The organism is Clostridium sp. HMP27 (assembly GCF_000765165.1).
Taxonomy (GTDB): domain Bacteria; phylum Bacillota; class Clostridia; order Clostridiales; family Clostridiaceae; genus Clostridium_AK.
The window spans coordinates 115,343-230,685 of the sequence record NZ_JMFY01000001.1; the positions used below are offsets into that span (position 1 = coordinate 115,343).

101 protein-coding genes, 2 tRNA genes, 1 other RNA gene, 4 riboswitches and 3 other annotated features (2 of these 111 running past the window's edge) are annotated in these 115,343 nt (G+C 31.5%); of the genes, 88 read left to right on the top strand and 16 right to left on the bottom strand.

The window, feature by feature from the left end:
• The 5 genes from DP68_RS00560 to prfB all read left to right on the top strand — a co-directional run.
• Positions 1-809, top strand: the 3' portion of a protein-coding gene (locus DP68_RS00560) for a hypothetical protein (protein WP_035304748.1). It extends 208 nt beyond the left edge of the window; only the last 809 of its 1,017 coding nucleotides appear in the window; its start codon lies beyond the left edge, outside the window; it ends in the stop codon at positions 807-809.
• Positions 782-1,459, top strand: coding sequence for a ComF family protein (locus DP68_RS00565; protein WP_035304750.1), 678 nt, complete (start codon positions 782-784; stop codon positions 1,457-1,459). Before DP68_RS00560 ends, DP68_RS00565 begins: the two co-directional genes overlap by 28 nt.
• A 420-nt stretch (positions 1,460-1,879) precedes the next feature.
• Positions 1,880-2,413, top strand: a complete 534-nt coding sequence (gene raiA / locus DP68_RS00570) for a ribosome-associated translation inhibitor RaiA (protein WP_035304752.1) — start codon at positions 1,880-1,882, stop codon at positions 2,411-2,413.
• Positions 2,414-2,639: 226 nt separating this feature from the next.
• Positions 2,640-5,150, top strand: coding sequence for a preprotein translocase subunit SecA (gene secA / locus DP68_RS00575; protein WP_035304754.1), 2,511 nt, complete (start codon positions 2,640-2,642; stop codon positions 5,148-5,150).
• Positions 5,151-5,248: 98 nt separating this feature from the next.
• Positions 5,249-6,350 (top strand): peptide chain release factor 2 gene (prfB, locus tag DP68_RS00580; protein ID WP_291546766.1). Its coding sequence is split into 2 segments (ribosomal slippage): positions 5,249-5,326 and positions 5,328-6,350, totalling 1,101 coding nucleotides; the frame shifts between segments, so codons are not numbered across the junction.
• Between the two features lie 73 nt (positions 6,351-6,423).
• Here the strand turns inward: prfB and DP68_RS00585 are convergent.
• Entirely contained in the window at positions 6,424-7,782 is a 1,359-nt protein-coding gene (locus DP68_RS00585; protein ID WP_035304758.1) for a M28 family metallopeptidase, read from the bottom strand.
• A gap of 135 nt (positions 7,783-7,917) precedes the next feature.
• Here DP68_RS00585 and DP68_RS00590 point away from each other — a divergent pair, with 135 nt between their 5' ends.
• The 7 genes from DP68_RS00590 (at position 7,918) to DP68_RS00620 (ending at position 16,581) form a co-directional block, all read left to right on the top strand.
• Positions 7,918-10,080, top strand: coding sequence for a Tex family protein (locus DP68_RS00590; RefSeq protein WP_035304760.1), 2,163 nt, complete (start codon positions 7,918-7,920; stop codon positions 10,078-10,080).
• A gap of 86 nt (positions 10,081-10,166) precedes the next feature.
• Positions 10,167-10,280, top strand: a riboswitch (FMN riboswitch).
• A gap of 100 nt (positions 10,281-10,380) precedes the next feature.
• Entirely contained in the window at positions 10,381-10,995 is a 615-nt protein-coding gene (locus tag DP68_RS00595; RefSeq protein WP_035304762.1) for an ECF transporter S component, read from the top strand.
• A 112-nt stretch (positions 10,996-11,107) separates the two neighbouring features.
• Positions 11,108-12,715, top strand: a complete 1,608-nt coding sequence (locus DP68_RS00600) for a hypothetical protein (protein ID WP_035304764.1) — start codon at positions 11,108-11,110, stop codon at positions 12,713-12,715.
• Positions 12,716-12,735: 20 nt separating this feature from the next.
• Positions 12,736-13,002 carry an EscU/YscU/HrcU family type III secretion system export apparatus switch protein gene (locus tag DP68_RS00605; RefSeq protein WP_035304766.1) on the top strand — a complete coding sequence of 89 codons (267 nt, stop codon included), beginning with the start codon at positions 12,736-12,738 and terminating at the stop codon, positions 13,000-13,002.
• A 4-nt stretch (positions 13,003-13,006) separates the two neighbouring features.
• Positions 13,007-13,693: a metallophosphoesterase gene (locus DP68_RS00610; RefSeq protein ID WP_035304768.1), complete on the top strand. Its 687-nt coding sequence runs from the start codon at positions 13,007-13,009 to the stop codon at positions 13,691-13,693.
• Between the two features lie 74 nt (positions 13,694-13,767).
• Complete coding sequence (locus tag DP68_RS00615) at positions 13,768-14,052, top strand: metalloregulator ArsR/SmtB family transcription factor (RefSeq protein ID WP_035304770.1); 285 nt, start codon at positions 13,768-13,770, stop codon at positions 14,050-14,052.
• Positions 14,053-14,070: 18 nt separating this feature from the next.
• Positions 14,071-16,581, top strand: coding sequence for a CoA-disulfide reductase (locus DP68_RS00620; protein ID WP_035304772.1), 2,511 nt, complete (start codon positions 14,071-14,073; stop codon positions 16,579-16,581).
• Positions 16,582-16,618: 37 nt separating this feature from the next.
• Here DP68_RS00620 and DP68_RS00625 read toward each other — a convergent pair whose 3' ends face one another.
• Positions 16,619-17,509, bottom strand: a complete 891-nt coding sequence (locus DP68_RS00625; RefSeq protein WP_035304773.1) for a DUF2225 domain-containing protein — start codon at positions 17,507-17,509, stop codon at positions 16,619-16,621.
• Positions 17,510-17,641: 132 nt separating this feature from the next.
• Between DP68_RS00625 and DP68_RS00630 the strand changes: the two genes are divergently transcribed.
• The gene (locus DP68_RS00630) at positions 17,642-18,430 is read left to right on the top strand and encodes a GTP pyrophosphokinase family protein (RefSeq protein ID WP_035304774.1); all 789 of its coding nucleotides are present in this window, start codon (positions 17,642-17,644) and stop codon (positions 18,428-18,430) included.
• Between the two features lie 37 nt (positions 18,431-18,467).
• Here the strand turns inward: DP68_RS00630 and leuS are convergent, their stop codons facing one another.
• The 6 genes from leuS to DP68_RS00660 all read right to left on the bottom strand — a co-directional run bounded on the left by leuS (position 18,468) and on the right by DP68_RS00660 (position 23,996).
• On the bottom strand, positions 18,468-20,903 hold the full coding sequence (gene leuS, locus DP68_RS00635; RefSeq protein ID WP_035304775.1) for a leucine--tRNA ligase: 2,436 nt from the start codon (positions 20,901-20,903) through the stop codon (positions 18,468-18,470).
• Between the two features lie 69 nt (positions 20,904-20,972).
• Positions 20,973-21,179: a binding site (T-box leader), on the bottom strand.
• Between the two features lie 94 nt (positions 21,180-21,273).
• Positions 21,274-21,349, bottom strand: a tRNA-Gln gene (locus DP68_RS00640).
• A gap of 76 nt (positions 21,350-21,425) precedes the next feature.
• Positions 21,426-21,941 carry a hypothetical protein gene (locus DP68_RS00645; RefSeq protein ID WP_291546769.1) on the bottom strand — a complete coding sequence of 172 codons (516 nt, stop codon included), beginning with the start codon at positions 21,939-21,941 and terminating at the stop codon, positions 21,426-21,428.
• Positions 21,942-21,975: 34 nt separating this feature from the next.
• Positions 21,976-22,581 carry a DnaJ domain-containing protein gene (locus tag DP68_RS00650; protein ID WP_035304777.1) on the bottom strand — a complete coding sequence of 202 codons (606 nt, stop codon included), beginning with the start codon at positions 22,579-22,581 and terminating at the stop codon, positions 21,976-21,978.
• Positions 22,565-23,446, bottom strand: coding sequence for a DUF5685 family protein (locus DP68_RS00655; protein WP_035304778.1), 882 nt, complete (start codon positions 23,444-23,446; stop codon positions 22,565-22,567). The genes DP68_RS00650 and DP68_RS00655 overlap by 17 nt, the downstream gene beginning before the upstream one ends.
• Before the next feature lies 1 nt (position 23,447).
• Entirely contained in the window at positions 23,448-23,996 is a 549-nt protein-coding gene (locus DP68_RS00660; RefSeq protein WP_035304779.1) for a CYTH domain-containing protein, read from the bottom strand.
• Between the two features lie 170 nt (positions 23,997-24,166).
• On the opposite strand from DP68_RS00660, the gene DP68_RS00665 reads away from it, so the two are divergent.
• The 3 genes from DP68_RS00665 (at position 24,167) to DP68_RS00675 (ending at position 25,903) form a co-directional block, all read left to right on the top strand.
• The gene (locus tag DP68_RS00665; RefSeq protein ID WP_291546774.1) at positions 24,167-24,400 is read left to right on the top strand and encodes a hypothetical protein; all 234 of its coding nucleotides are present in this window, start codon (positions 24,167-24,169) and stop codon (positions 24,398-24,400) included.
• A 28-nt stretch (positions 24,401-24,428) separates the two neighbouring features.
• Positions 24,429-24,707, top strand: a complete 279-nt coding sequence (locus DP68_RS00670; RefSeq protein WP_035304780.1) for a spore coat protein — start codon at positions 24,429-24,431, stop codon at positions 24,705-24,707.
• A 161-nt stretch (positions 24,708-24,868) separates the two neighbouring features.
• Positions 24,869-25,903, top strand: coding sequence for a nucleoid-associated protein (locus DP68_RS00675; protein WP_035304783.1), 1,035 nt, complete (start codon positions 24,869-24,871; stop codon positions 25,901-25,903).
• 168 nt (positions 25,904-26,071) lie between these two features.
• On the opposite strand, the gene fba is transcribed toward DP68_RS00675, so the two are convergent.
• The 3 genes from fba to DP68_RS00690 all read right to left on the bottom strand — a co-directional run bounded on the left by fba (position 26,072) and on the right by DP68_RS00690 (position 28,224).
• Positions 26,072-27,016 (bottom strand): class II fructose-1,6-bisphosphate aldolase, encoded by a 945-nt coding sequence (gene fba, locus DP68_RS00680; protein WP_035304785.1) that lies wholly within the window; start codon positions 27,014-27,016, stop codon positions 26,072-26,074.
• A gap of 150 nt (positions 27,017-27,166) precedes the next feature.
• On the bottom strand, positions 27,167-27,547 hold the full coding sequence (locus tag DP68_RS00685; protein WP_035304786.1) for a DUF4363 family protein: 381 nt from the start codon (positions 27,545-27,547) through the stop codon (positions 27,167-27,169).
• 5 nt (positions 27,548-27,552) lie between these two features.
• Positions 27,553-28,224: a DUF421 domain-containing protein gene (locus DP68_RS00690; protein WP_035304789.1), complete on the bottom strand. Its 672-nt coding sequence runs from the start codon at positions 28,222-28,224 to the stop codon at positions 27,553-27,555.
• A gap of 120 nt (positions 28,225-28,344) precedes the next feature.
• Here DP68_RS00690 and DP68_RS00695 point away from each other — a divergent pair, with 120 nt between their 5' ends.
• The 3 genes from DP68_RS00695 to DP68_RS00705 are packed head-to-tail and all read left to right on the top strand — an operon-like array spanning position 28,345 to position 31,077.
• The gene (locus DP68_RS00695; RefSeq protein ID WP_035304790.1) at positions 28,345-30,003 is read left to right on the top strand and encodes a nucleoside kinase; all 1,659 of its coding nucleotides are present in this window, start codon (positions 28,345-28,347) and stop codon (positions 30,001-30,003) included.
• A gap of 17 nt (positions 30,004-30,020) precedes the next feature.
• Positions 30,021-30,695: an L-serine ammonia-lyase, iron-sulfur-dependent subunit beta gene (sdaAB, locus tag DP68_RS00700; protein WP_035304792.1), complete on the top strand. Its 675-nt coding sequence runs from the start codon at positions 30,021-30,023 to the stop codon at positions 30,693-30,695.
• 52 nt (positions 30,696-30,747) lie between these two features.
• The gene (locus DP68_RS00705; protein ID WP_035304794.1) at positions 30,748-31,077 is read left to right on the top strand and encodes a hypothetical protein; all 330 of its coding nucleotides are present in this window, start codon (positions 30,748-30,750) and stop codon (positions 31,075-31,077) included.
• A 37-nt stretch (positions 31,078-31,114) separates the two neighbouring features.
• On the opposite strand, the gene pssA is transcribed toward DP68_RS00705, so the two are convergent.
• Entirely contained in the window at positions 31,115-31,627 is a 513-nt protein-coding gene (pssA, locus tag DP68_RS00710) for a CDP-diacylglycerol--serine O-phosphatidyltransferase (RefSeq protein ID WP_035304796.1), read from the bottom strand.
• Positions 31,628-31,873: 246 nt separating this feature from the next.
• Here pssA and DP68_RS00715 point away from each other — a divergent pair, with 246 nt between their 5' ends.
• Both DP68_RS00715 and DP68_RS00720 read left to right on the top strand, forming a co-directional pair.
• On the top strand, positions 31,874-32,302 hold the full coding sequence (locus DP68_RS00715; RefSeq protein ID WP_035304798.1) for a CBS domain-containing protein: 429 nt from the start codon (positions 31,874-31,876) through the stop codon (positions 32,300-32,302).
• A 177-nt stretch (positions 32,303-32,479) separates the two neighbouring features.
• A complete protein-coding gene (locus DP68_RS00720; protein WP_035304800.1) occupies positions 32,480-33,418 on the top strand; it encodes a YegS/Rv2252/BmrU family lipid kinase in 939 nt (312 codons plus the stop codon).
• A gap of 40 nt (positions 33,419-33,458) precedes the next feature.
• Here DP68_RS00720 and DP68_RS00725 read toward each other — a convergent pair whose 3' ends face one another.
• Positions 33,459-35,315 carry a YgiQ family radical SAM protein gene (locus DP68_RS00725; RefSeq protein ID WP_035304802.1) on the bottom strand — a complete coding sequence of 619 codons (1,857 nt, stop codon included), beginning with the start codon at positions 35,313-35,315 and terminating at the stop codon, positions 33,459-33,461.
• Between the two features lie 343 nt (positions 35,316-35,658).
• Positions 35,659-35,824, top strand: a riboswitch (M-box (ykoK) riboswitch).
• A gap of 209 nt (positions 35,825-36,033) precedes the next feature.
• Here DP68_RS00725 and DP68_RS00730 point away from each other — a divergent pair.
• The 8 genes from DP68_RS00730 (at position 36,034) to DP68_RS00765 (ending at position 43,637) form a co-directional block, all read left to right on the top strand.
• Complete coding sequence (locus DP68_RS00730) at positions 36,034-37,299, top strand: CBS domain-containing protein (protein ID WP_035304804.1); 1,266 nt, start codon at positions 36,034-36,036, stop codon at positions 37,297-37,299.
• 92 nt (positions 37,300-37,391) lie between these two features.
• The gene (sleB, locus tag DP68_RS00735) at positions 37,392-38,129 is read left to right on the top strand and encodes a spore cortex-lytic enzyme (protein WP_035304806.1); all 738 of its coding nucleotides are present in this window, start codon (positions 37,392-37,394) and stop codon (positions 38,127-38,129) included.
• Between the two features lie 120 nt (positions 38,130-38,249).
• Positions 38,250-38,486, top strand: a binding site (T-box leader).
• A gap of 85 nt (positions 38,487-38,571) precedes the next feature.
• The gene (gene cysK, locus DP68_RS00740) at positions 38,572-39,483 is read left to right on the top strand and encodes a cysteine synthase A (RefSeq protein ID WP_035304808.1); all 912 of its coding nucleotides are present in this window, start codon (positions 38,572-38,574) and stop codon (positions 39,481-39,483) included.
• 23 nt (positions 39,484-39,506) lie between these two features.
• Positions 39,507-40,073: a serine O-acetyltransferase EpsC gene (epsC, locus tag DP68_RS00745; RefSeq protein ID WP_035304810.1), complete on the top strand. Its 567-nt coding sequence runs from the start codon at positions 39,507-39,509 to the stop codon at positions 40,071-40,073.
• 6 nt (positions 40,074-40,079) lie between these two features.
• On the top strand, positions 40,080-41,054 hold the full coding sequence (gene queG / locus DP68_RS00750; RefSeq protein ID WP_035304971.1) for a tRNA epoxyqueuosine(34) reductase QueG: 975 nt from the start codon (positions 40,080-40,082) through the stop codon (positions 41,052-41,054).
• 41 nt (positions 41,055-41,095) lie between these two features.
• Entirely contained in the window at positions 41,096-41,794 is a 699-nt protein-coding gene (locus tag DP68_RS00755; protein WP_035304811.1) for a lysophospholipid acyltransferase family protein, read from the top strand.
• A 19-nt stretch (positions 41,795-41,813) separates the two neighbouring features.
• Positions 41,814-42,455, top strand: coding sequence for an endonuclease III (nth, locus tag DP68_RS00760; RefSeq protein WP_035304814.1), 642 nt, complete (start codon positions 41,814-41,816; stop codon positions 42,453-42,455).
• 24 nt (positions 42,456-42,479) lie between these two features.
• Positions 42,480-43,637 (top strand): malic enzyme-like NAD(P)-binding protein, encoded by a 1,158-nt coding sequence (locus DP68_RS00765; protein WP_035304815.1) that lies wholly within the window; start codon positions 42,480-42,482, stop codon positions 43,635-43,637.
• Between the two features lie 72 nt (positions 43,638-43,709).
• Here the strand turns inward: DP68_RS00765 and DP68_RS00770 are convergent, their stop codons facing one another.
• Positions 43,710-44,939: a competence/damage-inducible protein A gene (locus DP68_RS00770; RefSeq protein ID WP_035304816.1), complete on the bottom strand. Its 1,230-nt coding sequence runs from the start codon at positions 44,937-44,939 to the stop codon at positions 43,710-43,712.
• A gap of 302 nt (positions 44,940-45,241) precedes the next feature.
• Here DP68_RS00770 and DP68_RS00775 point away from each other — a divergent pair, with 302 nt between their 5' ends.
• From DP68_RS00775 to DP68_RS00955, 38 genes are all read left to right on the top strand, one after another.
• Complete coding sequence (locus tag DP68_RS00775) at positions 45,242-45,817, top strand: LemA family protein (protein ID WP_035304817.1); 576 nt, start codon at positions 45,242-45,244, stop codon at positions 45,815-45,817.
• A gap of 2 nt (positions 45,818-45,819) precedes the next feature.
• Positions 45,820-46,635 carry a TPM domain-containing protein gene (locus DP68_RS00780; RefSeq protein ID WP_035304818.1) on the top strand — a complete coding sequence of 272 codons (816 nt, stop codon included), beginning with the start codon at positions 45,820-45,822 and terminating at the stop codon, positions 46,633-46,635.
• A gap of 220 nt (positions 46,636-46,855) precedes the next feature.
• A complete protein-coding gene (locus DP68_RS00785; protein WP_035304820.1) occupies positions 46,856-48,118 on the top strand; it encodes an efflux RND transporter periplasmic adaptor subunit in 1,263 nt (420 codons plus the stop codon).
• A complete protein-coding gene (locus DP68_RS00790) occupies positions 48,118-51,237 on the top strand; it encodes an efflux RND transporter permease subunit (RefSeq protein ID WP_035304821.1) in 3,120 nt (1,039 codons plus the stop codon). The genes DP68_RS00785 and DP68_RS00790 overlap by 1 nt, the downstream gene beginning before the upstream one ends.
• 195 nt (positions 51,238-51,432) lie before the next feature.
• Positions 51,433-52,863, top strand: a complete 1,431-nt coding sequence (locus DP68_RS00795; protein WP_035304823.1) for a TolC family protein — start codon at positions 51,433-51,435, stop codon at positions 52,861-52,863.
• Position 52,864: 1 nt separating this feature from the next.
• The gene (locus DP68_RS00800; protein ID WP_035304824.1) at positions 52,865-53,971 is read left to right on the top strand and encodes a TolC family protein; all 1,107 of its coding nucleotides are present in this window, start codon (positions 52,865-52,867) and stop codon (positions 53,969-53,971) included.
• Positions 53,972-54,123: 152 nt separating this feature from the next.
• Positions 54,124-55,131, top strand: coding sequence for a zinc dependent phospholipase C family protein (locus tag DP68_RS00805; RefSeq protein WP_035304826.1), 1,008 nt, complete (start codon positions 54,124-54,126; stop codon positions 55,129-55,131).
• A 141-nt stretch (positions 55,132-55,272) separates the two neighbouring features.
• Entirely contained in the window at positions 55,273-56,652 is a 1,380-nt protein-coding gene (locus DP68_RS00810; protein ID WP_052085579.1) for a VanW family protein, read from the top strand.
• Positions 56,653-56,739: 87 nt separating this feature from the next.
• Positions 56,740-57,690, top strand: coding sequence for a MoxR family ATPase (locus DP68_RS00815; RefSeq protein WP_035304829.1), 951 nt, complete (start codon positions 56,740-56,742; stop codon positions 57,688-57,690).
• A complete protein-coding gene (locus tag DP68_RS00820) occupies positions 57,687-58,841 on the top strand; it encodes a DUF58 domain-containing protein (RefSeq protein WP_035304831.1) in 1,155 nt (384 codons plus the stop codon). Before DP68_RS00815 ends, DP68_RS00820 begins: the two co-directional genes overlap by 4 nt.
• Before the next feature lies 1 nt (position 58,842).
• Entirely contained in the window at positions 58,843-61,056 is a 2,214-nt protein-coding gene (locus DP68_RS00825; RefSeq protein ID WP_035304832.1) for a transglutaminase-like domain-containing protein, read from the top strand.
• Between the two features lie 46 nt (positions 61,057-61,102).
• A tRNA-Leu gene (locus DP68_RS00830) sits at positions 61,103-61,189 on the top strand.
• Positions 61,190-61,385: 196 nt separating this feature from the next.
• Positions 61,386-62,207, top strand: coding sequence for a Cof-type HAD-IIB family hydrolase (locus tag DP68_RS00835; RefSeq protein WP_035304834.1), 822 nt, complete (start codon positions 61,386-61,388; stop codon positions 62,205-62,207).
• Between the two features lie 15 nt (positions 62,208-62,222).
• Complete coding sequence (gene splB / locus DP68_RS00840; RefSeq protein ID WP_035304836.1) at positions 62,223-63,245, top strand: spore photoproduct lyase; 1,023 nt, start codon at positions 62,223-62,225, stop codon at positions 63,243-63,245.
• A gap of 149 nt (positions 63,246-63,394) precedes the next feature.
• The gene (locus tag DP68_RS00845; protein WP_035304838.1) at positions 63,395-63,862 is read left to right on the top strand and encodes a tRNA (cytidine(34)-2'-O)-methyltransferase; all 468 of its coding nucleotides are present in this window, start codon (positions 63,395-63,397) and stop codon (positions 63,860-63,862) included.
• 11 nt (positions 63,863-63,873) lie between these two features.
• Entirely contained in the window at positions 63,874-64,713 is an 840-nt protein-coding gene (locus tag DP68_RS00850; protein ID WP_035304840.1) for a DegV family protein, read from the top strand.
• Positions 64,714-64,867: 154 nt separating this feature from the next.
• Positions 64,868-65,962, top strand: a complete 1,095-nt coding sequence (locus tag DP68_RS00855) for a BMP family ABC transporter substrate-binding protein (protein WP_035304842.1) — start codon at positions 64,868-64,870, stop codon at positions 65,960-65,962.
• Positions 65,963-66,043: 81 nt separating this feature from the next.
• Positions 66,044-67,588, top strand: coding sequence for an ABC transporter ATP-binding protein (locus DP68_RS00860; RefSeq protein ID WP_035304844.1), 1,545 nt, complete (start codon positions 66,044-66,046; stop codon positions 67,586-67,588).
• Entirely contained in the window at positions 67,581-68,666 is a 1,086-nt protein-coding gene (locus DP68_RS00865; RefSeq protein WP_035304845.1) for an ABC transporter permease, read from the top strand. Before DP68_RS00860 ends, DP68_RS00865 begins: the two co-directional genes overlap by 8 nt.
• Positions 68,659-69,594 (top strand): ABC transporter permease, encoded by a 936-nt coding sequence (locus tag DP68_RS00870; RefSeq protein ID WP_035304846.1) that lies wholly within the window; start codon positions 68,659-68,661, stop codon positions 69,592-69,594. The genes DP68_RS00865 and DP68_RS00870 overlap by 8 nt, the downstream gene beginning before the upstream one ends.
• A gap of 174 nt (positions 69,595-69,768) precedes the next feature.
• Positions 69,769-71,121: an RNA polymerase factor sigma-54 gene (gene rpoN, locus DP68_RS00875; protein ID WP_035304847.1), complete on the top strand. Its 1,353-nt coding sequence runs from the start codon at positions 69,769-69,771 to the stop codon at positions 71,119-71,121.
• A gap of 104 nt (positions 71,122-71,225) precedes the next feature.
• Positions 71,226-72,263: a sugar-binding domain-containing protein gene (locus DP68_RS00880; RefSeq protein WP_035304848.1), complete on the top strand. Its 1,038-nt coding sequence runs from the start codon at positions 71,226-71,228 to the stop codon at positions 72,261-72,263.
• A 90-nt stretch (positions 72,264-72,353) separates the two neighbouring features.
• A complete protein-coding gene (gene gap, locus DP68_RS00885) occupies positions 72,354-73,361 on the top strand; it encodes a type I glyceraldehyde-3-phosphate dehydrogenase (protein ID WP_035304849.1) in 1,008 nt (335 codons plus the stop codon).
• Positions 73,362-73,459: 98 nt separating this feature from the next.
• A complete protein-coding gene (locus DP68_RS00890) occupies positions 73,460-74,656 on the top strand; it encodes a phosphoglycerate kinase (RefSeq protein WP_035304851.1) in 1,197 nt (398 codons plus the stop codon).
• A gap of 19 nt (positions 74,657-74,675) precedes the next feature.
• Positions 74,676-75,422 (top strand): triose-phosphate isomerase, encoded by a 747-nt coding sequence (gene tpiA, locus DP68_RS00895; RefSeq protein ID WP_035304853.1) that lies wholly within the window; start codon positions 74,676-74,678, stop codon positions 75,420-75,422.
• 20 nt (positions 75,423-75,442) lie between these two features.
• Positions 75,443-76,990, top strand: a complete 1,548-nt coding sequence (gene gpmI, locus DP68_RS00900) for a 2,3-bisphosphoglycerate-independent phosphoglycerate mutase (protein WP_035304854.1) — start codon at positions 75,443-75,445, stop codon at positions 76,988-76,990.
• Positions 76,991-77,026: 36 nt separating this feature from the next.
• The gene (gene eno, locus DP68_RS00905) at positions 77,027-78,322 is read left to right on the top strand and encodes a phosphopyruvate hydratase (protein ID WP_035304856.1); all 1,296 of its coding nucleotides are present in this window, start codon (positions 77,027-77,029) and stop codon (positions 78,320-78,322) included.
• A gap of 246 nt (positions 78,323-78,568) precedes the next feature.
• On the top strand, positions 78,569-78,796 hold the full coding sequence (gene secG, locus DP68_RS00910; protein WP_035304858.1) for a preprotein translocase subunit SecG: 228 nt from the start codon (positions 78,569-78,571) through the stop codon (positions 78,794-78,796).
• A gap of 33 nt (positions 78,797-78,829) precedes the next feature.
• Positions 78,830-80,851, top strand: coding sequence for a sodium-translocating pyrophosphatase (locus DP68_RS00915; RefSeq protein WP_035304859.1), 2,022 nt, complete (start codon positions 78,830-78,832; stop codon positions 80,849-80,851).
• A 220-nt stretch (positions 80,852-81,071) separates the two neighbouring features.
• Positions 81,072-83,318 (top strand): ribonuclease R, encoded by a 2,247-nt coding sequence (gene rnr, locus DP68_RS00920; RefSeq protein ID WP_035304861.1) that lies wholly within the window; start codon positions 81,072-81,074, stop codon positions 83,316-83,318.
• A 198-nt stretch (positions 83,319-83,516) separates the two neighbouring features.
• A complete protein-coding gene (gene smpB, locus DP68_RS00925; protein WP_035304862.1) occupies positions 83,517-83,987 on the top strand; it encodes an SsrA-binding protein SmpB in 471 nt (156 codons plus the stop codon).
• Positions 83,988-84,161: 174 nt separating this feature from the next.
• Positions 84,162-84,515: a transfer-messenger RNA gene (gene ssrA / locus DP68_RS19105) on the top strand.
• A 162-nt stretch (positions 84,516-84,677) separates the two neighbouring features.
• The gene (locus tag DP68_RS00930; protein WP_052085570.1) at positions 84,678-85,319 is read left to right on the top strand and encodes a YukJ family protein; all 642 of its coding nucleotides are present in this window, start codon (positions 84,678-84,680) and stop codon (positions 85,317-85,319) included.
• Between the two features lie 82 nt (positions 85,320-85,401).
• On the top strand, positions 85,402-86,499 hold the full coding sequence (locus DP68_RS00935; protein ID WP_291546796.1) for an RNA ligase RtcB family protein: 1,098 nt from the start codon (positions 85,402-85,404) through the stop codon (positions 86,497-86,499).
• Between the two features lie 119 nt (positions 86,500-86,618).
• A riboswitch (cobalamin riboswitch) is annotated at positions 86,619-86,791 on the top strand.
• A gap of 107 nt (positions 86,792-86,898) precedes the next feature.
• Complete coding sequence (locus DP68_RS00940; RefSeq protein ID WP_035304863.1) at positions 86,899-87,774, top strand: radical SAM protein; 876 nt, start codon at positions 86,899-86,901, stop codon at positions 87,772-87,774.
• A 175-nt stretch (positions 87,775-87,949) separates the two neighbouring features.
• Positions 87,950-88,927 (top strand): diaminopimelate dehydrogenase, encoded by a 978-nt coding sequence (locus tag DP68_RS00945; protein ID WP_035304865.1) that lies wholly within the window; start codon positions 87,950-87,952, stop codon positions 88,925-88,927.
• Positions 88,928-89,126: 199 nt separating this feature from the next.
• Complete coding sequence (locus DP68_RS00950) at positions 89,127-89,354, top strand: TIGR04540 family protein (RefSeq protein WP_035304867.1); 228 nt, start codon at positions 89,127-89,129, stop codon at positions 89,352-89,354.
• 213 nt (positions 89,355-89,567) lie between these two features.
• Positions 89,568-90,218, top strand: coding sequence for a GPR1/FUN34/YaaH family transporter (locus DP68_RS00955; RefSeq protein ID WP_035304869.1), 651 nt, complete (start codon positions 89,568-89,570; stop codon positions 90,216-90,218).
• A gap of 92 nt (positions 90,219-90,310) precedes the next feature.
• Here DP68_RS00955 and DP68_RS00960 read toward each other — a convergent pair whose 3' ends face one another.
• Positions 90,311-91,291: a methyl-accepting chemotaxis protein gene (locus DP68_RS00960; protein ID WP_035304871.1), complete on the bottom strand. Its 981-nt coding sequence runs from the start codon at positions 91,289-91,291 to the stop codon at positions 90,311-90,313.
• 425 nt (positions 91,292-91,716) lie between these two features.
• On the opposite strand from DP68_RS00960, the gene DP68_RS00965 reads away from it, so the two are divergent.
• The 19 genes from DP68_RS00965 (at position 91,717) to DP68_RS01055 (ending at position 113,515) form a co-directional block, all read left to right on the top strand.
• The gene (locus DP68_RS00965) at positions 91,717-92,502 is read left to right on the top strand and encodes a MotA/TolQ/ExbB proton channel family protein (protein ID WP_035304873.1); all 786 of its coding nucleotides are present in this window, start codon (positions 91,717-91,719) and stop codon (positions 92,500-92,502) included.
• Positions 92,503-92,527: 25 nt separating this feature from the next.
• Entirely contained in the window at positions 92,528-93,244 is a 717-nt protein-coding gene (locus tag DP68_RS00970) for an OmpA family protein (RefSeq protein WP_081957041.1), read from the top strand.
• An 87-nt stretch (positions 93,245-93,331) separates the two neighbouring features.
• Positions 93,332-93,587: a binding site (T-box leader), on the top strand.
• Positions 93,588-93,636: 49 nt separating this feature from the next.
• Entirely contained in the window at positions 93,637-94,116 is a 480-nt protein-coding gene (locus tag DP68_RS00975; RefSeq protein WP_035304875.1) for an Lrp/AsnC family transcriptional regulator, read from the top strand.
• Positions 94,113-95,276: an aminotransferase class I/II-fold pyridoxal phosphate-dependent enzyme gene (locus DP68_RS00980; RefSeq protein ID WP_035304876.1), complete on the top strand. Its 1,164-nt coding sequence runs from the start codon at positions 94,113-94,115 to the stop codon at positions 95,274-95,276. Before DP68_RS00975 ends, DP68_RS00980 begins: the two co-directional genes overlap by 4 nt.
• Before the next feature lie 79 nt (positions 95,277-95,355).
• Positions 95,356-95,467, top strand: a riboswitch (SAM riboswitch).
• A gap of 128 nt (positions 95,468-95,595) precedes the next feature.
• The gene (gene metF, locus DP68_RS00985; protein WP_035304878.1) at positions 95,596-96,498 is read left to right on the top strand and encodes a methylenetetrahydrofolate reductase [NAD(P)H]; all 903 of its coding nucleotides are present in this window, start codon (positions 95,596-95,598) and stop codon (positions 96,496-96,498) included.
• 71 nt (positions 96,499-96,569) lie between these two features.
• Entirely contained in the window at positions 96,570-97,025 is a 456-nt protein-coding gene (locus DP68_RS00990) for an S-ribosylhomocysteine lyase (RefSeq protein ID WP_035304880.1), read from the top strand.
• Positions 97,026-97,057: 32 nt separating this feature from the next.
• Complete coding sequence (locus DP68_RS00995) at positions 97,058-97,726, top strand: vitamin B12 dependent-methionine synthase activation domain-containing protein (RefSeq protein WP_035304883.1); 669 nt, start codon at positions 97,058-97,060, stop codon at positions 97,724-97,726.
• Positions 97,716-100,100: a homocysteine S-methyltransferase family protein gene (locus tag DP68_RS01000; protein ID WP_035304885.1), complete on the top strand. Its 2,385-nt coding sequence runs from the start codon at positions 97,716-97,718 to the stop codon at positions 100,098-100,100. Before DP68_RS00995 ends, DP68_RS01000 begins: the two co-directional genes overlap by 11 nt.
• Before the next feature lie 137 nt (positions 100,101-100,237).
• On the top strand, positions 100,238-101,743 hold the full coding sequence (locus tag DP68_RS01005) for a spore germination protein (RefSeq protein ID WP_035304887.1): 1,506 nt from the start codon (positions 100,238-100,240) through the stop codon (positions 101,741-101,743).
• Positions 101,724-102,812, top strand: coding sequence for a GerAB/ArcD/ProY family transporter (locus tag DP68_RS01010; RefSeq protein WP_035304889.1), 1,089 nt, complete (start codon positions 101,724-101,726; stop codon positions 102,810-102,812). Before DP68_RS01005 ends, DP68_RS01010 begins: the two co-directional genes overlap by 20 nt.
• On the top strand, positions 102,805-103,911 hold the full coding sequence (locus DP68_RS01015; protein WP_035304891.1) for a Ger(x)C family spore germination protein: 1,107 nt from the start codon (positions 102,805-102,807) through the stop codon (positions 103,909-103,911). Before DP68_RS01010 ends, DP68_RS01015 begins: the two co-directional genes overlap by 8 nt.
• Positions 103,911-105,005 (top strand): GerAB/ArcD/ProY family transporter, encoded by a 1,095-nt coding sequence (locus DP68_RS01020; protein ID WP_035304893.1) that lies wholly within the window; start codon positions 103,911-103,913, stop codon positions 105,003-105,005. The genes DP68_RS01015 and DP68_RS01020 overlap by 1 nt, the downstream gene beginning before the upstream one ends.
• Complete coding sequence (locus DP68_RS01025; protein WP_035304895.1) at positions 104,992-106,107, top strand: Ger(x)C family spore germination protein; 1,116 nt, start codon at positions 104,992-104,994, stop codon at positions 106,105-106,107. Before DP68_RS01020 ends, DP68_RS01025 begins: the two co-directional genes overlap by 14 nt.
• A 305-nt stretch (positions 106,108-106,412) precedes the next feature.
• The gene (locus DP68_RS01030) at positions 106,413-108,104 is read left to right on the top strand and encodes a methyl-accepting chemotaxis protein (RefSeq protein WP_035304896.1); all 1,692 of its coding nucleotides are present in this window, start codon (positions 106,413-106,415) and stop codon (positions 108,102-108,104) included.
• A 173-nt stretch (positions 108,105-108,277) separates the two neighbouring features.
• Positions 108,278-108,949: a response regulator transcription factor gene (locus tag DP68_RS01035; RefSeq protein ID WP_035304898.1), complete on the top strand. Its 672-nt coding sequence runs from the start codon at positions 108,278-108,280 to the stop codon at positions 108,947-108,949.
• A 2-nt stretch (positions 108,950-108,951) separates the two neighbouring features.
• On the top strand, positions 108,952-110,151 hold the full coding sequence (locus DP68_RS01040) for a HAMP domain-containing sensor histidine kinase (RefSeq protein ID WP_035304900.1): 1,200 nt from the start codon (positions 108,952-108,954) through the stop codon (positions 110,149-110,151).
• Between the two features lie 114 nt (positions 110,152-110,265).
• Entirely contained in the window at positions 110,266-111,090 is an 825-nt protein-coding gene (locus DP68_RS18760; protein WP_052085571.1) for a hypothetical protein, read from the top strand.
• Positions 111,091-111,329: 239 nt separating this feature from the next.
• Complete coding sequence (locus tag DP68_RS01050) at positions 111,330-112,004, top strand: response regulator transcription factor (protein WP_035304902.1); 675 nt, start codon at positions 111,330-111,332, stop codon at positions 112,002-112,004.
• Positions 112,004-113,515: a HAMP domain-containing sensor histidine kinase gene (locus DP68_RS01055; RefSeq protein WP_035304904.1), complete on the top strand. Its 1,512-nt coding sequence runs from the start codon at positions 112,004-112,006 to the stop codon at positions 113,513-113,515. Before DP68_RS01050 ends, DP68_RS01055 begins: the two co-directional genes overlap by 1 nt.
• 178 nt (positions 113,516-113,693) lie before the next feature.
• On the opposite strand, the gene DP68_RS01060 is transcribed toward DP68_RS01055, so the two are convergent.
• Positions 113,694-113,966, bottom strand: coding sequence for a DUF4325 domain-containing protein (locus DP68_RS01060; RefSeq protein WP_035304905.1), 273 nt, complete (start codon positions 113,964-113,966; stop codon positions 113,694-113,696).
• Between the two features lie 291 nt (positions 113,967-114,257).
• Between DP68_RS01060 and DP68_RS01065 the strand changes: the two genes are divergently transcribed.
• Positions 114,258-114,626 carry a phage holin family protein gene (locus DP68_RS01065; protein WP_035304906.1) on the top strand — a complete coding sequence of 123 codons (369 nt, stop codon included), beginning with the start codon at positions 114,258-114,260 and terminating at the stop codon, positions 114,624-114,626.
• A gap of 187 nt (positions 114,627-114,813) precedes the next feature.
• Positions 114,814-115,343: the beginning of an MBL fold metallo-hydrolase gene (locus tag DP68_RS01070; RefSeq protein WP_035304907.1), read on the top strand. The gene runs 973 nt beyond the window's last position; the window shows 530 of its 1,503 coding nt (coding positions 1-530); its start codon is at positions 114,814-114,816; the stop codon falls past the right edge of the window.

A 115,343-nucleotide genomic window follows, 5' to 3' on the forward strand; every position in this document is an offset into this window, starting at 1 on the left:
TTCTAGAAAAAATAAAAAAGAATAGCAGTTTTAGAGGGTACAGTTATTTGAGGCGAGGAGATATTAAACTCAAAAGTAAATTTATCATAGTTAAAGCTGCTAATGCATTGGAAATCATGAGAGATTTTGATTTAGTTATATTTGATGATACTAGAGCATTTCCTCATCATACTTCATATGAAATCATAGACATAATGGCAAGGATGAGTAAGGATGAAGGTAAATTTATATACTGTGGGGTAGAAAGTATATTTAAAGGGAAAAGGGAAATAATTATACCTGTAAGTGAATGGCCTCATCCTATCGTTGAACCTAGAACCATAACTACAAAGATAAACTTAGAAGAAGACATACCATATATAATATATGACTATTTAAAGTGGTCCCTTTATGAGGATAGAAAGGTAGTAATATATATACCTGATCTAGAAAAGGGATTGAAGGTAGCTAGCTATATAAGATTTTACTGTAAAAAGTTAAATAAGAGTGTGTTATGTTCTTGGGAAGAGGGGAAAGAAAAAAGTTTTTTGAAATTTGCTAAGGTAAAAAGCGCGGTTCTTATAACATATACCTTCGAGAATATACCTACGTATTTTGCGAATGCAAATCTAATGGTATTTTTCGCAGATTATAAGCTATATGATTACAAAAAATTATTTCACTTTTGTGGAGTTATAAATTCTTATGAATCAAATTTTAAAGAGGTTATATATGTATCAAATGAAGAAACTGAGGATATGGATAAGGCTAAAGAGTTAGCAAGGAGTTTTAATAAAGAAGCATGGGATATGGGTTTCTTAAGTTATTAGAATTTATTAAGGAATGTATTTTTGAAGTTATATATGATAATAAGTCTCAATGTATAATATGTGAAAGCTATCTAGAGAAAATTGACCTATGTGATGAATGCAAGAAGTATATAGTTTTGTCTCATAATGTTTATACCATGAGATGTTTAGATAAGTTTATAAATTGTTATAGTGCCGCATACTATACAGGAACTATGATGGAACTTATAAGAAGACTTAAATACAAAAGTGATTTTCAAAGTGGAGAAATAATAGCCTCTTATATGAGGGATAGAATTAAAAATTTAAGTTATGATATAGATTTTATTACGTATGTTCCTATGACTAAAAGGTCATTAAAGTCTAGGGGATATAATCAAAGTAAGTTTTTGTGTAATTTATTAAGTAAGGAATTTAATATACCTGTGGCGGACTGTCTCATAAAAACAAAGGAAACTAAGGATCAAATAGGGTTAAGTCAAAAACAGAGATGGGAAAATATGAGGGATTGCTTTAAAGTTAAGAAACCTCAGATGATAAAAAATAAAAAGGTATTATTAGTGGATGACGTGTTTACTACAGGGTCTACGGCATATTTTTGCTCGTATGAACTAATAAAATCTGGAGTGGAAAAAATTAATATCTTGACTGCAGCGAAAAGTAAGGTATAATTTTATTATATTGAGTTAGGTCTGTGATTGAAAGTCGATGCCAGTCGCAGGCAAAACGATCCACGTAAATTAAATAAAATGTTTAATGATCATGGTGCGGCTTAGAAGTAAGTCCTGCCGAAGAGATACGCTTTGTATCTTAACGAGAGTGTAAGTAGTGAGAGGGTAATTCTGGGTAGCAAAAGCTCCAGCAGGCGAGTGTGGGGTCAAAGATCAGGTCAGCTAACTTAATATAAAAATCTTATTGTTTTTAAGCAATAAGATTTTATTTTTTTGGCGGAACTTTGTTGAATTTTGAAATTTAATTTAATATTTTGTAAATTCTAAAAATTCTACTTGTTATTTGTTGCAATTCGTATTAAAATAGAATTAACAACAAGACATTACTCTATTAAGAGTTAAAGAGAGGGGCTGAAGATAATGAGAGTAACTATAAAAGGGAAAAACATAGAACTTACAAATGCTTTGAAAAGTATAGTGGAAAAGAAGTTGGACAAACTTAGCAAGTATTTTAGTCCAAATGTTGAGGTAACTGCTACACTAAGTGTTTATAAAAATGATCATACTATCGAAGTTACAATACCTTTTAATGGAGTTATATTAAGGGGAGAAGAAACTAGCGATGATATGTATGCATCTATAGATTTAGTATTAGATAAATTAGAAAGACAAATAAGAAAGCAAAAAACAAAACTTCAAAGAAGAAATAATGGAGATTCTCTAAGATTTCAGTATATTTCAAGCTTTGAAGATAAATATATGGATACCTCAGAACCAGCCATAGTAAGAACAAAGAGATTTGCAATGAAACCAATGTCTGCAGAAGAGGCTGTGCTTCAAATGGAGCTTTTAGGACACAATTTTTATGTGTTTGAAAGTGACGATAATGGAAAAGTAAATGTAATCTATAAGAGAAAAGATGGAGATTATGGTTTAATAGAACCAGAAAGATAGTGAAATAGAGGGAGAAATCCCTCTATTTTAATTTGGAGTATACATAAATTTAAAAATAAATATTTCAATTATAGAGCTTGATTATATTAATTATCTTATATTTTGAAGATGATAGAAATAAGAATTTAGAATTAACAAAAGCCACAATAAGTTGAATACAAATAAATTAGGTGTTATAATCTATAAGGTATACAATAAATATTTTATATAGTGAGGATGAAAAAATATGGGTTTAATGGAAAAGATATTTGGGAGTTACAGTGATAGGGAATTAAAAAGAATAGTACCTATAGTTGATAAGATAGATGCATTAGATGAAAAAATAAAATCATTAAGTGATGAAGAGTTAAGAAATAAGACATCAGAATTTAAAGAGAGAGTAGCTAAGGGTGAAACCTTAGATGATATATTAGTAGAAGCATTTGCAGTGGTTAGAGAGGCTTCATGGAGAAGCATAGGACTTAAGCATTATAGAGAACAGCTTATGGGGGGGATTGTCCTTCATCAAGGAAGAATAGCAGAAATGAAAACAGGTGAAGGAAAGACTTTAGTTGCAACACTTCCGGCATACTTAAATTCTCTATCTGGTAAAGGTGTTCACATAGTCACAGTTAACGATTATCTTGCAAAAAGAGACAGAGACATAATGAATCCTGTTTATGAATTTTTAGGACTTAAGGTAGGAGTTATTTTACATGAATTAGAACCATCAGAGAGACAGGAAGCATATAATTCAGATATTACATATGGAACAAATAGTGAATTTGGATTTGATTATTTAAGAGATAACATGGTTATATACAAAGAAGAAAGAGTTCAAAGACCTCTTAACTTTGCTATAGTGGACGAAGTTGACTCAATACTTATAGATGAGGCTAGAACACCGCTAATAATTTCTGGTCAAGGAGAAAAATCCACGGAGTTTTATAAAGTGGCAGATTATTTTGCTAAGTCATTAGTAAAAGAAAAAGACTTTACTACAGATGAAAAGGCAAATTCAGTAATACTTACCGATGAAGGTATAGAGAAGGCTGAAAGATACTTTAGATTAGAAAACTATGCAGATCCAGAAAATATGGAAGTTCAACATCACGTAGTTCAGGCGTTAAAGGCTAACTATATGATGAAGAAAGAAAAGGACTATATAGTAAAAGATGATGAAGTAGTGATAGTTGATGAGTTTACAGGAAGAGTAATGGAAGGTAGAAGATATAGTGATGGTCTTCATCAGGCCATAGAAGCAAAGGAAGGGGTTAAAGTAGAAAGAGAATCTAAAACTTTAGCTACGATAACTTACCAAAATTACTTTAGAATATTTAAAAAGCTTTCCGGTATGACAGGTACAGCGTTAACAGAAGAAAATGAGTTTAGGGAAATATATGGATTAGATGTTATAGTAGTGCCAACTCATAAGCCAGTTATAAGAAAAGATCAGCCAGATGTGATTTATAAAACTGCCAAGGGTAAATATAAAGCCATAGTAGAGGAAATAATAGAAACTCATAAAAAGGGCCAACCAACACTTGTAGGTACCGTAAGTATCGAGAAGTCGGAGCTTATTTCTGAAATGCTAAAGAAGAAGGGGATTCCGCATCAAGTCCTTAATGCTAAGTATCATGAAAAGGAAGCTGAAATAGTAGCTCATGCTGGTGAATATGGTATGGTAACTATTGCGACAAATATGGCAGGGCGTGGTACTGATATTAAGCTTGGTGAAGGAGTAACAGAAGCAGGCGGACTTAAAATAATAGGTACAGAAAGACATGAATCTAGAAGAATAGATAATCAGTTGAGAGGACGTTCAGGGCGTCAAGGAGATCCAGGTGAATCAAGATTTTTTGTATCCTTAGAAGATGATCTTATGAGAATATTTGGATCTGATAAGCTAAAGGGAATAGTTGAGAAATTAGGTCTTGGTGATGATGAAGCGATAGAAAGTAAAATGGTTAGCGGAGCTATAGAAAATGCTCAAAAGAAGGTAGAAGGAAATAACTTTGATGTTAGAAAAACTCTTATTCAGTATGATGATGTTATAAATAAGCAAAGAGAAATAATATATAAACAGCGTTCTGAAGTTTTAGAAGGTGAGGATTTAAAGGATCAAGTTCAGCAAATGATAAGAGAAGTCATATATGCTGCAGTGGATTCACATATTTCAGGAGTAGAGGATGAGCTTGAGTCTGATATAGAAAAGCTTATAGATTATCTTGAAGATATATATTTACCAAAGGATTATGTAAAAGTTGAACAGCTATCTGTGTTATCTCATGAAGAAATAAAGGAAAAACTTTTAACTATAGCTGAAAATATGTATGTAGAAAAGGAAGAAGACTTTACTTCCGAACAAATGAGAGAAATAGAAAGAGTTATAATATTAAGAGTTGTTGATACCAAATGGATAGATCATATAGATAACATGGATCACTTAAAACAAGGTATGGGACTTAGAGCATATAAGCAGCAGGATCCAGTTCAAGCTTATCAGTTTGAAGGAAGTGAAATGTTTGATGAAATGATTTATGGTATTAAAGTAGATACTGTAAAATATTTATTCCATGTTCAAATTCAAAGTGCTCCTGAAAGGGAAAGAGTAGCAAAGGAAACTGCTACTAACTATGAAAGTGGAGATGGAGTAAAAAAGGAACCTGTAAAAAAGGAACATAAAGTCGGAAGAAATGACTTATGTCCATGTGGAAGCGGCAAAAAGTATAAAAATTGCTGTGGAAGAGAAGCGTAATTAAAATTTAATATAAGCATTGTTTGAATGGAGAAGGTGGGGCGACTACCTCTCCATTCTGTTATACAATCAAAGAAATATAAAGGGGTGAAGTTAAGGTGCTTATAAAATTACAAGAAGCGAAAGAAGATTTAGTAAAGATGCAGAACACTTTAAAGGAAATAGGTGGTTCACTTTGACCTCCCAAGACTTCAATCGAGAATAGAAGAACTACATAATATAATGCAAGAGTCAGATTTTTGGGGTAATTTGGATAGAGCGCAGCAAATAACACAGGAAGAAAAGTTTCTTAAGGATAGAATAGGAAGATTCAATGACTTAAATACTAGAGCTCAAGATAGCGAAGAATTTATAGACATAATCACAGAGGAAGAAGATGAATCTGAAGTTAAGGCTATATTAAAAGAAGTGTCGAACTTAAATGAGGAAATAGAAAATCTCAGAATAGAAACGATGCTTTCAGGAGAATATGATAGAAACAATGCAATTATTACCCTTCATGCAGGAGTTGGAGGTACGGATGCACAGGACTGGACTGAAATGCTTCTTAGAATGTATACAAGATGGGCAGAAAAAAAGGGATTTAAAGTAGAGACAATTGACTTTTTACCAGGAGATGAAGCTGGAATTAAAGGGGTTACGTTAAATATAATAGGTGACTTTGCTTACGGCTATTTAAAGGCAGAAAAGGGTATACACAGACTTGTAAGAATATCACCCTTTAATGCAAATGGTAAGAGACAAACCTCCTTTGCTTCTCTTGAAGTACTTCCAGAGCTTACTGAAAATCAGGACATAGATATAAATTCTGATGATTTAAAAGTAGATACTTATAGATCTGGGGGAGCTGGTGGACAGCATGTAAATAAGACGGAATCTGCAATTAGAATTACCCATATACCTACAGGTATAGTAGTTCAGTGTCAAAATGAAAGAAGTCAGCACTCAAATCGTGAAACTGCATTAAAGATGCTTAAGGCAAAGCTTATTGAACTTAAAGAAGCTGCACACAAAGAGCGGATAGAAGATTTAACTGGAGAACTTAAGGATATAGGTTGGGGAAGTCAAATAAGATCCTATGTATTTCATCCATACAGTTTAGTAAAAGATCATAGAACTTTAGCTGAAACCAGTAATGTAAGTGCTGTAATGGATGGAGAGATAGATTTGTTTATAAATGAATATCTAAAAAGTCTCTAATCAATAATGGTTAATGTAGAAAGGTGACTTAAAGTAACCTTTTACATTAACCATTATTGATTAAATATTATTTTTATCTAGACATTTTATTATTTGCTCTTATTTTAATCTTTGACAGTATAAATAAGCCAATAAGTGTTAGACCTGCTGAGGCTATTAGCATTTGTTTATAGTAAAAATACAATGGATTATTTCCAAATGCATATTTTATGACCTCCTTATATACTACATTAAAACATCTATCAATGTTTTTCAGGCTTATAAAGGAAGCCTTATCATTAGGAGTGTGAATCCTTGTGGTATCATTGTCTATAAAAGTTATAGCATCTATATTTTCTTTTCTAAAGGAAGAATGGTCACTAGAATCATCAAATAGATAGTTAAAGAATATCTTATTTCTAGTACAAGTACCCGCAGCTGACTTGATAAAGGAATTATTTACAGTATCTTCTTTTCCGCCCATTATACAAAGAGGAGCTGAATTATTAGTTCCAATCATATCAAAGTTAAAAACCTTGCTATTTGTAAGTATAGGCTTATACTCTTTAACAAATTCTGCTGAACCCAAGCAGCCAAATTCTTCAGCATTAAATCCTACAAATGCTATATCCTTATCTGGGACACCTAGGGATTTTAAATATTTGCTCATTTCAATTATAAAGGCTATTCCAGAAGCGTTGTCTAGTGCGCCGCCATATAAATTACCTTGTAAATCATTGCCTAGGTGATCAAAATGTGCACCTAGTACTATAGGAGAGTAGTTAGGCTTTTTACCTTTGATTTTCGCAACTACATTAGGAATGGAAGCTTGCTTAACTTCAAAGGGGATAAAACATTCCACCATATATCCAAGTCCAAGAAATCTTTCTAAATCCTTTTTTGTAGAGGATTTAATCATTATATACATATCCAAAGGAGCATCATACATAAAAGAACTTCTAAAAGAAAGTGTATCTTCTTCAGGAACATAAAATACCATATTGATATTTCCGGTATCTATTTTAATAAAGTCCTCTTTAAAAAAGGCCTCATTTTTTGAAAATACAACCTTGTTTTCTTTGAAGTTTAACAGGTCTTCCTTGTAGTCATTTCCGTAAGAGTACTCTTTTACTACATCTCCTTTTGTATTTATAACCCTTAGAGTAGGAGTTCCCTCTATTTTATTTGGATAGTTAGTAGTAAAAAACTGATAATAACTATCGTAAAATGGAGTAAGACTATTTTCTTGAAATTTTTCTTTTATAAAAGAAGCGGCCTCTGTATTTTCAAGAGTTCCTGCAAGTCGTCCTTTATATTTGTCAGAAGATAATGCTTCTATTGTTTTAAGTACATTGTAGCTTTCAAAGGGCTTTATGTTGATGAATAAATTAAAGCTAAAATAGAAAACAATAAGGAATAATGTGGTACAATAATATAGGAATTTCTTAAACATAAATTCTCCTTATTAAATAAAGTATTTCCATAGAAATATATTAAATTTAAATGGGTATTATACCTTTAGTAAAAAACTTATATTTAATAAAATTTTAGCCAATAAGTTAGATGAATGAGAAACGGAGGAGTATATATGAGCAATATTCATGAGAGACTTTCGAAGGAGCTTAATATAAATTTAAGTCAAGTAAAGAGCGTAGTAGGGTTATTAGATGAAGGAAACACGATTCCTTTTATAGCTAGATATAGAAAAGAAGCTACAGGTGGATTAAGCGATACTGTACTTAGAGAACTTTATGAAAGACTTAATTATTTAACAAATTTAGAAAATAGAAAAGAAGATGTTATTAGAATCATAGGAGAACAGGGAAAGCTTACAGAAGAGCTTAAACAAAGTGTTATAAGGTGTGAAACCTTAACAGAAGTTGAGGATATATATAGACCATTTAAAGCTAAAAAGAGAACCCGTGCAACTATAGCTGAAGAAAAGGGATTAAAGCCACTAGCTGAGGTTATATTAAGTGGAGAATTTAAAGAGGATATAAGTGAATATGCATCAGAGTTTATAGATGAGGAAAAGGGAGTAAATTCAGTAGGAGAAGCACTCCAAGGTGCTGAGGATATAATAAGTGAAGTAATATCTGATGAGGCTGAATATAGAAAGTGGATAAGAAACTTAGTAACTAGAGAAGGTTTTATAGAAACTAAGGGAGAAAGTAATGAGCCAACTCCTTATGAAATGTATTACGAATATAAGGAAGCTGTGAGAAATATACCTTCTCATAGAATACTTGCAATAAATAGAGGAGAAAAAGAAAAGGTTTTATCTGTAAAGGTAACAGTTGACCAAGAAAGAATAATACAGTATTTAAAGGGCAGAGTTTTAAAAGGAAATAAGAGTACAGATACATATCTTGAACACAGTGTAGAGGATTCCTTAAAAAGGCTTATATATCCTTCTATAGAAAGAGAAATAAGGTCAGATCTTACAAGCAAGGGAGAAGAAGGAGCAATAAATATATTTAAAGCTAATTTAAAGGCACTTCTTATGCAAGCTCCTATAAAGGGTAAGGTAGTTTTAGGTTATGACCCTGGATTTAGAACAGGATGTAAAGTATCAGTTTTAGATGATACAGGAAAGTTTTTAGAAAAGGCTACAGTTTATGCCACAGCACCTCAAAATGATGTAGAAGGCTCTATAAAGGTTTTAAAGGAGCTTGTATATAAACATAATGTAGACGTAATATCCCTAGGAAATGGTACTGCAAGCAGGGAGTCTGAAGAAGTTATAGGAAGACTTATAAAGGAAGTAAAAGAGGAAAGGGGCAAGGATTTGTACTATGTAATAGTTTCTGAAGCAGGCGCGTCAGTATACTCTGCGTCAGAACTTGCAGCTAAGGAATATCCGGATTTAGATGTTTCTATAAGAGGAGCTATATCTATAGGAAGAAGACTTCAAGATCCACTAGCAGAACTTGTAAAAATAGATCCTAAATCCATAGGGGTAGGGCAGTATCAGCATGATGTAACTGCTAAAAAGCTAGATGAATCTCTAAAGGGAACAGTAGAAGATTGTGTTAATAATGTAGGTGTTGATTTAAATGTGGCTACTCCATCACTTTTATCCTATATTTCAGGAGTAAATTCATCAATAGCACAAAATATAGTGGCGTATAGAGAGGAAAATGGCAAGTTTAAAAGCAGAAAAGAGCTTTTAAAGGTAAAAAGACTTGGGGCTAAGGCTTTTGAACAATGTGCAGGATTTTTAAGGGTATTAGAAAGTAAGGAAGCACTAGACAATACCTCTGTGCATCCAGAATCATATGATGAAGCAAAAAATCTTTTAAAAATTCTTAATTATACTGAAGATGACTTAAAGAGTAAAAGACTTCAAGATATAGACAAAAGAGCAGAAGTTATCGGGATAGAACCTTTAGCAGAAAAGCTAAATATAGGAGTACCTACTTTAACTGATATGATAAAGGAACTTAAAAAACCAGGAAGAGATCCAAGAGAAGAATTACCTAAGCCAATACTTAAGACTGGAGTTATTGATATAAATCAGCTAAAATCAGGAATGATGCTTATGGGAACAGTAAGAAACGTAGCAGACTTTGGTGCCTTTGTAGATATAGGAGTGCATCAAGATGGATTAGTTCATATAAGTCAGCTTTCTGATAACTTTGTAAAGCATCCTTTAGACGTAGTTAAGGTGGGAGATATCGTTCAAGTAAAGATATTAGAAGTGGATGAAAAGAGAAAGAGAATATCTTTAAGTATGAAGGACATGAATTAGTTCATATTTTCTAAAAGTACCAGTTGAAAATTGTGACTATATAGAATATAATATGATTGTAATAAAAATTAATAAAAAAATTTAATTTTTATCTTCAGGGCGGGGTGTGAGTCCCCACCGGCGGTAAAGCCCGCGAGCCGAAAGGCTGATTCGGTGTAATTCCGAAGCCGACAGTATAGTCTGGATGGAAGAAGGTATAATGGCTTTAGCTATTTGCGCCCTGATGTTATTTTGTTAGCATCAGGGATTTTTTATTATACCTAACCCAAAGAAGATATATAAAATTAGGAGGGTTAAAGTATGAGAGACTTTAAATTGAACAAGCTTATTAAGATTTCATTATTAAGTGTTATTGCATTTTTAATTCAGTACATTGAATTGCCACTACCACTTTTCCCAGAGTTTTTAAAAATTGATGCAAGTGATATACCTGCACTTTTAGGAGCTTTTGCATTAGGTCCTGTAGAAGGTGTAATTATAGAGTTATTCAAAAATATAATACATGGACTTATGGGAACAAAGACAGCTTTTGTTGGAGAACTAGCTAACTTCCTAGTAGGAGGAGCTATGGTTTTTGTTGCAGGTTACATGTACAAATATAATAAATCAAAGAAGATGGCTGTAATGTCCTTATTAGTAGGCAGCATATTTATGTCTATAGTTGCTGGGGTTTTAAATTATTATTTATTCTTACCACTATATCAAAAGGTGCTTCATATTCCGATGGAAGCCTTTGTACAAATGGGAAGTGCAGTTAACCCAGCAATAAAGGATTTAAAGACATTTATATTATGGTCCATAGTGCCATTTAACCTTATAAAAGGTGTTGTGGTATCAGCTATAACTCTTGGAATTTATAAGAGCGTATCACCACTAATTCACAGTGAGGCTAAAAAGGCAGCACGAAGTAACTAATTTAAAATGGTAGTAATCTAGTAAAATCTAGATGCTGCCATTTTGTTTTTTTATGTTATTTAGGTTTATTATAAGTCAATCGATAATAGGATAAAAAAGGGGGGTAGGATTTATGGCTGGAATCTTAAATATAAACAGTAATTATAATATAAATTCAAGCAAAATCAAAGGGAAAATTTCTTTTGAAATAGGTCAGGTTTTTGCAGCAAGAATAGTATCTCTAGAAGAAACAGGGCAAGATATTTTATTAAAACTTTTAGACGGATGGCAATTTTCAGCTAAGCTTGAGAAGCCCTTGGAACTTATCCCAGAAGAACTAATAAAATTTAAAGTTGAAGGTTTTGAAGATGGGAAAATTAAGCTTAAAATTGTAAGGCAAGAAAGCCAAGGGGAGATCATAGAGGATACTTCTTTGGAAAACTTTTTAAAGAATGAATGTTTAAATATAAAAAGGGAAAATTATGGACTTTTAAGGGATATGATAAAACATAATATACCTCTTACTAAAGAAAATATAATAAATATTATATCTATAGAGAGCTTTAAAGAAAATGCCAATAAGGATGAAAATTATATCGATACATTTATAAATAAGTATTTATTAAATAAAAATATAAATCCTAGTTCAGCAGAAGGAAAAGGTGCAGTAGAAAATCTTAAAGTGTTTTTTAATAAACTTACAGAGCTAAACTCAAAAGAGATTATGACTTTTATAGAAAATAATATAGAATTAAGTTCTGAAAATATAGATAGTTTTAATAAGATATTCAAGGAAGAAGGCGCATCTGTCTATAATATTGTCAGGGAAGGTAATATATCTGAGGAAGATAGCATGCCTCAACAAAGTAGTGTATATAAAGAAAGTAATACATCTCAAGAACATCCAAAGGGCAGTATATTAAGTTTAAGAAAAGATGATTTTAGTGATCCAGTAGCAAAGGAGTTCAAAGATTTACCTAAAAGTTTAGTAAGTAATACAGAAAAAGACATAAAATTAAATGAAATAGGATTAAATCAAAATGATGATGAAAATACTAAATTAGAGGATATCCGTAACTTAAATAAAAAAAATATAATGGAAGCTAAACCTGAAAATTTAATAATAGAGAAGGATGCAAATATAGAAAAAAAGTTAAATGAAAGTTTTAAGCACAAGGCCATAGAAATGTTATCTGATAAGGTAAAGCAAGATATAGATATGAAAACCGAGGAAATTAAAAATACAATAAGTTCTCTAATAAAAAACATTAAAGAAGAAAATATATTATCAGAAGGGAAAATAGTCGGGTTCTTAAAACAGCATATAAATGATTTTAAAGTGTTTAACTCAGTATCTAATCAATATTATTACATGGATGTGCCTGTAAATGTGGATAATAGTAATTATGAATGTAAATTAATAATTAAGGATGAAAGAAAAAAGGGCAAAAAGATAGACAGTAAAAGCGTAAAAATAGCAGCATCCATTAATACTAAGAATATGGGAGAAGTAGATGCATTTATAAGTGTCAATAATGCTAATATGGATATCAATATTAAATCTCAAAAGGAATTTATTAACTTGTTAAAGAATAATATAAATAGTATTTCAGAATCCTTAACAAATTTAAATTATAATATATGTATAACTGTAGATAAAAAGGAAGAGAAATTTGATATAATAAATTGTAGGGATTTTTTTGATGATAGCTTTTTAGGTAATGTAAATGCAAGGGTATAAAGTATTTTGAGGTGAATGATATGGAAAAGAAGAGAAAGGCTGCTGCTTTAAGATATGAACAAAATTATGATGCACCTATAGTAACAGCAGCTGGTATGGGGCATGTTGCTGATAAAATATTGGAAAAGGCAAAGGAAAATAGTGTTCCTGTAGTTTACGATGAAGAACTTGCCAGTTTACTTACTAATGTAGATGTAGGAGAATCTATTCCCTATGAGATTTATGATGTAGTAGCTAAAGTAATAGCCTATGTAATGGAGATGGATGGAACGTTAGACGGAAGGTGAGAATATGGCATTATATGCAATATCAGATTTACATTTGTCATTTGAAGCAGATAAGCCAATGGGCATATTTGGAGAGAAATGGATTAACCATGAAGAAAAGATTAAAGAGAATTGGCTGGATACAGTAAATAATGAGGATACAGTTTTAATTGCAGGTGATATATCCTGGTCTATGAAAATGGAAGATGGTAAAATAGACTTAGAATGGATACATAACCTTCCAGGGAGAAAGATACTTATCAAGGGGAATCATGATTACTGGTGGACTAGTATATCAAAACTGAACAGCATGTATCAGGATATGAAATTTATACAAAATAATTACTTTTCTTATGGGGAGTATGCTATTTGTGGTACTAGAGGATGGATTTTGCCTGAAGCGGATAAATTTACAGAGCATGATAAAAAGATATATGATAGGGAACTTATAAGACTTAAGTTATCATTAGAGTCAGCTAAAAAGAGTGGATTTAATAAGTTTATAATTATGATACATTATCCTCCGATAATCAATAATTCAGTAGATGCAGGATTGTTAGAAATATTTAATGAGTATAGTGTGGATAAGGTAATATATGGTCATATCCATAATGCGAATAAAGAAAGTCATTTTCAGGGAAAGATAGAGGAAATAGAATATAGTCTAACCTCGTGTGATTATTTGGATTTTGCTCCAGTAAAAATTTTATAATTTTTACTGGCTAAATTGTTGACAAATATATCGTAAAAACATAATATATAAATATAGCGATAGGGGGTATAAGAATGAATAACTATAACGAGGAATTATTTAAGGAAAAGGCAGAACTCCTAAAGGCTCTTGCCCACCCTGTACGTCTTTGTATAGTAAAAGGACTTTTAGAAAATGGTGGTTGTAATGTAACACATATGCAGAATTGCTTAAACGCACCTCAATCTACCATATCACAACATCTACAAAAGTTAAGAAGTTTAGGAATAATAAAAGGTGAACGAAATGGACTTGAGATAAATTATACCGTGGCAAGCCCTTTAGTTAGGAAGTTAGTTGAAGCTTTATTCGAGGAATAATTTTTATGGAGGTATTCTATGAGTAAGAAGGTTTTAATAGTCGGAGGAGTTGCAGGTGGGGCATCTGCAGCAGCAAGACTTAGAAGATTAGATGAAGAAGCAGAAATTGTAATGTTTGAAAAAGGAGAGTATATTTCCTTTGCAAATTGTGGACTTCCATATCATGTTGGAGAAGCTATAAAGGAAAGAGAGAAACTTATAGTGCAAACTCCAGAGGCAATGTCTGCAAGATTTAATATGGATATAAGAACAGAAAGTGAAGTTGTAGAGATAGATGTAAAAAATAAAAAGGTTAAAGTAAAAGGTAAAAATAAAGGTGAATATGAAGAAACTTATGATTATCTAATACTTTCACCAGGAGCAAAGCCTTTAAAGCCAACTATCGAAGGAATAGATAATGAAACAATATTTACGTTAAGAAATATTCCGGATACAGATAAAATTAAGGGTTATGTAGATAATAATAACATTAAAAATGCAGTGGTTATAGGTGGAGGATATATTGGGGTTGAGATGGCAGAAAATTTGACTCATAGAGGAGTTAAAACAGTACTAGTTGAAGCAGCGCCACACATCCTTGCACCTTTTGATTCTGAAATGGTCGCTTATGCAGAAAAAGAACTTCAAGAAAACGGGGTAGGACTTGTGCTTGGAGATGGAGTAAAATCCTTTATGAAAGAAGGAGGAAGAACTTCAGTAGTACTTTCTAGTGGAAAGACATTAAAAGCTGACATGGTGGTACTTTCAATAGGAGTAAGTCCGGACACTGGATTTTTAAAGGATAGTGGAATTGAATTAGGACCTAAGGGCCATATCATAGTAAATGATAATATGGAAACAAATATTGAAAATGTTTATGCTGTGGGAGATGCCGTAGAAATAGTAGATTTTATAAATAAAAGTAAAGCGGCAATAGCTCTGGCAGGACCTGCTAACAAGCAAGGAAGAATAGCGGCAGATAATATTTCTGGTATAAAGTCAACCTTTAAGGGAACTCAAGGCACTGCAATTATAAAAGTATTTGATTTAACTGCAGCAAGCACTGGAAATAATGAGAGAACACTACAAAAGTATAATATGCCATATAAGGTTGTATATGTTCATCCACAATCTCATGCATCATATTATCCAGGAGCTATACCAATGTCTATAAAACTTATATTTAATGATGAAGGGAGAATACTTGGAGCTCAGGCCTGTGGATATGATGGAGTAGATAAGAGGATTGATGATATTGCTACAGCAATAAGACTTAATGGAACTATATATGATTTAGCAGAGTTAGAACTTGCCTATGCGCCGCCATATTCTTCAGCAAAGGACCCAGTAAATATGGCAGGTTTTGTAGCAGAAAATGTACTTACAGGAAAGGTAGAAATGGTATCTCCTTTTGATGTGGATAACAGAGATAAAAATAATGTTACTTTAGTTGATGTATCCTCAACTATTGAATTTAACAGTGGTAGTATAGAGGACTCTATAAATCTACCTGTAGACACTATAAGAGAAAACTTAGATAAGTTAGATAAAAATAAAGAAATATGGTTATATTGTAGAGTCGGCCTTAGAGGATACATTGCAACAAGAATATTAAAAGCTCATGGATTTAATGCAAAAGATATAGCAGGTGGATATAAGACCTATGAAATGATTAAGTTTAAACCAGACGATGTAGATGAAAGCGATTTTGAGAATAATACACATATGAAAATTAATAATACAAATAAAGGTGTGGATAATGTGAATATGTCTGAAAATAAAGTGATAAATCATCCACAGGAAGATTTACAAATAACTAAGGAAATAGATATATGTGGACTTAGCTGCCCTGGTCCATTGATGCAGGTTAATGCAACAATAGGTGCAATGAAAGAGGGGGAAGTGCTAAAAGCTAAGGCATCTGATCCAGGTTTTTATGTGGACATTAAATCTTGGTGTCAAAGAACGAATAATACACTTTTAGACGCTAAAAAGGAAAAGGGTATGGTTACAGCAGTGATTAAAAAGGGTATTAATGAAAATGCAGTTAGTAGAGTAGAAAACTTAACAATGCCATCTAAAGATAACAAGACTTTGGTTGTATTTAGTGGAGATTTGGATAAGGCTATTGCATCCTTTATAATAGCTAATGGAGCTGTTGCTATGGGTAAAAAGGTTACTATGTTCTTTACTTTCTGGGGATTAAATATACTAAGAAAGCATGAAAAGGTATCTGTAGCAAAAGGATTTATGGATAAGATGTTTGGAATGATGATGCCAAGAGGAAGCAGACGATTAAAGCTTTCAAACATGAACATGATGGGAATGGGAGCGAAGATGATAAGAAATGTTATGAAAAATAAAAATGTAAGCTCCTTAGAAGAATTAATTCAGTCAGCTATAGATAGTGGCATAGAAATAGTTGCATGTCAAATGTCCATGGACGTTATGGGAATAAAGCATGAAGAACTTATAGATGGAGTTAAGATAGGTGGAGTAGGATATTACTTAGGAGAAGCTGAAGATTCAAACGTAAATTTATTTATATAATAATTAAGAGGCATAAGATAAAGTTTATCTTATGCCTCTAGCTTTTTTTAAACAATTTTGAAAGAAAGCCTATATTTTTAGATTTAGATTCATCATTGCTTAAATCAACGGAGGGAGGCAATTCGGTAGTTTTTAACTCTTCTATAGCTTGTTTTTCTTTGATTAAATCCCTTTGGCCACGTGCCAAATCCTTAAGCTTTACACTAGAACCTTTAGAGGTTATGACATCTCCAAACCACTTTAAAGCCTTGTCATCCTGAGCTAGTCTTCGATTTAATTCTCCTATGAGATAGATTAAAGTGAACTTGTCCATGCCGTATATAGGTAAATCTTCATTTAAATAAGCATCTTCAAAACCTTTAAGAGATTCACTTAAGAAAATATTTTCATTTTCCGTATCAGTTTTTAATCTATACATCCAAGCTATTTTTAAGCAAGTCATAGCTTTTTTGCTGGATTTAGAACCTATTACAATATAATTTAATAAGGCTAGTTTATATCGTTCAATAGCTATATCTTCATTATATTCTTCGGGATATTCCCTTCCCTTCCATTTAGATTTAACTTTGGTGATTACGGCATTTACTTGCAGGTCACTTAATCTACCAAAGTCATTTTTTAACGATGCATATCCGCAATTATCACAAATCCATACATCGTAAAAATACGGATTTATAAGGCTAAATCTCATAAAGAGATCTGAATCTTTCGAGGCAAGCCTGTAGGAAGAAGTTTTCACAGCTTTAGCCTTAAATACATTGTTGCACACAGGACAGGATACTTCCTTTTCGTAGATATGGGATAATTTGTTGACTTCCTTTTTTTTATCCTCTACAATTGAAGTATTATTATCTTTTTTATATATATTTATATCGTTTAAGTTATCAAAGCCTAAGCTTTGTAAATCTGAAAAAATTTTATTACTCATTTTAATCACCATTTAACCCAATATTTTTGTAGTATATATATATTATTATATCAAAAATATTTAAAAGTGTTTTATGAATTCAAAATTTAGTATAGTATAATTATAAAGAATTAAAAGGAAGGTGGCGTTCATATGGCTATAAGGGAATGGAAAACTTTTTTAATACCTTATGAACAGGCTGTAGAAGAGCTAAAAGTTAAGTTTAGAAGTATAAGAACTGAATATAGAAGAAAAAATGAATATTCTCCTATAGAATTTGTAACAGGAAGAGTTAAGGAATTATCAAGTATTTTTGAAAAAGCAAATAAATTTGACATACCCTTAGATAAAATAGAATACGAAATGGAAGATATATCTGGTATTAGGGTAATGTGTCAATTTGTAGATGATATAGAAAAGGTAGTAGGGCTTATACGCCAAAGAAGTGATATGAGAATCATGTATGAAAAGGATTATGTTACTAACGTAAAGGGAAGTGGTTATAGAAGTTATCATGTTATTGTAAAATATCCTGTTAATATGGCAGATGGGACAAAGGATATTTTAGCAGAGTTTCAAATAAGGACCTTAGCCATGAACTTTTGGGCAACTATAGAGCATTCGTTAAATTATAAATATAAGCATGATATACCTAAGGAAATAAGAAATAAACTTAAAGTTGCAGCAGATGCAGCATTTCAGCTAGATCAAAGAATGCTTGAAATAAAGGATGAAATAAAGGATGCTCAAAAAATATTTGAGGTAAAATCTAATATAGTATCAGATATTATGGACAATATCCTAATGCTATCATCGCTTGGTAAAACTTCGGAATCTACCAGGTATCAAGTTCAGTTAAATAAACTTGTTGAAGAAGGGGAAGTATCCGAATTAAATAACTTATTAAATGCTACAGAAAAAACATTAGATAGATATAAATAAAAATCCCGCTAAAATATTAGCAGGATTTTTATTTATATTATTTTACAACTATATTTACAAGTTTGCCTTTTATAACAATTACTTTAGCTATATTTTTTCCTTCTGTGTTCTTTTGAATTTCATCACAAGTAAGTGCGGCTTCTTTTATGGCATCTTCAGTTAAATTAGAAGGTACATTTATTCTTGCTTTGATTTTGCCATTTATTTGTATAGCTATTTCAACTTCATCCTTAATTAAAGCTTTAGGATCAAATTCAGGCCACTTCTCATTAAATACAGAGAAATCTTTTCCGCAAAGGTCCCATTGCTCTTCTCCAAAGTGAGGAGCAAATGATGATATAAGTTTTATAAAGTCAAGTATACATTCTTTTAAGAAAGAAGCATTTTTACTTTCTTCACTTAAATATTTAGATAAAGCATTTGTAAACTCCATAAGTCTTGCTATACAAGTATTAAACTGCATTTTTTCCACATCTTCTGTTATAGACTTAATAGTAGAATGTCTTATAAAGTTTAATTCCTTTTCAGTTTTATCTACAGTATTTTTATCATTTATAGGGTTTTGGGTATATTCTCTAGAAGAACCTAGTATTCTTTCAACTCTATCTATAAATCTTGCTACAGATTTAATTCCATCGTCACTCCATGCTCCGCCTTCAGTATAATCAAAACCAAACATTAAATACATTCTAAACACATCTGCACCAAATTCAGTTATATAATCATCAGGTGAAATTGTGTTTCCTTTAGACTTACTCATCTTTTGTCCATCAGGTCCAAGTATAAGGCCTTGATGAGTTAAGGATGTAAATGGTTCATCAAAGTTTAAATAGCCCATATCTCTAAGCGCCTTTGTAATAAATCTAGCATATAAAAGATGCATGCAAGCATGTTCAGGGCCTCCTACATACTTATCCACAGGAAGTATTTCGTTAATCATTTCAGAATTAAAAGCTTCTTTATCATTTTTATTATCTGCATATCTTAAGTAATACCAAGAAGAACATACAAATGTATCCAAAGTATCTGCTTCTCTCTTTGCATGACCACCGCATACTGGGCAAGTAGTATTTATAAATTCCTCTGATTTAGCAAGAGGAGATTTACCATCTGGAGCAAATTCAACGTCATATGGCAGCTTTACTGGCAGCTGATCTTCAGGTACTGGGACAGTTCCGCACTTATCACAATGTATCATTGGAATAGGTGTACCCCAATATCTTTGACGAGATACAAGCCAGTCTCTTAATCTATAGTTTATTTTTTCTGAGCCTAATTTTTTGTCTTCAAGCTTTTTAACAATAGCGCTTCTTGCTTCTTCAGAATTTATTCCATTGAATTCTTCACTATTTATCATAGTTCCTGGGTCTGTATAAGGAAGATCTCCACCATCTACAACTCTTTCAATTGGAAGATTGTATTTAGTTGCAAAAGCAAAATCTCTTTCATCATGAGCTGGAACGGCCATAACTGCACCAGTACCATAGGTATTTAATACGTAATCTCCAACCCAAATAGGAACCTTGCGTCCATTTACAGGATTTATAGCATAAGAACCAGTAAATACTCCTGTTTTTTCTCTAGTTATGGATTGTCTTTCTATATCAGATTGTTTTTTAGTTTCATCTTTATATGCTTCTACCTGTTCTTTATATTCATTTGTAGTAACCTTATCCACTAGTTCGTTTTCAGGGGCAAGCACCACATAAGTTACACCATACAATGTATCTGCTCTTGTGGTAAATACACTAAACTCTAAATTAGAGTTATCTATTTTAAAGTTAACTTCAGCTCCTGTAGATCTTCCAATCCAGTGTTTTTGCATTGATTTTGTTTTTTCAGGCCAATCTAGGGTATCAAGCTTTTCTAAAAGCTCATCTGCATAATCTGTAATTTTTAAGAACCATTGAGTTAAGTTCTTTTTTGTAACCTCTGTACTGCATCTTTCGCAGCTGCCATCAACAACCTGCTCATTTGCAAGAACAGTATTACAGCTAGGGCACCAATTAACAGGAGCTTTTTTTCTGTAAGCAAGACCCTTTTCATATAACTTTAAAAATAACCATTGGTTCCATTTGTAGTAATCTTCTTTACAAGTTATAACCTCATTTTCCCAGTTAAACATTGCTCCCATAGCTTTTAGTTGCTTTTCCATGGTTTCAATGTTTTTCATTGTGGAATCATAAGGATGTATTCCTGTTTTTATAGCAAAGTTTTCTGCAGGAAGACCAAAGGCGTCAAAACCCATAGGTTGAAATACATTATATCCTTGCATTTTTTTAACTCTTGCCCATGAATCTACAGGTCCGTAATTGAACCAGTGTCCCGCATGAAGTTTACTTCCAGATGGATAAGAAAACATTTCAAGAACATAAAGCTTTTTTCCAGGATTATTTTTATCGAATTTATATAGTTTTGATTCTTCCCACTTTTTTTGCCACTTTTCATCAATTTTTGTGCTGTAGTTAGCCATATATTATCGCTCCCTTTAATTTGAATTTTATATATTTATTTATAAAACAAAAAACCTTCGTCTCTTAATAAAAGAGACGAAGGTTTAAACTCCGCGGTACCACTCTATTTAAAGCTAAGGATTAGCTTTCTCTTAAAATTTTAACGGAATAACCGTATCTGTTTTTCTACAGATAAGCTCCCAAGGCGAGTTCATAATTCATTACTACTGTTTTACACCACACAACAGCTCGCTAAAAGTAATAAAATTACTACTACTCCTGTTCAAAGCCTTTAAATATAAAATTTTATTAAATTTTATACTAAATAGATTTTAATGTCAATACCTATAAAGTTATAAAAGAAGAACTCTTGATTAACAAGAGTTCTTATGGCTGCCCATGCTGGACTCGAACCAACAGGATGCCTGCTCCAGAGGCAGGTGCCTTACCATTTGGCTAATGGGCATTATATCTATTTTTTTGTCGACCATATTGTCGACATTTATTATTATATCAAATTATTAAAATGTGTCAACAGTTTTTTATAAGTTTTTTAGAAGTTTTGTCTTAACATAATGTATTGCATAAGTTAGCACATAGTCATAAAAATAGAAGGCTATTTCTAAGGCCATAATAAAAAGAGGTATAGGCAATTTGATTTTAGTTAAATCAACTTCTCCTAAAAATAAGAATTTGTATAAAAGATAACACAAAAATAAGCACAAATTAAAAAATAGATATTTTAAAAGCCATTCTAGCTTTGAATTTCTAATTCTTTCTATAAGAAATTTTATAATTCCATAGGTTCCAAAGAAAATAATATATAAAATCACTTGTCCTCTAAGCCCTAATAACAAAAAACTTATAATGGAAGTAGCAATATACATAACTATGGTGTTTTGCAAACTTGTAGATATTAAGGCTACAGGAGTTAAGGAGGAAGCTATTCCTAATATAAAAATCTTATTTGTAGGTATTATAGTACTTAGATATATTAATAAGACACCTAGGGCTGTAAGAAAGCCTCCCTTTGATATATGAGAACTTTTCAAAGTCATCATCTCCTAATTTGAACTAGTTATGATATTTTAATTAACAACAACTAATTAAATCTCCACCTAAACATTCGCAGCAGCAATCAGCGCAATAAAGTTTAAGGCATAAGTCACCCATACCATTATCATTTCTTCTAGTAGAATAATAAGGTTCCCTATAAGAGTTATTCATACTGTTGATGCGATTTAGAGCTTCTCTATATTCTGAATTTGAAGGGTCCATGTTACAAGCATTGCGAATATATTGATAAGATGAATCATGCCAACCCTTTCTTAAGTATACAAGTCCCATAAGGTAATTCCATTCTGCATTTCTTACATTTATATTTTCTAGCTTTTGTTGGGCGGAATTAAAGTTTCCATTTTGTATATCCATTCTTATACTATTATAATCGCTGTAATTATTAGAATTAGAAGAGTTGTAATTATTATTAGAGCCATTATATGAAGTACTTTGACCGTTTTTCATAAGATAATCATAAGCTTCATTTAGCTCTCTCATCTTTTCTTCAGCTAAGTCCTTTAAAGGATTATTACCATATTGATCTGGATGATATTTTTTTGCCTGTTCTCTATAAGCCTTTTTTATTTCTTCCTGAGAGGCTCCTTGTTTAATACCTAACACTTCATAGGGATTTCTCATTTTCAAAAACACTCCTTTTAAAAACTTTGTTAATTTTTTCAATCATTCCTAATTGCAATATGTTATAAAGCAAATCATAGTTTCTTTTTATAGGCAGCTTATCTAATAAGTAAGTACAGGTTCTTCCACAACTTAATAATGTAAATTCTATCCTAGCTTCAATAGCTTCTTTAAAGCGTTCATAATCTAAATTATCAGTATTTAACACTGAACTTATAGCATTAAACTTATTATTTTCCATATCCTTTTGTAAATCATCAAATGCATCTATTACATAAATCCATTTGCCTAAATTATATCCGAATTCCTGCATGTGTTTTTTTATGACTTTATCAGTTATAGTATATGATAAAAGGTAAGCTGTAAGCTCTCCAAATGGGTGACATAATGAATCTAATGTATGTTTTTGGGCACTTTTTTCCACATTGTAAAGTTCTTGCAGCTTATCCCTTGTAAAATCTGTGATTTCTTTATAATTATTAAAATATTTTTTTAAATAATATTTTAGCATAACAGAAGATAGCTTACTTTTAATACTTTTATCATCTTGTACATTATCTAAAAGTTTAAAATAAAACAGCATAACATTACAATAAGCTGCATAATTTAGAGCATCATTATCGATTATAAATAATTTCTTTTGTACAGGATGAACAACACAATGTTCTCTAGTGCTGATTATAGTATCTTCTTTTAAGGAATCCAATAAAATGCCTAAGAAGGTCATATCATAATTTAAAGACATTCTTGGAATATTTCCACAGTTATTTTTAATTGCTTTGCACAATCCGCAATAATAAGCTTTGAATTTTTCAAAATCCTTTATCTTAAGTTCCATTTTACAAGGAGTAACATAACCAAACATATTATAATCCTTTTCTTTGTTTAAATAATTCTATTAGTTCATATATACTTTTAGATGTGGTATCTTCCATAGTATAACCTAAAGCTTTAACTACTTCTTCTATTTCTTCAGAAGTTTGAGCTTCAATTTCTATATAAGGAAAAGGGCAAAAGCTTTCTTCATTAATATCTATTTCAATTAAAGCATTTTTATATTTATAACTTTCTCTATACTTTTTTATACTTTGAGTAAGTTCAAGACCTAAAGCTTTTAATATAGCTTTTCCTTCTTCACCACTCATTATTTCAACTTCATTTTCATCCATCACTTTAAATTTTTCGCTAGAACTTAAGGTTTTTACAGTTAAATAAAAGTTAGTAGAATTCCTAAGTAAGTCCTCTACAGTGCGTATTCGTGCATAGCCATGTTTTTTTAATAAAGTTTTATCTGGAAAATCAAACAAATCATTTATTTGATTTTCTTCTTTTACTTTTGAGCAATTTAAAACTTTTAATTTATTTCTTAGTTCATTTAAATTTATATCAAGTATCTTAACTTCTAGTTCCTTCAATATAATCACTCCTTATAAATAAGATTATATCATAATTTATTACAATTAAATATTTTAAAACAAAGTAAATAAAGGAACTTATGCTAATAAGATATACAAATATTAAAATAAAATAAGGACAAAATAAATACTGTCAAAGACAAAGTTTAAAGTTTCAAGGAGGTATAATTATGGCTACAAATATGGGAATGACAAATATTAAAAGTGCAGATAAACAAATAGAAGAAAATAACCTAAGGGTTATTAAAGATGAACTTGGTTATGAAGCATTAATGAACAAAAAATATGATTTATATGCACAATATTGTACAAATCCAGAATTAAAAAATTTATGTCAGCAGGGTGCAGCAACTCATAAACAGAACTTTAATCAGTTAAAGTCATATATAGAATCACATCAGTAATATTAAATTATATAGGAGGTAATTTATTATGCATAACTCACCAAACTTAACTGAAAAAGAACTAATGCAAGATCTTTTAACATCAGAAAAACAAGGAGTTACATCTTATGCTACATTTATTACAGAAACTTCTTGTCCGAATTTAAGAGGAGTGCTTATGAATAATTTCAAAAGTATTGAAGGTACTCAATACAAAGTATTTGATGCTATGAGAAATTTAGGATGGTATCAAACACAAGATGCACCCACAGAAGATGTTCAGACAGTAAAAACTAATGCTGTAGTAATGGAAAAAGAATTAAAATAAGAAAGATAATAAAAGTAAAAGGCTCGCCATAGGCGGGCTTTTTATTATGAATCAATATATGGTAATTTACAAGTTAAAGTAAATTGACAATTACGTAAGTATGTTTAATAATTAAGGGGAAAATATTTACTTATGATTATTGTATTCATGGAGGGGTTAAGATGGATTATATTAGTGAAGTCAACATAAATGAGGCTATAATACATGTATTAGATAATAATGCAGATGAACCTATATTAAATGAACAAAGATTAACATTAAATGAAGAAGTATATACCTTTCTACTTAAACACATTCAAAGATGCTTAAAGGATGAAGAACTTAAGTATGCTAAGTTTAAGGAAGAGAGAAATATCATAAAAGAGCTAAGCCAAGAATATTTATCTGCTCAAGGAAATTTCATAGAAGTATCAAAGGAAATAGGGAGACAATTATTCATATTAATGCAGTCTAATGGGAATATACCTTCCGCAGATCTTATAGTAGTAAGTATATCAACAGAAAGAGGCAATATGATTGGAATTATAAAGATGGATTATGTTAAAAATTACACTCATAGTATAAACTTTAATGGAGAAAAAATTGATATAGATATAATTCCAGACCATACGGGACTTCCAGCTAGCAGTCAAAAGATACAAAAATGTGCATTTATAAAATTTATAGATCCAGAACAAGAGTATGATTTACTAGTTATGGATAAGCAAAAAAAGAATAAAGAAGAAGAGTATGGCTCCAACTATTTTATAAATAAGTTTTTAGGTTGTAAAATTGTTGAAAATGAAAGGGATATGACCAAAAACTTTGTAAGAGCTGCAGAAGAATGGACTAGAACAAACTTTAATGAAAATGCAGATAAGGCTGAAAAGGTAAGGAGTTCTATTAAGAAAAAGCTTAAACAAGAAGAAAACTTGAACTTACATGAAGTAACAGATCATATATTTGGCGAAGACAAAGAAAAAAAAGCAAGTTTTGTGGATTACGTTTCTTCAGAAGGAGTTCAAGATAATATAATATTAGATAGAGATTGGATAGAAAAAAAGTTTAAAAGAATAAGATTAAAGATAGATAAGGACATTGATCTTTATATAAACGAACAAGCCTATGATGATATAAATAGATTTCAAATACATAGGAATGGGGATGGAACTATAGATATTGTTATAAAGGGAGTTGTTAATTATATTGAAAAGTAATATTAGGGGTTAGGAGTAAGGCACTAGGAATAAGAATTTAAAAGAATTTCTAGTTCCTAATCTCTGCTCAAATAAGAAACAAATAGCTTCAACTTAAAAAGTAACCCATCAGTTTTAAATATAACTGATGGGTTACTACAATATTCTCAGTATTAACTATTAATTAAATTAAAGACTGTTAGATGAACCTAAAACATTTTTAATTTTGTTTTGAACAAGACCTTCTATAGCTTCTCTTCCAGCACCTAAGTATTTTCTTGGGTCTATTTCTTTTGGATTTTGTGCTAAAACTTTTCTTATGGAAGCTGTTAACGAAAGTCTTAAATCTGTATCCATGTTTATTTTACAAACAGCCATGGAAGATGCTTTTCTTAACATTTCATTAGGAACTCCCTTTGCTCCAGCAATTTCTCCACCAAATTCATTGCACATTTCAACGAAAGTAGGTTCCACGGAAGAAGCACCATGAAGAACTATTGGGAAGTTGTGTATTCCTTCTGCTTCAAGTTTTTCTGTTATAGAAGCTAGTCTATCAAAGTCAAGTTTAGCCTCTCCTTTAAATTTGTAAGCTCCATGACTTGTTCCAATAGCTATAGCTAAGGAATCAACTCCAGTTCTCTTTACGAAATCAACTGCTTCGTTAGGATCTGTATATGTAGCTTCATGACCTGCAACTTTAACATCATCTTCTACACCAGCAAGTTTACCAAGTTCAGCTTCTACTACAACTCCTTTGGAGTGAGCATACTCTACAACTTCTTTTGTAAGCCTTACATTTTCTTCATAATCATAATGAGAACCATCAAACATAACAGATGTAAATCCAGATTCTATGGCAAGTTTAACTTGATCCATGTTAGCACCGTGATCTAAATGTAGTGCAATATCAATACCCGTGTCTTCAATAGCAGCATCAACCATATGTTTTAAATATTTAGGACCAGCATATTTTAATGCACCAGCAGAAACTTGAAGAATAACAGCAGAGTTTTCAGCTTTTGCAGCATTTACAACTCCTTGAATTATTTCCATGTTATTAATATTGAATGCACCTATTGCATATTTCCCTTCAAAAGCTTTTTTAAACATTTCCTTTGTTGTAACTAAAGCCATTTATATCACCTTCCATACCAAATTTGTATTTATACTATATATATTATAAATCATGGTAAAATAATTTGCTACAATTATTAAAAAATATTACACAATGTTTGCATTTGGAGAAATAAGTGTAGCATATATATTATAAATGAGTGATAAATATCAAAATATATTTTGAGTGTTAATTTTTTCTAGATTAAGTATATGCTCAAATAAAAATTTTATAGCATAAATGCTTGCCATAGACTCATCTTTGTTATGATAATTAACATATTGTGTTAATTTGCTAATTTCACTATGAATATTATCTATTTCTCGATGATGCACGAATATACATATTTTATTAGAGTGTGTATTCCATTCAGTCATGAGTTTTTTTACAGTAATATTAGCTTCATCCCATTTTTCTTCTATAATAAATTTTTCTAGGTTACTATTAGTTGTAGACATGGAAGTACAAGTGTTTGAAAGAAAAAATATAGAATAAATCATAGTGCTTATCATAGTTAAAAATAAGATTAGGGGAAGGAATATGTTTTTCATAAAAGTCACGTCCTTTTTTGATAATAAAACTCTCCTTTAGAATTTATTAATGCTATAAAAATTTCATCTACAGAATTCACTCCAGAAGACTTTAGTTTTGATAGAAGTTTATCTTCAGTCATTTTAACAAGCTTTAGGTTTTCATGATTTATTTTTCCATCAAGAATTAAGGTTATAGGAAGACTATCTTGTTTTGTTTTAATATTCAAATCTTGTTTTGTAACAGGAGTAGAATCCGTCTTAGGTATGATAGATAGTTGGCCGCTGGTTTCTAAAATGGCATATTGAACATCTTGGATATTATAAAAGCCCTGAAGACGGAGCTCCTCCATCAAGTCATTTATATTAAATTTTTGATGCTTTAGTTCATTGATATCTATTTGCCCATCTTCTATCAAAATACTAGGTTTCCCATTTACTATATTTCTAAGTTTTTCACTTTTTAATTGTAATATTACTAGGGAAGCTTGCAAAACTATTAAAGTTATTATAGGTATAACTCCATGAATTAATGGTACCTCTGTATCTTGCATTGGAAGTGATGCCAGTTCCGAAATCATTATAGTTATAGCAAGTTCAAAAGGCTCTAGCTGACCAATTTGCTTTTTACCCATTATTCTCATAGCTATAATTACTATAAAGTATAATATAATAGTTCTTATAAGTACTATAAACAAAATATCACCCCTCTATAATGTATATTTTTTCTTAAAAATTTCAAAATTATTAGTAAAGTTAGATTAATTTTCACAAATTTAAAGTATAATATTAGTACAATAAATATAGGGGGATAATATATGGCACAGTTTAAATTAAATTTACCAGGCTCAAATAACGTGATTGTAGAAGAAGGTACCGACATTAAATCTGTAGTAGATAAATACTTAAGTGATATTAAGCTTCCAGCTATTTTGGGGAAAATAAACTATCAGACTTATGAACTTAATAGTCCTGTGAAAGAAAATGGTACTCTTCAAGTAATTGATATTACAAATAGTATAGGGCTTAAGGCTTATATAAGAACTCTTCAGTTTATACTTATAAAGGCTGTATTAGATATTTTCCCCAAGGCTAAAATAAGTATAGAACATTCCTTAAGTAAGGGAATATATGGAGAAATAGAAAAAGAAACCCCTTTAAATGAGGAAGAAATTATAAAGATTAAGGATAAAATGAAAGATCTCATAAGTTTAGATATTGTAATAAACAAAGTAACTGTTAAAAAGGAAGAAGCCATAAAAATATTTAGCAGTTATGGTATGGATGACAAAATAAGGCTTTTAAAACACGTTAATTTAGAAAAAGTAAGTCTTTATGAGTTAGATGGAAGATATGACTACTTTTATGGGCAAATGGCACCATCTACTGGAGTTATTCAAATGTTTGATTTAATATATTATAAACCAGGTCTTCTTTTAAGATACCCTACAGAAGAAAATCCATTCAAGATTCCAGAGTTGATAGAGCATAAAAAGCTTGCTAAAATTTTTAAAGAAACAGAGGAATGGGGAAGAATATTAGATGTAGCAGATGTAGGATCATTAAATGATAAGGTTGAATCAGGAGAAATGATAGATATAATAAGGGTAGCAGAAGCACTGCATGAAAAAAAGGCAGCATATATTGCAGATATGATAAGTGAAAGAAAGAATACAAAGCTTATATTAATTGCAGGCCCATCATCATCTGGCAAAACAACCTTTGCCAGAAGACTAGGCATACAACTTAGAGTTAATGGGCTTATTCCTGTTCCGCTAGGTCTGGATGACTATTTTGTAGACAGAGATAACACTCCTAAGGATGAAAATGGAGAGTTTGACTTTGAATCTATATTTGCTCTTGATTTGGCGCTTTTTAATAAGAACCTTCAGCAAATACTTAGTGGAATGGAAGTTGAAATACCTACTTATAATTTTAAAAAAGGAAAGAGAGAATGGAATGGAGAAAAAATTAAACTTCCGCCCAATGGAATACTTATAGTAGAAGGTATACATGGATTAAATGAAATGCTTACTGCATCTATTCCTTTTGAAAATAAATTTAAAATATATATAAGTGCCCTTACTCAGTTAAACCTTGATAATCACAATAGAATATCTACAACGGATGTTAGAATAATGCGTAGAATTGTAAGAGATTATTTATCAAGGGGCTATGGAGGAGAAGAAACATTAAAGATGTGGCCTTCCATAAAGAGGGGAGAAGAAAAAAATATATTTGTATACCAGGAAAATGCTGATGTAATGTTTAATTCAACGTTAGTGTATGAGTTATGCGTTCTGAAAAAATTTGCTTTAAGTGAATTGAATAAAATACAGCCTGAAAGTAGTGTTTATTATCAGGCGCAAAAGCTTAAGAGCTTTTTAAACTTCTTTAAGGACGTAGACGTGAGCTTTGTACCTGAAAATTCAATTTTAAGAGAATTTATAGGGGGAAGTTGTTTTTATAAGTACTAAAGAAAAGGTGGTTTAATATGAAAAAGTTTGGTGTATTCGATATTGTAGGACCTATAATGATAGGGCCATCAAGTTCTCATACTGCTGGAGCAGCAAGGCTTGGAAAGATAGCCAGAATTATAGCAGGTAAGGGAATAAAGTCTGTGGAATTTTACTTGCATGGTTCTTTTGCCAAAACTTATAAAGGACATGGAACGGACAGAGCATTAGTTGCTGGAATACTTGGCATGGATCCGTGGGATGAAAGACTTAGGGATTCCATAAAAATAGCTAAGGATAAGAATATAGATATAACATTCCATGAAGCTGATTTAGGAGATGTCCATCCAAATACGGTAAAGTTTATAATTCATAAGGATGATGGAGCTATAATAGAAGTAATGGGTTCTTCGGTAGGAGGAGGAAATATTGAAATAACTAGAGTAAATGGTGAAGAGATTGAATTTACAGGGGCGTACCCTACTCTTATAATAAATCATATAGATATTCCGGGTATGATTTCTAAAGTTACTGCATTACTATATGAAGGGAATATAAATATTGCCTTTATGAAGGTATATAGAAGTAAAAGAGGAGCAAATGCAACTATGGTATTTGAAACAGATAGCATAGTAGAAGAAAATATAGTACAAAGGATAAAAGATATTCCTTATATAGGAAGTGTCAAAGTAATAAGTCCTACAGAGGAATAAAATTTTAGCTAACTAAGTATACTTAAATAGGAAAAATATTTAAGAGGTGACTATGTCTCACAGAAAGGTAGTTCAAGATTACTATTTAGATATTAATAATTTAGCGGATTTACTGACTAAGTTTACTAATTCTTATAGACTTCTAATTGGAGGTGCTCAAGAGTTAAATGGTATAGCATTAGCTAGTAAAAACGATGTAAAGAAAGCACTACAAAGAGCTAATGAACTAGGGCTCGTTATTGATGATCTTATAGATGTTTTAGATGTATGTGGATGTAATTATATGAACTACTGCAAATTAAAATCTCATGTTATAAAGGCTAAAATTCAAATAAGAAATATTGAAACAGAAGTGGATGAAGAATTAAATCTAAAAGAATAGCTCATTGTAAATTTTTAAAACTTACAATGAGCCTTTTTTATACTTTTTTAAATCTTAATTTGCTTATCATAAGATAAGAGAACATTACCACTAAGATTATTGGCAATATAGGTTGCACCACTCTATCTATAGTTAATAATGAATAAAGAGCTAAAAAGGAACCGGCTGCAGTAATAGGCACACCAGTAAATAATCCATCAAAGGATGTTATGTTATATCTTGCTAATCTATATGCTCCAGACATAGGGAAAATCAACAATAAAAGATAACCTAAAAGTCCCAATTCTGAAAAGCTATATAAGTTAAATACTAATATAGAAGGTGCAACTCCGAAGGATACTAGATCCGCTAATGAATCTAATTCTTTTCCAATCTCGCTTGATACATCTAAAAATCTAGCTACCCTACCATCATATCTATCTATTAATCCAGCAATAAGAATAAATAGAGAGGCCATTTTATAATCAGCTTGAAAAGTCATAATTAAAGACAATACCCCAAAAGCCAAATTACTTAAAGTAAAAATATTAGGGACTGCGTTTTTGTTCATTAAAATATCAACTCCTAAAAATTTTTAATAAATACAATAATATAAATGCGGTTACTATATATTATAACTCAAATCTAATTTATAATTAATAAAAACTTAAAAAAATTATTAAAATTTTTATGAATTAATAATTTTAACAATATTTTACTAGCAAGTATTCTAATAAGTTTAGATTTATATAAATCATATAAAGTATAGTATTATAAATAAATATTCAGGAGAAACTATGACGGGAGGTGTTATGATATGAAAGTAAAAGATATTATGACAAAGAATGTAGCAAGTTTAAATCCAGAGGATACTGTAGAGCATGCAGCACAACTTATGAAGGAATATAACATAGGATCTCTTCCGGTGTGTAATGAAGAGAAGGTAATAGGCATAATTACAGATAGGGATATAGCTATAAGATCCTCAGCAGAAGGAGAAAATGTTCAAAAGCAAACAGTTAGAGACATAATGACATCTAATCCTGTAACTATAAAAAGTGATATAGATGTAGAAGATGCAGCAAGAATAATGAGTGAAAGACAAATAAGAAGATTACCAGTAATTGAAAGTAATAATTTAGTAGGAATGCTCTCTTTAGGAGACGTTTCTGTGGAATCAGGTTCAAATGAAACTGCAGGAGAGGCTTTGAGTAATATTTCAGAACCAAGTACACCTTTGTTATAATAAGGCATCCATTTAGAAAAGGAATTTGTAACAAAATAAAAAGTTTTTATTAACTATCATTTAAAGCCAAATCCACAAGCTTTGTGTATCTTGTGGGTTTGGTAAATATATACTATAATAATTAAGGAAACATCTTATAATTCTGTATGGGTTATTTAAAAAAATAGGAGATCTAGTATGAAAAAAGTAAAATTTATTTATAATCCTTATTCAGGTGAAAATTCAATAATTTCTGATCTAGATAGTATTGTAAAAATACATCAAAGATATAACTATTCTATAGTCCCTTATAGAATAAGTATGGACTATGATTTATCTAAAGCTTTTGATGATATAGACGAGAGTTTTAGTTACATATTGGTTGCTGGAGGAGATGGAACCTTAGATAATGTAGTGAATCATATGAGGAACTTGAATATAAATAAACCTATTGGTATACTTCCCGTGGGAACTGCAAATGATTTTGCTAAGTATTTAGGCATACCTCAAGATGTAGAAGAAGCTTGCATTCAAATTTTAAATAGTAAACCTAAGGGTGTAGATTTAGGGAAAGTTAATGATAAGTATTTTTTGAATGTAGCAAGTACGGGTTTATTTACAGATATATCTCAAAAAACAGATGTGAATTTAAAAAATAGCTTAGGTAAGCTCGCTTACTATGTAAAAGGGATAGAACAAATACCTAATTTTAGAAAGCTAAGGGTTAAAGTAACCTCGGAAGAAATAACTTATGATGGTGATATGTATTTAATGTTAGTGTTCAATGGACAAACAGCTGGAAATTTAAAATTAGCATATAAAGCTCAGACGGACGATGGCCTATTAGATGTTATTATAATTAAGGCAGCAACTATTAGAGATATGATACCTCTGTTTATAAAAATGATAAGAGGGGATCACTTAGAAGATACTACAAGTATATTGTATTTTAAGACAGGTAATTTACAGGTAGAAACAGAAGAAAATATTGTTACAGATATAGATGGAGAAAGAGGGCCAGATTTTCCTCTTACAATTGAATGTATAAAAGAAGGCATTCAAATGCTTGGCATTGATATAAATCAAGAAAAACATAGCTTAAAAAGACCTGGACTTATAAGGGCAAGATTAAAATAATAAAATGGATACAGAATAAAAATTCTGCATCCATTTATTTTTAGCGTTTTTTTGATTTCTTATTTTTGCTATTCTGTTTATTTGATGAGTTTTTAGGCTCTTTATCTCCAATAAGGCAATGAGCGCCTTTTCCAATAAGGTCTTCACGATTGCATGCTATAAGGGCATCTTTAACTGTATTATAATTTTTAGGTATTTTAAATTGAAGCAAAGCCCTTTGCATATTTTTTTCCTTTTGAGTTTTAGGCGTATATACTTTTTCTCCTGTGAGGGGATTTATTCCAGTATAATATATAGTAGTTGAGAGACTGCCAGGGGTAGGGTAAAAATCCTGCACTTGCTCAGGAATGTATCCCATTTGCTTTATATATTGTGAAAGTTCAACTGCTGCATTTAAGTCACTACCAGGATGGCTAGACATCAGGTAAGGGACCAAATATTGTTTTTTATCTAAATTTTTATTTATAGATTTATATTTATTTATAAACTTTTCGTATACATCATTATTAGGTTTTCCCATATATTTTAATACTTTGTTACTTATATGTTCAGGAGCAACCTTTAGCTGCCCGCTTACATGATGTTTACATAAGTCTTTAAAAAAATCATCCTTTTTATCAAGCATTAAATAATCAAATCTAATACCTGAACGAATGAACACCTTTTTAACATTGGGTAGAGATCTTACTCTTCTTAAAAGACCTAGATATTCACTATGATCTACAATTAAATTTTTGCACGGAGTTGGAAACATACATTGTCTATCTTTACAAGTACCTTTAGTTTCTTGAATTTTGCAAGCTCTGTGTCTAAAATTAGCTGTAGGGCCACCTATATCATGAATATAACCTTTAAAGTCAGGAAGAGTAGTTAAAAGTGTTGCTTCATCTACTATAGAGTCTTGGCTTCTGTTTTGAATAACCCTTCCTTGATGAAAGGTTAAAGCACAAAATGAGCAAGAACCAAAGCATCCTCTATGACTTGTAATGGAAAACTTAACTTCTGTTATGGCAGGAATTCCACCATCTTTTTCATACATTGGATGATAGGTTCTGGTAAATGGAAGGTTATAAACCTCATCCATTTCCCTTTCTGTCAAAGGAACTTGCGGTGGATTTTGAACTATATATTGATCGCCGTGTTTTTGTACTACAGTTTTTCCTCGAATGGCATCTTGTTCATAGTACGAAAGCTTAAAGCTCTCGGCATAGGATTTTTTATCTTCTACGCACTCTTCAAATGAAGGGATTTCCACAAAGTCATTTAAATAACTTATATCTTTTGTAGAATATACAGTACCTAAAACATTATTTATTTTAGATATATCCATTCCGTATTTTAAAAGATCTGCAACTTGAATAATGATTTTTTCTCCCATGCCGTATATTAATAAATCAGCTTTAGAATCTAATAAAATGCTTCTTCGTATTTTATCATCCCAATAATCATAATGTGCAAATCTTCTAAGGCTACCTTCGATTCCTCCTATTATAATAGGAACATCCTTGTATGCTTCACGAGCACGATTGGAGTATACTATTACAGCCCTGTCTGGCCTATAGCCTGATTTGCCGCCTGGAGAATATAAATCATCATGGCGTCTTTTTTTAGAAACAGTATAATGATTAACCATGGAATCGATATTCCCTGAATTTATTAAAAAGGCATATTTAGGTTTTCCTAAAGCTTTAAAACTCTCAGCGCTTTTCCAGTCAGGTTGAGCGATTATGCCTACCGTATATCCCTGGCTTTCTAAGACTCTACTTATTATAGCAGAGCCAAAGGATGGGTGGTCAACATAAGCGTCGCCTGTTATAAGTACAAAGTCAAGCTGACTTATGCCTCGTTGTTTTAAATCCTGTTTATTTACAGGTAAAAAATTTTTATTTAAATTCATATTTATAATAAACTCCTATTCTAATTTTATAGTTTATTGTGTACATATTATAAAGCCTTCTAATTATACTATTATAATCTATTTTGTTAGGTAGTAAACATATTTTAAGAAATATCTAGAAATTTACAAGGGGTAAGAATTCTAATGAATTATTTGTAAAAAAGTATATTTTCTTAATAAATTGAGTACATAATTCATAGGAAACAGTAAATAATAGATAAAAACTGTAGATTTTTTAATCCAAATGTATGTGAAGCTATTTATTAAGGAGATTTAAAGAAATATCAAATTTTATGGTTGCAAATTCTTTATTTAGTAATATAATAATAGTATAATAAAATTTAAAATTTAAGGTTAGGTGAGGCTCCTATATAGAGATACGCTGCTGCCCGGAAACATCGAGAGATGCCAATGGGTCAACAAGTACTACCGAATTAAGGTTTTATTTAACGTAGCTGGACTTTGTCCTCATGCTATATAGTGCTAAAACTCAACGAAAATTATTTTTGTTTGTTTTAGGGAGCCTTTGCGCTCTTTTTGTTTTTTGATTAAGTAATCAGGTGGTGAATTTAAATGGAAAGTGGCCCTCGTAGTGGTCGGACAAACTTAAAAGAATTTAATATGTGCTATGCAGAGGCGTGCTTCTATATTATAAGGTGATTTAAGAAGGGCTCTTTATACTAATACGGTATTCCTCTGCATAGGAAGGAGGAATATTATGAAAAGGGTAGAAAGTTTCTTCTTGAGTAAAATTCTCTATAGAAAAGTATATGATGAATTTGGAGATAACATTGGGAAGCTATGGGACATTTATGTTACCACAGAAGATGGTATGCCAAGGGCAATCGGCTATAAAATTAAAAAGGATGGGGAGATCTTCAATTATGAGTTTAAATTAATTCAGTTTATTGAAGATGATCATGGCAAAATGATAACCAAAGTAAAGGGTGCCAGAGAAATAATTCCTAGAGCATACTCGTATCTCTTATCTAGGCATCTTTTAGATAAGCAGATAGTAGATATAAATGGGAAAAAGGTAGTAAGAGTTAATGACCTTAGAATGGCAGAAATTGCAGGTGAATATAGGGTAATTGCAGTAGACACAGGAATACTTGCGCTAGCTAGAAGGCTTAATATGGAGGTAATTGCAAAAAAAGCATATAATTTTTTTCATAGGAGGCCCGGAGATAGTATTATTATGTGGGATAATGTGGAGTCCCTAGAGATGATAAATAATAACCTTAAGCTATCAGTACCATATAAAAAACTATCAAAGCTTCATCCTGCAGATTTAGCAGATATCTTAGAAGAAATGGACACAAAGTATAGAAGCTTGGTTTTTGAAAGTTTTGATGAAGGCTTAGCTGCAAATATATTAGAAGAAATTGAACCAGAGATTCAGGCTAATATCTTAGAAAATTTGAGTCAAACAAAAAGAGCTGAGGTACTAGATAGTATGCCAAATGATGAAATTGCAGATCTTTTAGATGAGGTAGATGAAGAAACAGCAGAAAAGATACTTTTGACATTAGAAAAGGAAGATGCAGATGAAGTCAGGGAACTCATGACCTATGAAGATGAAACTGCAGGAAGTATAATGAATAAGGATTTCATAGCGTTTAACATAGATATTACTGTTCAGGAAACTATAGAAATTTTAAGGGAAATGAAGCCGGATCATGAAGTTATGCATTATATATATATTATAGATAAAGATGAAAAGTTAAAAGGAGCAGTTTCCTTAACAGATTTAATACTTTCCCCCCTTGATGGGAAACTTACGGATATAATGGTTAATGACTTTGCTAAAATAAAGGATAGTGAAAGTATTAATGAAGCAGTTGAATTGTCTATAAAATATGACTTGCTTGCATTACCTGTAGTAGATGAGGAAGAAAAACTTTGTGGAATTATAATAATAAGCGATATAATAGAAGATATATTTGCTCCTACTTGGAGAAAGAAGTTTAAAAAAGCAGGCTAAATTAAGCCTGCTTTTTTCTATTTAATGAGTATTTTTTTTGGAAATATGCAGAAAATATATTTATATACACAATTTTTAAGGAGGACGCAGTAATGAGGAAGTGCTTAAGCTTCAGAAAAATTGTACTTTATATGATGGTAGGACTTATAGCATATTTCAGTATATACATCTATTTCACACCTTATAATAAGGCATTAGATGTAATTACATATTATTATGGTTCAAAAGGAGATAGAGTTTCCCAAATTCAACAAAAGTTAAAAAATTGGCAGTATTATGATGGTACAGTAGATGGAATATATGGATATGGAACCTATACTGCGGTTAAGAAGTTTCAAGAAAAGAATGGGCTTAAGGTTGATGGAGTGGTAGGTGATGCTACTTTAAAGGCTCTAGGTATATATATAACTTCACAAAGTAACACATCATCACAGGGCAGCAATGGAAATGATCCAAAACCACCAACAAATACTACCAATAATCAAGATGTGCAGCTTTTAGCAAGACTTATAAATGGAGAAGCAAGAGGAGAACCTTATGAAGGGCAAGTAGCTGTAGGAGCGGTAGTTTTAAATAGAACAAGGGATTCGAGATTCCCATCAACCATAGCGGGGGTTATTTATCAACCGGGAGCATTTACAGCTATAGTTGATGGCCAAATAAATGCACAAATGCAGCAAAGTTCAATAAATGCTGCTATAGATGCATTAAATGGATGGGATCCTTCAGGTGGAGCAGTATACTACTTTAATCCTGTTACAGCAACTAGCGGATGGATATGGTCACGTCCATTAATAAAGATTATAGGAAAGCATAGATTCTGTAGATAAAAATTGATGATGATATATATATTTGGGAATTAATATTGTCCATAAATGTCGTAAATTACATAGTTGACAAATAGAAAATAAAGAATATAATAATATTATATAATCCATAGTAAAATAGTCGGAAATACATTGAAAGAGGAAAGTAATATAAATTGAATTTACAGAGAGGAAATCTAGTATGCTGAGAGGATTTCTATATAAAGATTTATATGAAGTGCCCTCTGGAGTATTGCACCGAAATATTAAGTAGGCTGCAACGGAATCAACCGTTAAATTGATAGAGCATATAATGTGCTTGAATATATCACACAATTTTTTGTGTAGAGTGGAATAACGAATAATAACTTCGTCTCTATAAATTAGAGGCGAAGTTTTTTGTATATAATCTTACATCAATATAAACTTTATGCATAATTAAAATTATAAAAAAGGAGATGTTAATATGATATATAACAATGCTTTAGAAATGATAGGAAACACACCTATTTTAAAATTAAATAATATAAATGATAAGAACGCAGCAGAAGTATATGTAAAACTTGAAAAATATAATCCAGGTGGAAGTATAAAAGATAGAGCAGCTCTTGGTATGATAGAAAAAGCTGAAAGACTAGGACTTATTAAAAAGGGAGACACTATAGTTGAGCCTACTAGTGGTAATACTGGTATTGGACTGGCTATGGCAGGAAAGTTAAAGGGGTATAAGGTTATAATTGTTATGCCAGATACAATGAGTATTGAGAGGAGAAATACAATAAGTGCTTATGGAGCTGAGCTAGTGTTAACAGATGGAAAGCTTGGAATGAAAGGCGCAATAGAAAAAGCGGAGGAGCTAGTTAAAGATTCTGAAGGATTCTATATACCTCAACAGTTTGAAAATGAAGCTAATCCAGAAAGGCATTACGAGACTACTGCAGAGGAAATAATAAAGGATATTCCAGATATTGATACATTTGTAGCTTCTGTAGGTACAGGCGGAACAATTATTGGAGTAGGAAGAAAACTAAAACAATTAAAAAATGATATAAAAATCATAGCTATAGAGCCTGAAAAATCTCCACTCATTTCAGGAGGGAAAGCTGCACCTCATAAGATTCAAGGGATAGGAGCTAATTTTATACCAGGAATATATGATGATAGTGTTGTAGATGAAGTAATTACTGTAACGGATGAAGAAGCATTTGAATATGCTAGGCTTATGGCAAGTGAAGAGGGCATAATGGTTGGAATATCATCAGGAGCGAATATAGCTATTGCACTTAAAGTTGCAAAGAAGCTAGGAGTTGGTAGAAAAGTAGTTACTGTAGCACCAGATGGAGGAGAGAAGTACCTATCAACAGGACTATATGATTAGTAAAAGGAGTTTGAGAAAGATTTATGTTTAGTAAATTGAAATACGATTTAGATTTTGTATTAAAAAATGATCCTGCTGCAAGAAATAGATTAGAAGTATTACTTTTATATCCATCTATTCATGCGTTAATAAATCATAGAATGGCACACTTTTTTTATAAGAAAAACATGTTTTTTATGGCAAGGCTTATTTCTCAAATATCTAGATTTTTTACAGGAATAGAAATTCATCCAGGAGCAACAATAGGGAGAGGGCTATTTATAGACCATGGTATGGGAGTAGTTATAGGAGAAACAGCAGAAGTAGGGGATAATGTAATAATGTATCATGGTGTTACTTTAGGTGGAACTGGTAAAAATAAGGGAAAAAGACACCCCACTGTTGGAAGTAATGTAGTTATAGGAGCAGGAGCTAAGGTTTTAGGACCAATATCATTAGGTATAAATTCTAAGATAGGAGCTAATGCGGTTGTTTTAAAGGATGTGCCTGAAAACTGTACTGCTGTTGGAATACCTGCAAAAGTTGTAAAATGTGATGATAATCCTATAATAAAAATAGATGATTATAGAAACAAGATAAAGGGATTATAGATGAGTATGAATTATAAAGAAAGTATAATAAAATTTTGTGAAAACTTGGGCCTAGATACTATAGGATTTACAAGACTTAAAAGATTTGATGAATTACATGAATTCTTAGAATCTAGAAGGCAAGATGGATTGGAAAATGAATTTGAAATAGAAGATATAGAAAGCAGAATAAACCCAATGCTTTATATGGAGGAAGGAAAGACAATTATTTCAATTGCCTTTCCTTATCTCTTTAGTAAAGAGATAAGCCGAGATATATACTTTTCTAAATACACTAGAGGTGGGGACTATCACAAAGTAGTGTCGATGTATTTAAAAAGAATATGTGAATATATAGAAAGTATTGGGGGAAGGTCTAAATATTTTGTGGATAGTAATGCATTGCCTGAACGATACATAGCACATTTATGTGGTATAGGATTTCTTGGGAAAAATAATATGATAATTACAAAAAAATATGGGTCTTATGTATTTTTAGGAGAAATAATAACAGATTTGTCTATAGAAGAGGATACACCTATAAAATGTGGATGCAATGAATGTGATTTATGCATAAAAGCTTGTCCTACTAAATGTATAAATAAAGAAAAAACTAATCCTAATATATGTTTGTCCTATATAACTCAAAAAAAGCATATTGAAGACGAATGGTTTGATAAAATTAATGGAAGGATATTTGGATGTGATACCTGTCAGGACTTATGTCCTTTTAATAGGTATGCCGAATTATCTAATATAAATGAGTTTAAGCCTTTTGAATATATGCAGAGCATAAATGAATATGAAATTCTAAATTTAAATAATAAAGCCTTTAAGGCCAAATATGCAAGTACTTCTTCTGGTTGGAGAGGAAAAAATATTCTTACAAGAAATACCATGATACATCTTATGAAGAATAGAAAATATAAGGGGCCCATATCCTTTAATTCACCTTACCTTGAGGATTATTATTGTAGACTTTTAAAACATTTCAAATTATAATTTAATTATAATATATTGTTTTGAGGAAAGGTGGAACTAGTATGATTTCTCCATTAGCTGTAAAAATCATATCCAAATTGCCAAGGGGCATGGTATGTTTCTTAGCTAAAAGGATAGTAAATAGATACATGAATAAATATGCACATATAAAGGTTACTGGTATGGAAAATTTAAGGGACATAAAAAAGCCTATACTTTTTATATGTAATCATTTAAGTAATTCGGATGCTTTGGTTTTGATGGAAGTGTTTAAGGATTACGATTTAACGTTTGTAGCAGGAGCAAAACTTTCAAATAATCCATTAACAAATCTTGGGATAAGCATTGCAAAAACAATAACAATTAAACCAAATACTGCTGATAAGGATGCCTTATCAAGTATAATAAAGGCATTAAGAGCGGGAAATAATATACTTATATTCCCCGAGGGTACAAGAAGTAGAACTGCAAGTTTAATAGAAGGGAAAAAAGGGGCAGTTTTAATTCAAAAGCTATCTAAGGCCACAGTAATTCCAGTGGCAATGCATGGAACAGAAAAGCTTTTGCCTATAAATGATAGTGATATGGGCGGTGAAAAATTTCAACATGCAAAAGTATATGTAAATGTAGGAAAAGCAATAGATATACCTTTAAAAGAAAAGGAAGAAGATAAGCATGATTATGAAGAAAGAATAATTACATGTTTTATGAAAAGTATAGCAGCGCTACTACCTGAGGACTATAGGGGAATATATAAATAGTAAAGGTGTGGTGATTTATTTGGAAAAGGAAAATATAGATAAGGTAATTGAAATTTTAGGAGAAACTTATCCAAATGCAGAATGTGAATTGAATTTTAAATCACCTTATGAGCTTTTAGTTGCTACAATTTTATCTGCACAATGCACAGATAAAAGAGTAAATGTAGTTACTGGTGAATTATTTAAGGAGTATAATACTCCTGAAAAAATGGTAGAGTTAACAGAAGAGGAACTAGGTGAAAAGATAAGAAGCTGTGGGTTTTATAAAAATAAGAGCAAAAACATACTAGAGACATCAAAATCTATAATAATGGAACATAGTGGAGAAGTGCCAAGAACTATGGAACAGCTTATAAGTCTTCCTGGGGTTGGAAGAAAAACCGCAAATGTAGTATTATCTAATGCATTTGGTGTTCCGGCAATTGCTGTAGATACCCATGTATTTAGGGTATCAAATAGAATAGGAATTGCTCATGGGAATACTCCTGAACAAGTGGAACAGGAACTTATGACAAATGTACCCAAAAATATGTGGAGTATTACTCATCATTATTTAATATGGCATGGGAGAAATATATGCAAAGCTCGGAAGCCTGATTGCGAGATATGCCCTGTAGCGCCATATTGCAAGTATTACTTAGAAAATGTTTCAACTATTTAAAATTTACATAAAGGGGATGTTGTAATGAATATTAAGGAAGAAGCATTAAAATTGCACAGTGAGAAGAAGGGTAAATTAGAAGTAATAGGTAAAGTAGAAGTTAAGAATAGGCAAGACTTGGCATTGGCATATACACCAGGAGTTGCAGAACCATGTCTCAAAATTGCAGAGGATAAAGAAAAAGCATATGAATATACTATAAAAGGAAATACCATAGGTGTTGTAACTAATGGAACTGCAGTTTTAGGTCTTGGAAATATAGGACCTCTTGCAGGGCTTCCAGTTATGGAGGGGAAAGCATTGTTATTTAAGGAGTTTTCAGGAATAGATGCTTTTCCAATATGCATAGATAGTGAGGATCCAGAAGAAATCATTAAAACTGTAAAGCTTATATCACCTGTATTTGGAGGGATAAACTTAGAAGATATAAAGGCACCTGAATGTTTTTATATAGAAAAGAGACTAAAGGAAGAGCTTAATATACCTGTATTCCATGATGATCAACATGGTACAGCGATAGTGGTTTTGGCAGGACTTTATAATGCACTTAAGTTAGTTGGTAAGGAAATTTCAAAGGCAAAAATAGTTATAAACGGAGCAGGTTCAGCTGGAATCGCTATATGTAAGCTTTTATTAAATGCAGGGGCTCAAAACATAGTTATGTGTGACATTAAGGGTGCATTAGTAGAGGGAGATGAAACATTAAACTCAGCACAGCAGGAAATTGCAAAGGTTACAAATAGGGAAAAAGAAATAGGAACATTAAAAGATATTATAAAAGGAAGAGATGTATTTATAGGAGTTTCTGCACCTAATATAGTAACTAAAGAAATGGTAAGTACTATGAATGAAGATAGCATACTATTTGCTATGGCAAACCCAACACCTGAAATAATGCCTGATGAAGCAAAACTAGGTGGAGCAAGAGTAGTAGCTACAGGAAGATCAGATTTTCCTAATCAAATAAATAATGTTTTAGTATTTCCAGGAATATTTAAGGGAGCGCTAGAAGCAAGAGCAACAGGAATAACTGAAGAAATGAAACTTGCAGCAGCAAAGGGGATTGCAAGTATAGTTAAAGATGAAGAACTAAAAGATGATTATATAATTCCGGATGTATTTAACAAGGCAGTATGTGAAGCGGTAGCAAATGAAGTAAAAAGAATAGCAAGGAACAGTTAATTAGGGGTAAGGAACTAGGTGCTAATAAGGGTAGGAATTTAATCAATGTGTAAATTCTACCCTTATTAGCACCTATAAAAGTTTTCTTCTTAAAAAATCCAATGCAGAAGTTACGGTTCTTTCACGCACACTTTGCCTGTCGCCAGGTAAGTTTAATTTCTTCACATAAGTGTTACCTTTTATATAAAGCCCAATGTATACAAGGCCTACAGGTTTTTCATCTGTCCCACCATCTGGTCCTGCAATGCCTGTTATTGAAATGCCTATATCAGTACCAGAAGTTCTTGCAACTCCTTCAGCCATTTCTATTGCAGTATTTTCGCTTACTGCACCGTAAGTTTCCAAGGTTTCTTTTTTTACACCAAGCCTTTTCATCTTAGCTTCATTACTATAAGTAACACATCCGTCCATAAATATTTCAGATATGCCAGGATAGTTTATAAGCCTTCCTGAAAGAAGACCGCCAGTACAGGATTCTGCAGTAGATAAGCTTAGTTTTTTTTCAATTAGCATTTGAGCTACTACGTTTTCTAATGCAGTTTCTCCTTCGCCATAAATATTCTCACCTATAATATCACGTATTTCGCTTTCTACAGGAGATATAAGTTTAAATGCCTCTTCTCTATTTGAAGCTTTAGCGGTAATTCTCAAAGTAACTTCATTTTCCTTTGAATAAGGAGCTACAGTAGGATTGGTTTGATTTTCTATTATATGAGATATTTGAGTTGCTACAGAAGATTCCCCAATACCACAAATTCTTAAGGTCTTAGATATTAAAATACCCTGCTGAAACTTTTTAAGATATGGAACAACGTAATTTTCAAACATAGGTTTATTTTCCTTAGGGGGACCAGGCAGTAAGATAAGAATTTTACCGTTATCTTCTATAATGCAGCCAGGAGCAGTGCCATGATAATTGGCAAGTACAATTGAACCTTCTGGAAAATAAGCTTGTTTTTTATTGTTTTCAGTTAAAGTTCTATTAAGAGTTTTAAAAAAAGCATCTATTTTATCTAAAGATTCCTTATGAAGTACTAATTTTTTATTAAAGTAAGCAGAACCTACTTCCTTTGTTAGGTCATCTGTAGTAGGACCAAGTCCACCTGTAGTTATTACTATATCAGATCTTTTAAAAGAAGTTTTTAATTCCTCGGTGAGTCTCTCTGAATTATCTCCAATTACAGATTGATGGTATACAAAGATGCCCATATCTGCAAGAGATTTTGAAAGATACTGAGCATTAGTATTTATTATATCTCCTAAAAGAATTTCTGTGCCCACAGCAATAATTTCAGCCTTCATTATCAACCACATCCTTATTTTTATATATTATTATTTTATCACAAAAAAAGCTTTTAGACGTTGTATGGATTCATAAAAAGTTTTAAAACCATATTGAGTTTAAGTTAATGTTTTAATAATTATAATGATAACTTTAAAGAGAATTACATATACTGATTAAGGGAAATATAATATGTACCAAACTGATGTAGTGACTAGAAAGGAGTAAAATTAACTAAAAGCTAACAAATAGCAGAATTGACAACTATAGCTATATGCTTGATAATTAATCTAACATAATAAAAAGGAGAGTGTATGGCAGTATGAATAAAACCTTGAAAACTGTACTAATAGTGCTGGCAGTAATTTTAGTTCTAGTGGCACCAGTAATATCTAGTTATAACAAGATGATTACTTTAGATCAAAAGGTTAAAAAGGCAGAGTCAAATATAGATACTCAATTAAAAAGAAGGTCTGACTTAATTCCCAATTTAGTGGAAACGGTAAAGGGATATGCAACTCAAGAAAAGGATATATTTACTGACATAGCTAATGCTCGTGCCAAACTTGGAGGAGCACAATCTGTAGGAGAAAAAGCTAATGCAGACAGTCAATTATCTGGAGCGCTTGGAAGACTTTTAGTGGTTGTAGAACAATACCCACAATTAAAATCCAACGAGAATTTTAGAGACTTAACTACAAATCTTGAGGGAACAGAAAATAGAATAAATATAGCAAGGCAAGATTATAACGAAGCTGTGGATGAGTATAATACAAGTATAAGAAAGTTCCCAGCGTCTATAGTAGCTTCTATATTTAGATTTGAGCAAAGAGAATATTATAAAATTGACGAGGGCTCAAGAGAAGTACCTAAAGTAGATTTTAATATGGGCAAATAAGTATGAAAAGATTATATAAGCTTTTAATATGTATTATAGCGGTTCTCTTTTTGCTGCCTGCACCTGTACAAGGTGCAGAAATAAAGTTTCCCTCACCAACTAATTTAAAGTATGTAAATGACTATGTAGGAGTGCTTGACGAGGAAACTAAAGCATATGTAGTATCTGTAGGGAAGGAACTTGAAGATAAAACAGGGGCACAAGTTACCACAGTTATAATAAATTCATTAGAAGGAAGCGACATAGAAACTTATGCAAATAAGCTTTTTAGGAGTTGGGGAATAGGACAGCAGGGAAAAAATAATGGACTTTTAATTCTTATCTCCATGAAAGATAGACTTAGAAGAGTTGAAGTAGGAAAAGGTCTTGAAGGTGCTGTGCCAGATACCCTAAGTGATAGGATTATGGAAAACCTATTTAAACCTCCTTTTCAAGCTGGAGATTATAGTAAAGGAATAAGGAATTCTTATTCAGCCTTTGCAGATGCTGTGGCTAAAGAATATAACGTTACATTAGAAAAAAATAAACCTGTAAATTTAAAAGGAACTACTTCAAATGCCGATAGAAGAACATCCAAGGTCCCAGGAATTATAATAGGGCTTTTAGTTCTAGATTTCTTATTAAATAGAGGAAGAATAACAAGAACGCTATTAGAATTAATGTTTTGGAGTTCCTTCTTTGGTGGAAGGGGCGGCAGAGGAGGCCCTGGCGGCTTTGGCGGAGGAGGCTTCGGTGGAGGTAGTTCGGGAAGTTCCGGTGGATTTGGAGGTTTTGGAGGAGGGAGCTCTGGTGGAGGAGGTTCCTCAGGAGATTGGTAGAATATAACTAACGTATTGATATAAAGTTTAAAATGGTAATAACAATAAAGTTAAAGCTCTCATGGAATACCGTGAGAGCTTTAGCTTTAAGGATTAATTTAATATTTTAGACAAAAATTGATAATATGTTTATTGTAAAAGATAGGGCCATTATTTATAATAGACAGTGTAAATAATAGATAAAATTACATTTATGTGTTTGGAAGGAGTATTTTAGTAGATGGGAAAAATGAAATTAAGAGGTATTTTATTGACTTTGTCAGCCATTATTGTACTGACAGGTTGTTCAAAAGGAAAAGATAATACTAAGTCTACAGAAAATGTAGAAGTAAACCTAACTCCAGTTCAAGTAGCTTCTGTAAAAAAGGACACTATAAAAGATATAACTATGGTTAGTGGAAAGGTAGTACCTACTCAAGAAGTAGCTGTATCACCTAAATTAGGCGGAAAGGTAACTAATATAAGAGTTAAGGTTGGGGATAGAGTAAATAAGGGAGATATATTATTTACTCTAGATGATGGTGATGCGCAGGCTAGAGTAGAACAGGCACAATCAGGAGTACAATCTTCACAGGCAGCTATCGAACAGGCACAGTCAGGGATAGCGTCAGCGGAGGCAGCTTATAAGACTGCAAAGGCGAATTATGATGCAAGCTTAGAAAAAATACAAAATGCAAAGGTTAATTTAGAAAGAATGAAAGTGCTATATCAAGAAGGAATAATATCAAAATCTCAATATGAGCAAGCAGAACTTGCTGCATCAGATAGTTCACTTCAAGTTTTAAAGTCTCAATTAGCTCAAGCAGAATCTGCATACAAGCAACCACAGGCATCACAAAAGCAAGCACAAGCAGCGATGGGACAGGCATCTTCGGCCTACAGGCAGGCGGTACAAGCCTTGGAAGATACTGTTGTAAGAGCACCTTTAGATGGATTTGTAACAGCTCTTAATATAGAAGTAGGTGAAATGTCATCAAGTATGCAGGCGCCAATTACCATATCTAGTTTAAGTAAAGTATATGTGAAAATAAATGTAACAGAAAATATTATTAATAAAATAAAAAGCGGAGATAAGGTAACAGCTAATTTTTCAGCGCTAAATAATAAGGAATTTGTGGGCACAATAAGCACTATAACGCCTGTAGCAAATTCTACTACTCAATTATTTGATATAAATATTGAAATAGACAATAAAGATAATGTTATCAAAGCAGGTATGTTTGCAAATATAAAGTTTAGCACAAATTCCAAAAGTAATGTTTTAACTGTAAATAGTGAAGCCGTACTTCAAAAGGAAGATAAGAATGTAGTTTATATAGTAAAAGATAATAAAACAATAGAAAAACAGGTATCCATCGGAATAGACAATGGAGATTTTGCAGAGATCACTTCAGGGCTGGCTCAAGGAGATAAGGTAATTATAAAAGGCCAGCACTATGTAGAAAATGATCAAAAAGTAAAGGTAGTAGAAGGTGTTAAATAATGAATATATCAAAGTTATCTGTAAAACGTCCTGTAACAACATTGATGTGTATTTTTATAGTCCTAATTTTAGGGTTTGTCTCCTTTTCTAAAATATCTATTGATCTATTGCCAAATATCGAGTATCCCGTAGCAATTGTATCCACAAGCTATCCTAATGTTGGATCAGAGGAAATAGAAAAGCTAGTGACAAGGCCTATAGAACAAGCAGTAGCTACTGTAGAAAATATAGATACTATATCATCTATAAGTTCGGAAGGAAGTTCCATAGTAATAGTTCAATTTAATTTTGGAACAGACATGAACTTTGCTTCTCTTAAAATGAGAGAAAAGGTTGATATGGTAAAAGGAATGCTGCCATCAGAAGCTAATACCCCAACCGTTTTAAAACTAGATCCTAATGCACAGCCTATAATGCAGCTTTCAGTATCACAGGGAAATGATCTAGCAAAGATGCAAGCATTTGCAGAAGATACCATAAAACCAGCATTAGAAAGAATAGAAGGGGTTGCATCTGTAAGTATATCAGGAGGCTATGAAAAAGAAGTTGTAATAAATACTAATGCAGCTAGATTAAAAGGTTATGGATTAAGCATTGACTACATTGCACAAATACTTGCAGCGGAAAATTTAAATTTACCAGGCGGTACGGTAAAAAAAGGTAACCAAGAATTGTTTATAAGAAATATAGGTGAATTTACAAATTTAGAAGAAATTAAGAAGGTTCCGATACCTTTAAAAACTGGAGGAATAATTTATCTTTCAGATATAGCTGATATCTCTTTCCAAAACAAAGCTAAAACTTCTATTTCAAAGATAGATGGAAAAGAAAACATAAATATTAGTATACAAAAACAATCGGGAACAAATACTGTGAAAATAGCAAATCAAATAAACAAGCAAATAGACAAATTAAAGAATGAGTACTCAAATTTACAAATAGAAAAGGCATTTGACCAGTCAGAATATATAAGTAAATCTATAAGTAATGTATCAACCAGTGCTGTTACAGGGGCAATACTTGCAGTATTTATACTTTACATATTTTTAAGAAATATAAGGAGTACTTTCATAATAGGAACGTCTATACCAATTTCTATAATTTCAACATTTATACTTATATACTTTAATGGAATCACTTTAAACCTTATGACGTTAGGGGGACTAGCACTTGGGGTTGGTATGCTTGTTGATAATTCAATAGTTGTACTTGAAAATATATATAGATTTAGGCAACAGGGATACTCAAGGATTGATGCAGCTATACAGGGAACTCAAGAAGTAATGATATCAGTTATAGCTTCAACGCTTACAACAGTAGCTGTATTTTTACCTATAGCATTTGCACAAGGTATCACTGCTATTATATTTAAGGAGTTAGCTTTAACTGTTACATTTTCTCTAACAGCATCTTTAATTGTTTCGTTGACACTTGTGCCTATGTTATCTTCAAAACTACTAAAGGTTGACGAGTATCAGGGAAAACATCATGAGGGTAAGAACAAATTGTTTTCCAAGATTTACGACGGATTTGATAAGGCCTTTGCATTTGTAGAAAGTAAATACAAGGGGTTATTATCTAGAGCATTAAAGCACAGAAAGATAACTGTTATTATTACAATAGTAGCATTCATATCAAGTATGGCATCTTTAGCAGTCGTTGGTTTTGAGTTTTTTCCTGCAACAGACGAAGGACAATTTACTGTAAGCATAGAATTGCCAGAGGGAAGCAAAGTTAAGGATTCAGAATATGCATTAAGTACTATTGAAAACAAAATAAAAGATATAGATGAAATAAAATCTTTATTTTCTAATGCTGGTGGAGGCAGCTCCATGTCATTTACTTCATCAGGGCAAAATAAGGGAAGTCTTACAGTAAACTTAGTACCTCTAAAAGAACGAAAAAGAAGTACAGCTGATGTAGTAGATGAGGTGAGAAATTTAGTCAAGGATATACCTGGAGCTAAAATTAATATTCAGGCAGCTTCTGCAAGTATGGGAGCTAGCGGATCAGCAATTAGCATAAAGATAAAGGGAGATAATTTAAACACTCTAAAGAATATAGGAAATAACTTTAAGAATGTTATAGAATCTGTGGATGGAACAAGAGAAGTAAAATTGAGCTTGACTGAAGGAGCCCCAGAAGTGCAAGTTAAAATAAATAGGGAAAAAGCGTCGCAGTATGGAATTACAGCAGCGCAACTTTCAGCACAAATAAAGGGAGTGATGGATGGCAAGGTAGCTACGAGGTATAAAATAGATGGAGATGAATTAGATGTTATCATAAAAGGTGATGATGTATTTTCAGAAAGTATATCTAATTTAAAACAAGTTCTTATACAGACACCTACGGGAATAAATGTTCCCTTAGAGCTTATAGCAGATGTTTCTATAAATCAATCAACATCATCAATAAATAGAGAAAATCAAGTTAGAACTATTACTGTAAATAGTGATATATATGGAAGAGACTTAAAGAGTATTACAGATGAAATTTCAAGCAAGCTGTCTTCAGTTCAGATGCCAGAAGGATACACCTATGAAATGGGTGGGGAAAATGAGCAAATGATGGATGCTTTTAGTGATTTGATACTTGCATTAGGATTGGCTGTAATACTTGTATATATGATACTTGCAGCCCAATTTGAGTCTTTGATTCATCCATTTACAATTATGTTTTCTGTACCACTAGCTTTTTCAGGAGGAATTTTTGGATTGTTTATAACAAGAAGAACCTTCAATGTACCAGCGTTTATAGGACTAATAATCCTAGCGGGTATAGTAGTTAATAATGCGATAGTTTTAATAGACTACATAAAAACAAGAAGAGGCAGAGGGGAAGAGAGACAAGAAGCTATATTAAATGCAGGCCCTACAAGACTGAGACCAATATTAATGACTACATTAACTACAGTATTAGGACTTGTGCCTATGGCACTTGGAATAGGAGATGGTGCGGAGATCCAAGCTCCCCTAGCCACTGTGGTTATAGGGGGACTTACTCTTTCCACATTGCTTACATTAGTAATAGTACCTGTAATATATACTTTATTCGACGACTTGATAGTTAAAACGAAGAAGAGATTTAGAAGAACTAGTAATAAAGAAATTAGTATGTAATAAATAAAGATTTAGATTTTAGAAATTAGCATTTAAAATGCATAGTAGGCCACTAGAATAAAAATTATGAATTTCTTAGTGCTGCATTTCTAGAATTTAAATCCTTCTAAAATTTATTATCTCTACGCATTAATGAACTTAATTTTAATATTAGTCTGTAAGTTCAAGATACATAAAAAAGGAGGAGAGAAAGAAATGAAAAAAAAGTCTTTTTTAATTGGAATACTTTGTGCATCATTAATAAGTGCAATAGTCATTTCTCCAATGTTAAATATAAAGGCATCTAGCACAGAAGATGGCACAGTATTAAATTTAACAAAAGAAAAAGCAGTAGAAATGGCCCTAAGCAATGCTGATAACTTTCAAAAGTTGGATACAATATCTAAAAATATGAATGTACAACTAGATATGGCATTAGACTTAAAGGAAAAAATGCAGGAGACTTTAGATGCTATACAAAACTATAAAAATCTTTATTCAAGAATCAAAAAGATAGAGGGAAATCCTGCATATGACTTAAGGCAACAATTAATTTTGTTAAATAACAAAAACCCTAAAAGTCCAGAAGATGAAGAAATGATAAAAAAGCTTGAAGAAGAAATAGAAAATAGCCCATTGTCAAAAGATGAAGAAAAAGAGTGGGAGAAAATTAGATTATTACCTGGGCAATTGGCTAAAATAGAAGTTTATAAGCGTATGTTTGGAGGAAATCCCCCCAATTATACTCCTAAAGAAGAATTTAATATGTTTATAAAAAATAGAGATTTCGTATGGTATTCAGTGGATAAAGAAATAAAAAAGTTAGATTTAAGTAAAGAAGCTGCTGCAGAAAGTATTAAAAATTCCGTAGCAGAATTATACGATAATATAGTTCAATTAAAGAGCGCAATAAATCTTCAAAACAATGTCTATAATAATCAAAAGAGAGAGTATAATAATTTAGTTATAAAAGTAAGTCAGGGACAAATATCCGAAACAGAAAAGATAATAGCTGAAGCAGAATTAAATAAATTAAAGCTTCAGATAGGTTCAATAACGCGAACTAAGGAGAGCTTAGAAATGGCTCTTAAAAAGCTTTTAGGGGAAAGTCTAACCAGAAGAGTTAATATTGAGGGGCAGTATATTTCGCTAGAATCGATACCAAATATAGAAAGTCTAGTAAATAATGCATTATCCAAAAGATCAGAAATAAAAAGTGCTCAAATTGATATTAATGTAAAAGAAAGAGAATTTGATATTGCTAAGGGTTATTTAAAAAGCGAAGATAACGATTTGAAAAAGATAGAAAGTGAAGTTGTACAAAAAAAGTTAATTTTAAATAATGTGGAAAATAATATAAAATCAGAAATAAACAAGGCGTTTTTAGAGGTTCAGGAAAAAGAAATCATTATAGATTTAAACAAGGCTAAGCTGGAAAATAACAAAAAACAGTTGGAACTTATGGAGCAGAGATATAAGCAAGGTATAATACCTATGAGTACAATTTTGAATTTTAATTTAGCTATATTATCTGCAGAGATGGAATATCAAAATAGTATGCTTGATTTAAATAAATCCATAAATAAATTAAAATCAGCGTCTGAGATAGGACCGTCTTATTATGAATCTATAAGTGGAGGGAATTAAAATGAAGAGATATTGTGTAAAAAAACGTAAAGGCATAAGTATTATTGGGATCACTGTATTAATTGCAGCAGTTTTTTATGGAGGGAAAATACATGTTGCTGCATCTAATAATAATGTAAGTAGAAATGATGCAATAAAACTGACATTAGATAATAATAGGGACTTAGGTCAGCTGTTGGAAAACAATAAAACGGCTAAGTTAGATTATGAAGAAGCAATAGATGTTAAGTATAAAGAGGGAGATAGCGAGTTAGAAACTGCGAAGAGACAAGACCTTTATCCTATGAAAACTGAAAAGGCAGTCAAAGATTCTGAAAATGAAATAAGTGAAAAAAAGAAATCCTTAGAGATAGACGTAGAAGAAAAATATTTTAGTATTATTATCCAAGATGAATTTATAAATTTACAAAATTATAAAGTAGAAACTTTATATAAGCAGCTTGAAAATAAAAATAAACAAGTGGAGCAAGGAACTCTAGAAAAGACTTCTACTATGGCTGAGGAATTAAATCTTCAGGTAGGTAAAAGTGAATTATTAAAACTTCAGAGAGAAAAACAAAATTTGTTAATGAATTTAAAAAATATCATGGGAAAGAATTTGAACGATAATATAGTTTTATCAAGTGAGGAGATACCAGTAGCTGAATTAAAATTAAAGGATTTAGATGATACTATAAAGCAAAAGGTTCAGGACAGTTATGAAGTTGTATCATTAGAAAAAAATAAGGAACTCTTAGAAAAAGAAAAGGAAGTAACAAATGATAACAATGCTGAAGAATTATATGATGATCAAATAAAGATTTTAGCTAATAATATAATTCAAGCAAATTATGACATAAAAAGTAAGCAAGTTTCTATAGAGTATAAATTAAGAAGTGACTACAACAGTTTATTAAATTTAAGAGATGATATTGAAATAAAAAAGCTTGATTATGAAAAAAATAAAAAATTGTGGGAATCAGCAGTAAAAAGGCAAGAAGTTGGAATAAGTACGGAAATAGAAACTAGACAAGCCAAAGAAGCTGTGGATAATTCAAGTATTCTATTAAAGCAGGCGCAGCTTAAGTATTATATAGCTGTGAGAAATTTTAATAATTTAATAAATTAATAAATTAGGGAGTTTGCATCTGCAAACTCCTTTTTAATATTAAGATAAATCTTCAATCGCTAGCTTAAAAGATTAATTGAATAAGAAGAGGTTGAAATGAGAAATATAATTTTAAATGTAAGCTAAAATCTATCAAAGGAAGTGTTTAATACATGCCAGATGCTTGGACTCATATTCTTTGTGCTGAAGATGCCATAAAGGGGATTCCAGATGGAAAATATAGAGATATACTTATAAACAATAAGGCGCTCTATAACTTTGGAGCCCAGGGGCCAGACCCTCTGTTATATTGTAAGTTCTATAATCCTTATCAACGTAAGTTTATGAAAAAGTTAAGTCAAGTGCTCCATACCGCCAAAACCTCAGAGTTTTTAATTTTTCTTATAGAAAGTTTAAAGGAATCAAATGACAACAGAGAATTTGAAAAAGTATTTGCTTATGTATCCGGTTTTATAACCCATTATGCATTAGATACACTAGGGCATCCCTTTATTTATTATTTTGGAGGAGTATATAATCCTAAATATTCGAGTACTAAAAAATATGACGTATACCATAAACAATTAGAAGTGATAATTGGAGCAATTGAAGTTAAAGCTAGAGGTGAGAAAAATACTAATAATACTCCTATCTTTAGGCAAATGGAAATAAAAGAAGGAATGCCACATTGTATAAATCAATTGATTCACAAAGGGTTTTGGGAGATTCATAAAATAAGTGTAGAAGAAAATTTAATAGAAAACTCATATAAGGATATGAAGAAGAGTTTAAGATACATGATGGATGAGAACGGATGGAAAAGAAAGGTGCTTTATATAGCGGAAAAGATGTTCTCCAAAAAATTTAAAATCAAAGCAAGTATTTATCCTAAATATATAAATGTAACTTTAGATTATTTAAATAAGGAGCATAGAAGATGGAATCATCCATGTAATCTTAACGAAGTGTATTATAGTGATTTTGATGAAATTTATGAAGAGGCAGTTAAGGAATGTAGCAAAATGATATGCTCTGTTATAGATTATTTAAATTGTAAAATTTCGGCGAAGGAAATGACAAAAATTTTTCCTGATAAATCTTATGAAACAGGAAAGCTTTTGAAAGATTATTCCAAAATGCAGTACTATAAATGCATTTTTGAAAAAAATGTAGAAAATTAATTTTGAATTACTAAGAGAATTTCACTTAGATGAGATTCTTTTTGATTTTTGGTAAAAACTTTTAGTGTTTAGAATGTGTAGGATTGTTGTACAAGCACATTTTTATTAGTATAATATATTAGGAAGTTAGAGGTGATACATGTGGAAAAAAAGAAGAAGAAAAGAAAGAAGAAAAAAGCACTAATATTAATACTATTATTCTCAGTTATAACAGTTGCAGGTATAGTATCTGCAGGGATAAGTTACATGTATAACACAGTCAAAGCCTATGAAGGGTTAATATATCCAGGGGTAGTTGTGGGCAAAACGGACTTATCTAAAAAGACATCAGAAGAGGCTAAAAAGATACTTAAAAGCGAGTATTTAGATAAAATAGTTACTAAGGAACTTTCTATAAATACTCCGGGGAAAAAATACACCATTAAGTTTGGAGAAATAGGGGCTAAATTTGATTTAGATAAAGCAACAAACGAAGCTTTAAACTATGGAAAAAATTTAAATCTTATTTCAAAATATAAGCTTATAAAGAATCCTGTGCAAAAAAATGTTAACTTAGATTTTTCCTATAATGATAAAAATATTAAAAGTTTTATTGCAAATATAGGAAAGGAAATAAATAAGGAACCTATAAATGCAAAGCTTACGAAAGTAGGAGGATTTAGTGTTTCAGAGCATCAATCAGGAAGAAAGCTTACAAGTGACAAGTTACAAAAAGATGTCTCATCTAAGATTAATGGAGAAATTGGGGTAAATATAGAAATAGAGGCACCTATAGAAGAAATAAAGCCTACTATAACTTCTGATAAACTTAGATTGGTAAATACAAGAATTTCATCTTTTTCGACTAATTACGGAGCTATTTCATCTCCACAAAGAGCTAATAATATTCAAAGGGCAACTCAAAGTATAAATGGTACTGTATTAATGCCGGGAGATACATTTAGTTTTAATGGAGTAGTAGGAGAAAGAACTGTAGCAAGGGGATATCAAGCAGCAGGTGTTATAGTGGGAAATCAAGTTGAGTCGGGACTTGGTGGCGGAATATGTCAAGTATCATCTACTTTATATAATGCTATACTTAGAGCTAACCTAAAGTCTACTGAAAGGGCTCATCATACATTACCATCTAGTTATGTGCCGTTAGGAAGAGACGCTACTGTGGATTGGGGAACTATTGATTATAAGTTTAAAAATACATTAAATTATCCTATATATATAGAAGCATATACTGCAGGAGGGAATGTGGCATTTAATGTATATTCAAATAACCAATTAACATCCAGAAGTTATGATATAACTTCAGAAATATATGAAACCATTCCATCAACTACACAAACAGTACAGGATGCCTCATTACCAGAAGGTGAGCAGCAGGTAACGCAAAAGGCTTATACAGGATATAAAGTAAGGGTTTATCAAAATACCTATGAAAATGGAAGTGTTATAAATAAGGAACTTATATCAAACGATTTTTATAGACCTGTAAATGGAATAATAAAAGTAGGAACTAAGAAAAGTTAAATATAAGAACATACATTAAAGAATTAATTTAATGTATGTTTTTTTGTTTTATAATTGGATATAATTATAAAGAAATGGGGTGGAGATATGGAAAGTGACAAATTTATAAAGAATATAGTTTATAATATTAATAATGTAATAATAGGAAAAGAATATGAAATCTTTAATATATTAAAGGGTATAATTGCAGGAGGACATATACTTATAGAAGACGTTCCAGGAGTAGGAAAAACCACACTAGTAAAGGCCTTAGCAAAATCCCTTAATTTAAACTATAGTCGTATCCAATTTACACCAGACCTATTGCCGTCAGATATTTTAGGAATTTCTATATATAATCAAAAGGTTCAAGAATTTCAGTTTATAGAAGGACCTATATTTACCAATGTACTACTGGCAGATGAGATAAATAGAACTTCACCTAAAACCCAGTCAGCTCTTTTAGAGGTAATGGAGGAAAAGCAAGTTTCTGAGGGAAGGGAAACTTATAAACTTTCAGAGCCATTTATAGTACTTGCAACTCAAAATCCCATAGAATATGAGGGAACCTTTATAATGCCTGAAGCGCAATTGGATAGGTTCATGATAAAGGTTAATATAGGATACCCAGAAAAAAGTTATGAAGAAAAAATGCTTAAAGTTTACAGAAATGAAAATCCTATTGAAAAGGTAAATGTAATTGGAAGCAGGGAAGAACTATTAAAACTGCAGGAAATATGCAGAGGAGTGTATGTATCAGATGATATAAACACTTATATAGTCAATCTTTCAGATGCTACAAGAAATAATAAATGCTTATCATTGGGGGTAAGTCCTAGAGCTTCGTTAGCTTTACTTAAAATAGCTCAAGCTTCAGCTCTTATAAATAGTAGAACTTATGTAATTCCTGAAGATGTAAAGGAAAATGTAGTTCAAGTATATGCTCATAGAATTATACTTTCACCCTTTGGGAGAGCTAATAATTATACTCAAGAGCAAGTTATAAGGGATATTATAAAAACAATACCTGTACCTAGAGTTAAGAGAGAGATAAAATGATAAAGATAAAGAGATTTTTTATAATACTACTTTTAGGTATGTTAATCTATGCATATCTAGATGGAGGCATTCTTGCATACTCACTATTTTATAGTACTTTTTTATCATTGCTAATTTCCTTTATCTACTTAATATATATTAGAAGAAAAATTGCAATAGAAATAAGATTCAATAAGGATAAGTTATATACTAAGGATCCATGTGAGTTTACAATTATAATTAAAAATTATAGTATACTTCCCATCCCATATTTACAAATATTTAATAACACCTTGTGTAATTTTGAGAAAGGTTTTAAATATGATGTAGTAATTCTTTCAGGAGATAAAAACAAAAGAATAAAGGGGCAATTATGCTTTGATATTAGAGGAATATATAATTTAGGAGTTACAGAAGTTATAATAAAGGACTTTTTATATATTTTTACTACAACTTTTATATTGAATAGTAATGAATGTATAAGCGTGTATCCTAAGGTGTACTCTTTTACTCATAAAATATTTCATGGATATAATGAAATTAGCATAATAAATTCAAATAGAAAAAACGCAGAAGACGAATCCTCTGTAAGGGACATTAGAAAGTATAGAGTAGGAGATAGCTTGAAAAACATACACTGGAAATTAAGTGCTAAGTATGGAGAACTATATATAAAAAACTTTGATTATTCCTCTGGAGAAAAATGCAGCATCTTATTAAACATGAATAAATTAAATACTATAGAGGAAGATGTAGTTGAGGAAAAATCAGTAGAACTTTGTATTTCGCTTGTAAGTTACTTACAAGGTAAAGGTATGAAGACAAGGATTTATATAAAAAATCAGGAGAATAGAAGCTTTTACATCGAAAAAAGAGGAGATGTTAGGGAACTTATGGAATACTTCCTTCTGCATAAAAGCAATGGAGAAGGAGAAATTGAATCTTTCATATATGATTCTTTAAATAGTATAGATAAGAGTACTTTGATAATAATTACTGGGGTCTTAACAGAAGAACAAGTAAATGTAATAACAAGTTTAAAAAAAATGGGATATAATTTAGAAGTTGTGTACGTCAATATAGACTTTAAAGACCTAAGTCTCATAGAACAACTTAAAAAAAATGATATTAATGCGTTATCATATAGAGAACTTATAAAAGAAGAGGAATGATATGAAAGGTATAAAAGAGTTTTCAGTAAGGATTATACTAATTTATTTAAACTTCGTATTCATATTTAGAGTAATGGAGGTTGCCTTTAAAATAAGTGATTTTTCTTATGTACTATTTTCCTTATTATTTTTGATGGTAATAGCATTGGTATATGTTTTTAAATTTTTAATAAAAAAGCCTTATATTAAGATTTTACTAATATTATTTATTATAAGCATACTGTCTTTTAGTATATATAAGAATATAGAATATATAAGTAAGCTAATTGTAAAAAACAATTCTTATATGCAGTATTTAAATAATGCCATATATAATAGGGAAGATACTGAGTTTTTTCAGTACAAAATTTTAATTTTAACGTTACTTCCGTTACTCATATTAATATGTATATTTTTTTCAAGTATATTTACTAATTTTATATTAATTATAACTTTTGCAGCTACTGCTTTTTTCTGGTACTACGGATATACTTTTATAGTAAAGAAGTATTTGTTTTTATATCTTATGCTGACTATAATGACTTTTTCAATAAACAATTTTTTAAAGGAAAAGATAGTGCTAAAGCAAAAGAGTATAAAAGCAGAGTTGCCTATTGTAAAGACTATTCCTTACATTGTTATACTAAGTTTAATAATTGCATCTCTGCAAAGTTTTTTTCCTAATAATTATAAAGGTCATTATAGTGAAGTAAAAGATAATATTACAAATAAACTTTTGCCTAGTAAAAATGCTGGAAGTCATATGTATAATATATCATCATCAGGTTATCCCAGTACAGAATCAAAGCTTGGAGGCCCTATTACGTTAGATGATAGAGAAGTTTTTAAGGTAAGAAGTAATAGGCCGTATTATTTAAGGGGAAGTTCTAAGGATTTTTATGATGGATTTTCTTGGAGAAATAGTATTGATACATTTGAAAAAGTAGGAGATAAAAATCCACTCCCCACGATTGAGGGAGGTAGAAGTTTCTTTCTTAAAACAGAAAGCATGGAAAATGAGCTAACTATTTATCCAACTAACTTATATACTACTACTGTTTTTTCAACTTTATATATGCAGGGAATGTCTATTAATAATAAAACTTTATATATAAACAAGGAAGGAGACTTATTGTCTTCTAAGGTAATAAGTACACCATATACTATAAGGTTTTATGATGATAGCCAAAAGTACAGTAAAATAACTCCTGATACAAAAAATTCTATAGTAATGGATGCTATAGATTTTGAATATAAGAAATCTTACCTGGAAGGAGAAATGGAAAATTATAAAAGATATCTAGAATTGCCTAAAAATATTCCCGGTAGGGTGTATGATTTAACGAAACAAATAACATCTAAAGATAATAATGCTTCTGAAAGTCTAATAAGTATATATAATTATCTTAACAAAAATTATAAGTATTCTCTTGAAGTTTCTAATATTCCTCAAAATAAGGAGTTTGTAGACTACTTTCTATTTGAAGAAAAAAAGGGATATTGTACTTATTTTGCAACAGCTTCTGTAGTAATGCTTAGAATGGCGGGCATCCCTGCAAGATATGTAGAAGGATTTAATATGACAAATAATAAGAATGAAAATGGGCTTTATGTGGTTACAAATAAAAATGCCCATGCTTGGGTAGAGGTTTTAATATCTCCTACATATAACACGTGGGGAGTATTTGATGCAGTGCCTAGTGCGCCGGAAATTTTAAGGACGGAGGAAGAAAAGGCTAAAGAAAAGGAAAGTAACCAAGTACAGGAAAAGTCACAGGAGATTAACAAAGGTGACCAAAAGACACAACATCAATTAGGAAAAGAAGAAAAAAACATAGATTTAAAAGGGATTGTTATAAATAAAGTATTGTGGATCGTATTAAGAGTATTTTTCGTTATATGTATATTTATATTAATTAAAAAATACAGAAAAAGCAAAATTATAAAATCACAAAGTGTAATTCCTCTGTATCAATATATATTATCAAGATTAAAAACTGAAGGAATAATTATTCCAGTTAATACTGGCGATTTAGAGTTTTGGAAAAGTTATGATGATGTCTATATTAGATTCCTAATGAGCGATTTATGTACTTTAGCTTATGAAGAATATTATGGACAATATAATAGTCTAAAAGCACTAGGCAAGATAAGTTATTATAATTCTATAGAAAAATATCTAAGAGGCAAGCAAAGTAAAGTTAAGTATATATTCTTTTATTTTGTAGTATTGTAAATTAAAGTATACATGTTATAATATTTATATAGAATATTATGGTAATGCGGATATGGCGGAATTGGCAGACGCACTAGATTCAGGTTCTAGCGAAGGAGACTTCGTGCAGGTTCGAGTCCTGTTATCCGCACCAGCAAAGTTTGAAATATCAAAGTTAAAGTGCCTCCACATAACAAGGGAACTTTTGCCTTAGGCAAAGGTTCCTTTTTAATTACATATAAAATTAAGTTATAAAGAACAATATATACAGATAGGGAGTTGGACAGAAATAGGCACTATTTATATAATAAGTATTATGTAAATAATAATTAATGAAAGGAATGTTTGAATTGAAATATAAATTAATATGTATAGATATGGATGGAACATTGTTAAATAAATCTGGAGAAATAAGTAAAAGAAATTTAGAGGCTATTAAAATGGCTTCTAAAAATGGAGTAAATGTAGCTGTTACTACAGGAAGGCTATTTGCATCTGCTAATTACTTCGCAGATCTCTTAGAAGTAAAGACTCCTGTTATAGCATCTAATGGAGCATACATAAGAGAAAAGTCTAGTGATAAGGTTATATATAAATCACTTTTAGGTTATGATAATGCCATAAAAGTAGTTGAAATACTTAAGACATTTGATTTATATCCTCACTTTAATACCTATGATTCTATTTTTACAGAAAGGATTATTAACTCATCTTTGTTTTATTCTAAGTTAAATGAAACTTTACCAGAGGACAGGAAAATAAAAATTTGTATTGTAGAAGATTGGCAAAAGGTATTAAAGGAAAATGAAGGCGAAATACTAAAATGTATAGTTATAGATAAAGATATAGAGAAGATTAAAAAGGCTAAGGAAGAAATTAATAAAATAGAAACTCTAGAAGTAGTAAGCTCCTTAAAAAAGAACTTTGAAATAATGGCAAAGGGAGTATCTAAGGGGAAAGCTGTAGAGATGCTTGCAAATTATTATGGCATTGATAGAAGTGAGGTAATATGTATAGGAGATAATGAGAATGATTTATCTATGATAAATTATGCAGGTCTTGGAATTGCAATGGGTAATGCAGAGGATTTTGTAAAAGAAAGTGCGCATTATATAACAGATACCAATGATGATGACGGGGTAGCAAAAGCTATAGAAAAATTTGTATTATAGACCGGGAGGGAAATTATGTTTATACCTAGGAGAATAATTTTTGAAAAGGGTTCGTTAGATTATGAAATAGGTAAAAATATATATGAGAATTTTAAAAATAAGTCAGATATAGAAATAATACAATTAACATCTAATAAGATAAAGCAAAGCATTCCAGGAGATAACCTATATGATTTTTATAGGGCGGGCAAAAATACCTTAGTAGTCGGGGTGAAAAAAGGATTTAAGTATCAATCCTGTAAGCCATCAGCACATTATCAATTACCTTTAGTATCAGGTTGCATAGGACATTGTGAGTATTGTTACTTAAATACCAATATGGGAGATAAACCATACATAAAGGTTAATGTTAATATAGAGGATATACTCAATAAAGCTAAAGAGTATATAGATGAAAGGCTTCCAGAGATAACGATATTTGAAGGAGCTGCAACCTCAGACCCTGTGCCAATTGAGCCATATACACATTCTTTAGCAAAGACTATAGAGTTTTTTGGGGAAGGTGTAAATGGCAAGTTTAGATTTGTTACAAAATATAATGATGTAGACGGACTGCTTAATTTGAAGCATAACGGCAATACTGAAATAAGATTTACATTAAATACTTTTAAAGTTATCAGCGACTATGAAAAGAGAACTGCGCCAATTGATAAAAGAATAGAAGCAAGTGTAAAGGTAGCAAAAGCTGGATATCCAGTAGGTTTTATTATAGCACCGGTATTTTTATATGATAATTGGAAAGAAGATTATAAGAACTTATTATTAGAATTGCATGATAAAATTCCAAAGAATTTAAGATATCCAATAACATTTGAAATTATTTCACATAGGTATACAGCTAGAGCGAAAAATATAATATTGGAAGTGTTTCCGCAAACTACGTTACCAATGATTGATGAGGAAAGAAAATATAAACATGGGCAGTTTGGATACGGAAAGTTTGTATATACAAGAGAAGAGATAGAAGAAGTAAAGGATTTTTTTACAAATCAGATAGAAACAATATTTGAAAATAAAGTTGTAAAATATGTAATATAATTATTAAATTAAGATTTACTATATAAATTAAGTGATGGATAGGAATACATTGCTTAATACAAAGTGGTAATTGAATAATTGGTAATATTAGAGTAATATATTTATTATAGATTTGTACTGATGAGTTAAACAAGTAAGGGGGAAAAAAATTGAATTTAAATATAGTTTTGTTTCAGCCAGAAATACCACAAAATACTGGAAATATAGCGAGGACTTGTGTTCTTACAAACTCGAAGCTTCATCTTATAAAACCTTTAGGTTTTAGTTTAGATGAAAAACATTTAAAAAGAGCAGGATTAGATTATTGGAAGTACTTAGACCTAACTATTTATGAATCCTATGAGGAACTTAGAGAAAAGTATTCAGATAGCACGTTTTATTTTTCAACCACCCATGCAGATAAGCTTTACTCAGATGTAAAATTTAAACAAGGAGATTTTATCGTATTTGGAAGAGAGTCTAGTGGACTACCTGATTACATAAGAAAAGAGAACGGTGAAACATGTATAAGGGTACCTATGATAGAGAGTTCAACTAGATCTTTAAATCTATCTAATACTGTATCTATAATGGCCTATGAGGCATTAAGACAAATGGAATTTCCAAATATGAAATAGGAGGCAGAGTGTTGGAAAAAATAAAGATAGTAACGGATAGTACTGCAGATTTGCCAAAGTCTATAGTAGAGAAATATGATATAGAAGTTATACCTCTATTAGTAAATATTGAAGAAAATACCTACAAGGATGGCGTAGATATATTTCTAAGAGAACTATTGGACAGAATGGATAAGTCTGAAGCTTTCCCTACTACCTCACAAATAAACCCACAGCGGTTTTTAGAGTATTATAAGAAATATTTAAACGAAGGATATAAAATAGTATCTATACATTTATCATCTAAAATGAGTGGAACCTATCAGTCTGCATGTATTGCAAGGGATATGTTAGACACTGCAAATATAGTAGTAATAGATTCATTAAATGTAACCTCAGGACTTGGAATACTAGCTGTGAAAGCTTCCATATTAAAAGAAAAGGGAATTTCTATAGATGAAATAGAAATAGAAATTAAAAACACAATACCTCATGTTAAAGCTGCATTAGCATTTGAGCATTTAGATAACTTAGTTAAGGGAGGAAGACTTTCTAAGACTGCAGGAGTTATTGGTAATATTCTTGGAATAAGACCAATACTTGGAGTAGTTAATGGAGAGATGACCGTAATAGATAAAGTAAGAGGAAGCAGAAAAGCAGCAAGATATATTATAGATTATATGAACGAAAATGGAATACAAAAGGGAGAACCTATGGTGCTTCTCCAAGTTGAAAATGATGATGTACGATTACAACTTAAAGAGTACCTTTGTGAAAATGGCAATGATTTTATGGAATGTGAAGTGGGGTGCGTGGTTGGTGTTCATGCAGGAAAAGGAGCTTGTGGAGTGTTTTTTATAGAAGAATATTAATAATTAGTGAATGTAAAGTAGGATGGGATAAGTTGGGTTGTATAAATGCAAAAAATATTTTTGCATATTTGATAAATGAAGGATAATTTGGTTATTTGTAGAATAGTAATGTTAAGGGTTACATTATATAATTATTAATAGGAGGGAATTACAAATGAACAAGAAAAGAATAGTTTCATTATTAGCAGCAACAATAATGACAATGTCATTGCTTGCAGGCTGCGGCGGTGGGGAAAAGAAACCTGCAGATCAAGGTGGCACAAAACCTGCAGCAACTGCATTAAAAGTAGGGTTAGTTACTGATCAAGGTGGTATTAATGATGGTTCCTTTAACCAATCTGCACATGAAGGTATAACTAGAGCGACTAAAGATCTTGGCATTGAGCAAATTCCAGCAGTAGAATCTAAGCAGCAAGATGCTTACGAACCAAATTTAAGAACTATGGCTGGAGCAGCTGATTTAACAGTTGGATGTGGATTTATGATGAGTCAGGCTATGGCAAATGTTTCAAAGCAGTTAACAGATAAGAAGTTTGTTGTAGTTGACGCTGTAGTTGATAGCCCAAATACCTTATCAATAACATTTAAAGAAGAAGAAGGTTCTTTCCTTGCAGGAGTATTAGCAGGAAAAATGACTAAAACTAATAAAGTAGGATTTATAGGTGGAAAAGAAGGAGAAGTTATAAATAGATTTGAATCTGGATTTATAGCTGGTGTTATGTCTGTTAATCCAGAAGCAGGAAAACTTTTAATGCCTGTAAATGCTAAAACTCCAGGTAAAAATGTTAAATATGTTGATTCCTTTGACGATCAACAAAAGGGAGTAGAAGCAGCTAAAATGTTATATAACAGTGGATGTGACATAGTATTCCATGCAGCAGGTGGAGTAGGTCTTGGACTTTTCAAGGCTGCTAAGGAAATGAACAAATGGGCTATAGGTGTTGACTCTGACCAAGCAGCAGCACTTCCAGATTATAAAGATGTTATAGCATTTTCAATGGAAAAAAAGGTTGGAGAATCAGTTTATGATGCTATAAAAGACCTTAAAGGTGGAAGTTTCCAAGGAGGACAGCATAAGGTTCTTGGAATAAAAGAAGATAGAGTTGGAATAGCTCCTACGGTTAATGAAAAGGTTTCTAAGGAATATATAGAGCTAGCTAATAAATACAAAGAAGCTATAAAAGAAGGAAAGTTTAAAGTTCCAGGTACAAGAGATGAGCTTAAAGATTTTAAAGCTCCACAGCTATAATAGTTTGGCTAGGTGCTTATGCATCTAGCCTTTTGTATAATTATTTGGGACTTAAACTTCATTGCAGAAAGGAGGATTCAGATGCAAAAAGTTGTGGAAATGAAAAGTATAACCAAGGTATTTCCAGGAACTATAGCTAATGATAATGTGGATTTTGAACTGAAAAAGGGAGAGATACATGTTCTTCTTGGTGAAAATGGAGCTGGAAAAACTACTTTAATGAACATTTTATACGGATTGTATCAGCCAGAAACAGGTGAGATATATGTAAATGAAAATAAGGTAAGTATTAAAAATCCTAAGGATGCAATTAAGCTAGGAATAGGAATGGTACATCAACATTTTATGTTGGTGCATAATTTCACAGTAGCTGAAAATATGGTTTTAGGGCAAGAACCTAGAAAGGGAATGTATCACATAGATATTAAAAAGGCAGAAAACGATACCAAAGAACTTGCAGAGAAGTATGGATTTAATATTGACCCTAAATCTGTAATTGAAGACATGACTGTAGGGCAGCAACAAAAGGTTGAGATACTAAAGTCATTATATAGAGGTGCGGAAATACTTATACTTGATGAACCAACAGCTGTTTTAACTCCACAGGAAATAATAGAACTTGGATCAATACTTAAAAATTTAACAAAAGAGGGAAAGTCAATAATACTTATAACTCATAAATTAAAGGAAGTTATGAGTATGAGTAATAGGGTGACTATAATAAGAAGGGGAAAATATATAAATACTGTTAATACTGGAGAAACCAATATAGATGAGCTGGCAGAAATGATGGTAGGTAGAAAGGTCAATCTTACAGTAAATAAAGAACTATCAAAGCCAGGAGAAGCTATATTAAAGATAGAAAACTTAAAAGCATTAGATCATAGAAAACTTCCTGCGTTAAAGGGTATAACTTTGGAAGTGAAGTCTGGTGAAATACTAGGAATTGCAGGAGTAGACGGCAATGGACAAAAGGAACTTGTAGAATCTATAGTGGGACTCATAAAACCAATAGAGGGTAAAGTGTATTTAAAGGGTAATGATATAACAGGAAAACCAACTAAAGACATAACAGATGCAGGAGTTGGCCATATACCTGAAGATAGACATAAAAGAGGATTAGTTTTAAAATACTCACTTCTTGAGAACTCTGTACTAGGTATACATCATAAGAAACCTTTTTCCAATGGAATAATGATGAATTACCATAAAATACGAGAACATGTAAAAAAACTTATAGATGAATTTGACGTGAGAACTCCAAATGAAGATGTATTAGCTTCATCTTTATCAGGAGGAAATCAACAAAAGCTAATTGTAGCAAGAGAAATTGAAAAGGACCCAGAACTTGTAATTGCAGTTCAACCAACTCGTGGCCTTGATGTAGGTGCAATTGAGTATATACATAAAAGATTGGTACAAGAAAGAGATAAGGGAAGGGCAGTACTGTTGGTATCTTTAGAATTAGATGAAGTTATGTCTCTCTCAGATAGAATAGCAGTTATATATGATGGGGAAATAGTGGATATATTAAATGTTAAGGATGCAACAGATCAAAAACTTGGCATATTAATGGCAGGTGGAACTTTAAAAAAGGATACGCAGGGAGGTAAAATAAATGGCTAAAGATAATACAAAAACTATAACCGTTTTAAATTCGGTAAGAAATTTATCAGTATCCTTTTTATCTATATTGCTAGCTCTTATTATATCTGTGTTCTTTGTAATGTGGGCTAAAGGATTTGGTTTTTTAGATTCGTCACAGTTACTATTTACTTCCATTTGGAAGGGAAGTTTTGGATCAAAAATAAATTTAATAGAAACCTTTGTGTTTACAACACCGTTAATATTTACAGGGCTTGCTCACGCTGTGGCATTTAAAACGGGACTTTTTAACATAGGTGTTGAAGGGCAATTTATTATAGGAATGATTACAGCAGCAATAATAGGATTAATTCCAGGAATACCATCAGCTATACATGTAATAATGATACTTATAGCGGGAATGGCTGGTGGAGCATTGTGGGCAGGAATTCCAGGATATTTAAAAGCAAAAATAGGAACCAATGAAGTTGTAAATACTATTATGATGAATTTTATTGCTATGCACTTTACAAACTATTTAACCATGGGACCTTTCCATAAGCAGGGTTCTGCAAGTACAGAACTTATTCAAAAATCAGCAGAACTATTTAGGTTTTTAGGACCCAATAATAGATTAAGTATAGGAATATTTATAGGAGTAATATTTGCAGTTTTAGTTTATATATTGTTTTGGAAAACTACTATAGGGTATGAAATAAGAGCAGTAGGGTTAAGTCCAACTTCTGCAGAATATGGTGGAATAAGTATAAAGAAAAATATAATACTTTCAATGGTAATTTCAGGAGCAATAGCAGGTATTGGTGGAGCGATACATGTAATGGGAGTACAACATCAATCCGTTCAATTATTTGGATTTCCTAACTTTGGATTTGATGGTATAGCGGTAGCTCTAGTTGCTAAAAGCAATCCTATAGGTGTACTTTTCTCTGCAGTATTATTTGCAGCGCTAAACTACAGCTCAGCAACTCTTATGTTATTTGGTATACCAAAAACAATTTCATACTTAATTCAAGGTATAATAGTACTCTTCATTGCTGGAGAATATATATTTAAACTTATATCACAGAGAAGAAAAAAGGGGGCTTTGACAAATGGATAGTGGAGTATATATAGCTATAACAGGAATAATCGCCGCAACGTTAAGACTTTCAACACCTCTTATATTTGCAGCCCTTGGTGGAGTTTTTTCAGAAAAAGCTGGAGTTGTAAATATAGCACTAGAAGGGATAATGACAACGGGTGCTTTCTTTGCAGTATATGGTTCATTTGTTACAGGCAGCCCTTGGATGGGTCTTATATTTGCTATGATTGCAGGAGCGGCTATGGCGGCTATACATGCATATTTAAGTATTCACTTAAAGGCAGAACAAGTTGTATCTGGTGTTGCTATAAATATATTTGCAGGTGCTTTGACGAGTTTTTTAATTGTTAAGTTTTTTAAGACTGGTTCTCAAACAAGTGTTGTAAAATCGATTCCATATCCATCAGAAATGATGGGGAAGGTTCCCTTCATTGGATCAATATTAAAAGAGTTAAATTGGTTTGTATTCATAGCATTTATATTAGTATTCGTATCTCATTATGTAATATATAAAACTCCGTTAGGACTTAGAATACGATCTGTAGGAGAACATCCAAAGGCTGCAGATACCTTGGGCGTAAGTGTATATGGAATAAGATATTTTTGTGTAATACTTTCGGGAGTACTTGGAGGATTAGGAGGAGCTACTCTGTCCATAGGAATAATGAACTTATACAGAGAAAACATGGTAAGTGGGAGAGGGTTTATTGCCCTAGCAGCCATGATATTTGGTAACTGGAAGCCTATAAATGCTATGTGGGCATCAATGTTATTTGCTTTTGCAGAAACATTTCAGTTATTTGCAAAGGGATTTGGATGGACTCTTCCTGGGGAAGTGTACGCAGCATTTCCTTATATACTTACAATGCTCGCTCTTGCTGGTTTTGTTGGAAAGACTCAAGCACCAGCAGCAGATGGTGTTCCTTATGAAAAGGGTCAAAGATAGTTACAATTAATACTGAGCATTAATATATGATACTTACTAAAAAAAGTCCGCAATGCGGATTTTTTTTAATTGAAAATTGAAAATTATTCGAAATTTTGGCATGGATTTTGCGTATAACTCTGTAATTGAATTCATATAAATGTTATAATAAAAACTATGAGGGGTGTGTTATATATGAATTTAGATTTTGGGTTATCTATGCATCAAGAGCAAAAGTTAATAATGACACAACAAATGCAGATGTCTATTAAAATACTTCAATTATCTTCCTTTGAGCTTCAGGAATATATTGAAAAGGAAATTCAAGAAAATCCATTGCTAGAAGCTAAATATGATAAAAAAGAGGACAAGTTAAATTATAAGGAGATAATAAAGTATTTAGAATTTGATGATTATACTCATAATAACTATGTAAAGGGTGACGATGAAGAGGTATCACCATTTAATTTTATTTCTAATAAAAAGTCTTTAAAAGAATATCTAAAAGAACAAATTGCTGATTTTGATGAAAAGGATTGCATAAAACATATATGTAATTATATAATAGAGAATATTGATTCTAAGGGATATTTAGGAGTAAGTATAGAAGATATATCTAAAGAAATACATATACCATTAAATGTCGCAGAAAAGGCGTTAGTGATAGTTCAAAGCTTAGAGCCTTATGGGGTTGGAGCAAGAGATCTAAAGGAATGCTTAAAAATACAACTTTATCAAAGGAAAATGGGAAATTATAAATTGCTTCAGATTATAGATAATCACCTAGAAGATATTGCTGAAAATAGATATAATATTATAGGAAAAAGCTTAAATATTACTCCTATGGAAGCACAAAGGTATGGAGATATCATAAAAAAACTTCAGCCTAAACCATCTAGTGGGTTTTATACTGGTGAAGAAGTAAATTATATTATCCCTGATGCATATATAAAAAAAATTGGTGAAAAGTATTATATCATAATGAATGATGATTTAGTTCCAAAGCTTATGATAAATAATCTTTATAAAGGGATAATAAATAAAAATGAGGATAAGAGCGCAGTTGAATATGTTAAAAGTAGGCTGGATAGTGCTGCTTTTTTGATAAAAAGTATAGAAAATAGGAAAAGTACAATATATAGGGTTCTTGAGAGCATACTTGAAATACAAAAGGAGTATTTTGATTATGGTGAAAGGTATTTGAAACCCATGACTCTGAAAGAAATCGCAGATAACTTAAATATGCATGAGTCAACAATAAGTAGGGCCATAAGGGATAAATATATTCATACAAGTAAGGGAACTATAAAGATAAAGAGCTTATTCACAACATCTATACAAGGAAACAATAGTGATAATATGTCTTCTATTAATGTGAAAAAGTTAATTTCTAATTTAATAGATAAAGAAGATAAAAAAAATCCATTATCTGATCAATATATTTCAGATGAGCTAAAGAAGGTTAATGTGAATATTTCAAGACGAACCGTGACAAAATACAGAGAAGAAATGGGAATAAAATCTTCAAAGGGAAGAAAAAGATTTTAAAAAAATTATTTATAGCTCTTGGAAAGCGGTTCCAAATGAGCTATAATATTAGTGGGGCAATAATGATATGCCCGGGACAATAAATGACCAGAGGGGTGTTGTGCTTGGAGGAAATATTAAAGTTACAACAGAAGATAGTGCCTGAGATGCTAGAAGTTATGGAAAAGAGATACTCCATATTGCGAGATATATACTATAATCAGCCTATTGGAAGAAGAATGCTTTCAAAAAACTTAGAGCTTAGTGAAAGAATAGTTAGAACAGAAGTAAACTTTTTAAAAGAGCAAAACTTTATAGAAATTACAACTCCAGGTATGATGATTACTGAAGAAGGAGAATATATAATAGAAAAGCTAAAGCACTTCATTTATGATATAAAAGGACTTGCTGATTTAGAAAGCAAACTTAAAGAAAAATTAAAGTTAATCAGCATTACTATAGTTCCTGGGAACTCAGATGAAGATGAAAATATTCTAAGGGAAATGGGAAAGGCTGCAGCAAGTTATATAAGAAATCTTCTCGAGGAAGATACTATACTGGCACTAACTGGTGGAAGTAGTATAAAAGAAGTAGTAGATAATATGCCAAAGTTTAATGCTCCAACTAATATGATGGTAGTTCCTGCAAGAGGTGGGATGGGAAGAACATTAGAAACTCAAGCAAATACACTGGTTTCTAATCTTGCTAATAAAATAAATGCAAATTACAAGCTACTTCATGTTCCAGATAATTTAAGTACGGAAGCTATAACTGCTATGTTTAAAGAAAAAGGAATAAAAGATGTGCTAGATATTATATATAATGCAAATATACTTATTTATGGAATTGGAAAAGCAGAAGAAATGGCAAAGAGAAGAGGCTTAAGCTATAAGGAAATTGAAATACTTAGGAAAAAGGAAGCTGTAGGAGAAGCCTTTGGATACTATTTTAATAAAATAGGAGAAGAAGTTTACTCTACGCCTACTATGGGCCTCAAAGATGAACATATAGAAAGTATAAAGTATCTTATAGCTGTGGCAGGAGGTACATCTAAGGCAGAAGCTATAATTGCAACTCTTACAAATAAACCTAGAGGAGTTCTAATTACTGATGAAGGCGCAGCAAGAAAGATTTTAAATATAATTAACAATTTTTCATTGTAAAATAAAATTCAATTACTTATAATTGAAGATAGATCGTTTGTTTGGTTAAAATTAACTTTACATATATTTATTTCAAGGAGGAATATTTTTATGGTTAAAATAGGTATTAATGGTTTTGGAAGAATAGGTAGAAATGTATTTAAGGCATTAGTTAAGAATTATGCAGATCAGTTAGAGGTTGTTGGAATAAATGACTTGACAGATGCAAAGACATTAGCGCATTTATTAAAATATGATTCATTATATGGAAAATTTGAAGGTACTGTTGAAGCTAAAGAATCTTCAATCGTAGTTAATGGAAAAGAAATAAAAATATTTGCTGAAAGAGATCCTAAAAATTTACCATGGGGAAGTCTTGGAGCTGACATAGTAATAGAATCAACAGGACTATTTACTGATGCAGAAAAAGCTAAGGCTCATATTGAAGCAGGAGCTAAAAAGGTCCTTATTTCAGCACCAGCTAAAAATGAAGACATAACAGTAGTTATTGGAGTTAACGAAGAAGAATATGATCCAGCAAATCATCACATTATATCAAATGCTTCATGTACAACAAACTGTTTAGCTCCATTTGCTAAAGTTTTAGATAGAGAATTTGGAATAGTAAAAGGATTAATGACAACAATTCACTCATATACTGGAGATCAAAGATTATTAGATGCTCCACATAGAGATCCAAGAAGAGCAAGAGCTGCTGCAGAATCTATGGTACCAACAACAACTGGAGCTGCTAAGGCTGTTGCATTAGTATTACCACAATTAAAGGGAAAATTAAATGGATTTTCATTAAGAGTTCCAACTCCAACAGTATCATGTACAGATTTAGTTGCAGAGCTTTCAAAAGAAGTTACTGTAGATGAGGTTAACGCAGCATTCAAGAAGGCATCAGAAACTGATATGAAAGGAATACTTGGATTCTGTGAGGAACCATTAGTATCTATAGATTTCAGAGGAGATGAAAGATCATCAATAATTGATGCTATGTCAACAATGACTATAGAAGGAAATATGGTTAAAGTTATCTCTTGGTATGATAATGAATGGGGATATTCAAATAGACTTGCTGATTTAACTAAATATGTAGCAGATAGACTATAATTTTAAATTATAGCTAAACAATAAACTAAAGGAGGGTTTTGATTGTAGTTATGGCTATAAGGCAAAACCCTTTTTAATGTAAGGAAAGGATGATAACTATGGCATTTGATAAAAAAACTATTGAAGATATAGATGTTAAAGGAAAAAGAGTCCTTGTAAGATGTGATTTTAATGTTCCTATAAAAGATGGAAATATAACTGATGAGAATAGGCTTTTAGGAGCGCTTCCAACTATTAAATATCTTATGAATAATGGTGCAAAAGTAATACTTTGTTCACATATGGGTAAGCCTAAGGGAGAAGTTAAAAAGGAATTATCTTTAGAACCTGTAGCTAAAAGATTATCAGAGCTTTTAAATAGTCAAGTGAAATTTGCGGCAGATGATACTGTAGTAGGAGAAAATGCTAAAAGGGCAGTAAGCGAAATGAAGGATGGGGAAATAGTTCTTCTTGAAAATACAAGATTTAGAAAAGAAGAAACTAAAAATGAAGAAGGTTTTTCAAGAGAATTAGCATCACTAGCAGATGTATTCGTAAATGATGCCTTTGGAACAGCTCATAGAGCGCACTGTTCTACAGTAGGAGTTACTGAATTTGTACAGGTATCTGTATGTGGATATTTAATCCAAAAGGAGTTAAAGTTTTTAGGAGACACGGTGGAAAGTCCAGAAAGACCATTTGTTGCGATACTAGGAGGGGCAAAGGTTTCAGATAAGATAAATGTTATAAATAACCTTTTAGATAAAGTAGATACTTTAATAATTGGTGGAGGTATGGCGTATACTTTCTTAAAAGCACAGGGATATACAATAGGAAATTCCTTAGTAGAGGAAGATAAACTGGAGTATTCTAAAGAGATGGTTGAAAAGGCCAAGGAAAAGGGTGTAAAGTTTATGCTTCCTGTGGACCATGTAATAGCGGCAAAATTTGATGCTTCAGCAGAGCCTGTAACTACAGAAAATGAAAATATCAAAGAAGGACATATGGGATTGGATATTGGACCAAAGACAGCTAAGATGTATGCTGATGAAATAAAATCTTCAAAGACTGTTATTTGGAATGGACCTATGGGAGTATTTGAATTTGAAAACTTTGCTAAGGGTACCTTAGAAGTTGCAAAGGCTATGGCAAATTCCAATGCAGTTACTGTAATTGGTGGAGGAGATAGTGCAGCTGCAGTTAATCAATTAGGCTTTGGAAATGAAATGACTCATATATCAACTGGAGGGGGAGCATCTCTTGAATTCTTAGAAGGAAAAGAGCTCCCAGGAATAACAGCATTGAGCAATAAGTAATTAGAAGGTGGTGAAATCAATGAGAATTCCTATAATTGCAGGTAATTGGAAAATGCATAATACCATAGATGAAGCAATTAAGCTTGTGGAAGAATTAAAACCTATGGTTAAGAATGCGAAATGTGAAGTAGTAGTATGTCCGACATTTGTATGTTTACATGCAGTGAAAAAAGCTGTAGCAGGAACAAATATAAAAGTAGGAGCACAAAATATGCACTTTGAAGAAAAGGGTGCTTTTACAGGAGAAGTTTCTCCACTAATGCTTCAAGATATGGGTATGGATTATGTAATAATTGGGCATAGTGAAAGAAGGCAATATTTCAATGAGACAGATGAAACAATAAACAAAAAAATAAAAGCTGCATTTGAACATGATTTAACACCTATATTATGTGTAGGAGAAACCCTAGATGAAAGAGAAAGTAATATAACAGAAGAAGTTATAGCAAAACAAGTAAAGCTTGATTTAGCTAATATCTCAGGAGAATTAGTAGAAAATATTGTTATAGCATATGAGCCTATTTGGGCTATAGGCACAGGTAAAACAGCTACATCTGAAGAAGCAAATGAAACTATAGCGTTTATAAGAGGTATAATAGGAAATATATATAGTAAAAATGTAGCGGATAAGGTGAGGATACAATATGGAGGCTCTGTCAAACCTGCTACTATTAATGAACAAATGTGTATGTCTGATATAGATGGAGCTTTAGTTGGAGGAGCGAGTTTAAAATCAGAAGACTTTGCAGCTATAGTAAACTTTTAAGGTGTAGTAGGGGGAAAAAGATGAATAAGAGACCAGTAATGCTCATGATTTTAGATGGATTTGGATTAACAAATAACATAGAAGGCAATGCTATAGCTAAAGCTAATAAGCCTAATTTTACAAAGTATTTTAATAATTATCCACATACAGAACTTGAAGCAAGCGGGTTAAGCGTAGGACTTCCAGAAGGACAAATGGGGAATTCTGAAGTAGGGCATTTGAATATAGGGGCAGGAAGAATAATATATCAGGAACTAACACGAATCACAAAAGAAATAAAGGAAGGGAACTTCTTTAAAAATTTACAAATAAATGAGGTAATGGATAACGCCATTGAAAATAAGTCTTCATTACACCTATTGGGACTGCTTTCAGATGGCGGTGTACATTCTCATATAGATCACCTTAAAGCATTAATAAAGCTAGCTAAGGAAAAGGGACTAAAAGATGTGTATGTTCATGCGTTTTTAGATGGAAGAGATGTACCGCCATCTTCAGCAATAGAATATATTGAAGATTTAGAAGATTATATGACTGAAATAGGAATTGGTAAAATAGCTACAATTTCTGGTAGATATTATGCTATGGATAGAGACAAAAGGTGGGAAAGAATCAATCTTGCTTATAATGCAATGGTACTTGGAGAAGGTGAGGAGTCAAAATCCGCAATAGAGGCAGTACGAAAATCATACCATGATAACAAAACAGATGAATTTGTGCTTCCTACGGTGATAATAAATGGTGATAAGCCTACAGGGATGATTCAAAATAATGATTCTGTAATTTTCTTCAATTTTAGACCAGATAGAGCAAGAGAGATTACTCGTGCAATAAACGACGAGGTGTTTGATGGATTTAATAGAGAAACATTAAATCTTAATTTTTTAACAATGACTATTTATGATAAATCTATAGAAAATGTTAGAGTAGCTTATAAACCTGAGAGTTATAAAAATACTTTAGGGGAATATGTAAGCAGCTTAGGACTTAAGCAGCTAAGAATTGCAGAAACAGAAAAATATGCACATGTAACATTTTTCTTCAATGGTGGAATAGAATATCCAAATGAAGGTGAAGATAGAGCGCTTATCCCATCTCCAAAGGTTGCAACTTATGATTTGCAGCCTGAAATGAGTGCTTATGAAGTTACAGAAGAGTTATTAAAGAGATTAGATACAAATTTATATGATATGATAATTTTAAATTTTGCTAATCCTGATATGGTAGGGCATACAGGAGTAATTGATGCAGCTAAAAAAGCTGTGGAAGTAGTAGATGAGTGCATGGGTAAAATTGTAGATAAAGTTTTATCGATGAATGGTAGTGTATTTGTAACTGCTGACCATGGGAATGCAGAACAAATGATGGATTTTTCCACAGGAGGAGCGTTCACTTCTCATACTACAAATCATGTTCCCTTCATGTATATAAGTGGTGATGCTAATTCTAAAAGTTTTATAGAAGGTGGAGTTCTAGCGGATATCGCTCCAACAATGCTCACAGAGATGGGAATTTCTATTCCTAAGGAAATGACAGGTAAAGTATTGTTTAATTTAGAAAATAATTAAAATACAACAATAATTAATATTTAGGAGGCTTATAAAATGAAAAGTTATGTAGAAATAGTAGATGTAGTTGCAAGACAAATATTGGATTCAAGATGTAGTCCTACTGTAGAAGTGGATGTAGTGCTTGAGGATGGTACTATAGGAAGAGCGGCAGTACCTTCAGGAGCTTCAACTGGAATGTTTGAAGCGGTTGAATTAAGAGATGAAGATAAATCAAAATATAATGGTAAAGGTGTATTAAAGGCTGTAGATAATGTAAACACACTAATAGCTCAAGAACTTATTGGGATGAATATATTTGATCAAGTTTCAATAGATAATACTATGATTGAGTTAGATGGAACTGAAAACAAGGGAAAGCTTGGTGCCAATGCTATGCTTGGTGTGTCACTTGCTTGTGCTAAAGCTGCAGCAGAATATCTTGGATTAGGTCTATATCAGTACATAGGAGGAGTTAATTCAAAGGTTCTTCCTGTTCCAATGATGAATATAATAAATGGAGGAAAGCATGCTGATAACAACGTAGATCTTCAAGAGTTTATGATTATGCCAGTAGGTGCTAGAACATTTGCTGAAGCTTTAAGAATGAGCTCAGAGGTTTACCATTCATTAAAATCAATACTTAAATCAAAGGGATATGATACCGGAGTAGGTGATGAAGGCGGATTTGCTCCAAATCTAAGCTCCAATGAAGAAGCTATTCAAGTTATAGTAGAAGCTATAGAAAAAACAGGATATACTCCAGGAAAAGAGATTTATATAGCACTTGATCCAGCATCTTCAGAAATATATGAAAATGGAAAATATAATTTAGCAGGAGAAGGAAAAGTTTTAACTCCAGCTGAAATGGTTGAATATTATGCAAAACTAGTTGAAAAATATCCTATAATATCCATAGAAGATGGTATGGCAGAAGAGGATTGGGAAGGCTGGAAACTTATCACTGAAAGACTTGGAGATAAAGTTCAGTTAGTAGGAGATGATTTGTTTGTAACAAATACAAATAGATTAAGCACAGGTATAGAAAAGGGAGTAGCAAACTCCATACTTATAAAATTAAATCAGATAGGAACTTTAACTGAGACATTAAATGCTATAGAAATGGCTGAAAGAGCAGGATACACTGCAGTAATATCCCATAGATCAGGGGAAACTGAAGATACAACTATAGCTGATCTTGTTGTAGCTGTAAATGCAGGTCAAATAAAAACTGGTGCTCCAGCAAGAAGTGAAAGAGTAGCTAAATACAATCAGTTATTAAGAATAGAAGAAGAACTAGCTGATATGGCAGAATATAGAGGTCTTAAGGCATTTTATAATATAAAAAGATAATAAATAACGAAGTATGGCAAATAGGAGGTTCAGGGAAACTTGAATCTCTTAATTTATATAAAATTTATGTATATGCGACTAAAATGGAATTAAATGGATATAATGGAGGATGACCTTGTATTTCAGCGTATTTACAAATTATAGTAAGTTGTTGAAAGAATCAAGTTATGCTACAATTAATAAAAGATATATATAAAACTGGGGAAAAATATTAAAACTTAACTAAAAGATGGAGGAGGTAGAGGAATGAAAAACACATTGACAATTTTACAGGTTATAGTGTCAATTACACTAATAATATCTGTCCTTGCACAGCCAGCTAAGACTCAGGGATTTAGCTTGCTTACAGGAGCATCAGACACTTTTTATGCTAAGAATAAAACAAAAACTTTTGAATCAACTATGTCAAAGCTTACAGTAATATGTGCTATATTATTTGCTGTAATAACTGTATCTTTAAACGTAATTAAGTAAAATTATTTACAAAAGTCAGGGGGATATGATTATATGGATAATTACTTAATTTATACTGTGGGAGCTGGAGTTATAGCTCTAATATTTGCTTTCTTTTTAAGTAGTTTTATTTCAAAGGAAAGCGACGGCAACGAAAGAATGAGGGAAATTTCGGGTTATATTCATGAAGGTGCTATGGCCTTTTTAAGAACAGAGTACAAGTATCTTACAATATTTGTGATTATAGTTGCAGCAGCGTTGGCCTTGTTTGTACATTGGCAAACAGCTGTATGCTTTATAATAGGAGCTCTTTTTTCAATTCTTGCAGGATATTTTGGAATGAACGTTGCTACTAAGGCAAATGTTAGAACTGCAGAAGCAGCAAGACATAGTCAAAATAAAGCTCTAAACATTGCATTTTCAGGCGGCTCTGTTATGGGTATGTGTGTAGTAGGACTAGGACTTGTAGGAATTGGATTATTATATATCTTATTTCAAGGAGATATGAATGTCATAACAGGATTTGGGCTTGGTGCAAGCTCTATAGCTTTGTTTGCACGTGTAGGTGGAGGAATATATACAAAGGCAGCAGATGTAGGAGCTGACTTGGTAGGAAAAGTAGAGGAAGGTATTCCAGAAGATGATCCAAGAAATCCTGCGGTAATAGCTGATAATGTTGGAGATAATGTAGGTGATGTAGCGGGAATGGGTGCAGATCTTTTTGAGTCCTATGTAGGGTCAATAATATCTGCTCTTACTTTAGGTGGAATAGTATTTAGCAATAATGAAGGTGTAGTATATGCCCTTTTATTATCTGCAGTAGGTATTATAGCAGCTATAGTGGGAGTGTTGGTTGCAAGGCAAAGTAAAGCTGCTAACCCTCAAAAGGCATTAAATAGTGGTACTTATATTAGTGGTATTCTAGTAATAGTTGTAGCAGCAGCGTTAAGTAACTCCATTTTTGGAAACCTGAAAGCCTTTACTGCAATAACATCAGGGCTTGTGGTGGGAATGCTTATAGGAAAAATTACAGAAATATATACTTCTGGAGACTATAACTATGTTAAGAAAATTGCCCGTCAATCTGAAACAGGACCAGCCACAACTATAATCTCAGGACTTGCTGTAGGAATGAATTCAACTATGTGGCCTATAGTTTTAATAGGAATTGGAGTTCTTGCATCATTTTTTATAATGGATGGAGCAACTAATGTGAGGATGGGGTTATATGGTATAGCTTTGTCAGCGGTAGGAATGCTCTCTATAACCGGTATTACTGTAGCAGTAGATGCTTACGGACCAATAGCAGATAATGCAGGTGGTATTGCAGAAATGTCTCATCTTCCTCATGAAGTTAGGCAAATAACAGATAAACTTGACTCAGTAGGAAATACAACAGCAGCAATAGGTAAGGGATTTGCCATAGGGTCAGCAGCCTTAACTGCATTAGCATTATTTGCATCCTATGCGCAAGCAGTACAAATAACAAGCATAGATTTGTTAAATCCGATTACTCTAGTTGGAATGCTTATAGGAGCAATGCTTCCGTTCTTATTCGGAGCGCTTACTATGGAATCTGTAGGTAAAGCAGCGAATGAAATGATAGAAGAAGTAAGAAGACAATTTAAAACCATACCTGGAATTATGGAAGAAAAGGCAAAGCCAGATTATAAAAAGTGCGTAGATATATCTACAGCAGCAGCTATAAGAGAAATGATTCTTCCAGGAGTGCTTGCCATAATAATTCCTTTAGCTATGGGATTACTTCTTGGGAAAGAAGCTTTAGGTGGATTTATAGCAGGAGCAGTAGCTACAGGAGTGCTAGTTGCAATACTTATGGCAAACTCTGGCGGAGCATGGGATAATGCTAAAAAGTATATTGAAAGTGGAGAACATGGTGGAAAGGGAAGTTTTGCTCATAAGGCAGCAGTAGTAGGTGATACTGTTGGAGATCCATTTAAGGATACTTCAGGACCGTCTATGAATATATTGATAAAACTTATGACAATAGTTTCACTTGTATTTGCACCAGTAATTTTAAAGTACGGTGGTATATTGCTTGAATTATTTAAATAGAAGGTTAGGGATTTAGCTTAAGCTAGGTCCCTTTTTATATAAATATTATTTAAGATATTCAGTTGACATGTGGATAAAATTGCTATAGCATGAATGTAAATCCAATGGCATTTAGAATTTCAAGAATACTTTATTAAATATAGAATAACTTTAATGTTTACTAGTAAGAATATACATATAGGTGTATTTTTCGTAGGCATATATAAAAGGAGGTAAATAGATGAACTTACAAGAAACTATAGTTGAATTTATGAAAGAACAGGCATACAAGCCTATGGATGCTAGAGAGCTCTCCAGAATTTTTGATATAAAGAAAAGTGACTATGAGGACTTTTTAAAGACATTAGATTACATGGAAAAGGATGGACTTATAGTTAGAACAAGAACAGAACATTATGGAGTTCCAGAAAGAATGGGGTTAATAGTTGGAAAGCTTCAAGGACATCAAAAGGGATTTGGATTTTTAATACCTGAAGTAGATAGACCGGATGTATTTATACCTTCATCTAACATGAATGGGGCTATGCACGGTGATAGGGTAATGGTAAAAGTATTAAGGGAAGAAGATGGAGGTAAAAAGTGCGAAGGGGAAATAATAAGAATAATAGAAAGAGCAAATAAAAATGTTATAGGTATATTTGAAGAAAGCAAAAACTTTGGATTTGTGGTACCGGATGAAAAAAGAATGTATCAAGACATTTATGTGCCAAAGGAAAAAGCTAAAGGAGCGAAGACTGGAGACATAGTTATAGTAGAAATACTAAAGTGGCCAGATACTAGAAGAAGCCCTGAAGGTAAAGTTGTAGAAATATTGGGTAAAAAGGGAGACCGTGGAATAGATATTTTAACTATAATAAAAAAATATAGACTTCCAGAAGAGTTTCCTCCTAAAGTGCAAAGCTATGTCGATAAAATTCCTGAAGAAATTCCAGAAGAAGAATATGAAAAACGTATTGATTTAAGAAATTTAAAAATTGTAACTATAGACGGAGAAGATGCTAAAGATTTAGATGATGCTATATCTATTGAAAAGTTATCTAATGGAAACTACAAGCTTGGAGTTCATATTGCAGATGTATCTCATTATGTAAAAGAGAAGAATCCATTGGATAAGGAAGCCCTAAAGAGAGGAACTTCTGTATATTTAATAGATAGAGTTATACCTATGCTTCCTAAAAAGCTTTCGAATGGAATGTGTAGCTTAAATCCTAAAGTTGATAGGCTTACATTGACCTGCATGATGGAAATAGATGGAAGCGGTAAAGTAGTGGATCATGAGGTTTTTGAAAGTGTAATAAAAACCAGTGAGAGAATGACTTATACAGATGTTACTAAGATACTTAGAGATAAAGATGAAGAACTTATGCAAAGATATGATTATTTGTTAGAAGAATTTAAGACTATGGAAGAGCTTTGCAAAATACTTTATAAAAAGAGAATTGATAGAGGGGCTATAGATTTTGATTTTGAGGAGTGTAAAATAACTTTAGATCAAAATGGCAAGCCTATAAAAATTGAACCTTATGAAAGAGCTATAGCAAATAGAGTTATAGAAGAATTTATGCTTGTATGTAATGAGACCATTGCAGAGTATATGTTTTGGGCAAACGTTCCATTTGTATATAGAATTCATGAAGATCCAGATATAGAAAAATTAACACACTTTAATGAGTTTGCTCATAATTTAGGTTATGTAGTAAAGATGACACAGGAGATTCATCCTAAGTCTCTTCAGGGAATCGTAGAAAAAGCTAAAGGTACAAGAGAAGAGACTGTAATAAATACATTGCTTCTTCGTTCTTTGAAGAAAGCAAGATATGCACCAGAATCTGTTGGTCATTTTGGATTAGCAGCAAGATACTACTGCCATTTCACATCACCTATAAGGAGATATCCTGACCTCATAATACACAGAATAATTAAAGAATATATAAATGGTAAGATTAATGATAAGAGGATAAATAAGCTCACTGATGAGGTATCCGTAGCGTCAATACAATCTTCCGAAATGGAAAGACTTGCAGATGAAGCTGAAAGAGAAGTAGATGATTTAAAGAAAGCAGAATATATGAGTGAAAGAATAGGAGAGATTTATGAAGGAATAATTTCTTCTGTTACAGCATTTGGTATGTTCATAGAATTACCTAATACCATAGAAGGACTTGTTCATATAAGCACGCTAAATGATGATTATTATATATATGATGAAAAGCATTTATGCCTTATAGGGGAAAGAACTAAGAAGAAGTATAAGTTAGGGGACGCAGTAAGAATTAAAGTTGATAAAGTTGATATAGATGCACATGAAATTTTCTTTGAATTACTAGATCAAGAATCAGAATACGATGAAGATTTAGATGGCAATGATATAGTAAACAATAGTGATAGTCAGCATGAAGAATTACAGAAAGACGAAGTTCAAGAAGCAGTGCTTCCAGTAGCAGAGTACTTTGAAGAAAACGAATAGGAAATTGCTGAAATTCAGTAGATAGTAATGAAATTTTTAATGTTCAAGTGTATGGAATTTGCATTGTAGCAAGCTTTCGTAGATGCAGATCCCATACATCTAGTTCAGCATTAAAAACGGTGTGAAGCTTGACTTTTAGTAAAATTTGTAATATAATATTGTTTTAAGAAGTACCATAAATAAAGTAGGTGATACCTAGTGGCAAAGAAGACAGTAAATAAGACATTAGCTGAAAATAGAAAAGCAAGACATGATTATTTTATAGAAGAAGTTTATGAAGCTGGAATAGAACTTGTAGGAACAGAAGTTAAGTCCATAAGAGGGGGAAAAGCTAACTTAAAGGATTGCTATGCTGAAATAAGGAATGGTGAAATATTTGTCTGTAATATGCATATAAGTCCTTATGAACAGGGAAATATATTTAATAAAGATCCTTTGAGAAATAGAAAGCTTTTACTTCATAAAAAGGAAATTCTTAAGCTTGAACAATTTACTGCTCAAGAGGGTTATACATTAGTTCCACTATCATTATATTTAAAGAATGGTAGAGTTAAGGTTAGCTTAGCTGTAGCTAAGGGTAAGAAAAACTATGATAAGAGAGATTCTATGCTTGAGAAGGCAGCAAAGAGGGATATTGAGCGTGAACTAAAAGAAAGATCAAAATATTAGATAAAGAAATTAAGATTTTCTTTAATTAATCAATTTATCTAATAATTACTATTGATAAATAATAAAAATTGTTGTATTATAATAACTGTAAGATAACTCAAAGCTAAATTGTCACTGATAACTAAAACGAGTTGTCAGCAAGTTCTTTGAAAAATAATATATTAATTAAATTATGGGGGCGTACATGGTTTCGACGGGGGTAAGTTGCCCCTGAGAAGCGAGTCGAGGGTCCTGGACCCGCGTTAAAAAACTAGGAAAAATATAAACGCAAACGATAATTTAGCGTTAGCTGCCTAATTAGCGCAGCTCGTCCTACCCGGGAGGCCTACGGCTTGGGATTAGGGCGTCATTTAGTAGGGAACCGAGCTCTACAAAGCTTTGAGTAGAGAACGGAATTTATGAAGCTACTGAAGTTTAAAGCCTGTTAGTGGGCGTTAAACCTAGGGAATTTTAAAACACTATCTGCACTCGGAGATGCTCAGGAGTTACTACTTTCGGACAGCGGTTCGACACCGCTCGCCTCCACCAAACCCGATAATTTCAGCCTGGTTACCCACCAGGCTTTTTATATTTTTTGAAAAATTATTAGAGAGTATATTATCAAAAAACAAATTTATCACTTTACTTACATAGCTTTTGATATTTTTATAAACAATAAGTATATGATATGCAAGTAAGGAGATGAAAATTATGGATATAAGTTATGGTTTGTTGAAATGTACAATTCTAGAAACTACTGCAATAAAGGGAGATAGTCCTCATTTTCATATACATGTCATTGCTGATGGAATACACTTTAGAATTGCCATAAATATAAAATCTGAAACGTATCCTTATGATTTGCTTTATTATATTGATGATGACTTTGAGAATGAACTTACGGCCAAACTATCAGAAATACCTTTTGGATTTTATCCAATTGGTCCAAATATAAAGAAAGACTACGGTCTTGACTATATTCGTGGGAATTTACTCCATATAAAAAATATGCAGCCGTTGCCGGATGTGCTTCCTGGTCCTGATAATGATTTAAATGAAAAGATTCGTAACATTACACATAAAGTTCTTGAAAATCCAGAAACTATTTTGTATGTTTTTGGAAGGCGGTGGGGACCTGAGGGTAGTAAAGATAAATACTTTCATTTCACTCCAAGTGATGGTATACATTCTATTCATATGAATCAAGAAATAAATCAATTTCAAGAGGATCCTGATAATAGTTGGCAGGATGGAGGCTTATTAATAAATTTTGTTTCAGAAGATAAGTGGAATGCCATTTTTTTAGCTTTTCAAGCTTATCATAATGGAAGTGAAGAGATTAATAATGCGTAATATGGCATAAATAAGAATTAAAAATAGCCTAAGATGAGAAAATAAAACATAAAATAAATACATTATAATTAAAGGAGTATTTATGGATAATATAGTTAAAGTAATAAAAAGTGAAAAGTCGTGGATGGAAAGTAACGCTATTGATCAACTTAAGAAAGTAGCAGAGCTTGATGGAGTAGTAAAAGCTGTTGGACTACCTGATCTTCATATTGGTAAGACTCCAGTGGGAGCTAGTTTTGTCACGAAGGAAGTAATTTATCCTCATTTAATTGGTAATGATATTGGATGCGGTATGGCTTTGTTTTCAACAAATATAAACAAGGGCAAGTTTAAATTTGATAAAGTTAGAGGAAAACTTGAGAGATTAAATGGACTTGAAAGTATAGATATATCCCATTTAACTGAAGAGATTCATTTGCCTATGAAGGAGGCTCTTGGAACTATTGGATCTGGAAATCATTTTGCAGAGTTTCAGCAAATTGATAAAGTGTATGATCAAGACTTATTAGATGAGTTAGATATAAATAAAGGATACATATATCTTTTAGTTCATAGTGGATCAAGAGGTTATGGGGAGTATATATTAAGGAAATATATTGGGGAGTATTCTTGTCAAGAGGGACTTAGAGAAAATAGTGAAGGTTATATTGAATACTTTAAGGAGCATAATAGTGCAGTAGAGTTTGGGGCGCTTAATAGAGAATTAATTGCATATAGGCTTTTAAGTACAATTGGTGCAAAGGATGGGCATAAGCTTTTAGATAGTACCCATAATTCAATAGCTATTAAGGAACTTAATGGAGAAAAACTTTATGTTCATAGAAAAGGTGCAGCGCCTGCAGATGTAGGGTGTGTTGTAATTGCAGGTACTAGAGGCTCTAATTCGTATATTGTTAAGCCACAAGCTAACTCTTTGGAATATGCTTTTTCAGTTGCGCATGGAGCCGGAAGGCGTTGGAATAGACTTTCCTGCAAAGAAAGGCTTGAACATGTATATCCTAATAAGTCTGTGAGAGAAAAACTTTTAGGAAGCAATTTAATATATAGCGATAGAAGTATTATATACGAGGAAGCTCCAGAGGCATATAAAAGTATTGAGAAAGTTATAGAAGATATGTTAAATGAAGACATGATAAAAGTTGTTGCAAGTCTAAAGCCTCTCATAACTTATAAAGCTTAACAAGGCCTGACTGCTTGATAAATAGTATATTTAATTTTATCAATTTATATTGCAAGTTGCAAAGTTAAGAACTATAAGCTATAATGTTTTATGTAATTAATGTATGATATGAAATAACAATATAAAACATGTAAAAAGGTGCCCGAAAGGGAGAATAGGGAATGAGGTATAAGCCTCAGCGGTCCCACCACTGTAAACGGTAGAACTTTTATAATCCACTGGATTACACCGGGAAGGAAAAAGTATCGTTAGTCCGTAAGCCAGGAGACCTGCCTTTTTCATTATTGCATCTTAGATTTAAGAGGCTATATTAAGAATGATGGCAAAATTCTTGAATACAAATATTTGTATTCAAGAATTTTTTTCTTTTTGTTTAAAAAATTTAATGAGGTGATGGATATGAAGGTTATTAAAAAGCTTGTAAGTTGTGACAATTCTATAAAATATTTATTAAGAATGAAAGACGGTAATACTATTGAAACTTTATATATGTATGATAAGGAATTAAAACTTACTTATCATAGTACAGTATGTGTCTCTTCTCAAGTGGGTTGTACCCAGGGGTGTTTTTTCTGCGCAACAGGAAAACAAGGCTTGGTAAGAAATCTTACCTCGCTTGAAATAACTGAACAGGTAGGTGTTTGTGTTGATTACTGCAAAGAAGCGAAGTTACTGCCAATAGATGCGGTTGTTTTTGCAGGAATGGGTGAACCTTTTATGAATTATGAAAATGTTAGAGATGCCATAATTAGCATATATAACAAATATAAAATAAGCAGTTTTGAAATTGCAACAGTAGGTTTAGCACCGAGAATCCGAAGATTGATAAATGATTTTAAAGATAGTGATGTTAAGATTAGACTTAACTTATCATTACATGCATCGTCAAATGATACACGTAAAAATATAATGCCAGTTACCTTAAAATATGACATAAATTCTATAATTGAAGCAGCAGTTGAATATGCAGAAACATTCAACATAAAGACCAGAATAAGATATATGATATTTAAAGGTATAAATGATACTGACGAGGATGTAAAAAGATTAGAGGGGCTGCTAGCAGATAAGCCATTAAAACTTATAATTTCAGCGTATAATGATAATAATATAGAAGGACTGATTGCGCCACAAGAAAGTGATGTAACAAACTTTTATAATAAACTAAAAAACAAAATAGATTGCGAGATATTCCACAATTTTGGGAAGGACATTAAGGGAGGATGTGGACAGCTTAGACAAGAAAAGATGATAGAAGATGAGGAAGTAGTATAGTTTAACGTTTAAACAGAATTTATTAAAAAGTTATCATAAGAAAATTTTAAATTAAAGATATAGTAAAACAAAAATAATTGTGATAAAATTACCACAAGATAAAGTGTTAAAGCTTTATTAAATTTTAAGTAGACACATAAAGGAGGGGCGACTGGCTTTGCACGCCAGGTATAATATGAATAATAAGATTAGAATAGGTATTGTAGGTTATGGAAACCTTGGAAAAGGTGTAGAATTATCTTTAAAACAAAACTCAGATTTTGAATTAGAGGCTATTTTCACAAGAAGAAATCCTGACAAATTGCAGTCAAATTCAAAAATGGTACATATTTCAGAAATGGAAAATTATAAGGACAAAATTGATGTTATGATTCTTTGTGGAGGATCTGCAACAGATTTACCAGAGCAGGCTCCAGAGATTGCAGCAACATTTAATACCGTAGATAGCTTTGATACTCATGCTAGAATACCAGAATATTTTAATAGGCTAGATGAAGTAACAAAAAGAGCTGGTACTATTGGACTTATATCCGTTGGCTGGGATCCAGGAGTATTTTCACTAAGCCGACTTTTAGGTCAATCAATACTTCCAGTTGGAAAAGACTATACTTTCTGGGGCAAGGGAGTAAGTCAAGGTCATTCAGATGCAATAAGAAGAGTAGCTGGTGTTAAGGATGGTATTCAATATACTATACCTGTTGAATCTGCTATTGAAAGAGTTCGTACAGGAGAAAATCCTGAATTTTCAACAAGAGAAAAACATGAAAGAGTTTGTTATGTAGTGCCTGAGGAAGGTGCCGATTTGGAGCAAATAAAAAATGAAATTAAAAACATGCCAAATTATTTCTCAGATTATAATACTACAGTGAATTTTATAACTGAAGAAGATTTAAAGGAGAATCATAGCGGGATACCTCACGGTGGATTTGTTATTCGTACAGGTGTAACCGGAGAGAATACTAAGCAGAGAATGGAACTTAGTTTAGATCTTGGAAGTAATCCACAGTTTACTTCTAGTGTGCTAGTAGCTTATGCAAGAGCAGCTTATAGAATGTCCAAAGAAGGTCAATCAGGAGCGCGTACAGTATTAGATATTCCATTTTCATATTTATCACCAAAATCAGGGGAACAATTAAGAAAAGAATTGTTATAGGATAGATTGAAGATAAGTACAATATATAAGTTAAAAGAACACCAATACTAGTATTGGTGTTCTTTGTGAATTTGTAGGATTTAATTAAATAATTTTTTAAAATAAGTTTTTGGGCTTATATGAGTAAATTTTCAGTATTCAAATATTAAAATAATGTTATAATATTTAAAAAAACATATAAAATTAAAGGAGTTTAACTATGAGACTAACTTATAAAAACCCAAGGGAATTAGCAACATGTATAAAGGATTTGGTAGATTCATACTTAGAAGGATTAATTGAGCATGATCCATTTGAAGAAAAGTTAATAAAGCTTATTAACGCTAATAAAGATAGAATTTATAAGGATGATGTAATGTCTGTAAAGATATCTAGCGTTTTAGGAAATTCAAGGATAGATATAATTAATAAAATAATAAATAAGTAAAATAAAAGCCTGGTTTGAGTAGCCAGGCTTTTTATTAAATGTTTTTTGTAAGACTTAACTAGCTTCCAATCAGCATTTATTTTATACAATAGGATACCAATATTTATAGGGTACTTAATATATTGTTAATAAAACCTTTGACAAGCTTAGTAAAATCTGATATTTTATATTAGGAATTTATTAATTTTTTGTAAACATATTAGGAGGAACTAAATGAATACTCAAACACAAAATGTAAAGATTGTAAACGCAGATCCGTCAGCGTTGGGATTATTTGGACTTGCTATGGTAACAATTGTAGCTTCTTCTCAAAAGCTGGGGTTAACAGAGGGTGTATCTTATGCTTTGCCATGGGCTATTTTTCTAGGAGGATTTGCACAGTTATTTGCATGTTTTAATGATTCAAAGAGACAAAATGTTTTTGGAACAACAGCCTTTGGGGCATATGGATTTTTCTGGCTTGCAGTTGGCGCTTCATGGATGATAAATGCCGGGGTATTTGGGCAAACTTTAAAGGCGGGTGTAGATCCAAAACAGATTGGCTTTGCCTATTTGGGATATCTAATATTTACTATCTTTATGACAATTGGAGCAATGGAAACACATAAGGTATTATTTACCGTATTCTTTTTGATTGACTTCTTATTTTTAGGATTAACGCTTTCCTCTTTTGGCATAGCTCATGAATTTACTCATATGTTAGCAGCATATTCAGAGCTGCTTATTGCATTGGTATCTTTTTACGGCTCAGCAGCAGCAGTTTTAAACCCTCACTTTGGCAGGGAGTTTTTACCTGTAGGGAAGCCTTTTGGAGTGTTTAAAAAGTTGAGTGTTAAGGAAGCGGAAATGAAGAAAGCTTCATAGGAAAAAATAACGTTAATAAATAATTAAAAACCACGTTGAAGTTATATACGACGTGGTTTTTAAAATATATAGAAAAAGACATAATTTTATTTTTATTCTTTGATGTTAATTTTATTTTCTTGAATAAGCTTTTGACTATAAGAGTCGAGCTTAACCCCTGTTTTATGAAGTTGATTATCAACTACGCTGGCTTGGGCTATGTGGTCAATTATTGAGTTGGTGGTAGTCTTTAGGATGTTATCAACGTTAAGTATTTCCTTAGTCATAGTTTCAATATGCTCTTTTTGAGTAGATACAATATTCATAACTTGTAGTACTTCTTCTTCAACTTGAGCTATAGTAGACAAGCTTTTTTCTACTTTTTCTATAGCATCACTTGAAGCTTTAACTCCCTTTGAAATAACTGAGTTAGATTTATCAGAATTAATTAATACTTTTTTTGTTTCATTTTGAATTCCATGTATTAAGTTAGATATATCCTTTGTGCTTTTTCTAGTTATCTCAGCTAATTTCTTTACTTCACCAGCGACCACGGCAAATCCCTTACCTTGTTCACCGGCTCTAGCAGCTTCTATTGATGCATTTAGTGCTAAAAGGTTAGTTTGACTTGCAATACTTGTTATTAATTGAACAACTTCATTGACTTTATTAAAGCTTTCGGCTAACTCGTTAATGCTACGAGTATTGTTAGCATTTTCGCTTTCTAGGGATTTAATTATAGAATCCATTTCTTCAATGGCCATTTTTCCTTCGTTTGATTTCTGAACTGTATCTTCTGTAATTTTTATAAGCTTATTACTTTCTGTAAATAGATTATCTGTAGAGTCATTTGTAAGGTCAGTTAAATTTGAAATTTTACTCATATGTACTTTTATATTATCTGTAAGTTCAGTTAAGGCGTTATGTTGATTATTAACTATTTCATGCTTATCTACAGTTGTTTTTAATAAATCATTTATTGATTCTATAAATTCAATAGTTTCAGTACGAAATTGAGCATCTTTTTCCCTTATCTCATTTAACTCAGTAGAAGAGATTAGCTCATCATTGGTTGATTTGTTTTTTCTAATCATTTTTATCCCCCTTAGTTTTAGATGTTATTTATAATGAATTGGTTATTTAGTACCTATAAAGGTAACTTCTAACTTATATTTTATAGTTAATATTAATGATAAGCAATGTATTTCTGATTAGTATAAAACAAAAAAAATAATAATGATAATGTATACATTAAATAAGACTTCATAATATGCTTAAAGAATTTAAGATGATAACCGAATAATAAAACATAATATATATTTAGACCAAGTATAATGGGTGCTTGGTTTGTCTAATACCATGATGTTTTAGATTTCCTCATTAAAAGACAAAAAAACCAAAAAATTTCATAAGATTACTTCCAATTATTATCAAAACAATGTAAAATGTTATTAATATAATATGACAAAAAATGTATCATATAATAAAAATATCCTATAAGGAGATGGGGGAAAGAGCAATGGATTTGATGTCAATTTATGGTATAGTATTAGCAATTGGATTTATTTTGTTCGGGATACTTTCTAGTGGACAAATAACAACGTTTGTAGATATACCATCTGTACTAATAACTATAGGTGGAACTATAGGTGCACTTTTACTGAGTAGTAAAGGAAAAAATGTTAAAGTATTATTAAAGCTATTTAGAATAGTTTTTAAGGAAAATAAATTTAATAATGTTGAACTTATTACGAATTTTATAGAATGGTCTACAAAAGCCAGAAAAGAAGGATTATTATCGTTAGAAAATACAGTTGAAAGTATTTCAGATCCATTTATAAAAAAAGGAATGATGATGATAGTTGACGGTTCAGAGCCAGATACAATAAAGGGTGTATTAGGACTAAAAATTAGAGGTATAATTGAAAGGCATAAGGAGAATAGAAATATGTTTGATACCGGGGCAGCTCTAGCACCTGCCTTTGGTATGATTGGTACATTAATAGGGCTTATTAATATGCTTAAGCAATTATCCGATCCATCTAGCATAGGGCCTCAGATGTCTATTGCTTTAATTACAACACTTTATGGATCGTTTATAGCAAATGTAGTTTTTATGCCTATGTCTAAGAAGTTAAAGGCTAAAACCTCTGAAGAAGTATATCAAAAAGAAATGATTATAGAAGGATTATTAGGCATTCAAGCAGGAGAAAATCCAAATAACTTAAAGGAAAGAATGCTTTCATTTTTAGATGAGGAAACTATTAATCAGTTACAATCAACGAGTCAAAGGGGAGAAGAATAAAATAATATGAAGGAGGAAGAGAGCGGTGGCAGACAATTATAATATGGATGATGACGATGAGGGTGGCGGCAGTGAATGGCTTGCAACCTACGGCGATTTAGTTACCTTGCTTCTTTGCTTTTTTGTTTTACTCTATTCGATGTCTGTTATAGATAGTGCAAAGTTTAAACAAGCTGCTGAATCTTTAAACAACATGGGTATAATGTTGCAAACTGGGTCCATAAATCCTACCGTAGGCGATTCAATTGCTGATTTAGACGTATATAGAGCTAAAAGTGCTGAAGACCAAATGAATGACATATATAAAGAGGTAAAGGATATTATAGATTCTGGAGGGTTAACAAAGGATGTAGAAGTAAAAAAAGTTGATAAAGGCGTGCTTTTAAGGTTTAAGAATGAGATCTTATTTGATATAGGACAATCAGATTTAAAGCAAAACGCTAAAGATAATCTTAGTAGGCTTGGTAAAGTATTACGAAAACATAATAAAATAATTAAGGTAGAAGGACATACGGATAATATACCTATAAGTAATAGTGAATACAGAAGTAACTGGGAATTATCTACTGCAAGAGCCATAAGTGTTGTTAGATATTTTACTGAAGAACTTCCTAGTGACCAACGATTGAATCCAAAAAGTTTTGAGGTTTCAGGTTACGGAGAATATCATCCAATTGCACCTAATAACACCGAGGAAAATAAGCAAAAGAATAGAAGAATTGAAATAACTATAAGTCAGTAATAATTATATTACAAGAAAAACAATAAAATATATTGAATTTTAAAATTATTCTAGTATAATATATAAAAATGGATAAATTATTGTACATTAAAAACTATGACGGGGAATAGTAAATAAGGTGAAAATTCAAAGCGAATCGGTGGATGGTGAAAGCCCGATAATATAGCTTTATAGAAAGCAGCCCTCGAGTTTCTTATCGAGAAAGGGGAATTGATTTTTTAATTCCTACAATAGAGACAGACGTTTCCTCACGTTACAGAGGATTGGGATTTTTTATTCCAATTGAGGGAGTGCTTTATAGCACTAACTAGGGTGGTACCGCGAAAAGTCTTTCGTCCCTTTATGGGATGGAGGACTTTTTTTATTTTTATTAGATTGGAGGAAGAAGTATTATGGAAGAAATTCTTGAGATTCTAGAGAAAAATAGTAAATACAACGAAGAAGAAATAGCAGTGATGACAGGTAAAACTACTGGAGAGGTAAGGGAAGCTATAGAGAAGTACGAAAAGGATAATGTTATTGTAGGATATACTGCTTTAATTAATTGGGATCAAACAAGTAAAGACAGTGTTATAGCGCTGATAGAGGTAAAAGTAACTCCACAAAGAGGAGAAGGTTTTGATAAAGTGGCAGAAAGAATATATAGATTTCCAGAGGTTAAATCTTGCTATTTAATGTCGGGGGGATTTGATTTAACTGTCATTGTTGAAGGAAAGACTATAAAAGAGGTAGCACTTTTTGTATCAGAAAAACTGGCTACACAAGAGGGAGTTTTAAGCACTGCAACACACTTTATACTTAAAAAATATAAAGACAAAGGTGTTATATTTGAAGAAAAAGTAAGGGATGATAGGGAGGCTATATTTATATGAAGATAGAAGATATGATTTTACCTAAGGTTAGTAATATGCCACCTTCAGGTATAAGAAAGTACTTTGATATGATAAATGAAATGGATGACGTAATATCTCTTGGAGTTGGAGAACCGGATTTTGTAACTCCATGGAATATAAGAGAAGCCGGCATTTATTCCCTAGAAAAAGGGCATACACACTATTCTTCGAATGCAGGCCTTATTGAACTTAGAGATGAAATTTCATCATATTTAAATAGGAAGTATGATTTAAAGTATAATGCTGATAATCAAATACTTGTTACTGTTGGAGGAAGTGAGGGCATTGATATAGCGCTTAGGGCATTGGTTGCAGAAGGTGATGAAGTTATTATACCGGAACCAAGTTTCGTTGCATATAAAGGATGCACTGTTTTCACTGGTGCTAAACCAGTGGTTATTAATCTTAGAGCTGAAGATGAATTTAAATTAACTCCAGAGTTGCTTGCTCAGGCGATAACTCCAAAGACTAAAGTAGTTATTGTGCCTTTTCCAAATAACCCAACTGGAGCCATTATGACAAGGGAAGAATTATCAGCAATTGTAGATGTTCTTAAAGATAAGGACATAATTGTATTATCAGATGAGATATATTCTGAATTAACTTATGAAGGAGAGCATGTTTCTATTGCAAGCTTTCCGGAAATGTACGAAAAAACTATAGTTATCAATGGTTTTTCAAAATCTTACGCTATGACAGGGTGGAGAATGGGCTATGTTTGTGGACATCGTATATTAATAGATGCTATGAAAAAGATTCATCAATATGCAATTATGTGTTCTAATACAACGGGTCAATATGCTGCTATTGAAGCTTTGAAAAATAGTGATAGAGATGTTCAAGAAATGGTCAGAGAATACAATAGAAGAAGAAGAGTAATGGTAAATGGATTTAGAAAGATGGGGCTTGATTGTTTCGAACCTAAGGGGGCATTTTATTTATTCCCATGTATAAAATCAACTGGGTTAACATCAGATGAGTTTTGTGAAAGACTTCTAATGAAGGAAAAAGTGTTAGCGGTTCCAGGACACGCGTTTGGAGAGTGTGGAGAAGGGTTCGTAAGAACCTGTTATGCTTCTTCAATGGATAACATTATGGAAGCACTTAAAAGAATAGAAAGATTTGTTAGAGATTGTTAATATAAAAACTTTGAGGGAAATAAACAAAAGGTTGACATTAATAAAATACACATATATAATCATAAGAAAAACAGAATATTTCTTATCAAGAGAGGTGGAGGGACTGGCCCTGTGAAGCCCGGCAACCGGTATGTATTTTTATAATTCATACAATGGTGCCAATTCCTGCAGCGAAAGCTGGAAGATAAGGATGGCAATAGGCATAAAGACCTAAAGGATATCCTTTAGGTCTTATTTTTTTATTAAGTATACAAAACTTTCAGTGAAAAGCAAAGATTTTAATCTAATAATAAAAAATCATTTATTAGGGGGCTCGAAAATGTATATAAAAGACATATTCTCACGCAAGAAACCGATAATATCCTTTGAGATTTTTCCACCTAAAAAAGAATCTTCAATCGATACTATATATAATACAATTGATGAATTAGCACCTTTGAAACCAGATTATATCAGTGTAACCTATGGGGCAGGTGGAAACAGTGAAACTAGGAATAAGACTGTAGAGATAGCTTCTATTATAAAAAATAAATATAATATTGAAGCACTAGCGCACCTAACGTGCATGACATCTACTAGAGACGAAGTCAATGGAATTTTGAATGATTTAAAAGAAAACAATATTAAAAATGTACTAGCACTTAGAGGAGATTTGCCTCAAGACACAAACTTTAAATTCCCAGAACCTCTTCATTTTAAATATGCAGAAGATTTAATAAAAGATATAAAGAATCATGGGGATTTTTGTATAGCGGCAGCGTGCTATCCGGAGACCCATATTGAAAGCAATAGCGCAGACGAGGATTTTAAAAATCTTAAAAGCAAAGTAAACTCAGGAGTGGATTTTATGATAACTCAATTATTTCTTAATAATAAGTTTTTTTATGACTTTAAGCAAAGGGCAGAGGATAAGAAAATAAACATTCCTATTGAAGTAGGTATTATGCCTGTGATAAATAGTAAACAAATAGTTAGAATAGCAAGTTTATGTGGCGCACATATTCCAGAGAAATTTACGAAAATAATAAATAAATATATAGATAACCCGCAGGCATTAAGAGATGCTGGGATTGCCTATGCTACAGAGCAAATAATTGATTTGTTGTCTTCAGGAGTAGATGGCATTCACATATATACAATGAATAATCCAGAGGTAGCTAAAAAGATAGTATCTAACATAGATTCTATTGTAAGTGCATTAAATAGTGAGAATAGGCTTTAATGATTTTAAAAACCATTATTTAATATAAGTATAGGTTATATTAATATATAAATTATAGGGAGGAATTTTATATGGAAAAGGTAGAAAGCTTTCAATTAGATCACAGGAAGGTTAGTGCACCATATGTAAGAAAAGCAGGAGTTCTTAATGGGAAAAATGGTGATAAAGTAACAAAGTTTGATTTAAGGTTTTTGCAACCAAATCAGGAGGCAATGCCAACGGCATCATTACATGCTTTAGAACATCTTCTTGCAGGATATTTAAGGGAGCACTTGGAAAATGTAATTGATTTATCGCCAATGGGATGCAGAACTGGGTTTTACCTTATACTGTGGGGAGATGTAGAATCAACAACAGTAAAAAATGCTCTTGAAACATCTTTAAAACAAGTACTACAATCAGATGAAGTACCAGCAGCTAATGATCTTCAATGTGGCAACTATAAGGATTTATCTTTATTCGGAGCAAAAGAGTATGCGAGATATGTTTTGGATAAGGGATTTAGTACTACATTTTATAAAGACTAAATTATATATAGGTAACTTTGAGGGGGATAAGGATGCATATAGATAAAAAAGAAGTCCTAAGATATCTTGGATATAAAAATGGAGTTATTGATACGAATATAAATTTGTTAATAGACGAATGCATAAATGAAGTAAAAGAAATTTCAAATTGTAAATACACATATAAAATATTTGATATTGAGAAAAGTAGGGAACAAGTAAGATTATTAGAAAGCAATTTGGTGTTCAAAGGAAAAGATATATTGGAACATCTTAAGGAGTCATCTATGTGCGCTGTTATGGCAGCAACCCTTGGAAGCAATATGGATACTAAAATAAGGTATTATGAAAAAGTAAGCATGACTAGAGCACTAATATTAGATGCATGTGCATCTGTATGCGTAGAATGGATTTGTGATGAGGCTCAAAAGGAGATACAAAAGGAAGCTCGAAGTAAAACACTAGACATTACCTATAGATATAGCCCTGGATATGGAGATTTTTTAATAGATATTCAACCCCAAATAATAAGTGCTTTAGATACACAAAAAAACATAGGGCTTACAGTAACTGAAAATTATATTTTAATACCAAGAAAATCAGTAAGTGCAGTAATAGGATTTCAGGATAAGAACATCAAAGCTCAGCATTCTGAATGTAAGAAATGCAATAATTTTATAGAATGTCAATATAGAAAAAGGGGTAATGACTGTGGAGATTAAGGATATTTTAGCAAAGCAATTTATATTTTTCGATGGAGCTATGGGAACAATGCTCCAAAGTAGAGGACTTATAGCTGGAGAAATTCCGGAGATGTATAATATTATACACCCTGAAATAATTAAAGAAGTTCATGAAAAATATATAGAAGCAGGTTCGGATATAATTACTACTAATACATTTGGAGCTAATGAGTTAAAGCTTAAGGATACAGGTTACTCTGTAGAAGAAATAATAACAAAAGCAGTAGAGATTGCTAAAGAAGCTAGAAAAACTAATGATGGAAAATATATAGCATTAGATATTGGACCTATTGGTCAGATGCTTGAACCTATAGGAGTATTAAAATTTCAAAGCGCTTATGAAATTTTTAAAAGACAGATAGAGGCCGGAGTTAAAGCAGGATGTGATCTGATTTTAATAGAAACAATTTCTGATCTTTACGAAGCTAAAGCAGCAGTATTAGCAGCAAAAGAAAATAGCAGATTACCGGTGTTTTGTACTATGACTTTTGGAGAAGATGGGAGAACTTTTACAGGAACAGATCCTCTTACTATGGTAACTCTTTTAGAAGGCCTAGGAGTAGATGCTCTAGGAGTAAATTGCTCTCTTGGACCTAAGGAACTAATGCCTATAGTAGAAAATATATTAGAGTATTCATCAACTCCTGTTATAGTTCAAGCCAATGCAGGCCTTCCTAGAGTAGAAGATGATAAAACTATATATGATATTACTCCGGAATATTTCGGAATATATGTGAAGCTAATGGCTCAAAAAGGAGTATGTATTTTAGGTGGTTGCTGTGGTACAACTGATAAATATATAAGAGTGGTTGTTGATAGTATAAAGGATCTAAAACCATTTAAATTAAATAATAAAAGACTCACAGCAATATGTTCATCTAGCAAAAGTGTAATATTAGGTGAAGAAGTAAAGATTATAGGAGAGAGAATCAATCCAACGGGAAAGAAGAAGTTCAAGGATGCATTGAAAGCCAATAATATAGATTACATATTAACTGAAGCTATAAATCAAGTAGAGTCAGGAGCAGATGTATTAGATGTAAATGTAGGGCTGCCAGAAATAGATGAAAAGGAAATGATGGTAAGGACCATTAAGGAAATACAATCAATATTAAATGTTCCACTTCAAATAGATAGTTCGGATGCAAAAGTTATAGAAGCTGCTGCAAGAATTTACAATGGTAAACCTATCATAAATTCAGTTAACGGCAAAGAGCAAGTTATGAGGAAAATTTTCCCTATTGCTAAGAAATATGGTGCTTGCATAGTAGGACTTACTCTTGATGAAAGTGGCATACCAGCTAAGGCGGAGGAAAGGGTTAAGATTGCAGAAAAAATTATAAATACTGCTAAAGAATACGGCATAAATAAAGAAGATATTTTAATAGATTGCTTAGTTCTCACAGCTTCAGCTCAGCAAAAAGAGGTTATAGAGACAGTAAAGGCTGTAAGAATGGTAAAGAAACAGCTTGGAGTAAGTACGGTACTTGGAGTAAGTAATGTATCTTTTGGACTTCCTAAAAGGGAAATTTTAAATCAAACTTTTCTTTCAATGACGCTAGCTGCAGGATTAGATGCTCCAATATTAAATCCAGGAAATAAGGAAGTAATGGATGTTATAAAAGCCTTTAAGGTATTAGCTAATATAGATAAGGAAGCAAAGGAATATGTAAATACATATTCAGATATTGATGTAAAGGAACTTCCTAAGGCAAATAATAATAGAGATTTAAAAGAAATAATAATAAAAGGCTTAAAAGAAGATGCATCACAAATTACAAGGGAGCTATTAGTGGTTAAGGATGGTTTAACTATAGTTGATGAATACTTAATTCCAGCATTAGATGTAGTGGGTAGAAAGTATGAAAGAGGAGAAATATTTCTTCCACAGCTTATTCAATCTGCTGAAACTGTGAAAAGTGCATTTATTGTTATAAAAGAAAATATGAACTTAGAAGAAGAAAAGCAGGTTTCTAAAGGAAAGATAATTTTAGCCACAGTAAAGGGAGATATTCATGATATTGGCAAGAACATTGTAAAGATTATTCTTGAAAACTATGGATTTGACATTATAGATTTAGGGAAAGATGTACCTATAGCTAATATAGTGGAAACGGCAAAAAAGGAAAATATAAAGTTAGTTGGATTAAGTGCTCTTATGACAACTACTGTTAAGAGCATGGAAGACACAATAAAGAGCCTTAGAGAAAATAAGGTGAAATGTAAAGTTTTTGTTGGAGGGGCAGTATTAAATCAAGAATATGCAGATATGATAAAGGCAGATTACTATGCAAAGGATGCACAAGAAGCAGTGAAAATTGCTCAAAATTTATTTAAAGATATAAATGAGTAGATATATAGAAAAAACAGTCTTTAAGAAAGGACTGTTTTTCTTTTGCTTAAAAAATCAAATATTGATTATAGTGAATAATACAGGTTTAAATTACTAAAAATAAAACAATGTCATTATATAGGAATTGTGGTGAGTATATGAATAGTATGAATTTGCATCAAAATATAGAAGAAGTATCGAAGGCATTAGGAAGTCAAAACCAAATAATAGTAAGAAATTTTTACTTAGGGAAAGGTAAACCTATTAATGCTGCAGTAATATATTTAGATGGATTAGCTAACAAGGATAGCATAGAGAATAATATACTTAGACCATTAATGATTGACGTGAATGAAAGATTGGAGCGCCCAGATATCTGTGATTATTTAATTAAAAGATATATTCTAATAAGTAATAGTTGGGTAGAAAGTAATCTTGATAATATTGCAAATGTGATAAAAAGGGGTAAAACTGCTGTAATAATAGATGGAATAGAAGAGGCTATTTTACTAGACACTTCTGGAGGGAAGTCACGTAATATTACTGAGCCTGAAAATGAAACCGTAATAAGAGGAAATAGGGAAGGATTTATTGAAGATTTAGAAACTAACATATTATTACTAAAAAGATTGCTGAAAGATACAAATCTTACTATAGAAAACTTTATAGTTGGGAGGCGATCACAAACTGACATTGCAGTATTATATATAAAAGACATTGTAGATATGGATATTGTAAGCAATTTAAGAGAAAAAATAAATAGTATAGATGTAGATGTAATTATGGCATCAGGTACACTAAATCAATATATTGAAGATTATACTTTTTTCTTATTTCCTCAATCTAGAGGAACAGAAAAACCTGATGTAGTAATAGATAATTTAGTAGAAGGGAAAATAGCTATAATTATATCAGGAACTCCGCATGTCATGCTAGTTCCTTGTAATTTTCTAGAGTTTTTTCAAACAGTAGAAGATTATAATGAGAGAACAATCTTAGCCAATTTTACAAGGATATTAAGATTTTTAGCAGTTTTTATAGTGATAACAGTTCCGTCCATATATTTAACTTTGATAAAGTTTAATGCAGAACTTATTCCAATTAAGTTTATTACACCAATAATACAATCTAGAATAGGTATCGCACTAACTCCTTTTTTGGAGATATTGTGTATGGAGATAATAGTAGAATTTTTAAGAGAGGGAGGATTAAGACTGCCTTCTAAAATAGGTCAGACCTTAAGCGTTGTAGGTGGTATTATAATTGGTGATACCGCAGTGGAATCTAAGATTGTTAGTCCAACTACATTGTTTATCATAGGAATAACAGTAGTAGCAGCTTTTTTGATACCAAACTATGACATGTCCCTATCCATTAGAGTACTTAGGTTTCCAATGCTTATACTTGCAAACTTTCTTGGGATTTTTGGTATAGGAATTGGATGGTATTTTATTATTACTAGCTTATGTTCTACTGATAGTTTCGGCGTGCCTTACTTATCCTTTAAGAAAAATGATATCAAGGATACATTGTTAAGAGCTCCATTGTGGATGATGAATAAAAGACCAGAATCAATACCAAACGAAGACTCTGTAAGGCAGACAGATTTTAGGGATAAATGGGATATACCAAGGAGAAACAAAAATGAACAAAGTGGAGAATAATCTTCTAACCTACAACCAATTTTCAAAGATTATGATTTTTAGTTGTATAACTATATCAATATTAAGTCTTCCTAACGATGTTGTCGGTGCGGCGAAACAGGATGGATGGATATCTGTGCTTTTAGGAGGAATATATCTTTTCTATATAATTATTGGTGCCTTATATATAGCACATAATTATCCTAATGAGAATATTTTAATTTTAAATCGAAAGTTTTTTGGAAAGTTCTTTGGAAGTATTCTCAATATAGTACAATTATTTATTTACGTAGTTTATATAGTTTCAGAAGTATCAGGTATAAGCAACTTTTTAAGAGTATATATTGTTGATTTTTTATCAAGTTTTCGTGTTATGTTTCTATATATTGTTATAGCTGCTTTGTGTTCTTATAAAGGATTAAAAGCCATCGGAAGAATAAGTGAAATTGTATTTTATAATATAATCTTATCAATATCCATTGGAATAATTGCACTAGTAAAAGGCAGCATTTTAAATGTGATGCCTGTATTTGGAAGTGGTTTTATAAATATTTTAAAAGGCACAAAGGGTGGAATTTACGCATATTCAGGCATTGAAATTGTTTTGATACTGTATCCGTATATTAATGATAAAAATAAACTAAAAACTGCTTGCATACGATCGTCTGTGTTAATATGCTTAAGCTATACTTGGGTAACATTTGCAACAATATTTTATCTTGGGCATACGTTTATACCCAAAGCTATATGGTCTTCTTTATATATTATTGAAAGTCTAAGACTTCCGATAATAAACAACTTTAGATTTATTTTGATGTTTTTGTGGATATTTGTATCACTTACAGCTGTTGCTGTAAGTTATTATGCTTGTGAATTAATTTTAAAAGATTTATTAAAAAAGCTCAAGAGAAATGTATTTTATTTTTTATCAGTGCCTATAATGCTCTACATTTCTATGTTACTAAGTGAAGAGATACATAGAAGGGAGATTACATATCCACTAGCTAGTATTATATCAATATTTAATGTTTTATACATATTACTAATGGTTTTTATAATTCATTTTAAGAAGGAAAAAGCTCATGAATAAGATAATTATTTTTTGTTCAATTCTAATGTTTATTTTATTTACAACTATTGGAGGTGAACCACAAAGGGAGGCAGCTGAAGATTTAAGTATACCAGCTGGTGTTGGGATTGATATAGAAAAAAAGGGATCCGATAATATATCCTATAAAATTTCCATAAGTTCATATGTCTTTGAAGAAGAAAAAATAATGAGTAGGGTAACTACTGGAAGCAAGGAATCTATTGGACAAAGCAGACAAAACAGGCAGTTGGAGATAGATAAAAAATTTCTTATTGGTCTTGAAAAGACAGATATAATAAGTGAAGAATATGCAAAAGAGGGAATAAGAAACTTGTTAGATATACTTTTTAATAACCCTAATGCCAATGATACTGCTTTGGTTGCCGTGTGTAGAGGAGATGCGAAAACTATACTAGAATATCCAATTGATGGATATCCTAGTTCTGCAGATTATATAGAAGGCATGATTAAAAATTCCAAAGCATTTAATTTTTTTACTAATAACTATAAAATAATTGACATTTTTGTGCGCCTTGATTCTGAAGGTCGAAATTTTACTGTTCCATATCTTGTTCTGACAAACGAAGGTCTTAAAATAGAAGGGCTAGCCTTGTTTAAGAGTGATAAAATGATAGGAAAAATTGGAATAGACGATACTAAGATATTAAATATGTTAAGTGATGGCAGCGGAAAAGGTGTAATAACAGTAAAGAAAAATTCAAAGGAGTATGCTGACTATTATGCAGAGTGTAAAAGAAAAGTAAAGTGTGAAAGACAAAATGGGAAATACAATTTTAATATTAGCCTGAAGCTAAAGGGAGAAATTATCGCAAATGAACTAAATAGAAAGGCATTTGAAAATGAAGAGGCGAAAAGCAAACTTGAAAAAGAAATAGAGAGACAGATTGAAGAAAGATGTAACAAATTCTTAAAATTAATGCAGGAAGAATATAAGATAGATTTTTTAGAATTAGGGAGAATAGCAGCGGCTAAGTATGGAAGAGATACGGGAACTGATTGGAATGAAGAAGTAGCAAATTCAAATATAAAGGTAGATGTTAATGCAAAAATTGAAAGACAAGGAAGAGGGGATTATTAGTGAATAGAGAACAAAATAACCTCCTTGTACCTTCAGAAGCAATGTATATTTTAGTTGGCACTATGGTTGGTATTGGAATTTTTAGTTTATCTAATACCCTAGTAAAAAGTGTCCATGAGGATGCTTGGATAAGTGCAGCTTTGGGTGGAATATATCCAGTATATGTAGGTAGCATAGGGATATATATGATTAAAAAGCATCCATCGGAGAATATTTTAGACTTAAGCAAAAGGTATATGGGGAAGGTAATAGGAACATTACTTAATATACTTTTTCTGGTTTTTTTTATCTTGAATACATGTTTTGTTATATCAGAGTTTAGTATTATATATCGAGTGTATGCTACAGCATTTTTAACTCCTTTAAGGATTATAGGTATAACAACTTTGATGTCTGCAGTTACTGCCTATAGGGGATTAAAAGCAGTAGGCAGGGTAAATACTGTAGCTTTTTATGTAACTATGATTTTGTTGCTAGAAACATTTGCAGCATTAAAGAAAGGAAGCTACTTGAACTTAATGCCTGTATTTAATGCAGGGATTATAAATATAGTAAAAAGTTCGAAAGATGCAGTATTTTCATACTCGGGGCTGGAGATATTATTTATCATATATCCATATGTGAAAAATAACTCAAAGATGGGCAAAGAAATAGCAAAAGCCACAAGTATTGCGGTAATAATCTATACCTTAACTACAGCAGTAACAATATATTACTTGAGTGCAGATATTGTAGAAAAGTCATATTGGCCATTGATCACTGCAAGTGAAAGCTTAAAACTAACTGTTATTAATAATTTCAGAGTTATATTTGCATTTTTCTGGATTTTTGTAGCTTTGAAAAGTTCAACAAATTATTATTTTGCTTCCGCATTTATATGTGGGAATATATTCAAGAAAGTAAAAAGAAAAAATATAATAGGTGTTTTATATTTAATAATTGTATCAATTACTTTAACAATTGGAGAATCTACAGTTAGGAATAAAGTAATAAGTATGATAATAGGTAAGATAACTACATTTAATTTAATTTATATAACAACAGTAGCATTTTTTATATTTATAAAGAAGGGTGTCAAAGATGAAACTAACTAGAATTAAAAAGGTATTTCATATTTTATTAATTATTAGTTTAGTGTGCTTATTTATAGTAATATCAGAAGTTGAGCCAGCTGAACAGATGGATGTGGAAGTTGCATTGGGTGCTGATCTTGAAAAGACAGTTGAGAATGATTATACATATATAATTACAAGAAGCATATATGTGTTTCAAGAAAAAAGGCGTTCAAGCAAAGTAATAACTTCAAAGGGAGAGACTATTGCAGCGGCAAGAGAAAGCAGACAGCAACTTGCAGATAAGATGGGTATTTCAGGCCTGGAGAAAGTTTACATATTAAATGAAAATTACGCAATACATGGCATTGCCTCTAGTATTGACATAATTTTTAAAAATCCACGTGTTAATAATACAGGTATATTTGTAATTTGCAGAAATAGTAGTAAAGACATACTCAAATATAGTATACCAGGATATGCAAGCTCAGCAGACTTTGTTGAGGGGATGATTATAAATCAAAGAGGATCAAATTTCTTCCCGGATGAATTTGATGCAGTGAATACTTTTGTTAGGATGGGCTCTGAGGGAAGAAGTGTTGTGCTTCCTTATATTGAGCTTACAAAAGAAGGTATTGTGATTACTGGAGAAGCCTTATTTAATGGAGATAAAATGTCATCAAAAATCGATATGAAAGACTCAAGAATACTGAACATACTTAAATACAATAAGGTTAAGGGAATAATCACATTACAAGAAAATTCAAAAGAATACATAGATATTTCTGCAAAAACAAAGAAGAAAGTTAGATGCTTTAAGGAAGATGATAAATATAATTTTATTATTGATTTAAACCTAAAGGGGGAAGTTGTCTCTAATACACTATATAATAATCTGCTAGAAAGTTCTAATTCTAGAAAAGAGTTTGAGAATACTATGAAAAAGCAAGTAGAAAAAGAGTGTAGTGAATTTATAGATAAAATGAAGAATCAACTTAAGATAGATTGTCTTGACCTTGGAAGAGTAGCAGCGGCTAAATATGGAAGAAGAATGGGAAATGATTGGAATAAAATAATTTCAGAATCAAATATACAGGTCAATGTAACGGTAAAAGTTGATAAATATGGGAGAGGGGATTTTTAAATAAAGCAGATTTCTAAATTAAAAAGTGCTAAAGTTCTAGTTTCTCATGACGATTATGTAAAATATAAATCGAATAAAGAAGAAAAATGTAGAAAAAATATAACTTAAGAATTACTTAAGAAATAATTTATTTTAATATAATATTTGTGTGATAGACTTGTCTTACTAAATTTTAGCATAATTTCTTATAAACTATTAAATATTAAGTGAATAGTACCTAATGTATACAATTGCTATGTAGCAATTAATAAGTATAAATGTAATTGAAGAAGAATAAAAAGCATTAAAGCGGGGGGCAAGCGGCAATGAATAAACTTGGAGTGAAGATTCTAAAAGTAATAGGGGCAATATCAATTAGTTCTATGATTATGTTAATAATTTTGAATACAGTCATTTTTAAAATGGAATTTTCTAAGTTACAAGATGATGCTAAAAATTCTGTTATCGAAGCTGCTAAAGTTATTAATGGGGATAAACTGGAAAAGGTAATTAATGATAAATCAATGAGTATTCCCGAATATAAAGAAATTCAGGACGGATTGATAAGGTTTAAGAATGATGAGGATATAAAGTATGTGTATACCATGGCCAAAGGAGAAAGTAATAATGCATACTTTGTAGTGGATGGCTCTCTAGTTAATCCGAGTAAACTTGGAGAGAAATATGATTTAGTAGAAGAAATACAGAGTGCTCTTGATGGACAAACGGTTCATACTAAAAAGCCCATTACGGACACATATGGAGTGTTTGTACAAGCCTATGCACCAATAAAAAATTCGGCTGGTAAAATAATTGCAGTTGTTGGTGTTGATAAGGATGTATCTACATTTATAAATATTAGAACAAGACTTTTAATATCTATAGTAGTAGCATCAATAGTTATTATAATTTTATCTATATTAACTAGTATCTTATTTTCTAAGAAAATAACTTCAAACGCTGAAAAGATTAAGTGTACATTAAATAAGATATCAGAAGGTGATTTAACAATTGGTTTAAGCATAAAAAGTAAGGATGAATTTGAAGGAATTGCTGAGTCTATAAATGACTTAACATGTAAGTTTCGAAGCTCTATGATGCTTGTTAAGGATACCTCAAACAGTGTAGTAGAACATTCGGAAAAATTATCTGCTGTGGCTGAAGAGATGACATCAGCATCTGAAGATGTTGCTAATTCTGTTCAAGAAGTAGCTAATAGTGCAGTTCATCAGGCAGAAGAGTTTGAGCATATAAGTGGCACATTAAACGGCTTTAGTTATAAAATACATGAGGTAACGCAAGCAGTTGATGAAGTTAACAATAAAATAGATTTAATTAATTCTAAAGCTAAGGTAAGTAATCAGGGACTTGAAGTTTTGCAAGGTGCATTAGAGGAAATTGTTTTATCTTTTAATAATGTAAGCGAAAAAATAAAAGGTTTTAGTAAGCAATTATTACAAATAAACGAAATTACAAACTTAATAAATATTATTGCAGATCAAACTAATCTCATTGCTTTAAATGCCTCTATAGAGGCAGCTCGCGCAGGAGAGTTTGGTAGAGGGTTTACAGTAGTAGCAGAGGAAATTAGAAAGTTAGCAGAACAATCAAAAGAATCCTCTGCAAATATTAATAGTTTAATAAAAAGTGTGTCGAGAGAAAGTGAATTAGTGACTGATATTTCTGAGAGTATGAATAATAGGTTAAATGAAGAAATGAATATTATTACTAAGTCACTAGACTCATTTAAAGATATAATGATTAATATAGACAATGTTTTTCCTCAAATCGGAATAATTGCTGGTAATATCAATACTATAGATGAAGAAAAAGCAAGAATAGTAAATCATATTGAGGGCGCTATTCAAAAATCAGGAGACATTTCAGCAGCTACAGAAGAAATTTCAGCATCTGCTGAAGAATCAAGTGCTTCTTCACAAGAGGTGGCATTATCATCAGAAAGTTTAAATGTGAAAGCACAGGATATGATTAACTCTATAAATCAGTTTAAGATTTAAGTGTTAAATGTCTTAAAGTTAAGTTTAGGAATAAATAAACCATTGGACACTCGGTGTATGATGGTTTATCTGCGCTTATTAGAATTTCTACTCAATAATTAAATTTAAATTTACTTTAAGGTTTGTATGTTATAATTGGCTTACAGTTCAAAAATAAGAGGTGTGATAGATTTATGAAATTACTTTTAGTTGAAGATGAGAAGCAATTATCAGAAGCTTTAACTCAAATTTTAAAGAAAAATAAATATTTAGTTGATGCAGTTTTTAATGGAGAAGATGGGCTTGATTATGCTTTAACAGATATTTACGATGTAATAATTTTAGATATAATGATTCCGAAACTAAATGGGTTAGAAGTATTAAAAAAAATAAGAGAAGAAAATATATCTACACCTGTAATTTTACTCACTGCTAAAGGGCAAGTATCTGATAAGGTAAGGGGATTAGATCTTGGTGCAGATGATTATCTTCCAAAACCTTTTGAACCAGAGGAACTTTTAGCAAGGCTTAGGGCACTTTGTAGAAGAAAGGGAGAAATTATAAATGATAATATACTAAGCTTTTTAGATTTTTCTCTTAATTTATCAACTTATATATTAGAAAGCAAAAGTGGTAATGTGAGACTCGCACTTAAAGAAATAGAAATACTTAAATATTTCTTGCTAAGACCCCAAAAAGTTGTCAATAAGGAAGAACTTATAACTAAGGTATGGGGGTTTGAATCTGAAGTGGAAAATAACAATATTGAAGTTTATATATCTTTTATACGTAAGAAATTAAACTATGTAGGATCACGAGCTAAAATATCTACAATTAGAGGTGTAGGATATAAGTTGGAGGAGTAAATATGTTTAAAGAGTTAAAGCATAAATTTGTGATTATAAATATGTCTCTTCTGTCCTTCGTTTTTGTAGCCATTTTTACTGTTATTTATATATTAACTGCAGTAAGCGGAGAGCGTCAAATAAATTTTACCCTTAGAAGAATTATGGATGAGCCTCCAAAGCCATTTAAAGGAGAACCTAGAATGGCAACTAGTTTAGTTGTTGATTTGGATAGTAGTGGGAGCATAATTAAATCATTTTCTTTTGTGACTATGGAAGAGAATACTATTAAAGAATTAGTTTCCAAGGCAATGGAATCAAATAAGATGTCTGCAAAGATTAAGTCTGGAGACTTTAATTACTCTTTTCTTAAGGGAGAAGGCCCATTTGGTAAAAAAGTAGTATTTGTTGATAGAAGTCCTCAACAGGAAAGTCTAAAAAATATTCTAATTATATTTACTATTGCAGGTGGGGCAAGTCTTATCCTATTATATCTAATTAGTGTGCATTTAGCTAACAGTACAATAAAGCCAATAAAGGAAGCCTTTGAAAAACAACAACAATTTATTCAGGATGCATCACATGAACTTAAAACTCCACTTACAATAATAAAAACTAATTTATCTGTAATTTCAGCAAATGAAGATATGGATGTAAAATCTCAAGGAAAGTGGCTTGGATTTATACACTCTCAAACAGAGAGAATGTCAAATCTAATAAATGATATGCTATCTTTAGCTAAAATAGATTCATTGGAACAACCTTCGTATATTGAAAAATTCGATTTTAGTAAAGTCTTAGATGGCGTTCTTCTATCCTTTGAAGCATTTATATTTGAAAGCGATATAGAACTTAAAACAAAGGTTAAAGAAGATATATATTTAAATGGAAATAAGGAAGATATTCAGCGATTAGTAACTATTTTAATGGATAATGCGGTGAAAAATACCCCTAAAGATGGAAGTATTTCTGTATATCTAAATTACGAAAAAAATAGCATACAGCTCGTAATAAGAAATATTGGATCGGGTATTCCGGCGGAAAGCATTGATAAAATATTTGAAAGGTTTTATCGTGTAGATCCTTCACGTGCTAGGGAAAGTGGTGGATATGGATTAGGACTTGCAATTGCAAAATCAATTGTAGAAAAGCACCATGGGAAAATATATGTACGAAGCAATGTCAATGTTGATACATCCTTTATTGTTGAATTGCCAAATTAATAATTACATTTTTAACGAAAACTATAAATAGCTGTAACAAAAATGTGTCATTACTTCCATATAATAAAGACATCAAAGAAAATAACTACTAAAAACCGGAAGGGGTATGAGATTATGAGAAATAAAAAATTAATTGTAAAAGTAATGACAGGATTGATTGCAGCAGGGTTAACTTTATCAGCAGGAATATCCGCTTCAGCTAAAAGTGACGACGCAGTAGCAAGTAATGGAAGGCTTACTATAACTCAAGGAAAAGCAGGTAATAAAAAAGTTGTTTTTGGTGAAAATATAAAGACTAAGTTAGAAAGCCTCGTTGAATCAGGAACAATTACTAAAGAACAATCAGATAAGATTACTGAATTTATAAATGCACAGAAAGAAGCAAGAAAAGCTGAGATGGAAAAGGTTAAAAATATGACTGTGGAAGAACGTAAGGCATATTTTGAAAGTCAAAAGGATACAAAAAAAACTGATATTTTCAAAACATTAGTAGATAATGCAGTTATTAGTCAGGATCAGGCTGATAAGATAAAAGCTTCATTCCCACAAGAAAAGCATTCAGGAAAGGGATTTGGTTATAAAATAAAAATCAACTCTGAAGGCTTAAAAACAACTTTAGATGCCCTAGTAGGATCAGGTAAAATAACACAGGCCAAAGAAGATAAGATAATTAGCTTTATGAATGAAAAAAGCCAAACAATGAAAGCTGAAATGGAAAAGGTTAAAAATATGACTGAAGATGAGCGAAAGTCATATTTTGAAAGTAAAAAGGGTACAGAAAGAATTGATATGTTCAAAGAACTAGTGGATAATGGAACGCTTACACAGACAGAGGTAGATGCAATTAAAGCTGCAATGCCTAAGATGGAAAGAGTAAAAGATAAAAAAGAAAAAATAGCTACGGATACAAACACAACTGGAAACCAGTCTGCAAATTAGAATATAAACTCTAGTACTTAATGAATAGTTTGAATCCCCCTTCAAATTATATATAGATAAGTGTGAAAGACTCATGAATTTATTTCATGGGTCTTTTTGTGAAAATTAAGAAGTTAATACAAGTGGTCATAATTGTTATAATGCTGTAACAAAGTTAATGTATAATAAAGTATAGAAAAATATAGGAATTCAAAAAATAAAGACGATAAATATATATGTTTTTATTGGAGGGATAAATTTTGGCAGCAAAGAAAATATTAATTGTAGATGATGAAATGCTTATAAGAAAGTTAGTGAAGGATTTTCTAAAAAAAGAAGGATATGTAACGCTTGAAGCAGGAGACGGAAAGCAAGCACTTGAAATGATTTTAGAAAATGAAGATATAAATCTTGTGATTTTAGATGTGATGATGCCTGGATATGATGGTTGGACAGTATGTAGAGAAGTTAGAAAGGTGTCAAAGGTGCCCATTATTATGCTTACAGCAAGAAGTGAAGAATTTGATGAACTTTATGGGTTTGAACTTGGGGTAGATGAATATGTTACTAAGCCATTTAGCCCTAATATTTTAGTTGCAAGGGTAAATGCAGTTTTAAGAAGAAGTGAAGGGAATAAAGATAGCATAAAATCTTTTGATGGACTAATCGTTGATGAAGAAGCTAGAACCGTATTTATTGAAGGAAATCAGGTGGATTTAAGTCCAAAGGAATATGAAATGTTATTATATCTTGTTGAAAATATGGGAAAGGCCCTTAGTAGAGAGCAAATACTCAATCAAGTATGGGGATATGATTACTTTGGAGGATTAAGAACCGTAGATACCCATATTAATAGATTAAGAATTAAACTTGGCGGAAAGGAAAATTACGTTCAAACTGTAAGAGGATTTGGTTACAAATTTGAGGTGAAATAATGAAAAAATCTATAAGATATAAACTCTTTATAGCAACCAATGGATTTGTTGTAATTTTTGTATTGCTTTTTTGGATTCTTAATACACAGTTTTTACAAAAATATTATATGTCACAAAAAAAAGATATGCTTATCAAAAGCATTACTGAGATAAATGAAATCTATCAGGGAAATCCAGTAGATATTACTTTAGAACTTGAAATATTTGAAAATGCTACAGGGGCTAACGTGTTAATTGTTAATAGTAAAGGAAAGCCTAAATATAGCACATTTTCTAGAATAGTAAATGAAAGACGATTTGATGGAGGAGAATCTCCTAAAGAAAGTAATAAACGGATTTTAGATAAAGATAATGAAAATAGCTATAATGATTCACAAAATTTAGACCAAGGACGGAAAACCTATTTTCAAATTCAAAGGGACATGGAGTTAAAAATTGATTTTTTAACCATGGTAACTACGTTAAATACAGGAGATTTTTTAATTGCAAGAACTTCTCTACCAGCTATTACGGAAAATGCATCTATTGCAAATAGATTTATGATGTTTATAGGTATTATTGTAATAATATTCGGAAGTATATGGTCGTATTTATTTTCTAAGAGATTTACCAGTCCTATTTTGGAACTTAATAGAATCACTGAAAATATGGCAAAGCTTAATTTTTCAGAACTAAGTAATATAGAAAGTGAAGATGAGATAGGCGAGCTTAGTAAAAATATAAATTTTTTATCAGATAAATTAGATAGTACAATATCAGAATTAAATAAAAGAAACCAAAACTTAATGGAGGATATAGAAAGAGAAAGAAAAATAGATGAAATGAGAAAGGAGTTTGTTTCTAATGTATCTCATGAATTAAAAACCCCGATTGCACTAATTCAAGGATATGCAGAAGGATTAAAAAGCAACGTAATAGAGGATGAAGAAAGTAAAGAGTTTTATTGTGAGGTAATTATGAATGAATCAGCTAGGATGAATCAGCTGGTAAAGGATCTGTTGAATTTATCCCAAATTGAATCAGGATATTATGAAATGGAGAAAAATGTATTTGATATTTCATCTATGATTACATCAGTGCTTAATAGATTCAAGGCTATTTTTGAAGAAAAAGAAGTAAATGTGCAGGTATTAAAAGATGAGAACATAGTAGCCTATGGAGATATGGTAAGAATTGAACAGGTAATTATAAATTATATTAATAATGCAGTAAATCATGTAGATGATAAAAAAATTATTTCAGTTGAAGTAAAATCTATCCGAGATAAGATAAGGGTGTTTGTATATAATTCAGGTAAACGCATTCCGGAAGAGTCATTAGATAAAATTTGGACTAGTTTTTACAAGGTAGATAAGGCTAGAACTAGAAGTTATGGTGGATCGGGCCTTGGGCTCTCTATTGTTAAGGGAATTCAAGAACTACATCAAAACGATTATGGAGTAATAAATGAAGAAGATGGGGTTATGTTTTGGTTTGATGTAGAAAAAGCCAAAGAAGATAAATTGATTTAAAGGGAAAACAAATATGAAGCTTTTACAGAAAATTCATCGGAAATGGCAAGGAAACTCAAAGAGATTACTTCTGGATTTGTGGTATAAAAAGGCATATGTGAAATTTTATAATGAAAATTTCACATATGCCTTCTACATTCAGCACATATATTTATAGGTATTGCCAATATTTTTTCTATTAGCACATTGATGTACCTAAAAGAACTCTCTTAAAATCACTTTCGTTTGATAAATTCTTAACAACTACATTGGAAGCAATATACTCTCTAGTTTTTGTGCTGATTAAATCAGTTAGAAGACTAGCAAAGAATGTTCCAGGTATAGTTTTAGTATCTTCAAAATCAAGCACTATTTTATTCTGTAAGTTTTCAGCTATTAACCCCTTAAGTATTATTGCATCCTCATTTTTTAATTCTGATCCTATTAAATCTCTCACTTTTACTTCTTTCATAATTAATTCCTCCCAAGTTTTAAAGTATAATATAATATATCGTATTAAATTATCTGTTTATTCTGTTTTGTTTGTTTATTCTGTTTTGTTAGTATTATAATATCAAAAAAAAAATATATTGTCAACTATTTAACAAAGTTTTTCTAAAAACTTTTTAATAGATTTATTGATATTCATAAATTTAGGATAAAATAAAAATTTTAGGGAAAAGTAAGTATAATAAAAAAACATCTTTATGGGCAAATTAATAATATATCAAATTAACATTTAATTAGAGGGAGTGAATAATTTATGGCAGATGAAGAAAGAAGAAGAGAAGATACACGTTCAGGTGCAGGGAGTATAATAGTAAGGCTCATAGTTACTGCTATTATATTAGCTATAGCATCATTTTTAACTCCAGGATTTAGTATCGTAGGATTATGGTCTTATATAATAGCAGCAGTTGTTATAACATTAATAGACTGGGGAGTAGAAAGAGCTATGGGAGTAGATGCATCACCTTTTGGAAAAGGTATAAAGGGATTTCTAATTGCAGCTGTGATAATATATATAACACAGTTTATAGTTCCTAATATGAGAGTATCTATGATAGGTGCATTACTTGCAGCACTAGCAATTGGAATATTAGATGCAGTAATTCCTGGAAGATCAATGTAAATTTATGTTAAGGCCTGGTAAGTTACCAGGCTTTTCGTTATTAAGTAATTAAATAAATGCGATTAACAATCTGAAGAATTGAATGAAAATTTTGAATAAATGATACATTTGTATTTACACAAACTTCTTAGTGAATTAATATTATATATATAATGTTTTTATTTTGCTAAGAAAGTAGGTGCTCAATATGAAAATTCAATTTTATGGAGCAGCCAGAACTGTTACTGGCTCATGTCATATATTAAGGATTAAAAACAAGTTAATACTTTTGGATTTAGGGCTATATCAAGGGAATGGATCTATTGAAAAAGAAAATGAGTACTTCCCCTTTAATGCAAATGAAGTAGATTATGTAATATTATCTCATGCACATATAGATCATTCAGGAAGAATACCATTACTTTATAAACGTGGATTTAAGGGACAGGTTATATGTACAGATGCTACAAAGGATTTATGCTCTGTTATGCTTCCCGATAGTGGATATATACAGGAAGCTGAAGCGGAATGGAAAAACAGAAAAAGAATAAGACAAGGATTGAAAGTTATTGACCCCTTATACACTAGTAAGGATGCTGTAGAATCTTTAACTTTTTTTAAGGGATACCCCTATGATAGTCTTATACAGTTATTTGATGGACTTGAAATAATATTTAGGGATGCAGGACATCTATTAGGTTCTGCAATGGTGGAACTAATTGCAAAAGAAGATAATAA

What these genes read in the sequence shown, in the direction of transcription:
- DP68_RS00790 (WP_035304821.1), top strand. Translation starts at nt 48,118, where the DNA reads ATGAATATATCAAAGTTATCTGTAAAACGTCCTGTAACAACATTGATG.
- DP68_RS00960 (WP_035304871.1), bottom strand. Translation starts at nt 91,291, where the DNA reads ATGATTAGAAAAAACAAATCAACCAATGATGAGCTAATCTCTTCTACT.
- DP68_RS00625 (WP_035304773.1), bottom strand. Translation starts at nt 17,509, where the DNA reads ATGAGTAATAAAATTTTTTCAGATTTACAAAGCTTAGGCTTTGATAAC.
- DP68_RS00565 (WP_035304750.1), top strand. Translation starts at nt 782, where the DNA reads ATGGGATATGGGTTTCTTAAGTTATTAGAATTTATTAAGGAATGTATT.
- DP68_RS00890 (WP_035304851.1), top strand. Translation starts at nt 73,460, where the DNA reads ATGGCATTTGATAAAAAAACTATTGAAGATATAGATGTTAAAGGAAAA.
- DP68_RS00995 (WP_035304883.1), top strand. Translation starts at nt 97,058, where the DNA reads ATGCATATAGATAAAAAAGAAGTCCTAAGATATCTTGGATATAAAAAT.
- leuS (WP_035304775.1), bottom strand. Translation starts at nt 20,903, where the DNA reads ATGGCTAACTACAGCACAAAAATTGATGAAAAGTGGCAAAAAAAGTGG.
- DP68_RS18760 (WP_052085571.1), top strand. Translation starts at nt 110,266, where the DNA reads ATGAGAAATAAAAAATTAATTGTAAAAGTAATGACAGGATTGATTGCA.
- DP68_RS00695 (WP_035304790.1), top strand. Translation starts at nt 28,345, where the DNA reads ATGGCACAGTTTAAATTAAATTTACCAGGCTCAAATAACGTGATTGTA.
- DP68_RS00860 (WP_035304844.1), top strand. Translation starts at nt 66,044, where the DNA reads ATGCAAAAAGTTGTGGAAATGAAAAGTATAACCAAGGTATTTCCAGGA.
- secG (WP_035304858.1), top strand. Translation starts at nt 78,569, where the DNA reads ATGAAAAACACATTGACAATTTTACAGGTTATAGTGTCAATTACACTA.
- DP68_RS01005 (WP_035304887.1), top strand. Translation starts at nt 100,238, where the DNA reads ATGAATAGTATGAATTTGCATCAAAATATAGAAGAAGTATCGAAGGCA.
- DP68_RS01055 (WP_035304904.1), top strand. Translation starts at nt 112,004, where the DNA reads ATGAAAAAATCTATAAGATATAAACTCTTTATAGCAACCAATGGATTT.
- DP68_RS00630 (WP_035304774.1), top strand. Translation starts at nt 17,642, where the DNA reads ATGGCTATAAGGGAATGGAAAACTTTTTTAATACCTTATGAACAGGCT.
- DP68_RS01015 (WP_035304891.1), top strand. Translation starts at nt 102,805, where the DNA reads ATGAATAAGATAATTATTTTTTGTTCAATTCTAATGTTTATTTTATTT.
- DP68_RS00795 (WP_035304823.1), top strand. Translation starts at nt 51,433, where the DNA reads ATGAAAAAAAAGTCTTTTTTAATTGGAATACTTTGTGCATCATTAATA.
- secA (WP_035304754.1), top strand. Translation starts at nt 2,640, where the DNA reads ATGGGTTTAATGGAAAAGATATTTGGGAGTTACAGTGATAGGGAATTA.
- DP68_RS01040 (WP_035304900.1), top strand. Translation starts at nt 108,952, where the DNA reads ATGTTTAAAGAGTTAAAGCATAAATTTGTGATTATAAATATGTCTCTT.
- DP68_RS01010 (WP_035304889.1), top strand. Translation starts at nt 101,724, where the DNA reads ATGAACAAAGTGGAGAATAATCTTCTAACCTACAACCAATTTTCAAAG.
- DP68_RS00945 (WP_035304865.1), top strand. Translation starts at nt 87,950, where the DNA reads ATGAATAATAAGATTAGAATAGGTATTGTAGGTTATGGAAACCTTGGA.
- gpmI (WP_035304854.1), top strand. Translation starts at nt 75,443, where the DNA reads ATGAATAAGAGACCAGTAATGCTCATGATTTTAGATGGATTTGGATTA.
- sdaAB (WP_035304792.1), top strand. Translation starts at nt 30,021, where the DNA reads ATGAAAAAGTTTGGTGTATTCGATATTGTAGGACCTATAATGATAGGG.
- DP68_RS00595 (WP_035304762.1), top strand. Translation starts at nt 10,381, where the DNA reads ATGAGAGACTTTAAATTGAACAAGCTTATTAAGATTTCATTATTAAGT.
- DP68_RS00585 (WP_035304758.1), bottom strand. Translation starts at nt 7,782, where the DNA reads ATGTTTAAGAAATTCCTATATTATTGTACCACATTATTCCTTATTGTT.
- rpoN (WP_035304847.1), top strand. Translation starts at nt 69,769, where the DNA reads ATGAATTTAGATTTTGGGTTATCTATGCATCAAGAGCAAAAGTTAATA.
- epsC (WP_035304810.1), top strand. Translation starts at nt 39,507, where the DNA reads ATGTTTAGTAAATTGAAATACGATTTAGATTTTGTATTAAAAAATGAT.
- DP68_RS00590 (WP_035304760.1), top strand. Translation starts at nt 7,918, where the DNA reads ATGAGCAATATTCATGAGAGACTTTCGAAGGAGCTTAATATAAATTTA.
- DP68_RS00610 (WP_035304768.1), top strand. Translation starts at nt 13,007, where the DNA reads ATGGCATTATATGCAATATCAGATTTACATTTGTCATTTGAAGCAGAT.
- DP68_RS00805 (WP_035304826.1), top strand. Translation starts at nt 54,124, where the DNA reads ATGCCAGATGCTTGGACTCATATTCTTTGTGCTGAAGATGCCATAAAG.
- DP68_RS01060 (WP_035304905.1), bottom strand. Translation starts at nt 113,966, where the DNA reads ATGAAAGAAGTAAAAGTGAGAGATTTAATAGGATCAGAATTAAAAAAT.
- DP68_RS00990 (WP_035304880.1), top strand. Translation starts at nt 96,570, where the DNA reads ATGGAAAAGGTAGAAAGCTTTCAATTAGATCACAGGAAGGTTAGTGCA.
- DP68_RS00620 (WP_035304772.1), top strand. Translation starts at nt 14,071, where the DNA reads ATGAGTAAGAAGGTTTTAATAGTCGGAGGAGTTGCAGGTGGGGCATCT.
- DP68_RS00730 (WP_035304804.1), top strand. Translation starts at nt 36,034, where the DNA reads ATGAAAAGGGTAGAAAGTTTCTTCTTGAGTAAAATTCTCTATAGAAAA.
- fba (WP_035304785.1), bottom strand. Translation starts at nt 27,016, where the DNA reads ATGGCTTTAGTTACAACAAAGGAAATGTTTAAAAAAGCTTTTGAAGGG.
- DP68_RS00915 (WP_035304859.1), top strand. Translation starts at nt 78,830, where the DNA reads ATGGATAATTACTTAATTTATACTGTGGGAGCTGGAGTTATAGCTCTA.
- gap (WP_035304849.1), top strand. Translation starts at nt 72,354, where the DNA reads ATGGTTAAAATAGGTATTAATGGTTTTGGAAGAATAGGTAGAAATGTA.
- cysK (WP_035304808.1), top strand. Translation starts at nt 38,572, where the DNA reads ATGATATATAACAATGCTTTAGAAATGATAGGAAACACACCTATTTTA.
- DP68_RS00670 (WP_035304780.1), top strand. Translation starts at nt 24,429, where the DNA reads ATGCATAACTCACCAAACTTAACTGAAAAAGAACTAATGCAAGATCTT.
- DP68_RS00980 (WP_035304876.1), top strand. Translation starts at nt 94,113, where the DNA reads ATGAAGATAGAAGATATGATTTTACCTAAGGTTAGTAATATGCCACCT.
- DP68_RS01065 (WP_035304906.1), top strand. Translation starts at nt 114,258, where the DNA reads ATGGCAGATGAAGAAAGAAGAAGAGAAGATACACGTTCAGGTGCAGGG.
- DP68_RS00955 (WP_035304869.1), top strand. Translation starts at nt 89,568, where the DNA reads ATGAATACTCAAACACAAAATGTAAAGATTGTAAACGCAGATCCGTCA.
- DP68_RS00800 (WP_035304824.1), top strand. Translation starts at nt 52,865, where the DNA reads ATGAAGAGATATTGTGTAAAAAAACGTAAAGGCATAAGTATTATTGGG.
- DP68_RS00775 (WP_035304817.1), top strand. Translation starts at nt 45,242, where the DNA reads ATGAATAAAACCTTGAAAACTGTACTAATAGTGCTGGCAGTAATTTTA.
- DP68_RS00825 (WP_035304832.1), top strand. Translation starts at nt 58,843, where the DNA reads ATGAAAGGTATAAAAGAGTTTTCAGTAAGGATTATACTAATTTATTTA.
- DP68_RS00720 (WP_035304800.1), top strand. Translation starts at nt 32,480, where the DNA reads ATGAAAAAAGTAAAATTTATTTATAATCCTTATTCAGGTGAAAATTCA.
- DP68_RS00940 (WP_035304863.1), top strand. Translation starts at nt 86,899, where the DNA reads ATGAAGGTTATTAAAAAGCTTGTAAGTTGTGACAATTCTATAAAATAT.
- DP68_RS00705 (WP_035304794.1), top strand. Translation starts at nt 30,748, where the DNA reads ATGTCTCACAGAAAGGTAGTTCAAGATTACTATTTAGATATTAATAAT.
- pssA (WP_035304796.1), bottom strand. Translation starts at nt 31,627, where the DNA reads ATGAACAAAAACGCAGTCCCTAATATTTTTACTTTAAGTAATTTGGCT.
- DP68_RS00645 (WP_291546769.1), bottom strand. Translation starts at nt 21,941, where the DNA reads ATGACTTTGAAAAGTTCTCATATATCAAAGGGAGGCTTTCTTACAGCC.
- DP68_RS00975 (WP_035304875.1), top strand. Translation starts at nt 93,637, where the DNA reads ATGGAAGAAATTCTTGAGATTCTAGAGAAAAATAGTAAATACAACGAA.
- DP68_RS00675 (WP_035304783.1), top strand. Translation starts at nt 24,869, where the DNA reads ATGGATTATATTAGTGAAGTCAACATAAATGAGGCTATAATACATGTA.
- DP68_RS00615 (WP_035304770.1), top strand. Translation starts at nt 13,768, where the DNA reads ATGAATAACTATAACGAGGAATTATTTAAGGAAAAGGCAGAACTCCTA.
- DP68_RS00725 (WP_035304802.1), bottom strand. Translation starts at nt 35,315, where the DNA reads ATGAATTTAAATAAAAATTTTTTACCTGTAAATAAACAGGATTTAAAA.
- DP68_RS00665 (WP_291546774.1), top strand. Translation starts at nt 24,167, where the DNA reads ATGGCTACAAATATGGGAATGACAAATATTAAAAGTGCAGATAAACAA.
- DP68_RS00755 (WP_035304811.1), top strand. Translation starts at nt 41,096, where the DNA reads ATGATTTCTCCATTAGCTGTAAAAATCATATCCAAATTGCCAAGGGGC.
- DP68_RS00605 (WP_035304766.1), top strand. Translation starts at nt 12,736, where the DNA reads ATGGAAAAGAAGAGAAAGGCTGCTGCTTTAAGATATGAACAAAATTAT.
- queG (WP_035304971.1), top strand. Translation starts at nt 40,080, where the DNA reads ATGAATTATAAAGAAAGTATAATAAAATTTTGTGAAAACTTGGGCCTA.
- eno (WP_035304856.1), top strand. Translation starts at nt 77,027, where the DNA reads ATGAAAAGTTATGTAGAAATAGTAGATGTAGTTGCAAGACAAATATTG.
- DP68_RS00655 (WP_035304778.1), bottom strand. Translation starts at nt 23,446, where the DNA reads ATGTTTGGTTATGTTACTCCTTGTAAAATGGAACTTAAGATAAAGGAT.
- DP68_RS00815 (WP_035304829.1), top strand. Translation starts at nt 56,740, where the DNA reads ATGGAAAGTGACAAATTTATAAAGAATATAGTTTATAATATTAATAAT.
- DP68_RS00685 (WP_035304786.1), bottom strand. Translation starts at nt 27,547, where the DNA reads ATGAAAAACATATTCCTTCCCCTAATCTTATTTTTAACTATGATAAGC.
- DP68_RS00600 (WP_035304764.1), top strand. Translation starts at nt 11,108, where the DNA reads ATGGCTGGAATCTTAAATATAAACAGTAATTATAATATAAATTCAAGC.
- DP68_RS01025 (WP_035304895.1), top strand. Translation starts at nt 104,992, where the DNA reads ATGAAACTAACTAGAATTAAAAAGGTATTTCATATTTTATTAATTATT.
- raiA (WP_035304752.1), top strand. Translation starts at nt 1,880, where the DNA reads ATGAGAGTAACTATAAAAGGGAAAAACATAGAACTTACAAATGCTTTG.
- rnr (WP_035304861.1), top strand. Translation starts at nt 81,072, where the DNA reads ATGAACTTACAAGAAACTATAGTTGAATTTATGAAAGAACAGGCATAC.
- DP68_RS00950 (WP_035304867.1), top strand. Translation starts at nt 89,127, where the DNA reads ATGAGACTAACTTATAAAAACCCAAGGGAATTAGCAACATGTATAAAG.
- DP68_RS00855 (WP_035304842.1), top strand. Translation starts at nt 64,868, where the DNA reads ATGAACAAGAAAAGAATAGTTTCATTATTAGCAGCAACAATAATGACA.
- splB (WP_035304836.1), top strand. Translation starts at nt 62,223, where the DNA reads ATGTTTATACCTAGGAGAATAATTTTTGAAAAGGGTTCGTTAGATTAT.
- DP68_RS00770 (WP_035304816.1), bottom strand. Translation starts at nt 44,939, where the DNA reads ATGAAGGCTGAAATTATTGCTGTGGGCACAGAAATTCTTTTAGGAGAT.
- DP68_RS00715 (WP_035304798.1), top strand. Translation starts at nt 31,874, where the DNA reads ATGAAAGTAAAAGATATTATGACAAAGAATGTAGCAAGTTTAAATCCA.
- DP68_RS00965 (WP_035304873.1), top strand. Translation starts at nt 91,717, where the DNA reads ATGGATTTGATGTCAATTTATGGTATAGTATTAGCAATTGGATTTATT.
- tpiA (WP_035304853.1), top strand. Translation starts at nt 74,676, where the DNA reads ATGAGAATTCCTATAATTGCAGGTAATTGGAAAATGCATAATACCATA.
- DP68_RS00780 (WP_035304818.1), top strand. Translation starts at nt 45,820, where the DNA reads ATGAAAAGATTATATAAGCTTTTAATATGTATTATAGCGGTTCTCTTT.
- DP68_RS01035 (WP_035304898.1), top strand. Translation starts at nt 108,278, where the DNA reads ATGAAATTACTTTTAGTTGAAGATGAGAAGCAATTATCAGAAGCTTTA.
- DP68_RS00765 (WP_035304815.1), top strand. Translation starts at nt 42,480, where the DNA reads ATGAATATTAAGGAAGAAGCATTAAAATTGCACAGTGAGAAGAAGGGT.
- DP68_RS00785 (WP_035304820.1), top strand. Translation starts at nt 46,856, where the DNA reads ATGGGAAAAATGAAATTAAGAGGTATTTTATTGACTTTGTCAGCCATT.
- DP68_RS01030 (WP_035304896.1), top strand. Translation starts at nt 106,413, where the DNA reads ATGAATAAACTTGGAGTGAAGATTCTAAAAGTAATAGGGGCAATATCA.
- DP68_RS00935 (WP_291546796.1), top strand. Translation starts at nt 85,402, where the DNA reads ATGGATAATATAGTTAAAGTAATAAAAAGTGAAAAGTCGTGGATGGAA.
- DP68_RS00820 (WP_035304831.1), top strand. Translation starts at nt 57,687, where the DNA reads ATGATAAAGATAAAGAGATTTTTTATAATACTACTTTTAGGTATGTTA.
- DP68_RS00930 (WP_052085570.1), top strand. Translation starts at nt 84,678, where the DNA reads ATGGATATAAGTTATGGTTTGTTGAAATGTACAATTCTAGAAACTACT.
- metF (WP_035304878.1), top strand. Translation starts at nt 95,596, where the DNA reads ATGTATATAAAAGACATATTCTCACGCAAGAAACCGATAATATCCTTT.
- DP68_RS00650 (WP_035304777.1), bottom strand. Translation starts at nt 22,581, where the DNA reads ATGAGAAATCCCTATGAAGTGTTAGGTATTAAACAAGGAGCCTCTCAG.
- DP68_RS00870 (WP_035304846.1), top strand. Translation starts at nt 68,659, where the DNA reads ATGGATAGTGGAGTATATATAGCTATAACAGGAATAATCGCCGCAACG.
- sleB (WP_035304806.1), top strand. Translation starts at nt 37,392, where the DNA reads ATGAGGAAGTGCTTAAGCTTCAGAAAAATTGTACTTTATATGATGGTA.
- DP68_RS00865 (WP_035304845.1), top strand. Translation starts at nt 67,581, where the DNA reads ATGGCTAAAGATAATACAAAAACTATAACCGTTTTAAATTCGGTAAGA.